The 109,592-nt window shown below is 56.5% G+C and carries 132 protein-coding genes; 48 read left to right on the top strand and 84 right to left on the bottom strand.

All coding sequences use genetic code 11. The features are described 5' to 3' along the window. Positions 1-261 precede the first annotated feature (261 nt). From B0B09_RS15130 to B0B09_RS15120, 3 genes are all read left to right on the top strand, one after another. Positions 262-1,332, top strand: coding sequence for a sensor histidine kinase (locus tag B0B09_RS15130; protein WP_076660785.1), 1,071 nt, complete (start codon positions 262-264; stop codon positions 1,330-1,332). 70 nt (positions 1,333-1,402) lie between these two features. Then, positions 1,403-2,770 (top strand): sensor histidine kinase, encoded by a 1,368-nt coding sequence (locus tag B0B09_RS15125; RefSeq protein WP_076660784.1) that lies wholly within the window; start codon positions 1,403-1,405, stop codon positions 2,768-2,770. Continuing rightward, positions 2,767-3,111 carry a response regulator gene (locus tag B0B09_RS15120; protein ID WP_076660783.1) on the top strand — a complete coding sequence of 115 codons (345 nt, stop codon included), beginning with the start codon at positions 2,767-2,769 and terminating at the stop codon, positions 3,109-3,111. Before B0B09_RS15125 ends, B0B09_RS15120 begins: the two co-directional genes overlap by 4 nt. 192 nt (positions 3,112-3,303) lie before the next feature. Here the strand turns inward: B0B09_RS15120 and B0B09_RS15115 are convergent, their stop codons facing one another. The 5 genes from B0B09_RS15115 to B0B09_RS15095 form a co-directional block, all read right to left on the bottom strand. After that, positions 3,304-4,230: an NADP-dependent oxidoreductase gene (locus tag B0B09_RS15115; RefSeq protein ID WP_076660782.1), complete on the bottom strand. Its 927-nt coding sequence runs from the start codon at positions 4,228-4,230 to the stop codon at positions 3,304-3,306. A 192-nt stretch (positions 4,231-4,422) separates the two neighbouring features. Then, the gene (locus B0B09_RS15110; protein WP_076660781.1) at positions 4,423-5,019 is read right to left on the bottom strand and encodes an SDR family oxidoreductase; all 597 of its coding nucleotides are present in this window, start codon (positions 5,017-5,019) and stop codon (positions 4,423-4,425) included. Between the two features lie 43 nt (positions 5,020-5,062). Beyond that, positions 5,063-5,677, bottom strand: a complete 615-nt coding sequence (locus tag B0B09_RS15105; RefSeq protein ID WP_076660780.1) for a glutathione S-transferase family protein — start codon at positions 5,675-5,677, stop codon at positions 5,063-5,065. A gap of 54 nt (positions 5,678-5,731) precedes the next feature. Next, the gene (locus B0B09_RS15100; RefSeq protein ID WP_076660779.1) at positions 5,732-7,108 is read right to left on the bottom strand and encodes an NAD-dependent succinate-semialdehyde dehydrogenase; all 1,377 of its coding nucleotides are present in this window, start codon (positions 7,106-7,108) and stop codon (positions 5,732-5,734) included. Positions 7,109-7,260: 152 nt separating this feature from the next. After that, positions 7,261-7,878, bottom strand: a complete 618-nt coding sequence (locus tag B0B09_RS15095) for an outer membrane protein (protein ID WP_076660778.1) — start codon at positions 7,876-7,878, stop codon at positions 7,261-7,263. A gap of 559 nt (positions 7,879-8,437) precedes the next feature. Between B0B09_RS15095 and B0B09_RS15090 the strand changes: the two genes are divergently transcribed. From B0B09_RS15090 to B0B09_RS15075, 4 genes are all read left to right on the top strand, one after another. Then, positions 8,438-8,581, top strand: a complete 144-nt coding sequence (locus tag B0B09_RS15090) for an entericidin A/B family lipoprotein (RefSeq protein WP_076660777.1) — start codon at positions 8,438-8,440, stop codon at positions 8,579-8,581. 158 nt (positions 8,582-8,739) lie between these two features. Continuing rightward, positions 8,740-9,138, top strand: coding sequence for a SpoIIAA family protein (locus tag B0B09_RS15085; RefSeq protein ID WP_076660776.1), 399 nt, complete (start codon positions 8,740-8,742; stop codon positions 9,136-9,138). A gap of 320 nt (positions 9,139-9,458) precedes the next feature. Beyond that, the gene (locus tag B0B09_RS15080; RefSeq protein WP_076660775.1) at positions 9,459-10,250 is read left to right on the top strand and encodes a PRC-barrel domain-containing protein; all 792 of its coding nucleotides are present in this window, start codon (positions 9,459-9,461) and stop codon (positions 10,248-10,250) included. Positions 10,251-10,339: 89 nt separating this feature from the next. Continuing rightward, a complete protein-coding gene (locus tag B0B09_RS15075; RefSeq protein ID WP_076660774.1) occupies positions 10,340-10,807 on the top strand; it encodes a CreA family protein in 468 nt (155 codons plus the stop codon). A 156-nt stretch (positions 10,808-10,963) separates the two neighbouring features. Here the strand turns inward: B0B09_RS15075 and B0B09_RS18035 are convergent, their stop codons facing one another. The 7 genes from B0B09_RS18035 to B0B09_RS15045 are packed head-to-tail and all read right to left on the bottom strand — an operon-like array spanning position 10,964 to position 16,232. Further along, positions 10,964-11,113, bottom strand: a complete 150-nt coding sequence (locus tag B0B09_RS18035; RefSeq protein WP_165689343.1) for a hypothetical protein — start codon at positions 11,111-11,113, stop codon at positions 10,964-10,966. A 43-nt stretch (positions 11,114-11,156) separates the two neighbouring features. Further along, positions 11,157-12,071 (bottom strand): mechanosensitive ion channel family protein, encoded by a 915-nt coding sequence (locus tag B0B09_RS15070; protein WP_076660773.1) that lies wholly within the window; start codon positions 12,069-12,071, stop codon positions 11,157-11,159. A gap of 30 nt (positions 12,072-12,101) precedes the next feature. Beyond that, on the bottom strand, positions 12,102-12,311 hold the full coding sequence (locus B0B09_RS15065) for an orotidine 5'-phosphate decarboxylase (RefSeq protein WP_076660772.1): 210 nt from the start codon (positions 12,309-12,311) through the stop codon (positions 12,102-12,104). A 58-nt stretch (positions 12,312-12,369) separates the two neighbouring features. Then, the gene (locus tag B0B09_RS15060; protein ID WP_076660771.1) at positions 12,370-13,728 is read right to left on the bottom strand and encodes an MATE family efflux transporter; all 1,359 of its coding nucleotides are present in this window, start codon (positions 13,726-13,728) and stop codon (positions 12,370-12,372) included. Between the two features lie 51 nt (positions 13,729-13,779). Further along, positions 13,780-14,745, bottom strand: coding sequence for a DNA topoisomerase IB (locus B0B09_RS15055; protein WP_076660770.1), 966 nt, complete (start codon positions 14,743-14,745; stop codon positions 13,780-13,782). Next, positions 14,742-14,954, bottom strand: coding sequence for a hypervirulence associated TUDOR domain-containing protein (locus B0B09_RS15050; RefSeq protein ID WP_076660769.1), 213 nt, complete (start codon positions 14,952-14,954; stop codon positions 14,742-14,744). The genes B0B09_RS15055 and B0B09_RS15050 overlap by 4 nt, the downstream gene beginning before the upstream one ends. 57 nt (positions 14,955-15,011) lie before the next feature. Next, on the bottom strand, positions 15,012-16,232 hold the full coding sequence (locus B0B09_RS15045; protein WP_076660768.1) for a DUF2254 domain-containing protein: 1,221 nt from the start codon (positions 16,230-16,232) through the stop codon (positions 15,012-15,014). A 103-nt stretch (positions 16,233-16,335) separates the two neighbouring features. On the opposite strand from B0B09_RS15045, the gene B0B09_RS15040 reads away from it, so the two are divergent. Together B0B09_RS15040 and B0B09_RS15035 are read left to right on the top strand one after the other, a co-directional pair. Continuing rightward, positions 16,336-17,136, top strand: a complete 801-nt coding sequence (locus B0B09_RS15040; RefSeq protein WP_084190883.1) for a formate/nitrite transporter family protein — start codon at positions 16,336-16,338, stop codon at positions 17,134-17,136. A 65-nt stretch (positions 17,137-17,201) separates the two neighbouring features. Continuing rightward, positions 17,202-17,390, top strand: a complete 189-nt coding sequence (locus B0B09_RS15035; RefSeq protein ID WP_076660766.1) for a PLDc N-terminal domain-containing protein — start codon at positions 17,202-17,204, stop codon at positions 17,388-17,390. An 89-nt stretch (positions 17,391-17,479) separates the two neighbouring features. On the opposite strand, the gene B0B09_RS18030 is transcribed toward B0B09_RS15035, so the two are convergent. Continuing rightward, a complete protein-coding gene (locus B0B09_RS18030) occupies positions 17,480-17,656 on the bottom strand; it encodes a hypothetical protein (protein WP_165689342.1) in 177 nt (58 codons plus the stop codon). A 114-nt stretch (positions 17,657-17,770) separates the two neighbouring features. Between B0B09_RS18030 and B0B09_RS15030 the strand changes: the two genes are divergently transcribed. Then, positions 17,771-18,796, top strand: coding sequence for an AI-2E family transporter (locus B0B09_RS15030; protein ID WP_084190874.1), 1,026 nt, complete (start codon positions 17,771-17,773; stop codon positions 18,794-18,796). On the opposite strand, the gene B0B09_RS15025 is transcribed toward B0B09_RS15030, so the two are convergent. From B0B09_RS15025 to B0B09_RS18025, 4 genes are read right to left on the bottom strand one after another with little or no spacing between them, the layout of a single operon-like run. After that, on the bottom strand, positions 18,760-20,286 hold the full coding sequence (locus B0B09_RS15025; protein ID WP_084190873.1) for a phospholipase D family protein: 1,527 nt from the start codon (positions 20,284-20,286) through the stop codon (positions 18,760-18,762). The two genes, B0B09_RS15030 and B0B09_RS15025, sit on opposite strands and share 37 nt — an antisense overlap. Beyond that, positions 20,283-21,989, bottom strand: coding sequence for a sensor histidine kinase (locus B0B09_RS15020; RefSeq protein WP_076660764.1), 1,707 nt, complete (start codon positions 21,987-21,989; stop codon positions 20,283-20,285). Before B0B09_RS15020 ends, B0B09_RS15025 begins: the two co-directional genes overlap by 4 nt. Beyond that, entirely contained in the window at positions 21,986-22,540 is a 555-nt protein-coding gene (locus B0B09_RS15015; RefSeq protein ID WP_076660763.1) for an RNA polymerase sigma factor, read from the bottom strand. Before B0B09_RS15015 ends, B0B09_RS15020 begins: the two co-directional genes overlap by 4 nt. Beyond that, positions 22,537-22,701: a NepR family anti-sigma factor gene (locus tag B0B09_RS18025; RefSeq protein WP_165689341.1), complete on the bottom strand. Its 165-nt coding sequence runs from the start codon at positions 22,699-22,701 to the stop codon at positions 22,537-22,539. Before B0B09_RS18025 ends, B0B09_RS15015 begins: the two co-directional genes overlap by 4 nt. Positions 22,702-22,799: 98 nt before the next feature. Between B0B09_RS18025 and B0B09_RS15010 the strand changes: the two genes are divergently transcribed. Both B0B09_RS15010 and B0B09_RS15005 read left to right on the top strand, forming a co-directional pair. Continuing rightward, complete coding sequence (locus tag B0B09_RS15010; RefSeq protein ID WP_076660762.1) at positions 22,800-23,609, top strand: response regulator; 810 nt, start codon at positions 22,800-22,802, stop codon at positions 23,607-23,609. 1 nt (position 23,610) lies between these two features. After that, a complete protein-coding gene (locus B0B09_RS15005; protein ID WP_084190872.1) occupies positions 23,611-24,234 on the top strand; it encodes an exopolysaccharide biosynthesis protein in 624 nt (207 codons plus the stop codon). Positions 24,235-24,272: 38 nt separating this feature from the next. Here the strand turns inward: B0B09_RS15005 and B0B09_RS15000 are convergent, their stop codons facing one another. The 3 genes from B0B09_RS15000 to B0B09_RS14990 all read right to left on the bottom strand — a co-directional run bounded on the left by B0B09_RS15000 (position 24,273) and on the right by B0B09_RS14990 (position 25,547). Then, entirely contained in the window at positions 24,273-24,770 is a 498-nt protein-coding gene (locus B0B09_RS15000) for a Dps family protein (protein WP_076660761.1), read from the bottom strand. A gap of 19 nt (positions 24,771-24,789) precedes the next feature. Then, positions 24,790-24,951 carry a DUF1328 domain-containing protein gene (locus B0B09_RS14995; RefSeq protein WP_076660760.1) on the bottom strand — a complete coding sequence of 54 codons (162 nt, stop codon included), beginning with the start codon at positions 24,949-24,951 and terminating at the stop codon, positions 24,790-24,792. A gap of 221 nt (positions 24,952-25,172) precedes the next feature. Next, positions 25,173-25,547, bottom strand: a complete 375-nt coding sequence (locus tag B0B09_RS14990) for a hypothetical protein (RefSeq protein ID WP_076660759.1) — start codon at positions 25,545-25,547, stop codon at positions 25,173-25,175. Positions 25,548-25,625: 78 nt separating this feature from the next. Between B0B09_RS14990 and B0B09_RS14985 the strand changes: the two genes are divergently transcribed. The 3 genes from B0B09_RS14985 to B0B09_RS14975 all read left to right on the top strand — a co-directional run bounded on the left by B0B09_RS14985 (position 25,626) and on the right by B0B09_RS14975 (position 27,035). Continuing rightward, positions 25,626-26,354: a Crp/Fnr family transcriptional regulator gene (locus B0B09_RS14985; protein ID WP_110549973.1), complete on the top strand. Its 729-nt coding sequence runs from the start codon at positions 25,626-25,628 to the stop codon at positions 26,352-26,354. 84 nt (positions 26,355-26,438) lie between these two features. After that, positions 26,439-26,678: a hypothetical protein gene (locus tag B0B09_RS14980; protein ID WP_076660757.1), complete on the top strand. Its 240-nt coding sequence runs from the start codon at positions 26,439-26,441 to the stop codon at positions 26,676-26,678. A 66-nt stretch (positions 26,679-26,744) separates the two neighbouring features. Next, entirely contained in the window at positions 26,745-27,035 is a 291-nt protein-coding gene (locus B0B09_RS14975; protein WP_076660756.1) for a hypothetical protein, read from the top strand. Positions 27,036-27,089: 54 nt separating this feature from the next. Here the strand turns inward: B0B09_RS14975 and B0B09_RS14970 are convergent, their stop codons facing one another. From B0B09_RS14970 to B0B09_RS14955, 4 genes are all read right to left on the bottom strand, one after another. Then, positions 27,090-27,707, bottom strand: a complete 618-nt coding sequence (locus B0B09_RS14970; RefSeq protein WP_076660755.1) for a hypothetical protein — start codon at positions 27,705-27,707, stop codon at positions 27,090-27,092. Between the two features lie 143 nt (positions 27,708-27,850). Next, on the bottom strand, positions 27,851-28,048 hold the full coding sequence (locus tag B0B09_RS14965) for a CsbD family protein (RefSeq protein WP_055295694.1): 198 nt from the start codon (positions 28,046-28,048) through the stop codon (positions 27,851-27,853). Positions 28,049-28,136: 88 nt separating this feature from the next. Further along, positions 28,137-28,493 (bottom strand): DUF4112 domain-containing protein, encoded by a 357-nt coding sequence (locus tag B0B09_RS14960; RefSeq protein WP_076660754.1) that lies wholly within the window; start codon positions 28,491-28,493, stop codon positions 28,137-28,139. A gap of 1 nt (position 28,494) precedes the next feature. After that, the gene (locus B0B09_RS14955) at positions 28,495-28,653 is read right to left on the bottom strand and encodes a YqaE/Pmp3 family membrane protein (RefSeq protein WP_076660753.1); all 159 of its coding nucleotides are present in this window, start codon (positions 28,651-28,653) and stop codon (positions 28,495-28,497) included. A 146-nt stretch (positions 28,654-28,799) separates the two neighbouring features. On the opposite strand from B0B09_RS14955, the gene B0B09_RS14950 reads away from it, so the two are divergent. The 3 genes from B0B09_RS14950 to B0B09_RS14940 are packed head-to-tail and all read left to right on the top strand — an operon-like array spanning position 28,800 to position 30,427. Beyond that, positions 28,800-29,285, top strand: coding sequence for a hypothetical protein (locus B0B09_RS14950; protein ID WP_076660752.1), 486 nt, complete (start codon positions 28,800-28,802; stop codon positions 29,283-29,285). Next, positions 29,278-29,673 (top strand): phage holin family protein, encoded by a 396-nt coding sequence (locus B0B09_RS14945; protein ID WP_076660751.1) that lies wholly within the window; start codon positions 29,278-29,280, stop codon positions 29,671-29,673. Before B0B09_RS14950 ends, B0B09_RS14945 begins: the two co-directional genes overlap by 8 nt. Continuing rightward, positions 29,666-30,427, top strand: coding sequence for a DUF3619 family protein (locus B0B09_RS14940; protein WP_076660750.1), 762 nt, complete (start codon positions 29,666-29,668; stop codon positions 30,425-30,427). The genes B0B09_RS14945 and B0B09_RS14940 overlap by 8 nt, the downstream gene beginning before the upstream one ends. A gap of 52 nt (positions 30,428-30,479) precedes the next feature. On the opposite strand, the gene B0B09_RS14935 is transcribed toward B0B09_RS14940, so the two are convergent. Continuing rightward, entirely contained in the window at positions 30,480-31,469 is a 990-nt protein-coding gene (locus tag B0B09_RS14935; protein WP_076660749.1) for a phosphatase domain-containing protein, read from the bottom strand. Positions 31,470-31,484: 15 nt separating this feature from the next. After that, positions 31,485-31,655, bottom strand: coding sequence for a hypothetical protein (locus B0B09_RS18020; protein WP_165689340.1), 171 nt, complete (start codon positions 31,653-31,655; stop codon positions 31,485-31,487). A gap of 138 nt (positions 31,656-31,793) precedes the next feature. Between B0B09_RS18020 and B0B09_RS14930 the strand changes: the two genes are divergently transcribed. The 4 genes from B0B09_RS14930 to B0B09_RS14920 all read left to right on the top strand — a co-directional run bounded on the left by B0B09_RS14930 (position 31,794) and on the right by B0B09_RS14920 (position 33,676). Further along, on the top strand, positions 31,794-32,288 hold the full coding sequence (locus tag B0B09_RS14930; RefSeq protein ID WP_076660748.1) for a ferritin-like domain-containing protein: 495 nt from the start codon (positions 31,794-31,796) through the stop codon (positions 32,286-32,288). A 24-nt stretch (positions 32,289-32,312) separates the two neighbouring features. After that, the gene (locus tag B0B09_RS14925; RefSeq protein WP_076660747.1) at positions 32,313-33,263 is read left to right on the top strand and encodes a YihY/virulence factor BrkB family protein; all 951 of its coding nucleotides are present in this window, start codon (positions 32,313-32,315) and stop codon (positions 33,261-33,263) included. 14 nt (positions 33,264-33,277) lie between these two features. After that, entirely contained in the window at positions 33,278-33,445 is a 168-nt protein-coding gene (locus tag B0B09_RS18015) for a hypothetical protein (RefSeq protein ID WP_165689339.1), read from the top strand. A gap of 69 nt (positions 33,446-33,514) precedes the next feature. Then, positions 33,515-33,676 (top strand): hypothetical protein, encoded by a 162-nt coding sequence (locus B0B09_RS14920; protein ID WP_242654468.1) that lies wholly within the window; start codon positions 33,515-33,517, stop codon positions 33,674-33,676. Positions 33,677-33,751: 75 nt separating this feature from the next. Here the strand turns inward: B0B09_RS14920 and B0B09_RS17810 are convergent, their stop codons facing one another. The 6 genes from B0B09_RS17810 to B0B09_RS14890 all read right to left on the bottom strand — a co-directional run bounded on the left by B0B09_RS17810 (position 33,752) and on the right by B0B09_RS14890 (position 38,729). Further along, on the bottom strand, positions 33,752-34,096 hold the full coding sequence (locus tag B0B09_RS17810; protein WP_131825035.1) for a hypothetical protein: 345 nt from the start codon (positions 34,094-34,096) through the stop codon (positions 33,752-33,754). Between the two features lie 168 nt (positions 34,097-34,264). Further along, positions 34,265-34,999 carry an MBL fold metallo-hydrolase gene (locus tag B0B09_RS14910; protein ID WP_055295679.1) on the bottom strand — a complete coding sequence of 245 codons (735 nt, stop codon included), beginning with the start codon at positions 34,997-34,999 and terminating at the stop codon, positions 34,265-34,267. A gap of 2 nt (positions 35,000-35,001) precedes the next feature. Continuing rightward, complete coding sequence (locus B0B09_RS14905; RefSeq protein WP_076660745.1) at positions 35,002-36,045, bottom strand: ABC transporter ATP-binding protein; 1,044 nt, start codon at positions 36,043-36,045, stop codon at positions 35,002-35,004. Beyond that, positions 36,042-36,815 (bottom strand): ABC transporter permease, encoded by a 774-nt coding sequence (locus B0B09_RS14900; RefSeq protein ID WP_076660744.1) that lies wholly within the window; start codon positions 36,813-36,815, stop codon positions 36,042-36,044. The genes B0B09_RS14905 and B0B09_RS14900 overlap by 4 nt, the downstream gene beginning before the upstream one ends. After that, positions 36,812-37,669 carry an ABC transporter permease gene (locus B0B09_RS14895; protein WP_076660743.1) on the bottom strand — a complete coding sequence of 286 codons (858 nt, stop codon included), beginning with the start codon at positions 37,667-37,669 and terminating at the stop codon, positions 36,812-36,814. Before B0B09_RS14895 ends, B0B09_RS14900 begins: the two co-directional genes overlap by 4 nt. Before the next feature lie 4 nt (positions 37,670-37,673). Next, complete coding sequence (locus tag B0B09_RS14890; RefSeq protein ID WP_076660956.1) at positions 37,674-38,729, bottom strand: extracellular solute-binding protein; 1,056 nt, start codon at positions 38,727-38,729, stop codon at positions 37,674-37,676. A 129-nt stretch (positions 38,730-38,858) separates the two neighbouring features. On the opposite strand from B0B09_RS14890, the gene B0B09_RS14885 reads away from it, so the two are divergent. Further along, entirely contained in the window at positions 38,859-39,488 is a 630-nt protein-coding gene (locus tag B0B09_RS14885; protein ID WP_076660742.1) for a TetR/AcrR family transcriptional regulator, read from the top strand. Positions 39,489-39,504: 16 nt separating this feature from the next. Here B0B09_RS14885 and B0B09_RS14880 read toward each other — a convergent pair whose 3' ends face one another. After that, the gene (locus B0B09_RS14880; RefSeq protein ID WP_076660741.1) at positions 39,505-42,012 is read right to left on the bottom strand and encodes a cation:proton antiporter; all 2,508 of its coding nucleotides are present in this window, start codon (positions 42,010-42,012) and stop codon (positions 39,505-39,507) included. 419 nt (positions 42,013-42,431) lie between these two features. On the opposite strand from B0B09_RS14880, the gene B0B09_RS14875 reads away from it, so the two are divergent. From B0B09_RS14875 to B0B09_RS14845, 7 genes are all read left to right on the top strand, one after another. Beyond that, positions 42,432-43,013, top strand: a complete 582-nt coding sequence (locus B0B09_RS14875) for a VOC family protein (protein WP_076660955.1) — start codon at positions 42,432-42,434, stop codon at positions 43,011-43,013. A gap of 630 nt (positions 43,014-43,643) precedes the next feature. Beyond that, the gene (locus B0B09_RS14870; protein ID WP_076660740.1) at positions 43,644-44,495 is read left to right on the top strand and encodes a universal stress protein; all 852 of its coding nucleotides are present in this window, start codon (positions 43,644-43,646) and stop codon (positions 44,493-44,495) included. 123 nt (positions 44,496-44,618) lie between these two features. Then, on the top strand, positions 44,619-45,590 hold the full coding sequence (locus B0B09_RS14865) for a Bug family tripartite tricarboxylate transporter substrate binding protein (protein WP_076660739.1): 972 nt from the start codon (positions 44,619-44,621) through the stop codon (positions 45,588-45,590). Between the two features lie 26 nt (positions 45,591-45,616). Beyond that, positions 45,617-46,120, top strand: a complete 504-nt coding sequence (locus tag B0B09_RS14860; RefSeq protein ID WP_076660738.1) for a tripartite tricarboxylate transporter TctB family protein — start codon at positions 45,617-45,619, stop codon at positions 46,118-46,120. Between the two features lie 24 nt (positions 46,121-46,144). Beyond that, positions 46,145-47,656, top strand: a complete 1,512-nt coding sequence (locus B0B09_RS14855; RefSeq protein WP_055295662.1) for a tripartite tricarboxylate transporter permease — start codon at positions 46,145-46,147, stop codon at positions 47,654-47,656. A 66-nt stretch (positions 47,657-47,722) separates the two neighbouring features. Next, positions 47,723-49,234, top strand: a complete 1,512-nt coding sequence (locus B0B09_RS14850; protein ID WP_076660737.1) for an acyl--CoA ligase — start codon at positions 47,723-47,725, stop codon at positions 49,232-49,234. Between the two features lie 10 nt (positions 49,235-49,244). Next, positions 49,245-50,225: a 2-dehydropantoate 2-reductase gene (locus tag B0B09_RS14845; protein ID WP_076660736.1), complete on the top strand. Its 981-nt coding sequence runs from the start codon at positions 49,245-49,247 to the stop codon at positions 50,223-50,225. Positions 50,226-50,319: 94 nt separating this feature from the next. Here the strand turns inward: B0B09_RS14845 and B0B09_RS14840 are convergent, their stop codons facing one another. Beyond that, positions 50,320-51,906, bottom strand: a complete 1,587-nt coding sequence (locus B0B09_RS14840) for a gamma-glutamyltransferase family protein (protein WP_076660735.1) — start codon at positions 51,904-51,906, stop codon at positions 50,320-50,322. 103 nt (positions 51,907-52,009) lie between these two features. Then, the gene (locus B0B09_RS14835) at positions 52,010-54,301 is read right to left on the bottom strand and encodes an arginine/lysine/ornithine decarboxylase (protein WP_076660734.1); all 2,292 of its coding nucleotides are present in this window, start codon (positions 54,299-54,301) and stop codon (positions 52,010-52,012) included. A gap of 253 nt (positions 54,302-54,554) precedes the next feature. On the opposite strand from B0B09_RS14835, the gene B0B09_RS14830 reads away from it, so the two are divergent. After that, positions 54,555-55,931, top strand: coding sequence for a glutamine synthetase family protein (locus tag B0B09_RS14830; RefSeq protein ID WP_076660733.1), 1,377 nt, complete (start codon positions 54,555-54,557; stop codon positions 55,929-55,931). A gap of 34 nt (positions 55,932-55,965) precedes the next feature. On the opposite strand, the gene B0B09_RS14825 is transcribed toward B0B09_RS14830, so the two are convergent. The 5 genes from B0B09_RS14825 to B0B09_RS14805 all read right to left on the bottom strand — a co-directional run bounded on the left by B0B09_RS14825 (position 55,966) and on the right by B0B09_RS14805 (position 61,584). After that, positions 55,966-56,961, bottom strand: a complete 996-nt coding sequence (locus B0B09_RS14825) for an ABC transporter ATP-binding protein (RefSeq protein ID WP_055295650.1) — start codon at positions 56,959-56,961, stop codon at positions 55,966-55,968. After that, complete coding sequence (locus B0B09_RS14820; protein WP_076660732.1) at positions 56,954-57,958, bottom strand: ABC transporter ATP-binding protein; 1,005 nt, start codon at positions 57,956-57,958, stop codon at positions 56,954-56,956. The genes B0B09_RS14825 and B0B09_RS14820 overlap by 8 nt, the downstream gene beginning before the upstream one ends. A 5-nt stretch (positions 57,959-57,963) precedes the next feature. After that, positions 57,964-58,878: an ABC transporter permease gene (locus B0B09_RS14815; RefSeq protein WP_076660731.1), complete on the bottom strand. Its 915-nt coding sequence runs from the start codon at positions 58,876-58,878 to the stop codon at positions 57,964-57,966. Positions 58,879-58,890: 12 nt separating this feature from the next. After that, entirely contained in the window at positions 58,891-59,874 is a 984-nt protein-coding gene (locus B0B09_RS14810; protein ID WP_076660730.1) for an ABC transporter permease, read from the bottom strand. Between the two features lie 105 nt (positions 59,875-59,979). Further along, on the bottom strand, positions 59,980-61,584 hold the full coding sequence (locus tag B0B09_RS14805) for an ABC transporter substrate-binding protein (protein ID WP_375342226.1): 1,605 nt from the start codon (positions 61,582-61,584) through the stop codon (positions 59,980-59,982). A 601-nt stretch (positions 61,585-62,185) separates the two neighbouring features. Between B0B09_RS14805 and B0B09_RS14795 the strand changes: the two genes are divergently transcribed. Beyond that, positions 62,186-62,860 carry a hypothetical protein gene (locus B0B09_RS14795; RefSeq protein ID WP_076660728.1) on the top strand — a complete coding sequence of 225 codons (675 nt, stop codon included), beginning with the start codon at positions 62,186-62,188 and terminating at the stop codon, positions 62,858-62,860. Here the strand turns inward: B0B09_RS14795 and B0B09_RS14790 are convergent. Continuing rightward, a complete protein-coding gene (locus tag B0B09_RS14790) occupies positions 62,857-63,807 on the bottom strand; it encodes an NAD(P)-dependent oxidoreductase (RefSeq protein WP_084190870.1) in 951 nt (316 codons plus the stop codon). The genes B0B09_RS14795 and B0B09_RS14790 overlap by 4 nt on opposite strands. A gap of 223 nt (positions 63,808-64,030) precedes the next feature. Here B0B09_RS14790 and B0B09_RS14785 point away from each other — a divergent pair, with 223 nt between their 5' ends. Next, positions 64,031-66,034: a M10 family metallopeptidase gene (locus tag B0B09_RS14785; protein WP_076660726.1), complete on the top strand. Its 2,004-nt coding sequence runs from the start codon at positions 64,031-64,033 to the stop codon at positions 66,032-66,034. A 32-nt stretch (positions 66,035-66,066) separates the two neighbouring features. On the opposite strand, the gene B0B09_RS14780 is transcribed toward B0B09_RS14785, so the two are convergent. The 4 genes from B0B09_RS14780 to B0B09_RS14765 form a co-directional block, all read right to left on the bottom strand. After that, a complete protein-coding gene (locus B0B09_RS14780) occupies positions 66,067-66,885 on the bottom strand; it encodes an ABC transporter permease (RefSeq protein WP_055295640.1) in 819 nt (272 codons plus the stop codon). Beyond that, the gene (locus tag B0B09_RS14775; RefSeq protein ID WP_076660953.1) at positions 66,882-67,772 is read right to left on the bottom strand and encodes an ABC transporter permease subunit; all 891 of its coding nucleotides are present in this window, start codon (positions 67,770-67,772) and stop codon (positions 66,882-66,884) included. Before B0B09_RS14775 ends, B0B09_RS14780 begins: the two co-directional genes overlap by 4 nt. Before the next feature lie 17 nt (positions 67,773-67,789). After that, entirely contained in the window at positions 67,790-68,911 is a 1,122-nt protein-coding gene (locus B0B09_RS14770) for an ABC transporter ATP-binding protein (RefSeq protein ID WP_076660725.1), read from the bottom strand. Between the two features lie 73 nt (positions 68,912-68,984). Continuing rightward, a complete protein-coding gene (locus B0B09_RS14765; protein ID WP_076660724.1) occupies positions 68,985-70,073 on the bottom strand; it encodes a polyamine ABC transporter substrate-binding protein in 1,089 nt (362 codons plus the stop codon). Between the two features lie 144 nt (positions 70,074-70,217). Here B0B09_RS14765 and B0B09_RS14760 point away from each other — a divergent pair, with 144 nt between their 5' ends. From B0B09_RS14760 to B0B09_RS14715, 11 genes are all read left to right on the top strand, one after another. Then, positions 70,218-70,868 carry a GntR family transcriptional regulator gene (locus tag B0B09_RS14760; protein WP_076660723.1) on the top strand — a complete coding sequence of 217 codons (651 nt, stop codon included), beginning with the start codon at positions 70,218-70,220 and terminating at the stop codon, positions 70,866-70,868. 112 nt (positions 70,869-70,980) lie between these two features. After that, complete coding sequence (locus tag B0B09_RS14755; RefSeq protein ID WP_084190869.1) at positions 70,981-72,357, top strand: glutamine synthetase family protein; 1,377 nt, start codon at positions 70,981-70,983, stop codon at positions 72,355-72,357. Between the two features lie 14 nt (positions 72,358-72,371). Then, the gene (locus B0B09_RS14750) at positions 72,372-73,766 is read left to right on the top strand and encodes an aspartate aminotransferase family protein (RefSeq protein ID WP_076660722.1); all 1,395 of its coding nucleotides are present in this window, start codon (positions 72,372-72,374) and stop codon (positions 73,764-73,766) included. Beyond that, positions 73,766-75,067, top strand: coding sequence for an NAD(P)/FAD-dependent oxidoreductase (locus tag B0B09_RS14745; RefSeq protein ID WP_076660721.1), 1,302 nt, complete (start codon positions 73,766-73,768; stop codon positions 75,065-75,067). Before B0B09_RS14750 ends, B0B09_RS14745 begins: the two co-directional genes overlap by 1 nt. A gap of 257 nt (positions 75,068-75,324) precedes the next feature. Beyond that, complete coding sequence (locus B0B09_RS18010) at positions 75,325-75,495, top strand: hypothetical protein (RefSeq protein ID WP_165689338.1); 171 nt, start codon at positions 75,325-75,327, stop codon at positions 75,493-75,495. Positions 75,496-75,666: 171 nt separating this feature from the next. Continuing rightward, entirely contained in the window at positions 75,667-77,484 is a 1,818-nt protein-coding gene (gene yidC, locus B0B09_RS14740) for a membrane protein insertase YidC (protein ID WP_076660720.1), read from the top strand. After that, a complete protein-coding gene (locus tag B0B09_RS14735) occupies positions 77,485-78,240 on the top strand; it encodes an MOSC domain-containing protein (RefSeq protein WP_076660719.1) in 756 nt (251 codons plus the stop codon). Position 78,241: 1 nt separating this feature from the next. Further along, positions 78,242-78,889, top strand: coding sequence for a ribosome biogenesis GTP-binding protein YihA/YsxC (gene yihA, locus B0B09_RS14730; protein WP_055295625.1), 648 nt, complete (start codon positions 78,242-78,244; stop codon positions 78,887-78,889). Between the two features lie 17 nt (positions 78,890-78,906). After that, positions 78,907-79,764: an acetylglutamate kinase gene (argB, locus tag B0B09_RS14725; RefSeq protein ID WP_172796241.1), complete on the top strand. Its 858-nt coding sequence runs from the start codon at positions 78,907-78,909 to the stop codon at positions 79,762-79,764. Continuing rightward, on the top strand, positions 79,765-80,391 hold the full coding sequence (locus B0B09_RS14720) for a ferredoxin (RefSeq protein WP_076660718.1): 627 nt from the start codon (positions 79,765-79,767) through the stop codon (positions 80,389-80,391). Beyond that, positions 80,388-80,915 carry a SixA phosphatase family protein gene (locus tag B0B09_RS14715; RefSeq protein WP_076660717.1) on the top strand — a complete coding sequence of 176 codons (528 nt, stop codon included), beginning with the start codon at positions 80,388-80,390 and terminating at the stop codon, positions 80,913-80,915. Before B0B09_RS14720 ends, B0B09_RS14715 begins: the two co-directional genes overlap by 4 nt. A 48-nt stretch (positions 80,916-80,963) precedes the next feature. Here the strand turns inward: B0B09_RS14715 and B0B09_RS14710 are convergent, their stop codons facing one another. The 28 genes from B0B09_RS14710 to rpmC all read right to left on the bottom strand — a co-directional run bounded on the left by B0B09_RS14710 (position 80,964) and on the right by rpmC (position 100,217). Then, positions 80,964-81,731, bottom strand: coding sequence for an amino acid ABC transporter ATP-binding protein (locus B0B09_RS14710; RefSeq protein ID WP_055295619.1), 768 nt, complete (start codon positions 81,729-81,731; stop codon positions 80,964-80,966). A 12-nt stretch (positions 81,732-81,743) separates the two neighbouring features. Beyond that, positions 81,744-83,042, bottom strand: coding sequence for an amino acid ABC transporter permease (locus B0B09_RS14705; protein WP_076660716.1), 1,299 nt, complete (start codon positions 83,040-83,042; stop codon positions 81,744-81,746). Between the two features lies 1 nt (position 83,043). Further along, the gene (locus tag B0B09_RS14700; RefSeq protein WP_076660715.1) at positions 83,044-84,261 is read right to left on the bottom strand and encodes an amino acid ABC transporter permease; all 1,218 of its coding nucleotides are present in this window, start codon (positions 84,259-84,261) and stop codon (positions 83,044-83,046) included. 128 nt (positions 84,262-84,389) lie between these two features. Beyond that, positions 84,390-85,409 (bottom strand): amino acid ABC transporter substrate-binding protein, encoded by a 1,020-nt coding sequence (locus tag B0B09_RS14695; RefSeq protein ID WP_055295614.1) that lies wholly within the window; start codon positions 85,407-85,409, stop codon positions 84,390-84,392. Positions 85,410-85,625: 216 nt separating this feature from the next. Then, positions 85,626-86,336: an ATP12 family chaperone protein gene (locus tag B0B09_RS14690; RefSeq protein ID WP_076660714.1), complete on the bottom strand. Its 711-nt coding sequence runs from the start codon at positions 86,334-86,336 to the stop codon at positions 85,626-85,628. Between the two features lie 3 nt (positions 86,337-86,339). Next, on the bottom strand, positions 86,340-87,005 hold the full coding sequence (locus B0B09_RS14685; protein WP_076660713.1) for an HAD-IA family hydrolase: 666 nt from the start codon (positions 87,003-87,005) through the stop codon (positions 86,340-86,342). Next, positions 86,998-88,053 carry an RluA family pseudouridine synthase gene (locus B0B09_RS14680; RefSeq protein WP_055686605.1) on the bottom strand — a complete coding sequence of 352 codons (1,056 nt, stop codon included), beginning with the start codon at positions 88,051-88,053 and terminating at the stop codon, positions 86,998-87,000. The genes B0B09_RS14685 and B0B09_RS14680 overlap by 8 nt, the downstream gene beginning before the upstream one ends. Further along, entirely contained in the window at positions 88,050-88,409 is a 360-nt protein-coding gene (locus B0B09_RS14675; protein WP_076660712.1) for a fluoride efflux transporter FluC, read from the bottom strand. The genes B0B09_RS14680 and B0B09_RS14675 overlap by 4 nt, the downstream gene beginning before the upstream one ends. A gap of 31 nt (positions 88,410-88,440) precedes the next feature. Next, positions 88,441-89,751: a replication-associated recombination protein A gene (locus B0B09_RS14670; protein WP_076660711.1), complete on the bottom strand. Its 1,311-nt coding sequence runs from the start codon at positions 89,749-89,751 to the stop codon at positions 88,441-88,443. 84 nt (positions 89,752-89,835) lie between these two features. Beyond that, on the bottom strand, positions 89,836-90,255 hold the full coding sequence (gene rplQ / locus B0B09_RS14665) for a 50S ribosomal protein L17 (RefSeq protein ID WP_076660710.1): 420 nt from the start codon (positions 90,253-90,255) through the stop codon (positions 89,836-89,838). Positions 90,256-90,388: 133 nt separating this feature from the next. Further along, complete coding sequence (locus B0B09_RS14660) at positions 90,389-91,405, bottom strand: DNA-directed RNA polymerase subunit alpha (RefSeq protein ID WP_055295946.1); 1,017 nt, start codon at positions 91,403-91,405, stop codon at positions 90,389-90,391. A 112-nt stretch (positions 91,406-91,517) separates the two neighbouring features. Further along, positions 91,518-91,907 (bottom strand): 30S ribosomal protein S11, encoded by a 390-nt coding sequence (gene rpsK, locus B0B09_RS14655; protein ID WP_008236527.1) that lies wholly within the window; start codon positions 91,905-91,907, stop codon positions 91,518-91,520. 13 nt (positions 91,908-91,920) lie between these two features. Continuing rightward, the gene (rpsM, locus tag B0B09_RS14650; RefSeq protein ID WP_055295602.1) at positions 91,921-92,289 is read right to left on the bottom strand and encodes a 30S ribosomal protein S13; all 369 of its coding nucleotides are present in this window, start codon (positions 92,287-92,289) and stop codon (positions 91,921-91,923) included. A 244-nt stretch (positions 92,290-92,533) separates the two neighbouring features. Continuing rightward, positions 92,534-93,193: an adenylate kinase gene (locus tag B0B09_RS14645; protein WP_076660709.1), complete on the bottom strand. Its 660-nt coding sequence runs from the start codon at positions 93,191-93,193 to the stop codon at positions 92,534-92,536. Then, a complete protein-coding gene (secY, locus tag B0B09_RS14640) occupies positions 93,190-94,548 on the bottom strand; it encodes a preprotein translocase subunit SecY (protein ID WP_076660708.1) in 1,359 nt (452 codons plus the stop codon). The genes B0B09_RS14645 and secY overlap by 4 nt, the downstream gene beginning before the upstream one ends. A 105-nt stretch (positions 94,549-94,653) precedes the next feature. Next, positions 94,654-95,127 carry a 50S ribosomal protein L15 gene (gene rplO, locus B0B09_RS14635; protein WP_055295597.1) on the bottom strand — a complete coding sequence of 158 codons (474 nt, stop codon included), beginning with the start codon at positions 95,125-95,127 and terminating at the stop codon, positions 94,654-94,656. A gap of 314 nt (positions 95,128-95,441) precedes the next feature. Beyond that, the gene (locus B0B09_RS17730; protein ID WP_110549982.1) at positions 95,442-95,675 is read right to left on the bottom strand and encodes a DUF1127 domain-containing protein; all 234 of its coding nucleotides are present in this window, start codon (positions 95,673-95,675) and stop codon (positions 95,442-95,444) included. A gap of 217 nt (positions 95,676-95,892) precedes the next feature. Further along, the gene (gene rpmD, locus B0B09_RS14625) at positions 95,893-96,081 is read right to left on the bottom strand and encodes a 50S ribosomal protein L30 (protein WP_055295593.1); all 189 of its coding nucleotides are present in this window, start codon (positions 96,079-96,081) and stop codon (positions 95,893-95,895) included. Positions 96,082-96,094: 13 nt separating this feature from the next. Beyond that, complete coding sequence (gene rpsE, locus B0B09_RS14620) at positions 96,095-96,673, bottom strand: 30S ribosomal protein S5 (protein ID WP_055295591.1); 579 nt, start codon at positions 96,671-96,673, stop codon at positions 96,095-96,097. Positions 96,674-96,805: 132 nt separating this feature from the next. Further along, positions 96,806-97,171, bottom strand: coding sequence for a 50S ribosomal protein L18 (rplR, locus tag B0B09_RS14615; RefSeq protein ID WP_055295590.1), 366 nt, complete (start codon positions 97,169-97,171; stop codon positions 96,806-96,808). 11 nt (positions 97,172-97,182) lie between these two features. Further along, positions 97,183-97,716, bottom strand: coding sequence for a 50S ribosomal protein L6 (rplF, locus tag B0B09_RS14610; protein WP_076660707.1), 534 nt, complete (start codon positions 97,714-97,716; stop codon positions 97,183-97,185). Between the two features lie 9 nt (positions 97,717-97,725). Then, positions 97,726-98,118: a 30S ribosomal protein S8 gene (gene rpsH / locus B0B09_RS14605; protein WP_055295586.1), complete on the bottom strand. Its 393-nt coding sequence runs from the start codon at positions 98,116-98,118 to the stop codon at positions 97,726-97,728. A 12-nt stretch (positions 98,119-98,130) separates the two neighbouring features. Next, entirely contained in the window at positions 98,131-98,436 is a 306-nt protein-coding gene (gene rpsN, locus B0B09_RS14600) for a 30S ribosomal protein S14 (protein ID WP_055295584.1), read from the bottom strand. Between the two features lie 19 nt (positions 98,437-98,455). Beyond that, positions 98,456-99,019: a 50S ribosomal protein L5 gene (gene rplE, locus B0B09_RS14595; RefSeq protein WP_055295583.1), complete on the bottom strand. Its 564-nt coding sequence runs from the start codon at positions 99,017-99,019 to the stop codon at positions 98,456-98,458. Then, a complete protein-coding gene (rplX, locus tag B0B09_RS14590) occupies positions 99,019-99,324 on the bottom strand; it encodes a 50S ribosomal protein L24 (RefSeq protein WP_055295580.1) in 306 nt (101 codons plus the stop codon). Before rplX ends, rplE begins: the two co-directional genes overlap by 1 nt. A gap of 2 nt (positions 99,325-99,326) precedes the next feature. Continuing rightward, a complete protein-coding gene (gene rplN / locus B0B09_RS14585; protein ID WP_008236500.1) occupies positions 99,327-99,695 on the bottom strand; it encodes a 50S ribosomal protein L14 in 369 nt (122 codons plus the stop codon). 81 nt (positions 99,696-99,776) lie between these two features. Next, on the bottom strand, positions 99,777-100,007 hold the full coding sequence (gene rpsQ, locus B0B09_RS14580) for a 30S ribosomal protein S17 (protein ID WP_055295579.1): 231 nt from the start codon (positions 100,005-100,007) through the stop codon (positions 99,777-99,779). A gap of 3 nt (positions 100,008-100,010) precedes the next feature. Beyond that, positions 100,011-100,217 carry a 50S ribosomal protein L29 gene (gene rpmC / locus B0B09_RS14575; RefSeq protein WP_055295577.1) on the bottom strand — a complete coding sequence of 69 codons (207 nt, stop codon included), beginning with the start codon at positions 100,215-100,217 and terminating at the stop codon, positions 100,011-100,013. A 187-nt stretch (positions 100,218-100,404) separates the two neighbouring features. Between rpmC and B0B09_RS14570 the strand changes: the two genes are divergently transcribed. Continuing rightward, complete coding sequence (locus B0B09_RS14570; protein WP_076660706.1) at positions 100,405-101,025, top strand: TIGR02466 family protein; 621 nt, start codon at positions 100,405-100,407, stop codon at positions 101,023-101,025. A 4-nt stretch (positions 101,026-101,029) separates the two neighbouring features. Further along, positions 101,030-101,452, top strand: coding sequence for a DUF1569 domain-containing protein (locus tag B0B09_RS14565; protein WP_076660705.1), 423 nt, complete (start codon positions 101,030-101,032; stop codon positions 101,450-101,452). Positions 101,453-101,616: 164 nt separating this feature from the next. Here B0B09_RS14565 and rplP read toward each other — a convergent pair whose 3' ends face one another. The 5 genes from rplP to rplB are packed head-to-tail and all read right to left on the bottom strand — an operon-like array spanning position 101,617 to position 104,251. Beyond that, a complete protein-coding gene (gene rplP, locus B0B09_RS14560; protein WP_055295572.1) occupies positions 101,617-102,030 on the bottom strand; it encodes a 50S ribosomal protein L16 in 414 nt (137 codons plus the stop codon). A 12-nt stretch (positions 102,031-102,042) separates the two neighbouring features. Then, on the bottom strand, positions 102,043-102,744 hold the full coding sequence (gene rpsC / locus B0B09_RS14555; RefSeq protein ID WP_055295570.1) for a 30S ribosomal protein S3: 702 nt from the start codon (positions 102,742-102,744) through the stop codon (positions 102,043-102,045). Beyond that, positions 102,744-103,124 (bottom strand): 50S ribosomal protein L22, encoded by a 381-nt coding sequence (gene rplV / locus B0B09_RS14550; RefSeq protein ID WP_008236481.1) that lies wholly within the window; start codon positions 103,122-103,124, stop codon positions 102,744-102,746. Before rplV ends, rpsC begins: the two co-directional genes overlap by 1 nt. A gap of 3 nt (positions 103,125-103,127) precedes the next feature. Further along, a complete protein-coding gene (gene rpsS / locus B0B09_RS14545; protein WP_055295568.1) occupies positions 103,128-103,406 on the bottom strand; it encodes a 30S ribosomal protein S19 in 279 nt (92 codons plus the stop codon). A gap of 2 nt (positions 103,407-103,408) precedes the next feature. Next, positions 103,409-104,251, bottom strand: coding sequence for a 50S ribosomal protein L2 (gene rplB, locus B0B09_RS14540; RefSeq protein WP_055295565.1), 843 nt, complete (start codon positions 104,249-104,251; stop codon positions 103,409-103,411). Positions 104,252-104,503: 252 nt separating this feature from the next. On the opposite strand from rplB, the gene B0B09_RS14535 reads away from it, so the two are divergent. Next, positions 104,504-105,295, top strand: coding sequence for a GTPase domain-containing protein (locus B0B09_RS14535; RefSeq protein ID WP_076660704.1), 792 nt, complete (start codon positions 104,504-104,506; stop codon positions 105,293-105,295). Continuing rightward, positions 105,276-105,788, top strand: coding sequence for a hypothetical protein (locus tag B0B09_RS14530; protein WP_076660703.1), 513 nt, complete (start codon positions 105,276-105,278; stop codon positions 105,786-105,788). The genes B0B09_RS14535 and B0B09_RS14530 overlap by 20 nt, the downstream gene beginning before the upstream one ends. 293 nt (positions 105,789-106,081) lie before the next feature. Here B0B09_RS14530 and B0B09_RS14525 read toward each other — a convergent pair whose 3' ends face one another. The 6 genes from B0B09_RS14525 to B0B09_RS14500 form a co-directional block, all read right to left on the bottom strand. Then, positions 106,082-106,378 carry a 50S ribosomal protein L23 gene (locus B0B09_RS14525; protein WP_008236551.1) on the bottom strand — a complete coding sequence of 99 codons (297 nt, stop codon included), beginning with the start codon at positions 106,376-106,378 and terminating at the stop codon, positions 106,082-106,084. Further along, positions 106,375-106,995: a 50S ribosomal protein L4 gene (gene rplD, locus B0B09_RS14520; RefSeq protein ID WP_055295560.1), complete on the bottom strand. Its 621-nt coding sequence runs from the start codon at positions 106,993-106,995 to the stop codon at positions 106,375-106,377. The genes B0B09_RS14525 and rplD overlap by 4 nt, the downstream gene beginning before the upstream one ends. Further along, positions 106,995-107,846 carry a 50S ribosomal protein L3 gene (gene rplC / locus B0B09_RS14515; RefSeq protein ID WP_076660702.1) on the bottom strand — a complete coding sequence of 284 codons (852 nt, stop codon included), beginning with the start codon at positions 107,844-107,846 and terminating at the stop codon, positions 106,995-106,997. The genes rplD and rplC overlap by 1 nt, the downstream gene beginning before the upstream one ends. A gap of 12 nt (positions 107,847-107,858) precedes the next feature. After that, on the bottom strand, positions 107,859-108,170 hold the full coding sequence (gene rpsJ / locus B0B09_RS14510) for a 30S ribosomal protein S10 (protein WP_055295556.1): 312 nt from the start codon (positions 108,168-108,170) through the stop codon (positions 107,859-107,861). 165 nt (positions 108,171-108,335) lie between these two features. Beyond that, positions 108,336-109,115, bottom strand: coding sequence for a hypothetical protein (locus tag B0B09_RS17805; RefSeq protein ID WP_131825034.1), 780 nt, complete (start codon positions 109,113-109,115; stop codon positions 108,336-108,338). A 198-nt stretch (positions 109,116-109,313) separates the two neighbouring features. Then, positions 109,314-109,592: EF-Tu C-terminal domain-related protein (locus B0B09_RS14500; protein WP_446001694.1), on the bottom strand; the 279-nt coding region annotated here is incomplete at its 5' end.

Below are 109,592 nucleotides of genomic sequence, written 5' to 3'. Positions count from 1 at the left end.
CCGATCTCATGCAAATTGGCAGCGACACCTCGACAAGGCTTTCACGAAGATCGACGCAGAGATACACTGTCTCCGGTCCGCCGAAATCGCAAGTCAGCGCTGAAATTCAGCAGAAAACCCATGACGCGTTACGGCCAACCGCAGATTGTTGTGACCGATAAACAGCGCCCCTTTCGGCGCAAATCAGCCACCCCGCGATATCCAATGGATTGCGTGCATTATCCGTTTATAAAGCCGTCGGTAGAGAGAGGTGTCGATGATATGAATTCGCCGGTTGAAATCCACAGTTTGACGTGGAACGTGACCCCCGACCTGTTGGGCATATTGGATAACAACGGTGTTTTTATTGAAACAAATCCATCATGGCAGCACACGCTTGGGTGGGAAAGAGAAGAGGTCCAAAGCAGGACCTTTTATGACTTTCTTCATCCCGACGATATCGCCGAAAACGCTGCGGCATTCAGTGAAATAAAGGCCGGCAAACCGATCCTCGATTTCGAGAACCGCTACAGGCATAAGGACGGCACCTATCGCTGGTTGTCTTGGAACGCTGTGCCCGAAGGTAGCAGCTATTTCTGCAGTGCACGCGACATCACTGTCGCCAAGAAGAATGCCGCATCACTGCGTTCCAGGGAACAAGAGGCATTGCTTCGAGAACAGTTTGTTGCGGTTTTGGGGCATGATCTGCGCAACCCGCTCGCTGCGATCCGTTCCGCCGTCAGTATCATGGGGCGTGAAGAACAATCCGAGCGCACATCCGAGATGATCACGGCCATTAACGGTTGCGTAGACCGCATGGCCGCGCTGATTGCCGACATCATGGATTTTGCCAGATCAAAGCTTGGCAGCGGCCTTGAACTAACCACATCCGAACAGCTGGATCCGGTCGAACTATTGAGCGATGCCATTGACGAGATTGCCTTGGCGAACCCAGACAGGACGATCAACCGACATCTGACTTTCACCGGAACAGTCCCGGGTGATCGGATGCGTCTGACACAGCTCGTCTCAAACCTCTTGGGCAATGCGATCGCGCATGGTGACCCCGACACTGCAATCGACGTTCGTCTGAGCGAAGAGAATGGAAGGCTCGACCTGCGCGTGGCGAATGCAGGTGAGCCCATACCGGCAGACAAGCTGGGTGCCATTTTCGAGCCATTCTATTCTGCCGACCCCGGTGAACATAAAAAGGGGCTTGGCCTTGGGCTTTTCATCGTGTCGCAGATCGCAAAAGCGCATGGTGGCGAAATGACGGTGAACTCCGATAGCGTACAAACAGTCTTCAGGTTTTCCATGCCGACACATCCGGCGCGTCCGTTCATGGATGTGTGAGATTGACTCGGTCACGCGCATGGTAAAACAATAATTCTACTGACTTCAGCGCCAGCTACAGGGGAAACCAGTGACCCAGACCGTTGACACAGGCCTAGCGGAGCATGGCGGCGTTTTCGCAAAAAGCGCTTTTCTGGCATTTCATGAGGTCACTCCCGATGGCTTCATGATGTTTTCCCCTGTCAGGGGAGACGCTGGCGATATTGTCGACCTTGAATGGACCTTTGCCAATAGGGCGGCGGGCAAGATCATCGGTCGCGATCCCGCAACGCTGCCCGGTAAGCGTCTGTTGGTCGAGATGCCAGGAAACAGGGACGAAGGCCTGTTTGACGCTTACGTAAATGTCTTGGAAACCGGCAAGACATGGCAGAATGAATTTCGCTACGATCATGGCGGCATCACGGCTTGGTTCCGAACCACTGCCACCAAGTCCGGCGATGGATTGGCGCTGTCATTTGCGGACATCTCGGAGGCGCGCGCAGGTGAGGAAAGGCTCAAAAACCTGATCGACGGTGTGCTCGCCTTTGTCGGTGTTCTCTCTGTTGACGGGATCTTGTTAGAGGCGAATGAACCTGCCATCGCCGCGGCCGGAGGGGACCGTGAGCAAGTGATCGGTCGCCCTTTTTGGGATTGCTTCTGGTGGGATGTCGGTCAGGCGACGAAAGATCAGCTGAAACAGGCAATTGCCACAGCGGCCAATGGCGAACGGATCCGGTATGACGTTCAAATTCAGGTTGTGGGTGACCGGCGGCTCTGGATCGATTTTCAGATCGCGCCGGTATTGAATGCTGCCGGAGAGGTCGTCGAGCTTATTCCGTCCGGTGTCGACATCAGCGAACGCAAGGCCGCAGAATCGCACCGAGAGCTTTTGATCAGGGAGCTGAGCCACAGGGTCAAGAATACCTTGGCAACGATCCAGTCAATCGCGGGGCAATCCGTCCGGGCCGCCGAGACGATAGACGGCTTTCGGTCGTCGTTTAACGCACGCCTGCGCGCCATCGCTGCGTCGCACGATCTGCTGGTCCAGTTCGATCATGACGTGGTTCCGATCAAGGCCCTCCTGCAGGGACAGGTCCTGCAATATGCCGCAGACGATAAACAACTTGTCGTGGAAGGCGCGAATATTCACCTGCCCGGAGATGTCGCGCACGCGCTGGGACTGGTTTTGCACGAGCTGGCGACGAATGCGGCAAAGTATGGTGCGTTGTCGTCTGAAGCCGGAACCGTGACAGTATCTTGGCATGTCGCGGTCGATGAGGGCAAAAAGAGGCTGTTCATGTCATGGTGTGAACGTGGCGGACCTGAAGTAAAGATGCCAACCCGCAAGGGGTTTGGTAGTCGGCTGATCGAACGAAGCCTTGCACCCAAGGGCGACACTGCGGTGATTGATTATGATCCAAAGGGGCTTTCGTGCGAAATATTGATGGATCTTGAATGACGATATTGATTGTTGAAGACGACCCGCTCATTGCGATGGACCTTGAGGATGAGCTGACTGATCGCGGATTTGACGCCGTTTGTGCCACAACTGTAGCGGATGCCCAGAGCATACTGGCGCAGCAACCGCCATCATTTGCATTCCTTGATATGCATCTCAGGACAGATACGAGTTTCGATCTGGCAAGAGAGCTGCGCGCGCAGGGCGTGCCATTTGCTTTTGTCTCGGGCAACGATGCATCCTCGCTGCCCGAAGATTTGCGCAGCAGTCAAATTCTGACCAAGCCAATCAATTTCGATGACTTGGTTCGCATGATCGCCGAAGCAGAAAAGAGCAGCTAACGCGAAGCGGTGACAATGCCGGCTGCTATGTTGCTGAAAAGCAGGATAGGGGAGGTGTCGCTCTGCCGCGACGAAGATGCATAAGCGTAGTCATGTTAAATTCTGAAATAATTTCTCTGCCCTGTATCCTGCTGCGTGGAAAGCCTGTCCCTTGCAGGGACAGGCTTTCCGGTTTTTACGCTGGACAGCGCATTATTGGGGAATCGTAATGACGATTTTTCCGACGGCATGGCCGTCTTTCAAAGACGCATAAGCAGCGGCCACATCTTCCATTTTATAGCTGCTATCAATGACCGTTTTGACATGCCCGTCCGCAATCAGCTTGCCAAGGTCGGCCAGCATCGCACCGTCGGGTTCCATAAAGAACCACTCGAACCGGACACCGTAATCGGGCGCAAGATTATCGGTATCCTGCCCTTTGATCGACACCAGCGTGCCGCCTTTCTTGAGAACCTTGAACGACCGGTTGAGCGTCTCGCCCCCAATCATATCAAACACGATGTCATAGTCTGACAATTCGTCTTCGAAGGCCTGGTTCTTGTAATCAATCACGACGTCCGCCCCAAGATCACGGACAAGATCAGCGTTGCGCGCGCTGCATGTGGTCGCCACATGAGCACCAAAATATTTCGCGATCTGAATGGCCAAGGTCCCGACACCGCCCGAACCGGCATGGATCAGCACCTTGTCGCCTTTTTTCATCTTTGCTTTGGTGATCAGGGCCTGCCAAGCCGTCAGACCGGCCAAGGGGACGGATGCGGCCTCTGCATGGCTGATATTGGCGGGTTGCAGGGCCATTTCACTGGCTTTGAGACGCGCAATCTGTGCGATGGCGCCTGCATCTTGCTGGTTGGCACGGGCATAGACCGCGTCGCCAACGTGAAAGCCGGTCACATCTTTGCCGATCTCGGTGATTTCGCCAGCGACATCGAAGCCCATGACATGGGGAAATTCCAACGGAATGTTATCTTTCATCACGCCTGACTGCAGGATGTAGTCGATGGGGTTGATGCTTGCGGCATGCACCTTGATCAGAACGGAGTCGTCGCTCAGCGCAGGTGCGTCGATTTCGGCGATTTCGATTTCGGTTTCGTAGTCGCGGATAATAGCGGCTTTCATAAGGGTCGTCCTTTTGTTCGGTATTCGGGGTGTCATGCGTCTGCGGAACACGCGCCCGCAGACTGGGTCAGGTCGTCGCGGTGGCTGTGGATTTCAAGTAGGATGCCAAAGTTTTCTGCGACTTGAACGATGCGTCACGACCGGTCGTTCCGGTCGTGACGGGTGTAGTTGCTGTGATCGCTGTGTCCACGATCAGGCAGACTGCATCAGCAGGGTTTTGCCCGCCCATTCCGCGCTCATGGCGGCATCTGCCAGGGCTTTGGCCACGTCACCGCGCGCTGCCTTGGCTTTGGGGTCAACGTCATCACCGAAAACCATGGCACCTTCGCCATCATCGTCCGTCAGAGCGACGGGGCGCAAAATGGCGTATGGCAGGCCGGACGCCTTGAGATGTTCGTCTGCGTCATGTTTGGCTTGCAGGTAATGGCCCATCTCCGTGTCGGGATCAGGGTTTTCCGCGCCCACGCTGCTGAGCATGACAAACCGGGACACGCCTGATTTTGCGGCTTGGTCGATCAAGGCAATCGCCCCGTCGCGGTCAATCTTGTCGGTCATTTCCGCGCTGGTATCGCCACCCGACCCTGCCGCAAAAATAACGGCATCGCAGCCTTCGCAAACACCATCCTGCAACTTGGCAAGATCACCTTTGCGCTGTTCGGCCTGCACTGGCAGTTGACTGGTGTCAGAGCTGTCGCGGACCAAGGCCACAGTATCGTGACCCCGCGCGACAAGTTCGTTCATAAGACGCGTTCCGGTTTTTCCGGTCGCTCCGGCGACGAGGATTTTCATAGTTATTTCCTTTCGGTTGGGGTCGGCAAGTGTCGGTTTCGACCTAGTGCTTCGGTGCCATTGGACCTGCGGCTTGCGTTGCGGCTAGATAACCGGGCTGCTTTTGCAGGTCATCCCAGTAGGTTTTGACCCTTGGCGCGGCATCCAGAAACCCTAGGGCATCAAGGTTCGCCAAAAGATATGAAAACTGGATGTCCGCCATGTAAGCCTGATCGCCAAAGAGCAATCCGGTCGCAGGCAGGTGGCTTGCCAAATAATCAAGGTGCATTTGCAGCGTTTGGCGCGCATCGTCTGGCGGATCGCCCCTTTGCATCGCGGGCAGAAGAACAGCCATGCAAGCACCCGCAAAGCTGCTTTCGACATAGTCGAGCAGTTCTTCATGGCGGATGAATTCCGTCGTATGTGGGTCCGGTCGGTGCGTCTCGTCCGCGAATTTGTCGGTGATGTAGCGCAGGCAGGTGGCGGATTCCGCAAGTTTCAAATCACCGTCTTCGATGACAGGTGATTTGCCCAATGGGTGTACGTCCCGCAAGGCATCCGGCGCGCGAAACCTGTCAGTGCGGTCATAGGAGATCAGGTCATAGGGTTGCCCCAGATCTTCCAATAACCAGATCAGACGGATGGCGCGGGAACAAACAAGACAATGCACTTTAATCATCAGATCAGCTTTCTTTCAGAACATGTTGGCGGTGTGTGGTGGTCAAATGGCGCTTCAGGGCAAATAGATTGCTTTGGTATTGACGAATTCCTTCATCCCGAAACCGCCGTGTTCGCGCCCAAAACCGGAATCCTTGACGCCACCGAACGGCATGTTCGGATCAGCCGTGCCAAAGGAATTGATACGCACCATACCGGTATCAAAGTGGTCCCGTGCAAGGCGCAACGCCTTGTCCTCGTCCTTGCTGAAGATACCGCCGCCCAGTCCGTAACGGCTGTCATTTGCGATCCGCATGGCGTCGTCATCGTCTTTCGCCCTGATGATGGCCGCGACCGGGCCGAAGATTTCATCGTCATAGGCCGCTGTGCCCGGTTGGCAGTTCACAAGCACGGTGGCGGGGTAATAATGGCCGGTGCGGTCCGGTGCGGACCCGCCGCACAATACCTCTGCGCCGCCATCGACGCTTTTTGTGACCTGTTCGCAAATGGTGTCGAACTGTTCGGCGCTCGACAGCGGCCCCAGCTGGGTGTCGTCATCTTTCGGATCACCCAGACGGATGGCTTTCATCTGTGCGACAAAGGCGCTGGTGAAGGCGTCATAGACGGCGTCCGTCACGATGAAACGTTTGGCAGAGACGCATGTTTCGCCGTTGTTGTACAACCGTCCCTGAACGCAGGTTTTCACCGCCAGTTCGATATCGGCGTCCTCAAGCACCAGATAGGCGTCATTTGATCCCAGTTCGAGGACGGATTTCTTCAGGTTCTTGGTGGCGACCTGACCGATATGGCGCCCGCCGCCGTCACTGCCTGTCATGGTGACGCCACGGATATGTTTATGTTCGATAATCGCGTCGGACGTATCGTGATCCACGATCACAACATCGAACAACCCTTCAGGCAGTCCGGCCTTCAGGCAGATATCGCGCAGCATTAGGCCACTACCCGTACAGATCGACGCATGTTTAAGGATGACGCCGTTGCCAGCCATCAGGTTCGCCGCGAGCACGCGCACGGGCTGGTAGACTGGAAAGTTCCACGGCTGGATGCTGTAGATCACGCCGATTGGCGCATAGCTGACCAAGCCGCGCTTTTCGCCGCCGCTGTGTTTGCGCTCTTCATCCGCCAGAAGGTCCGGCCCGTGGTCTGCAGTATATTCGAAGATCTGCGCGCAAAGTGCCACTTCGGTCCGACCGTCACGCAGCAGCTTGCCGGTTTCTTCGGTCATCAGTGTGGCAAAGTCATCCGCATTGTCACGCAACGCCGCCGCAATCTTGCGCAGGTAGGGAGCGCGATCCTTGTGGCTTTTGGTGCGCCAGTCGCGAAAGGCCGCATGGCATTTTTCGACTTTGTCGAACGCTGTCTCGGATGTCATCACATCATAGGTTGCGATCGTCTTTTCGGTTGCGGGGTTCGTCGTGGATATCTGTGTCATGCGCGGCACCTTTCATATGAAGTTATGAAACAAACCCGTTGCGCGCCCGATGGTTCCGTCGGTCCCGCGTATTACCCAACGTCAAACGGAATGTGATCGAAAGGGGCCTGTAAAGAGCAGGCCCCTTTCGTTCATTTCAATCTCATGCGTGCCTAGAAGACGTAGGATACACGCAGGGCGGCGGTTGTCGCATCAATGTCCAAACCGTCATTCCCGTCGAAATCTTCGAACTGGTGGTGCAGCACTTCCCAGCCGAGACGCCAATTGTCGCCTCTTTTGTATTCGATGCCGAGGCCTGCAAAGTTGCCGGTGTCATCCGCGTCCAGACCGCCGGAGGTATTCACTTGGGCGACGCCTGCGGTGATATATGGCAACCAGCTGCCAGCGTCGTAGCCCATGCGCACCTTGGCGCGCGCCACGCTATCGAAATCGACGTCGCCTCCGGCTGATTCACCTGTGATTGACGTACCATCATAGTCGATCTCCCCACCGACGACGAGGCTGCCGAAGTCATACAGATAACCTGCATGGACACCGTAGAGTGCGCCGTTGGTATCGTTGTCGAGGTCATCGCTGTCGACGTCGCCATACCCCAGTTGCGCACCAGCGTAGAAGCCTGTCCAGTCTGTGCTGACAGGTGCCACCGGCACGATCACTGCTGCTGGTGCGGCGACCGGCTCACTCAGACCACCGGCCAATGCGCCAGATGCGGCCATGCCCAAGGGTGCGGCGACCAGAAGGGTTGCAAGAAAGTTTTTTGAATGTGTCATCGGTTTCTCCTTCAGAATTTCGTTCCGAGTGACCAACGCGCAGACAACATCGCGGTTCCCTTTAATCCGGGATTGATTTCTATAGAGGTGTAGAAAGACGGCAGGGACGCGTCACATCACCAACGGCAAAGCGCATCAGGCGAGACGTCAATCGGCATCCGGTCGGTCGCCTGCACCGCGGTATTCCATAAACCTGCTTGCCGCGAACATCGCGCAGATGACTGCGAATATTCCCAGACCAACACCGGATACCAGTCCAAGGGCGCCAGCGACAAGCGCATAGATCAGCTGCGAAAATCAGTCCGCTTCTGTCATAGCAATGTTTATGGCGTCCAGTATCTCGGTCATGGTGAAGCCTGTGGGACACGTACGGAAAGGATTGAGCACCCTTTCTTTGCTGATTTGTCAAAAAGCGGTCATGCGTTGCAAGCAAAACCGGCTTCGCTCATCAGCGACATTTCAGGATTTTCAGAGACATGCGCGGGAACCAATGGGCTTTTGGCACGTTGCCCTTTCATGCGGCGTCTAACGCCAAGAACCCAACATAAGGAACCGAGCCATGCGTATTACAACCCTCATCATCGCGACCCTGTCTGCAATGACACTTGCAGCCTGTGAAACTGTTCAGGGCGCCGGCGAAGACATTTCGAACGCAGGTGCCGCGATCTCTGAAGAGAGCCGCGACGTGCAGGCCGATCTGTAAGCTTCTCCGAAATGACCGCTATCCGATGGGCCGCGTTATGCGGCCCATTGTGTTTTTCTTCCCCGCTTTATGCCGCGATAGCGCAACTTTGCCGGCGGAACCAAGACCGCATCTGCGGGTTTGCCCTACTCACGTAATCCGAAAAACGCGAGGTCGCTATGACACATTTCGACCACGGTTCTATCCAGCAAATTCCCACAGACAACGATACTGTTTTGGCATTTCAAATCCACGGCCACATCGACGATGACGCGTCAGAGGCACTGGCCAAATTCATGAATGATGCCTTTGACAAACACCCCAAGGTGAACATGCTGCTTGATATGGCGAAATTCACCGGCAGCGACTGGGACAGCATCTTTGACAGTGACGTCGTCAAATCACGGTTCAGATCACTGCAACATGTCGGACGCTATGCGGTCGTGGGTGCGCCAGATCGCGCAGCCAAGATGATTGCGCTGATGAACAAAGTGATCCCCGTTGAGGCACGCGCCTTTGACGCCGATGAAATCACCCAAGCCTGGGACTTTGTCGGCGCGCAGCCCATCACCGCCTGATCCACAACACAGCGATACCGCAAGAACCGCGCCAAAGAGAGGAATAGCCGCGCGCAGATGCCGCCAATCGCCACATAGCTGAGGTCGGTCAGCTAATCGGGCCGAAGCTGACTGCGCCATGATTTGTCAAACGCAACATGTTCGCAGACTTATCCTTTTTTTGAAGGGCAATAAGTAATCCAACGTTTTCACGGCGCTGTCGGTTCAACGACGGCAATCTATCGCCGATTTGACGAAACCGGCGGAACGTTCTGACAGGCGCGGTGTTGGTCCAACATCAAGGCCGGCACGTCCGGCACCACGCAAACCAGGAGGAAACTATGAAAAACTTTCTCAGCACAACAGCCGCCGCACTTGCACTGACAACAGCCGCATATGCAGACAACCATACATCCATATTTTCGGATATGCAGTTTGACGAAGCCATGAACATCAATGCCACCGAAATGGTCGGGATGCGGGTCTATGCCTCGGAAGCGAGCATCGCAAATGGCATGGCAATTCCCGCTGATGGCGAAACCGAATGGGATGACATCGGTGAAATCAACGAGATTTTGTTGACCCGTGACGGCGAAGTACAATCAGTGATTGTCGGCGTCGGTGGCTTTCTGGGCATTGGCGAAAAAGATGTCGCCATCAATATGTCTGAACTGCGCTTTGTCGACGAAGAAGGCGATACAAACGACTTTTTCCTCGTGATCGAAGCGACCGAAGTCGGCGTACAGGACGCCCCGGCCTATGAGTACAGCCAGTTGACCAACACGATGGGCGACGGTGAACAAATGGGCGCATGGGCCGGACCGGACATTGCCGTAGACGGATTTGATCGCGTCACACCCCAAGAGCTGACAACAGAAGATCTGACCGGTGCACCCGTGATGGGCGTCAACGATGAAGAGGTCGGCGAGATCGGCAAACTGCTGTTGACCAGCGACGGCACCCTTGACCGTGCAGTCATCGACGTTGGCGGTTTCCTTGGTCTAGGCGAACGCCAAGTTGCGGTATCGCTGAACGAGCTGACAATCATGCGGATGGGCGACAGCGATGAATTTCGTGTCTACATCGACGCCTCGCAAGACGCGCTTGAGCAGCAGCCGGAATACGAAGGCTAACTGACAATCCCCTGAGGGCAAGGCATCACGCCTTGCCCTCTTGCCTCTACTCGGGCCCCTGTGGCCCTTTTTTTCGAAAGACACACCCCATGCCCGCCAAATTCCGTCTGACCGCCTTGATAAGCGCGTTCCTGATTGCGTCACCCGCGATGTCCGAACAGGTCGGCAATGTCGATGTCGACTGGCTGGGCAATGATATCGTGATCGCGGCCTTTGCCGACCCCGAGGTCGCGGGCGTCACCTGTCACGTCGCGTATTTCGAACGCGGGCTGATTGACCGTTTGCAAAAAGGTGACTGGTTCGAGAACCCGTCAAACTCCGCGATTTCGTGCCGCCAGACCGGGCCGATCAGTATCGGCGATATCGACCGCAGCGACGAGGGCGAGAGCATTTTTGCCGAGCGCCGCTCGATCATCTGGAAATCACTGTCCGTCAAACGCATTTTTGACGCGACAAACCAGACCCTGATCTACGTTGCACATGCACGCGACGTGCAGGACGGCAGCGCAAAAATGTCGCTCTCCACCATCCCGCTTTATCAGGCGACCGACAGATAGCTTTGCGGCCACTGCGCGCCTGTGCCATCTCACCCACATCATGCGGATTGACGAAAACCTGCGCGACGTGTTCATCGGCAGGTGTGTCCGTCATGCAGGGCAAGATTGCAGCCAGCACCGATAACGATGCTGACAAATGCTGACTGTGCCATGCGTCTAGTCGCCGTCGGGCTGCTGCGCGTCGTCGTTCAGATCTTTGTCCTTGGTGTGATCGGGATCACCTTTCTTGCCGAGATCGTTTTTCAGATCGTGGTGCTGTTCCGATCCGTCAAGTTCGGGGTATTGCGGGCGTTCTGGCGTTGCCATTGTCATGCTCCTTCGGGGTTGGTCGGGGTGAAAGCAGCCGGTGCTATTCGGCTGCATGGCGCTGGTTGTCGTCGTCCTGGACGACCTCCAGCATGGGGTTTCGATGCACCACGGTCCGTGTGGGGAACGGGATGTTGATATCGGCGGCATCCAGCGCTTCTTTGACCTTGCGCTTCATGTCGGCCTGATACTGGAAATAGACATCGCTATCGCACCAGACACGCACCAGAAAATCGACGCTGCTGCTGTTGAGGTTGTTGACCTGAACAAACGGCTCGGGGTCGCTGTGGGACCGCGCATCGGCCATGATCGTGTCACGGATCACATTTTCTGCATCATTCAAGTTCACGCCATAGCCCACACCAAAGGTCCACTGCGCGCGGCGCTTGGAATAGTCGGAGTAGTTCTTGATCGTATTGCCCCACACCTCGGAGTTGGGCACGATCACCTTGACGTTGGTCAGGTTGGCAAGCTCTGTGTAGTTCAGCGTGATGTCCTTGACGTTGCCGACCGTGTCGTTGATCTCGACAAAATCGCCCAGTTTGAGCGGGCGGAAAAGCACGATCATGATGCCTGCAGCAAGGTTCGAGAGCGTTCCCTGCAGGGCCAGCCCCACGGCCAGACCGGCGGCACCGATCACGGCGATCACGGAAGTGGTTTCAACGCCAAATGTGTTGAGAACGAATAGCCCGGTAAAAGCCAGCACAACATAGCGGGCGATGTTGCCGAGAAATCCGAACAACGTGTCATCAAGGCTGGCATGGTTTTCGCCAATACCGTGAATGCGCCGGCTGACAAAGCCCGCAATCACAAAGCCCACCACGATGATAAACACCGCAGCCAGCGTGTTCCCGAATAGGCTGATCAGAGCATCAAGCGTCAGGTAGTCAGCGAAAGACTTGCCGCCATAAATTTCGGTTGTCATGAGGTTTTCACCCCAGGAAATGATCGTATCCATAGGTAACGTCCTGTCGGTCTTGTGGCTTGCTTAACTGTGGGAAAAAATGGCCGGATCGGTGTCGGACATCCGCTTGGCCTGCGCTGCCATGCGCGCCTGCACCTCGTCGGGTGACATGTCTATCGGGCCTTCTACAGCGCAGGGGTAGCGAAACGCTTTACCTTTGCGGGTAATGTCGATGCGGCCTTCGAATGCGCTGGTTGCCGGATTGTACCAGATATTTTTGATCTCGGTTGCCATTGTCCGTCTCCTGAATGTTACAGGATTAACAAACACCTGACGAAATGGTTCCATCGGTTCAGGCCGTGGCGGGCTCAGGTGCGGGGTGGTTGGACAGCCAGTAAAGCGCAAAGCCGCCCACCGCGATGCCCGCCAATACGTTGGCCGCAGCAATGGCATAGAACACCGCGTCAGAGCTGGCGAACTGTGCGGCAACAAACGACAGCGGCACATAAAGAACGGCGGTGCGCACCAAGTAGAGCCCCAACCCGTAATGCGACCGCCCCAAGGCGTTGAATGCACCCGCGCTGATGATCACAACACCGTAGCCCCAAATGCTGAGCGGCACGATGGTCAGATAGGTGGTGGCCGCACCGATAACCTCTGCATCCTGCGAGAAAACGCCGATGATCGGTTCGGCGGCAAACCAGAAAAACACACCCAGAACGCCGGCCCATACGGCACAGACCATATAGCTAAAGCGCAGCGCTTCTGCCACGCGGCCACATTTACCGGCCCCCCAGTTCTGGCCCGCAAACGGGCCGATGGCCGACGACAGGGCAAGCATGGGGATCACCGCCAGCGATTCAATCCGCGTGGCGACACCAAAACCTGCAACGACAACGTCACCGAACGCCGCAATGAACGACGTCACAACCGCGATCCCGATAGGATTGACCGCGTTTCCCAGCGATGCAGGCAGGCCAACGGCAAGCACACGCTTCCATGAATTTGCCAGAACGGAAAATGCGGGCCACGTCAGGTCCAGCATCTCTTCGCGCAGCGCAACAAGCGCGAACGCACCAAACACCGTGACCAGCCATGCAACGAGGGTGCCAATGGCGGCCCCCTCGATCCCAAATGCAGGGACCGGCCCAAGCCCGAAGATAAAGACAGGTGTGATCGCGATATTCGTCAAAGCAGAGCTGACCATCACAACACTTGGCCAGAACGTATCCCCGACCGCACGGACAATGGAATTGGCGACAATCGGCACCACAAGCAGCGGGATCGCCAGAAACCAGATGCGCATATAGCGCCCGATCAGCGCCAGTGTTTCGCCGGTCGCCCCCAACAGGGTGAACAGCGGATTGATCAGGAAAAAGCCGATGATAGCCACAGCGACGACCAAAATCAGTGCCAACACAAGGCTGTCTGTCGCCAGCCGTTTGGCATCATCGCGCGCGCCTGCCCCGACTGCGCGCGACACCACAGAAGACGCCCCTGCCCCAAGCCCGATTGCAAGGCTTGAAACCGTCAGCGTCACCGGAAAGGTAAATGAGAGCGCGGTCAATTCCTGTGTGCCCAATTGCCCGACATAATATGTGTCAATCAACGAAACAGAGATGACGGCGATAATGCCGAAAACCATTGGCCCCGCCAGTTGCAGGAGCTTTTGCCACGTTGGTCCGGCAGTCAGATCACGTTTGTCAGCCACAATTTATCCTTTCAAAGGGTCACGTGCCAATGCCGCTGACGGCAGGAAGGCTCAGACATCTTGCAAAAACCCGAGCAACTGCTGCTCGGCCACGCGCAAACCGCTGGTTGTGACAGGCTCGAAATCGGGCACCGGCCGCCCTGCCAGATCAATGATGGCGGGGTGAATATAGCTGTTGCGCGCGATCGTCGGTGTGTTGTGCAAGACGTCAGCGGCGGCAGCGGCCATTTGCGTGATCGTCGCAGACCCGTCGCAGGCGACCGCGAAGGCGGCACAACTGCCGATCCATGTGCGAAACGATTTGGCCGTGGCCCCCTCAAGCGCGGCGGCCTCGGCGATATAGCTGTTCAATGCACCCGAGGTCAGTGTTTGCGCCGCCCCCGCATCATCCACCCATGTCAGCACGGTACGGCCGGGCAGGTCTGTCATATCTTCCAGAATACTTGCCAGCTTGGGATCTTTCATCTGCTGGTGCACTTCCTTGCCACCTTTGGCATCGTAGTGCAGTTTGATTTCACTTCCCACGACATCAAGGTGTTTTTCGCGCAGGGTCAGCGCGCCGTAACTGCCGTTCTCTTCCGCGTACTGCGGACTGCCCAAGCGCATGGCCGTGCGATCTATCAGTGTGACTGCTGCGGCAAGCGCATAATCGCGTGTGCCCGGCTCTGCGCCCAGATCGCGCTGCAACCTGCGGCGCAGGCGTGGCAGGCAGGCGCCAAATTCCGCAAGGCCGTCGAACTTTGCACGCGCTTGGGTCGCGGTCCACGCCGGATGGTAGAGGTATTGCTTGCGCGCCCTCGCATCGCGCCCTGTCGCCTGCAAATGGCCGAGCGGATCGGGGCAGTACCACACGTCGGTGTAAGCGGGAGGCACAGCCAAGGATTTGAGCCGCTCGCGAATATCGTCATCGCGTAAAAGAGTGCCGTCCAGATCAAGATAGCTGAATCCCCGACCACAGCGGCGGCGGCCATAGCCGGGCTCGGTATCGGGATAATAGACAAGCGCTGCGGCACTCACGCTTTGCGCACCTCCGAGGACAGCTTGAGTACTTTGGTCCCGTCATCCTGACTGATCTCGAGCGCGGGGTCGTCGCTTGATCCGTTGCGGGTAACTTCGGTTCCTTTGATTGTGCGGGTGATCGAAGATTGATGCGTTTCGTCGACTTTGCCCGTCGCCGTTCCGTCACCCCAATCCCATTCCACCTTATCGCCCGATTGATAGCCCATGTCTGACGCTCCTTTTCAATAATCAAATGTAAACGCAAAACAGCCTTGGTTGGTTCCCTAGGTATCAGACGTCAGCATCGCAATCTCGTCCTTGATGACCTGACGGTCTTCGTCGCGGACCACATCGACCAGATTGTTCAGCAGTGTCAGCGCGTGGTCCAGCACGAGCGCGTCAGGTTTGATGTATTGCCGGCACAGCGGAAAACTTGCAGCGAACAGTCGGGAAAATGTCAGCGCCTTGAATGTAATGCGCGGCAATGACCGGTCTTTGATGCCGCCCTTGTAGGTGCTGGCGACCGTCAATGCGGCGGCAAGCCGGTTCAGACAGTCCTTGGCGGTGTAAGGATCGTTCACGCCCGGCGACAGCGCCCGCGCGATCATCTCGACAAGCTGTTCGGCCAGAAACGTCGGATTTTGGTTCTCTGTCCGGCTTGCCCCGATGGCATAACATTCAAGGACCGCGTCCGCGTCGATGTCGTTGCCGTTTGATCCGGCCCATACTTCAAAAATGGGGGATCTTTCGGTGACAAAGGCACCAATTGATGTTGTGAGGTTCACGCGAAAATCGCAGTTGTCCGCCAGTTTTTCGAGTTGTGAGAAATTCACGGTCTGGATGTAGCCCGATGTGCCGGCGGTAAGGGTCATATCGGGCGCGCGGTCGGGCGGCGACACACAGCGGTCTTTGTCGTCCTGTTTATCAATCAACCTGCGCACATGGCGCTCCAACGCAGCACCAATGCTGGCCGAGATGCGCGAGACGTTGATTGTCTCGGGCACGTGGTGGATGAAATAGATCAGGGTGAACACGCACAGCAGAGTCAGCCCAAGCGCAAGCAGCAGCGAATAATGCGGCACGAATTGTGTGGCACCGCCTTCGATATCATCCTGAACGGTGCGCAAAACAACCAGCGCGTAGACAAAGGTCGCGATTAGTATGCCAAGGCTCCATTGGTTGCCACGGTCGCGCATAAAGTTGCCGATCAATCGCGGCCCGAAGTTACCAGAGGCAAAGGACACAGCGACAAGCGTCATCGAAAACATCACACCGGTGACACCGATGATGGATTGGGCAATCACCGATAGCATCGATCTGGCGCCGTCGGCCTGCGTATCCAGCAACGCGCGCGGCACTTGAATAGGCACAACAGAAGGGTTGCCGTCTACCCAAACCATGACACTTGCAAGGAGCAGCCCGACCATCACCAACAGAGAGGGTAAAAACCAATAGCTAGCCCGGATATCCTGCAGCAGCTTGAACAGATATGCCCGTTTTCCCATTTTTGATGCCTTTGATGCTATTGGTGGTGCATGTGACAAACGCTGATGGAACCAAAAGCGTTCCGCAAGGGTTATGGTTCGGATATCAAAAAGGACGATGAATATGGGACATGACCCCGTTGTAGACGACGCCGAAAAACTGTCTTCCAAGGACATCTTCGAGGTTATTCGCCACGAAGGGATCGAAGAGCTTGAACGGCCCAAGGCATCCTTGTTCTGGTCAGGCATCGCTGCGGGCATGATGATTTCCCTGTCGGTGCTGGGCGAGGCAATCTTTCGGACATATCTGCCCGATTCGCCTTGGCGCTATCTGCTGGAAAACCTCGGGTATAGTCTGGGGTTTATTGTCGTGATCCTTGGCAGCATGCAGTTGTTTACCGAAAACACCATCACCACCGTATTGCCCGTGATGCGTGACCCCTCGCCTGCCATGTTTCAGCAGGTCGGCGTGCTTTGGGCGATAGTCCTGTTCGCCAATGTCGTCGGCGCATTTATTGCAGCCGCCGCTTTTGCCTATGGGTCTTTCATCCCTGCCGAACTGGTGCCTGCAATTACCGAACTGTCCGAACACGCGACCGGTTTTGCCCCCGGCGAGGCATTCCACCGCGCCATTCCTGCGGGCGTTATCATTGCGGCAATCGTCTGGATGCTGCCCAAGTCAGAAGGATTTGAGCTGTTCCTGATCATGATCTTCACATGGCTTATCGCTGCGGGTGATTTCACACACGTCGTTGCCGGTAGCGTCGAAATGGCGTTTTTGATGGTGCAAGGTGCCCTCCCCTTGCAGACCGCCATATGGAACTTTTTCCTGCCCGTACTTGCAGGCAATATCCTTGGTGGCACTGCAATCTTTGCCTTGTTGTCGTTCGGACAGGTCCGGCACGAATTACCCGACAAAGAATAATGGAACCAATCGGGATCGGGTTCGTTGTTTAGGTGAAAACACCACAACAGTCGGAGGAAAGACAAATGGAATATGCTGGTTTAGGCGGACTTATCATTCTGGCCCTCAACATCTGGGCGATCATCTCGATCATCGGATCGGGCGCATCAACCGGAAGCAAAGTGCTCTGGACACTGCTGGTCCTGGTGCTGCCGGTGATTGGTTTCATCATCTGGCTGATCGCAGGACCACGCAGCGCGACAGCAAGCGTATAGCGACCTAGAAAAAGGCGTCCCGGGGTACCGAGACGCCTTTTTTGTGGGTCTTACAATCAAAAAAGCGCGCTTCGAAAAGCGCGCCTTTTTTATTCTGCAACATAGGCTGCCGGACTTTGCGCCGTGGGGTTATCACCCTGATATGCGGTCCAGATCATGAAGCCCGCAAAAAGAACTGCGGCCCAGAACAGGGCGAACGCGATACCGACAAGCGCGCCGCGGTGGCGCTTTTTCTGCTTTTCGATATTGGTGTTGGAAGCTGACATTGTCGTCTCCTTTTTTGTATCTGCTACCGACCTAACACCGCGATCGCCTAAAAGTTCCTTTTGCCGGGAACGAATACCCTGCTCAAAGGTTTGTGTGCGAGGGAGATCAAAAAGATGCGATCCACAATCAACACGATGTGTCTGGCGATATTGACGATCATTGCCGTGTTCATCGTGCTCTATCAGGCAAAAGTGCTGTTCGCGCCGCTGTTGGCGGCCATTCTGCTCGGGATCGTCCTGACCCCGCTGTCAGAGCTTTGGGAAAAGTTGCGTGTTCCTGACGCCGTGGCAGCGTTTTTGTCATTGCTTCTGGCCCTTGCATCGATCTTTGCCATCGTGCTGCTGCTTGAGCCCTATATCACGCAAGCCATCAGTCAGGGACCGGTCATTCAGGCTGAATTGCGCGAAACTGTGGAAGAAGCACGACGCCTGTTGCGGGGTCTTGAAAAGATTTCCGATGATGTCGCCGCGGCCATTGAACCTTCGGCTGCACCGAAAGAAGAAGCAGAAGGCATGACAATGCCCACGCTCACGGATGCCTTGTTTTACGCCCCGCAGTTTGCTGCGCAGTTCCTGATCTTTACCGGTACCCTTTATTTTTTCTTGCTGACGCGAAACGCTGTCTATGAATGGCTCAGCGCGACAACAGCGCCAATCGGGCAACGCGACCTGCGCCGCGCGGCGTCACAGGTATCCCGCTATGTTCTGACGATTTCAGCGATCAATTTCAGCTTTGGCGCTGTCGTCGCCGCGGTCATGTACTGGATCGGGATGCCGTCACCCATTGTATGGGGGCTACTCGCGTGCCTTTTGAACTTCATTCTCTACCTTGGACCGACCGCCCTGATTGCGATGCTGACCGTGACCGGCATTGTTGTCTTTGAAGGCGCGGCCAGCTTTCTTCCCCCTGCAATCTACATCGCCATGAACGCCATAGAGGCACAGTTCGTCACCCCCACGCTGGTCGGCAAAAGCCTGTCGGTCAATCCGCTTTTGGTGTTTGTGTCGCTGGTTTTCTGGCTCTGGCTGTGGGGCCCGATCGGCGGCATCATCGCAATTCCGCTTCTGATCTGGACCATGACGGTCGTTCAGGCGTTCAGCGATCAGGTCATCTCTGACGGAACACCGGGCAAGATCTGAGCATCCTCTCGCGCAGCTTCGACCCTGTAGGGCAAGACAAAGCCTTTACGATCTTCTGGTGCCAGCTGGGCGTTTTGTGCCGCACGCGCGGCCCATGCGTCACAGGCTGTCACGGGTTGGTAAAACGCTTCATCGGCATCCGCACCCAGCCAGTGTTCAAAGCAGCGCAGCTTTAATTGTGCGACCTCTGCCTTTGTCTGTGTCGCGACACCGGCTTCGGTGTCCCAACGCATGCTGCGCCCGTTCAGGTTGGCCGATGATACGATGCCCATTGCGTCATCAAAGATCGACACTTTGGCATGGAGATAAACCAAAGGCGCCCCAAAATGTGCGTCCCTGCCCTTTGATGATGAAGAACACGGCTGTGCGGGCGAGCCGATGAACACCCTGTCGCCAAAGCCGTCGTTGATCAGATCGACGCATTTGACCTGCATATGTTCGCCATAAGCTGCATCAGGCCCCCAATCATCGCTAAAGGCGATATCCTCTGGCGCGGCGGGCAGCATCATGACAAGTGACAGCCCCCGCTGCTGTTTCGCACGCATGGCAAGCGCCTGTGCGATGGCTTCATCACGGAAAAACTGGGTCTCGAAATAGATGAGTTGCTCGGCCTTTCGGATTGCATCCAGATGGGCATCTTCCAGTTCGGACACCATCGGAACCGGCGACATGAAAGGTAGTTCCATTTTGCGTTTCGCAGACATCGTCCGCAAAAGCGCATTGGTGTGGCGCGCGGTCCCGCCGGAAAAAACGTGTTCCATATCAAGCAAATGCTGGCGTGCTTCTGCTGCGACCTCTCCGGTGACGACGACTTGCACGTCGTGCCACGTATCATCCCCCTTGCGGTTATGGCGGGGGGTATCATAGCGGCGGTCGTTCACATCAAGCCCGCCGATGTAAAGCGTTTCTGCATCAAAAACCGCCAGTTTCTGGTGATGGGTCACAGGCACAAGCGGCGGTGGCGGAAATTTACGGGGCTGCAAGGTATCGCCGCGCTGTACGGCAAGCGCGGGCAGATAAGGGGTGCCAGTCAGATCGGCACCCACGTCCGCCTCAACCTTGCGCAGCTGCGCACCAACCTCTTTGAAAGATCGCGGCCACAGCAGTGTGCGCGGCAAAAGACCGACCCGCGCAGGATGCATCGCAACCCGTGCGTTCATGTTCTCGGGATGGCTTGACGCCTCGGCCGCTGCTAAGAAAGCGCGCAAGCATCGCCAGGCGTAGCGGTGTTCCTGCATCCGCACGACAGGGTCGAAATCCGTCAGGACGATGTTTATCTCGACACCGCGGTCGAGTGTGTGGACGATCAAGTCAAACCACGTGTCACCAATAGCGCGCGCCGCGTCAGAGCGGAGTTTGGTCCAAGGATCAAAGATACGAAAGCCTGCGACCACTTCCTTTTCGGCCGCCAGAAAGGCGGATTCCAGCCGTGGGTACGCCTCTTGCGCGGTGACAAGGACCTCAAACATGCGTGCGTCAGTTGCGGTCAATAGTCACGTGCCTCCGGTTGAAAGTCGTCAGCATTGAATTGAATCGTCAAGGAATACTGGTCGTCCGTTTCGTCAATATCAATTGTTCCACCAAGCTGCATGGCAAAGGCTTTCATCAGCTTGCTGCCCAAGCCGGTGCTATCCCGACTTTGGGTCACACCAACAGAATTTGTCATGACCAGCGTGCAAGTCGTGCCATCCTGCTTCAAGCGGACATCAAATGTACCGCCTCGGGCGGACTGAGCGCCGATATGCTTTAACGCATTCGTCGCGGCCTCGGACACGACAAGCGACAAAGGGACCGCCTGGTCGGGGTAGAGCAACACCGGATCAATCTCCATCTGAAGGTTCAGATCACGCCCCTCGCCTGTGACAAGCTCGGCGGATTTTTCAACGATCTCGGTCACAAGATTGCCTGCGTTCACGCGCCCGCCATCTTGCGACTGATAAAGATCGCGGTGGATTGTCGCCAAGCTAAGAACGCGGTCCTGAATGCGCCGCAAGACGGTTTTCGTCTCATCCGCGTCAGCATTGCGAATTTGCATATTGATGATGGATGAAATGAGCTGGAGGTTATTTTTGACCCGGTGATGGATTTCTTTGACCAGAACCCCCTTTTCGCGCACAGCGTTTTCCATGGCTGCTTCGTCGCGCAAGATCTCTTCGCTCATGCGGGCAAAGTTTTCTTCCAGCATTTCAATCTCGATTGGGAACAGCGCATTGGGCGCATAGGGCCGGTGCGTGTTGCGGTCATCAGCAAATGCATTCATCTTGCGCCGGATACGGGTGAGGTGGCGGATCACCAGCGTATTCATTGCCAACATTGCGACCCCCATACTGGCAAACCACATCAACAACGGAAAAATCGCCGGTGAAATTTTGGCCGGCAAGCTCAATGCGTTTTCTATTTCCCAGATTGCCAGAACCGACGCGGGGCTGCCTTGAATGGGTACAACGCTGTATCGCCGCTCGAGGCCGCGCCTGTTGTCCGCGCGAAAGGTCTGCGACTGTGTCGAAAACAGACCGGCGAGCTCCAGTCCGGAAGGCAATTCCGGCGTTGCAGCGTCCAATCCACCCCGCGCCGTCAAAACAGTGCCGGCTCTGTTGAATGTCACCAATTCAACCAAGCCCTGGTATTGTTCGTCGTCTTTGATGTACGTCGGCAAACTGCGATGGGGAATCGAGACAGACACAAAACCCGCAAACGCACCATCCATTTCAAGAGGCTCGGACACCACAAATACGGATTCGCCGCTAGCATGGCCATTCCGGTCCACAACAATAGCGGGTTCCTGACTGGACATCAGTTCGTCGAAGTTATCGACGCCGTTCAAATTGAAGATTTCGTCGGCTGACGAACATTCAACGATACCGGACTGCGGGATCACAGCAATAAAGCTGTACTCTGGGTTTGCGTCTATGAATGGTGCAAGTTGAGAGGCGCAGTTTTGAGGGTCCGCCAGAAAAGTGGGGGCAATCGACCGGAACAATCGTGCGGTGCCAATCGCACGTTCGATCAATATTTGTTCCTGACGCGCAGCAGCCTCGGTCAGGCTCAGCAGGGCAAGACCGGCGTTCGCGTCCGTCTTTGCGGCCACCCGATCTGTTTGAAAAATCGCGACGGCTCCGAGCGGCAGCAATGCGAGCGTCAGCAGCGCAATTAGCTGAACGCTCAGTTTCTTGTACCAGGGCCCCGGCGTCATGACGGGATATTCGGACTGCCGACCACTGCCATCGTAGCGCGATCAGTCAATTCAAGGGCCTCATCATCGTTCAATTGCAACATCTCGGTCAGTTTGGCGCGTGCACGGTTCACACGGCTTTTCATTGTTCCTGTGGCGACACCGCACATCTCGGCTGCGTCATCATAGGAAAAGCCGGAGGCACCAACCAAGATCAGCGCTTCGCGATGCTCGTCTGCCAATTGTGCGAACGCGACCTTGAAGTCCATCATCTGAAGCCGTCCGTCGTGATCAGGTTTGACTGACAGTGTGTCTGAAAAGGCGTTGTCCACATCGGCCACTTCGCGGTTCAGCTTGCGACGGGATGAATAGTAATTATTGCGCAGGATGGTGAACAGCCAGGCGCGCATGTTCGTGCCGGCCTGAAATTTGTCCATATTTGTCCATGCTTTCAGGACCGCATCCTGCATCATATCATCCGCAGTGGCACGGTTGCGGGTCAGACTAAGCGCAAAAGCGCGTAGGGCCGGCAAATGCGTTACCAGCTCATCTTTGGGATCTGGATGACTCATTTTTTGCCCTTCAACTCTTGGTCTTGGGCACGCAGCACGGACAAAAGGTCTATGATCTCGGAGGGCATATCGTCATTTTCCAAATCCGAGAAAACCTTCTTCAGATTCTGGTCGATATACTTGTCGATCTTGTCCTGCTTTGAGTCTTCTTTACTTGCCATCGCTTTTTGCTGCCTCATCTAAAAAAATTGCCACCTGCTGGGAACGAACTGATAACTTCCGCGTTGGTTCCCAGATTAATACAAAAAAGGTCAAAAAAATGAACGACACGGCACCGGAGCAAAATTTTTCCGATCTGATCGCGGCTGAGTTGCCTTATTTGCGGCGTTACGCACGTGCCCTGACGGGGTCGCAATCGCGTGGTGACAAATACACCGTTGCAACACTTGAGGCGATCCTGAAGGACCGCAGTGATTTTGAAAACGACAATGCCATGAAGGTGAATTTGTTCCGTTGCTTTCATGCGATCTGGTCGTCGTCGGGCCAGATGTTTCAGGATGAAGGAAGCGACCCACGCGCACGCGCGCACGGGCTGTTGTCGAAATTGACCGCCAATTCGCGCGAGGCGCTGTTGCTGCGCACGATCGAGGAATTCAACATCAAGGATGTCGCGACCATCATGGATGTCGACGCAGACGAGGTCCGCCGCCTGATCAAGGCCGCCAACAGTGAACTATCCGCAAGCGTGCAGGGCCGCGTGATGATTATCGAAGACGAACCGATCATCGCCGCAGATATTACCGATATCGTGACGTCCCTTGGCCATACGGTGACAGGCGTTGCGCGGACCCACGCCGAAGCGGTCGAGCTGGGCAGGAATGAACCGGCGGATCTGATCCTTGCCGATATTCAGCTGGCAGATAATTCCTCGGGGATTGATGCGGTCAATGAGTTGTTGAAAACGAACGATGTGCCCGTGATCTTTATCACAGCCTTCCCCGAACGGCTTTTGACAGGTGACCGCCCCGAACCTGCGTTCCTGATTTCCAAGCCCTTCCAAGAGGCGCAGGTGCAGTCGGCCGTCAGTCAGGCCATGTTCTTTGCGTCAACAGCGACATTGAAAGCCTGAGATGACGGATAAGCAGTTGCATCGGGCGGATCACGTGCCTGATGCACCTCCGGTTTTGCGGGGTTTAAGCGAAATCATCAATAAGGTCATTGATCTTGCCGCAGCAGATCGGATTTCCCTGCGCGAGGTGCTGCGCGCAATCGGCGACGCAAGCTTTGCGCCCATCCTGTTGCTGCCTGCCCTTGCCGTCGCCACACCGCTCAGCGGTATTCCTTTTTTCTCTACAACCATGGGCATCCTGATCTTTCTGATCGCGGGGCAGATGTTGCTACAACGCCAACACCTGTGGTTTCCCGATTGGGTGTTGCGCCGCGAGGTGCAGGGACACCTGGTGCGCGACGGGTTTCGCAAACTCTACCCGGTCGCCCACTGGATCGATGCCCGGACACAAGCCCGTCTGCGCATATTTGCGCGGCGCCCGCTGGTTTTCGTCCCGCAAATGCTGTGCCTTGTGTCAGGTCTGATCATGCCGTTGCTGGAATTTGTGCCGTTCAGTTCGTCCATCATTGGCGTCGGCGTGGCCTTGCTCGCCTTGGGTATGCTGACGCGCGATGGCCTGCTGACGCTCATCGGCATGTTGCCTTACGCGATTGTCGGATGGTTGATCGTCAGGGCGGCGACCTAAAGGAAAAGCCCCCCCGGAAACGGAGGGGGCTTTTTGTTTTATTCCGCAACGAGCGCTTTGAGCATCCATGCGGCCTGTTCGTGAAACGCGGACCGCGCTGTTGCCAGATCCTCGGTGACGGGATCGTTGTGATCGCCAGAAAGCTTGATCAACGCATGCAAGCGGTGCGCGATGCGTTCGTGATCGGTGGCAAGCGCCTTGCACATGTCGCCGGCTGAAATCTTTTCGGGGCTGTCTTCGACAACAGACCTGTCGCGGATATCGCCCATCGACATCGGCGCCATCTGGCCCACGGCGCGGATACGCTCGGCCAGTTCGTCAGCGGCGGCGAACATGTCCTCGTACTGTCCTTCGGTCAGGTTGTGGATCGCATAGAAAAGCGGCCCTTCAACGTTCCAGTGGTAGGCGTGGGTTTTGTAGGTCAGCATATAGGTATCGGCCAATACATCCGCCAAACCGCCAGCGACCGTATCGGGTTCGCGCACACCGGATGCGACTTTGCGGGGTTCTGTAACAACATTCAATGACTGTGTCATATCGTACTCCTTTCGTTGCTTAACTGCGAACAGCGCGCGCGATCAGCGTCACGATGAACAGAACGAGGAAGATAAAGAACAGAATTTGCGCGATCCCCGCCGAGGCAGAAGCAATACCGCCAAATCCGAATACGGCCGCGACGATGGCAACCAGTAGAAACGCGAGTGCATAGTACAGCATAGTGAACTCCTTTGGTTTGTTATCGCGCAAGTCATGATGCGCGAATTTCACAGACCAAACGTCCAGAATGCGGTTTTGGTTCCATCTTTGCCGATGAAACGATTTGCTGATCTCTGCGTTGACCCCCCAAGATCGCGGCGAAACGGTGGGAGAAGAAATATGCTGATCCAGCGACAACTTGCCCAGACCAGCAGTGACCTGCGCGCGCGGCGCATCAGCCGCTATGACGCGGGCGGCGCACCAGCGTCGGGTTCAGCCTTGTCCTGCGTCATCACGGCAAGCATCATATCAGAGCTGAAAGGCAGCTCGATAAATGTCGCGGCGAAATCAAATTCAAAGGGGCCGCCGATGACAACGATCCGTGCCGTCCGCATGGCAGCTTCGCGTACAACACGCCTGAGGTCATCGTCATCTGCAACGATTGAACCCTTCACAACAAACGTCGTTTCGGGGCCGCAGCTATGAATTGCAGGGCCAATGTCAGCCAAGGACGCACCCGCAGTAATGCGCGCGCGGGGAAATTGAGCGGTCAATAACCCCTCAATGTCCATCACCACGATCGGGTCAGGTTCGATAATGATAAAGTTCTCGGTCACATTTACCCCCGTAGACACGTCTTTTTACATGGCTGCGCAGGATGCTGCATTAATCTATGACATAGGATAGGGAAAAAATTGGCTACGAAATGTAAACAGTGTCCGCTGCGGTTGCAGCACCAATTCCTGCCGATGTCGCAGGACGAAGTGAACGCGATGCAACGGTTCAAAGTTGGTGAACTTGTGGTTGACGCCGGTGCGCCGATCCTGATGCAAGGCTCGAACAGCCCGCAGCTGTTCACCGCGCTACACGGGATGGGACTGCGGTATAAGTATCTTGAAAACGGCAAAAGACAGGTCGTGAATTTCATTCTGCCGGGTGATTTTATCGGATTGCAGGCCGGCGTTATGGGCGAAATGGGCCATTCGGTCGAAGCTACGACCAAGATGACGCTCTGCGTTTTTGACCGCTCGGCGATCTGGAATTTCTTCAAGGACAACCCTGAACGGGCGTTCTCGGTCACGTGGCTGGCCGCGATCGAGGAACATTTTCTCGGCGATGCACTGGCAACCGTCGGCCAGCGCGATGCCCTTCAATCGGTGGCTTGGGCGCTTGCCAAGGTTTATCTGCGCGGACAGCAGTTGAACATGGTCTCAAAAAGCCAGATGCCGCTGCCATTCCGCCAGCAGGATCTTGCAGATGCGTTGGGGCTGTCGCTGGTCCATACCAACAAAACGCTCGCGAAACTGCGCGATCGCCAGTTGGCGCAGTGGTCCGATGGTGTCTTGAGCATCGCGGATATTGATAAGCTGGCCGCAATCGCAATGATCGAAGACACCACCGTTCCGCCGCGGCCACTTTTGTAAGCGCAGGCCTTTTTTAAGGAAAACGTGGAACGGAAGTGCGGGCCGATTGTTGTCTCTGTGTAACCTTAATGAAGGAGAGAGAGTATGAAAATCGCATCAGTTCTCGCAGTTGTCGTAGCCGCCGTTGCCATTGGTTTTGGCATCTACATGGTCGATATCGACCAGACAGAAGAGGCAAGTTTGCCCGATGTGGATGTGACCGTTGAAGAGGGGAACATGCCCGAATTCAGCGCTGAAGTCGGCGACATCGAAACAGGCACCGAAGAGATCACGTTGGAAGTGCCAACAGTCGACATCGAAAGCCCTGAAGAAGACGAAAGCTAACATCCAGATCGAAGCCCCCGACCACGGCGTCGGGGGGATTTGGCCATAGAGAGAAGGAGATTTGCAATGACATCGACAGCAACAATCGAAAAAAACCTTGAAAAAGGGGTGAACAAAAAAGCCTCGGCAATCAAGGAGCGTGCAACCAAGACGGTCGAAAAAGGCGTCGAAGCGGCACAGGACACATTCGAGCAGGCCGCATTCCAAGCAGAGCTTGCGACAGAACAAGCAGGCGAAGAGCTGCGTAAACTCACCGCAAGCGGCACGAAATTTGTCCGTGATAACCCAGGCACCGCCGTTGTTGGCGCGGTCGGTCTCGGCATACTCGTTGGGTTGGCCCTGCGCAGTCGCGACTAATCCCCCACCATTCATGCGAAAAGCCCGTCGTAGCGATACGGCGGGCTTTTTGTATTAAGGGGACGCGTCCTGACTGATCGTGATCACCAGCTGACCGTCGGCCGTCTTTGTGATCGTGACAGCCTGTGGCGGTGTTTCCCCGACCTCACCTGCAAATGTCTTGATCACGACGTTTTGTGTCCGCGTTAGGCCCTCATCCAGCAGGATGTCCGCCACATGACCGATATCTGCCACATGCGCACGCACCGGATGGTCCAGCAGCTCGGTCATCCAGACGCCGTCATGGTCGCCGGGGATGTCCGGCTTGCCGCCATTAACGCGGGCATTGAACAGTGCAGCAATCATACTGAGCGAAAGCGTATTGCCGAATGGTCCGACAAATGTGCTGGGCAGATCTGCAGGGTCCACAGGCACCGCCGTGCGGTTCATCGAGTTATCATGCCGTGCCAGAATATCATCCGAGAGCGCCGTGGTGACGATGCCCTCTTTGTCAAGTTTCAGAACCACCGGGCTGAACAGAACCGGCGCTGTTCCTCTGGGTGTTGTGACATCGGCCATCATGAAAACGGCCTCTTTCAACGATAGATCAAATAATACATCGGTGATTTTGCCGGTGATGTCCTTTGCCGTGGCATGGTGCAGCTTGAGCCCGATAAGGTTTGTGGTTTTCATCTGTAATTCCTTTGTTTTCGCATATGCGAATGGGCCCGCCGGCGACAGCGGGCCCAGTGACGATCAGGCGTTCCCGATATGATGAAACCGCAGCGCGCCAGCATTGGCGGCTGCGGCGGTCTTCATCAGTCCGACAAGCCCGATCAGCGCTTGTTGACCCATTCATCAAGCTCCTTCTGGACCTCGAATTTCGCCTTGCCGTATTTTTCGCTGATCAGGCCCACAAGCTGCTCGCGCTCGCCCTCTGCCTGCGCGATTTCGTCTTCGGTCAATTCGCCGTATTTCTCGCGCAACTCACCCTTCATCTGTGTCCAGTTTCCTTTGATCTGTTCCCAGTTCATGACAATTTCCTTTCTTCTCTGCGGTGTCGGTTGTGTTTCAGATTGCAAGGGGACACCGGATACCCCTGCCCTGTTTGTCGGCTGTGCGTCAGGCGGGCTGCGGAACCATGTCCGCCAACCCCATCCGCACGAATTCGTCACGCAGAACAGCCACGTTCTTTTTGTGGCTTTTGAACGCCACGTCGAACACATCACCAACAAGCGGGACCGACCCCAAGGTCAGATCCAGTCCGGTGTTCCAGACCATCCGGCCAAGGGCGCGTTTACGAATCCCGCGGCGGTAGCCTGCATTGATCATCATCGCGGCGGGCACCACCGTCACGGCGTCACCGACCCCGGGCACCAGGCCGAGGATGGAATCCCACCCGATGGGCAGGCCAAAGAGGCTGAATCTGCTGTCCAGCGCCTCAGACCAGCGTTCGAATTTTTGCAGCTCCGTCGCCATCTTAGCGGCGTGCGATGGTATAGACGGCGTGCACGATCCCAGGGATGTAGCCCAGCAAGGTCAGCAGGATATTCAGCCAGAATTGCTTGGACAGGCCCACTTCCAGAAAGACGCCCAGCGGGGGCAGGATCATGGCAAATATGATACGAATGAGGTCCATAATCAGAACTCCTTGTGAAATGTTGTGTCGTCCAACCAACCCCGAGCCCTGCATTTCGTTCCACGGGGCGTGCGTATTTAACGTGGGAACGATTTGGCAGGTGGCGTGTTGATCCAGCGAAGATAGAGACGGAAAGGAGACACAAGATGTCCGATATATCCGAGCTAGGACGCACAGCGCGTGCACATGCAGAAGATCTGACCGCGCAAGGCAAAGCTGCCGCCACACAGGCGGCCGCGGCGCAGGCCGATAAGGCCAAGGATACAGCCGCAAACAAGGTGCAGCAGGCCGCCGACGCAGCAGAGGCTGCCGCCAGCCAGCTGGACCCGGCATCGCCGCAGGCCGAGGCCTTCGGGCACGTCGCCGACCACATTGAAGGGTTCGCATCGCAACTGCGCAACGCGGATGTGCGCGAACTGGCGTCGCAGGCCACCGATATGGCCCGCCGCAATCCGATGCTGTTCATCGGTGGCGCCGCAATCGCGGGCTTTGCCGCCGCGCGTTTTCTCAAGGCACGCGACCCGCAGCCGGACCCCTCTGCACAGGCAGATCCATGGGCCGCACCCTCCCCCACCTCACGCGGCTTTAGGCCCCAAGAGGCCGGTATCAACGGGGGCCGCACCGATGTCTAAACACACCATTCAAGACGCCCCGTCGCTGCTGGTGGACACGTTGCGCCAGTTCTCATCGCTCGTGCAGGGCGAAGTGCAGCTGGCCAAGGCAGAGATGTCGCGCATCGTGACGCGCGCAGGTACCGGCATCGCGTTCCTCGCGGTCGCATTCCTGTTGGCGCTTGTGGCGCTGAACGTCCTTGCATCCGCTGCCGTCGCTTACATCGCGGCCAACGGGCTGTCAGTCGGCACCGCCGCTTTGATCGTCGGTGGCGTTCTGATCGTCGCCGCAATCGGCTTTGTTCTGGCGGGCAAGTCACGCCTGAGCGCTGATGCACTCACACCGGAGAAAACAGCCGAAAGCATCCGCGACGACATCACAGCAATCAGGGAGGCATCCAATGTCTGATCTCAAAAAAATATCCGACCGCGTCGAAGCGGACCGCGCACAGCTTGCGTCGTCGCTCGACGCGCTAACCGAGACCGTGCAGCCGCAAAAACTGGCGCAGGATTTCACATCTGCGGCCAATGATATCGGCGCTGATCTCGCACAAAAAGCGTGGGGCACCCTGCGCGGCAACCCCGCAGGCGGACTGCTTGTCGCAATCGGGCTTGGCCTTTTGGCCAACGGCCAGCAGCGCACGGCTGCACCGGCGCCGCAGGCAGACCCAACAGCAGTCCCGCCCAAGGCCGCGATGTCAGGGTTTGACGCACGCGTCGCCCAAGCAGATGCGGAACTGCGCGCAGAAATGACCGGCGAAATGGAACGGCGCCCAGAGGCATCGCGCCTGAGGGCCGCATTGAACAGCGGGTTAGACCATCTGCCACCCAAAGCACGCCAACGCGTCGTCAAGGCACGCGAGGCAGCCGTCTCAGCGCAAGAGGCGATTGAACGGAAATCACGCAAAGCGCTGCGCAAAACACAAGGTTTTGCATACGAAAAGCCGCTAACCGCTGGCGCGCTCGCGCTGGGGTTCGGTGTGCTCGCAGGCACGCTTTTGCCGGGGACCCGCCGCGAAGACGAACTTCTGGGCCGCCGCCGCGATGCGCTGATGGCCGAGGCGCGCAATGCGCTTGAGGAAGAAATGCGCAAGGCCAAGGCGCAAGCGGAAGACACGATTGCCCGCAAAACCGGTGCAGATGTACATGAGTTACGCGCCTGATCCGGGCCAATTCACCAACAAAAAAGGGGCGGCATTTCTGCCGCCCCTTTTTTTATCGCGCGACGTCCGGCAATAAAGACCGGCAATCGTGGTCAAGCATCACAGCAACGCCCGCGGCTTCTATTTTTGCCACATCATCCTTGGTCCGGCGCGACAGGGCGGCCGCACTTGGCCGCCGCAAAACCACCTGCGTCACGCGGTCGGGGTGGCGCGCCACGATATCTGCGTAGATGTGCGGATCGTGCTGGCCGGTATCGCCCACAAGTGTGAACTGCAAATGCGGATTGGCGGCAAGGATCGTCTCGATCGCGTCGGTCTTGTGGTCACCATGGGTGCCTGTAATGAACTGGGTCCGCGATATCCCCAGATCGCGCAAAAAGAATGGCCCTAACGGCAGGCCGGTGCGCACAAAAACCGCCTGTAGATAATCAAAAAGGTTCCAGGGCGAAGAACTGACATAGAAACACGCAGCCCCCTGCCCTTTCAGATCCCGCAGCAAGGCAACCGCGTCCGCGAAAACCTCGCGTTCATGCACGTTACCTGTCGCGGATGTCCACAGGTTGCGCAGCAGCGAATAGGCACCGGTGCGCAGGAGCGTGTCATCAATGTCGGATATCACGCCGAAACTGGCGGTGCGGGCGTTGAAAACGGGGGTCGAATGGACCTCATCCGCGCCTGCCGCCTGAATATTCACATAAAGAGGAACGTCATCGCCGACGGGTATTTGCAGGGTAAAAAACCCCTCTTCGTCGGTTTGGGTAGCCAGATCGCTGTCGGCTGCGGTGATCGTCAGATCGCGCAGTTCGTCGGTCATGAAAAGGCTCAGGAAATCTTTGAAATTGCGCCACTTCGATTGTGGCCCTTCCGTGCTGATCGCGCGGGCTTTGGCAAGAACGCGGCCCCGTAACACGATATGATCATGCGATGTATAACCACCGTAGCAATCAATGATAGGATCGTGCCGCGCGGGGCCGCGTCTTATTTTTTCGAACCCACGTTCAAAACGATGTGCAACACGGGCAAGGGCAAGCTTTACAGCCATTGAGTGTCCTTTGAGCTAGACGTCGGCCGGTTTGCCAGTCGATGACTTATCCTTGGCCAAGGTTGATTTTGTGGCCGACGGGTCATCCATACGCGCCTGTGTCTTTTTCTTGCTGACAATGGCCACCACGATGAAGGCCATCAGCGTAAACAGCGCAAGCACGATGACGATAAATCCGCTTTCCATGGGTCTACTCCTATCATTGGTTTGTGTGTGGATGAACGCGCAACCTGCGGGCTGGTTCCATTGCCTTTCATGGAACCATCGGCGGGGGCAGGTGTTGGGTAGGTGACGTAACCATTCGCAACGAAGGGAGATACCAACATGACAATGTCACATCTCAAAGACGTATATCACGACCAACTGCAAGACCTGTGGAGCGCGAACACGCAAGCCGCCGATGCAGTAACCAAGTTGGGCCGCGCCGCCGGGGACAAGGATTTGTCCGAAGCGCTGATCGCTGGCGTGAACGGGATGAACGACGGTCTGCAAAAGATCGCCGAGATTTGTAACCGCCACGATATTGATCCCAATGGCGAGCACTGCAAAGGCATGGAAGGCCTTGTCGCAGAAGCGCACGCACATGTGCTGGACGCCGAATTCGGCAACGCCGATGTGCGCGACGCCATGATCATCACGCAGTATCAGCGCATGGTGCACTACGCGCTGGCCGGCTATGGCTGCCTTGTCGCTTTTGCCAACCGTCTGGGCCACGACGAAGATGGCGCGGTACTGCAGGAATGTCTGGATAACACCTATGGCGGCGACCGCACGATGACGGCTCTTGCCACGGGCGGCATCAACAAAGCCGCCGCCTAGGCCAAAAGACGCAGGAGCCCGAACATGACACGCGGACGCCACGCCGACAGCCCGACCAATATTCCCGCCAAAGGCTGGAAAGACACCGCATTTCGTCTCAAGGATGAAATCGGCCAAGACAGGGTCGGGCTGATCGCGGCGGGCGTTGCGTTCTACGGGCTTCTGGCGCTGTTTCCAGCCATTACCGCCCTTCTTGCGATTGGCGGGCTATTGGTCGAACCGAACCAGATCATCAACCAGCTTTCGACCCTTTCGGGCATCGTGCCAGAGGCGGCGATGAACATCATCACCGAACAGGCAACCGAAGTCGCAGGCTCTCGCGAGGGCGGGCTGGGGCTGGCTGCAGTGTTCGGGATCGGCCTTGCCGTCTATTCGGCCTCCAAAGGCATGGGCAGCCTGATGGACGGCATGAACGTCGCCTATGACGAAAAGGAAGAACGCGGGTTCATCCGTCTCAAGCTTGAAACGCTTGGCCTGACGCTTTTTCTGATTTTCGGACTGCTCGTCGCGCTTGCCGCGATGATCGGCATTCCGGTCTTGCTGAACACACTGAACCTTGATGCCCTCGCCGAGACCACAGCGACGGTTATCGTGGTCGCCTTCATCCTTGCCCTGTCGATGCTGGGGCTGGCGGTGCTTTACCGCTATGGCCCGTCGCGCGACGCGCCCGAATTCAAATGGGTCAGCCCCGGCGCAATTGCCGCCTGTATCATCTGGCTGATCGGATCTGCCGGTTTCGCCTTCTATGTTGCGAATTTCGGCGCATACAACGAAAGCTTTGGCGCTTTGGGCGGTGTTGTCGTCCTGCTGATGTGGCTCTGGATTTCGGCCTTCATCGTGATGCTGGGCGCAGAACTGAACGCCGAGATGGAGGCGCAAACCAAATATGACACAACCGTTGGCCGCGATCAGGCGATGGGCGACCGCGACGCCGCAAAAGCCGACCGGCTGGGCCAGCCGCAACACAGCGCATAAGAAAGGGAGATCACATGAAACATGTCAGACCGGAATTTGACCGCGCTTGCGACGAGATGGTGATGCACGCCACGCGTCCGCAAGACACGCATACCGGTGATCAGCGCGGTGCGCTTGATCTGGAAAAGGATGCATCGCAACACCGCCGCTTTCACGTGCTCTATCAGGACTTGATGAATTAAGCGGAAGGTGCCGAACACACGAATGGAAAGGACAAGACAACGGATCGTTAAAGTCTCATTCTGACGTTGATGACAGGCGCGGTCCTGACAGGTGGTCTGGCCACCGTCGCAGTGTCACTCGGCGTCATAAACTGGTGGGCCATCGGGGCCTCTGTCGTGGTCGGCTGCGCCCTGTCGTGGCCAACTGCCGATATGATTTCGCGCGAAATCAAGAAAAGGGATCCGGGATGATCGCACAAGACAGTATAAAGACGTGGACGGCCTGATGCCAAAGAAAGACGCACCAGAAGTTTGAACGATCACACGTTACACCGCTCTGTCAGAGTATTTCTGTTCGCGGGCGCTGTGTTGGCCACTGCTGCCTGTGCGGGCCCGCGTGTCATTGCGCGCAATGCAAAAAGTGCGGTCGATACCAATAACGTGCTTTTCAAGCCGGACCAATTCCTGCGCAACACGACCGCCGAAATCTCGAAGACGTATGGCAATGATCGTTTGTGAAGACGCGGCCACCCGCACTCCCTTGCTTATAAGCCCACACTTGCCAGTTCCGGTATGAAGCGGCGTTTGCGGCAGTTGGTTCCTCTCACACGCCATGCCGACATTTTTTTTCGTTTTGGGGTGGAACCTTTCTTGGCCTGACGTGTTCAGCATACATAGAGACTTCTGTCCCCGTCTCAAATCTGGGAAATCCAGAAACCTAGAACCTGCCACATGTCCCCGCGTTGTGGCAGGTTCATTTTTGGCGATTTCATGTATCTGCCGCGTCTCCGAATTGGTCTGGCATCACCGCCCAGCGATGGGCTTGCACCGGCGACAAAGTCACTGTCGTGTCTCATGCGCATCAAGCCACGCCCGGATGATAGCCCTGTGCCTTGCACCATCGTAGCTCGGAAAGTGCCCGCCATGCACAACGCGCACTGGCAGATCGTAAAGCCGCACCATGGATCGGAAATAATCCGCAGCGTCCGAATGATAGGTATCTTCGATTAGCGGTCCGTCATAAACGATATCACCCGAGAAAAGCGTTGCTGTCGCCGCCTCCCAGAGCGCTATGCCACCAGGAGAGTGGCCTGGCGTATGGATCACCTCGAACTGCCTATCTCCCAGATCGACAATATCGCCATCGGCCAACAGACGGGTCGCAGGCGCAGATTTCACGCGATAGGTCGCGGATTGGTATGGCGCCGGTGGCAAGCGATCAAAGATATCGTCGGTGACGTAGGGATCGGCCAGCGTGGCTTCACGTGTCGGATCGGCCAATAAGTCAGCCTCTGCGTGATGCACACAGCGATCATCAAATTCGTGATGACAGCCGATGTGGTCAAAATGCGTATGGCTGGCGACGGCCGTCAGGGCGCGTTCTGTCACCAGCGGCACCCACTCACGCAGCGACACGACACCCATACCGCTGTCGACCAGGAGGTCCCGATCACGACCGCGGATATGCCACATGTTGCAGCGGTAAAACGGCTGGATAAACGGCTCATCTATCAAAGTGACACCGTCGGCTTTGGTTTGCAGACGATACCAGTCTTCAGGGCGGGCGCGCTCCATTGCTAAGGCTCCTTGGAAAAGATGCTAATCGTATCAGCACCGGCGGAGATCACCAGCACATCGCCAGTTGCCGGCATATCAACGGGCGGGAGATGCGCGATCAACACCAGATCGGGGGCCGCATTAGGGACCAGATGCGCGCGAATATGGGTGCCGAAAAACGCCGCATCCCGGACGCGCGCCGGTCCAAGCGTGATCTGTGCATCAGTGGTGCCAATCGCCTCGGGCCGCAGGCACAGCGTCCCGGGGCCGCATTTTGGGGCGGCGGGCAGTTGCAGACGGCCAAACGGGGTCTCTACGCCGTGCTCCGTGACTTGCACGGGAATATGGTTCATCTCGCCCATGAAGTCTGCTGCAAAGAGGCTGGCTGGCTGGCGATAGATACGTGCGGGCGCACCGTGATCTTCGATGCGACCAGCATTCATGACGACGATGCGGTCCGCGATCGCCATCGCCTCTTCCTGATCATGGGTGACATGCACGAAGGTCGTGCCGACATGGCGCTGGATTGCTTTGAGTTCATCCTGCATTGCGCGGCGCAGTTTCAGATCAAGCGCACCAAGCGGTTCGTCCAGCAAAAGCACATCCGGTTCCACAGCAAGGGCGCGCGCAAGCGCCACCCGCTGGCGCTGGCCACCCGAAAGTTCGTGCGGGCGTTTTCCCGCGTCGTCACCCAAACCGACCAGCGACAGTTGCGCATCAGCCTTACGGTCGCGCTCTGCGCGGCCCATCCCCGCCATGCGCAAGCCAAAGCCGACATTTTCGCGCAAGCTCATATGCGGAAAAAGGGCATAGTCCTGAAACATGGTGGTTGTCGGACGCTTGGCGGGCGCCACCCGTGTCATGTCGCGTCCGCCGATCATCACACTTCCTTCGCTTGGCGCGATGAATCCACCCAACACAGACAGCAGCGTGGTCTTGCCGCACCCCGACGGGCCAAGCAGCGTCACATACTCGCCCGCCGCGATTTCCAGATTGATGTCATCAAGTGCTTGATAGGTGCCGAACCAGTGGTTCAGGCCGGACAAGGTGACAGGTGCAGTCATGCGCGGCGTTTCCGGAATACAAAAAGTTCAAGGGTCAGGACCACGGCGATCGAGACAAGAAAGACAAGGCTGCCAATCGCATTGAGCCGCGGCGAAAGCCCCGAGCGCAGCATCGACCAGATTTCAACCGGAAGTGTCACGTCAAAACGGGTCAGCAGAAACGCGATGATGAATTCGTCCCAGCTGAAAGTCATCGACAAAAAGAAGGCGGCCCCGATCGCAGGGGCCAGCATCGGAACTGTGACCAGCAAGATCACCTGTATCTCATTTGCCCCGAGATCCCGCGCGGCACGTTCTGCATTTTGCTGCTGTGCGCCCATCGCTGCAAAAATGATCGCAAAGGCCAAGGGTAGGTTAATGACGACGTGTCCTATCCCGGCGGTCATCAGTGACAAGCCCAAACCCGCTTGCGTCAAGACGATCAACAACCCAAGCCCTACGATCAGGTAGCTTACGGTCAATGGCGCGATCAACAGCGCGCGGATGAGTGCCGAGCCAGGCAACACGTGACGCGCCAAACCGTAAGCTGCCAGAAATCCGAGGGTCACCGCGATCAAGGATGCGCCAAAAGCCACCAGAACCGAATTGATCAACGCTGCCGTCAGGCGGCTGTCGCCAAGCACATCCGCATACCAGCGCAACGAGGGCCCGTTAAACGGCGGCACCGGCAATTGTCCGTCCTGAAATGAAAACAAGACAAGTGTCGCGACCGGCAGATAAATGAACACGAAAGCGACCGCTAGGTAAACCCAAGGCAAAACGCGCATCATATCCGGTCCAATCGCAGCCAGCGTGCAGCAGCCAGATAAGCCACTGTCACAATGCCCATCAGCACGATTGCCAAGGCTGCCGCCAAGGGAAAGTCCGCGCGCCGTCCGAGTTGGACCATGATCACCTGCGGCACTGTTAATTCGGTATTACCACCCAGAATCTGCGGCGTGACATAGTCACCGATGCACAAAACAAAGGTCAGAAAAGCCCCCGTCACAATGCCAGGCAGCGTGAGGGGCAAGATCACATGCCGAAAGGTCTGAAACGCGCTCGCCCCAAGGTCCTGTGCGGCACGGCGGTAGTTCGGCGAAAGCTGCACCAGATTGGCGTAGATCGTCAGCGTCAGCAGCATAACAAAAAAGTGGACAAAGCCTGTCACGGTTGCGAACCGCGTATTGGCCAGCGTCAACGGCTCGGCGATCAGGCCCAGATTGAGCATGGTCTGGTTGACCACCCCGTCACGCGCCAACACCAACAGCCATGCGTATGATCTTACAACGTACGATGTCCAGAACGGCAGGATCGCAAGCAGCAGTGCCAATCGCTGCCACCGCTTCGGCACATTAAACGCGATGATCCACGCCAGCGGATAGGCCAGCACAACCGAAACCACCGTTACCGTCAGTGTGATTTCGAGCGAAACGACGATCGCGCGCCACAAGAAACGCTTTTCCGCCAATTCTGCATAGTTCTGAAAAGATAGCCCCCAGATCAGCGTGCGCCCGTCCAACGTTGCAAGGCTCATCGCGCCCATCACAATGAAAGGCACGATGAAGAATGCAAACGTCCACAACAAGGCCGGGGCGACAAACCCCCAGCCCTGCGCGCGCTGTCCCGTGGCGGTCAACGGCACTGCCTTACTGTGACAGCGTGTCGAGCCACATGTCCTGCATATCTGCGTCCAGCGCATCGTCAGGTGCCGGATAAAGCTGGGTCAGAGCCAGATAATCCGGCTGATCGTCCCAACGCAAAACAGTCTTTTGGTCGTCGGTCAGATAGTCACCGGCCAGAGCATTGGCAGGCATCCCCCAGAAACAGGACGACGTCGCCAGTCGTGCCTGCCCTTCGGGGCTGACGATATACTTAACGAACTCAAGTGCGAGATCCGGTTGCTGCGTTCCTTCAACCACGCCAATCGACTGGGTCCAGCGCACGGCCCCCTCGGACGGGATCGTCCATGTCAGATCGGGCTGTTCTTCGGCCAGCACAGCCGTCAGCCACTCACCACCACCGACGACAATATCGACCTCGCCTGTGGCAAGTGCGGTCTGCGCCGCAACAACCCCTGCAACCGAGGCCGCGCGCGACCGCATGGTGCCCATCACCTCGCCGATCGCATCCAGATTGTCGCTACCGATATCCGCCGTTGCAATCCCTTGCGAGATCGCGGCAAGACCCATCACGGGCAGATAGTAGTCATAAATCGAAATCCGGCCGTCGTATTTTTCCGACCATACCGTCGACAGCGATTCCATATCCGCAGGATCGACGTTGGCGGCGTTGTAGGAAATCGTGTTGTAACCGAACTTTTCGGTCACGGCGTAGGTGACACCGTCAACCGTGTTGACCCCTTCCATCACGACCTCCGGGAAAAAATCCGCTGTCGGCAATTGGGTATCATCAAGCGGTGCGAGGATGCCTGCATCTACCGCGCGAAACACATCGATACCGTCGATGACCAGCACATCCCAATCACCGGGGCGCGACTGGTCAAGAAGTGCAAGAGCAGCGCCGGTGCCTTCATATTCGCGCAGGTTCACCGTGACGTTGTGCTCTGCCTCGAACGGGGCGATCAGCGCGGGGTCCATGTGGTCGCACCAGACAAGTGCATTCAGCTGTTCCTGCGCCGTGACAGCACCTGCCGCACAAGTCAGGACAGTCGTCGCAAGCAGTGTAGAAGTCAGTTTTGTCATGTCCATTCTTCCCTATTGTTTTGATGTCTGACCGCTTGTTGCGCGGCTCTTGATAAAAAAGTTGAAGTCATTCATCTTTGTAGTCAACACTAATTTTCGTCAGTGCACCAAGAGCTAGAAGGAAAACAAATGGCCGGATTGCGCGAAAAACAGAAAGCTGACCGCGAAAGGCGCATCTTGGAGGCCGCCGTGACCAAATTTCGGGCAGACGGTTATCGCGCCGTCCGCATCGAGGACTTGGCTGACATGGCAGAAGTCTCGGTCGGGACAGTTTACAATTACTACCAGACCAAAGGGGATATCCTCATGGCCACGGTTGCAATGGAGGTTGAGGAAGTCCTCGATGCAGGCCTGACCATTCTGGCCGATCCACCCCAGGCGGTGGATGACGCGCTTTTGGCCCTCATATTTGCGTACTACGACCACTCCTTGGAGTATCTGACAAAGGAAATGTGGCGCACTGCCATGGCACTGGCAATCGAGGCCCCGGGTACGCCGAACGGTCGCCGCTACTTTGAACTAGACCAGCGACTTGCGGCACAAATGACTGATTTGGTTCAAGTGTTGCAAGAACGGGGCACCGTACGGCGGGATCTGGATCCTCGACCGTTGGGTGTTTTGCTGTTCAACAACCTCAACCAAATGTTTTTGGAGTTCGTCAAAGATGACGACATGACGCTCGAGGTGCTGCGCCGGCGCGTTGATGCCCAAACAAGACCACTTGCTCAGCTTATCGCCGCTGGCCCTGCGGTGCATTGATATGCGCAATTAACAACTAAGCATCTGCATCAGCGAACAAATCATCGGGTGCAATCCCGCGTTTTTCAGCGCTCTCGCGCACCGCTTCCTGTAACGTTGCACTCCGGCCCAGCAGACGCCGGAACCGCGCTTCGTCCAGCTCCAGCAGGGTCGACGGCGTAATGACACGCACTTCGGTCCGACGTGTCTTGCGCATCAGAATGGCCATCTGCCCGAACATTTCACCGCGTCCAAGGCGCCATGTCTGACCAGCTGTTTCGACCTCTGCCGCACCTGAGGCGATGAAGAACACACTTTTGGCAGTGCTGTCCTTGCCGATAATGATGTCCCCCGCATTCACATAGCGTGTCTTGAGAACACGACTGAGCCGCTTCAGGTCGGGCTCATCCAAGGTGGCAAAAAGTGGAAACTGACGCACCAGTTCAGAGCGTTGAAGCGCGATGTCCAGCTGAGGACGATCTTCGGCAGCCGCACGACGCTGATCGAGATCCTGCATCAGCTTGGTGTAAACTTCAGCCCCGATCAGGCCATCCTCGCGCATCGTTGCATATTCACGTTCTTCCAGCCGCAGTGCTGTGCGGCGGATAAAGCGCCGCTCAAGTTCTTCGGCATAGCCGGGATACTGCAACCTGAGACCTTCGAGGGCGGTTTCGACCGCGTCAATCCGGCGCGATAAAGAATCCCGCAAAAGGTCTGCCACCCGCCGTCCGTGGATGCGGCGGATGCGGCCATCAATAAATGCGCCCAGATCCCGCAGGATCAGCCGTTGCGACAAGAGCAATTCGAACCGGTCCGCTGTGAGCCGCGCCAGTGGGAGTGACAGGTGCAACCGGCTGTGCAGCAGCCCCGCCGCACGGAATGCGCGCCCATAGGTGACACTGCGCTTTGCAGCGCGATTGTAGCCGCTGCGCCCGTCGGAACGCGCACCTTCGATCAGACGATCGGCATCCGAAAGCACTTGTTCCGCCATGCGGGCCGAGATCGTGCGCTCGCGCAACCGGACAAGGATGGTGTCACGTTCGTAGCCCGCAAGCGCGATAAGACCCAGCGTGATCCGGTCGCGATCCAGAATGTCCGCGCTGTCCTCTGCCGTCTTCACGGCTTCTTCAAGTCTTTCCCCAAATCCCTTTGCTTCGGACCGGACGATATCATGGCTGAGCTCATAGTTTTCCGTGGTGCGCGCGAGGTCCTCACGCACCGTCTGCAGGGCAACGGCGACGACCTGCCTCGAGAGCGCCTCGTCGATCGGTGACAGCCGGTCGAGCCCCAACCGCCCGATAACCCAGCGCAGCGTGGCACCCTGAACGATCAGTGTGAAAAGCGTGAAACCAGTCGCAAGGATGCCCACCACACGCTGGATCCCGTCTGGCACACGGAAGCTTTCGGTGACTGCAAGCGCGAGAGCCAAAGTGACTGCGCCCCGCAAGCCACCCCAGAGGATTGCGACACGGTAAGGCCGTTCGACCGAAGGTGAGAGCTTTAACGCGGACAGTAACGGCAACAGACCAAAAAGGATCGCAACACGCGCGGCAATGGCAGCAAGTATAACCACACCAACCAACAAGAAATCGGCGACGCGCACCTCTTCCAGAAGTCGCGGGATCAGCAATGCTGCGAGGATAAAGATGAGCGCGCCTGCCCAATGCGCCAGAATATCCCAGAGCTCGCGCAGTTTTGTCCAGGCCTGTGGTTGCAAACGTCCGGGCCCGGTCAGATTAAGCGTCAGCCCGGCAGATACCACAGCAATGACACCAGAGGCCCCAATACTTTGCTCTGCGCCGATATAGGCAAGGTACGGCAATGCGACAGAGATCGAGAGCTGGGCAAGCTCGTGCCGACGGAACAGGGCCATGAACCACAAAGCGATCCGCGCAGCCAACCACCCCGTGAATGCACCGCCAGCAATCAATAGCGGAAAACGTGCAAGCGCGTCTGCGAGGCTCGGATCCGGCACACCCAGCATCACGAACCCCATAAAAAGACCAAAGAGCGCGATGGCTGCTGCATCATTCAGCAGGCTCTCACCCTCGATGATCCGCGCAAGCCGCCGCGGCGCAGAGATTGACCGAAAGATCGACACCACGGCAGAAGGGTCCGTTGTCGACACGATTGCCCCGATCAAGAGACAGGCCGCCAGCGGCAGGGCGCTGGCCCATGACAGAGCATAGCCGACGCTCAGTGTGGCGACGACAACGGCGACGACAGCGAGCACCAGAATAGGCACCCAGTCTTCAAGCATCCGGCGCAGGTTCATCCCGAGTGTCGCCTGAAACAATAGCGTCGGCAGGAAGATATAAAGAAAGACATTGGACCGGATCGGCAGGCCAAGGATCGCCTCGGCAACCGGGTTAAGCGCGTCGGTAAGGTCTGTCCGCAAGAAGAATATCGCGCCAACACCGATCAGAATACCGATGGCCGCCAGAATCACACTGTAAGGCAGGCGCAGTCTTGCCGCCAAAGGCTCTGCCACCCCGATGACGAGGAACAATGAGGCGATAACAGTCGTGATCAGAACAATGTCCATGCTGTTGAAATAACACAATGACCAAGCGCTGTACGGTAAAACGGAGTTAACAGGTCACACGACCAAGAAGTTACGCGATCTATCCGTGTGGTTTTTGCGCAGTCAACTATCGCAGTCGCCGACGCGCCGCAGATAAGACATTCATATCCACGATCCCGATGAAGGCGCGCCCTGCTGAACATCGCGCCCGGTGCGCATCATGAACCGTGTAGAAGCCCGGCCGATCGTCCGGGCCTTGTGAACGGTCGCCACCAAATGCCGTATCTTTTCCACGCGTAACATGCCGGTCCTTATGCCTGCGAAATAAAAGGAAACCCCAACTCGCGCACATCACCTGCGCGCCAGCTGATTGGCGCAAGCCGCAATAAACGGCTAGGAAGGGGCAGGAATAAGGAACGGAGATCGCTATGCCAGATGAACTGCGCAAGATTCAGACGCAAGGCGTCCACCACATCACGATCATCGGCGCAGACCGCCAAACGTCGATTGATTTCTGGGAGGGCGTGCTGGGTATGCCCTTCATTTTTGACCAGCCAAATCTCGACGATCCAGATGAGGGTCATCTCTACTTCGATCCCGGTGATGGTCGCCTGATCACGATCTTCACCAATGAAACCCGCAAGCCCGACGCGACACCGGTGCCCGAGGCAACTGGATCGCTTCACCATCTTGCCCTGAATGTCAGTCAGGCGACTTTCTGGCAGGTCGCATCACGCCTTGATACGCGCGGTGTCAGCCACTCGGGCCCGGTAGACCGGGGCTTCATGGACTCGATCTACTTCCGCGATCCGCTAGGGCTACGCATTGAACTGGCTTCCTACCGGTTCGAGCCCCCGGAGGGATGCCGCCATGCCGATGTGATGATCGAAGCCCACCGCATCCGCGTTGCGAAAGGCGATCGCAACATCGACCGCGAACATCTTGCAGACGCGATTGAGCTTCTGGTCGTACGGCGTCAGGATTCCCTCTCTGACAAGCGAGACGCCAGAAACCCCTACTAGGGGTTTCGCAAATGGGCTTTGATGTCAGCCGCCGACGGCGGGCGCGGTTGTTGTGCGCAGTTTCAAATCGCCTTTTATCTTCTGACTAACGATCTCTTCTGGGTCTAAATGCGCGATACATGCGACAAGATACTTTCCCGCCTGCATACCAATTTGCTACGTCGGAATTTGCGCGGTGGCTAAGGCAGGGTAAACATCTGCGGAACCGGCGAAATCACCGATACCGACAATGGACGGTGACACGGCGGGCGACGTGCACGTCTGAATTGTAGCAAATTTCCCCCGAAACACCCTGAGAGCGAATCAGGCGTAAGCGTTCCGGCGCCTGCCTAGACGATTCGTCTCCGCGACAAGATGCCGCTGACTGCGCGAGATGACCAAGAAAGCAGCATTTCGCACTCTCACTGAGCTGTATACTTCTGCGTACCGAAAAACAAATATTTTACAAAGGCTTATAAAACCTCAACAAAAGGTAACTGAAACTAAGTTTCGCAGGAAAAATACTTGACGAAAGAATATTGCGCGCTTCATACAACTATAACAGCGAAAAGCTGCACCTTGGTGCCTGAACTCGCTCTATGAATGTGATGCGTTGGGATAGCGCAAGAAGACAAAAGGCGGTTCTTAGCGATGATAAAGTCCATCCTGGTACCCGTACGTGGCGATGGCATGGTCGCAACCGTGCTTGCACATGCAGCCGAGCTTGCCAGGCAACACCAAGCACAGGTCAATGTCGTTCATTGCCGTGCACAGGCCAAAGATCTGATGCCAACAGGCATTCCTCTGAATGACTTCGCACGCAAAGTCATGATGGAGCAGGCCGTCGAACTTGCGAACCGGCAAGAGGACCACCTGCGCGGCATCTTGCACCGTCTGGCGCGTGAATTCGGTCTCAGTGAGAATGGTGGCGATGACGGGTCTGTCATCTGTACATTCACCGAAAAAAACGGGCGCATGGCGGATGTCGTCAAACACGCTGGCCGGCTGTCAGACCTGATTGTTCTGCCGAAACCGCAGCGCGAACGGAACCTCGGCCAGAGTTCGCTGAAGGCTGCACTCTATGGCGCGGGACGGCCCGTTCTGATTTGCCCAGGGCAACTGCAGCCCGATGAGACCTTCACCCAGCACGTCGCAATCGGCTGGAACGGTTCGCTGCCTGCTGCCCGTGCCGTCGCCTCTTCTCTCGACATTATTCACGCAGCCCAAAAGGTCAGCATTCTTACGGGTGGCAAGCCTCAGTCGCAGGGCCCGGGCGTGGACGAACTCATCGATTACTATGCGCTGCGCGGCATCACCGCCGAGATCGTGCGCTTTGAGGGGAAAGACCCCGCAACCGAGTTGCTTAAAACGAGCAAGAAAATCGGCGCAAGCCTTCTGGTCATCGGGGCCTATAGCCACAGCCATGAAACCGAGATGCTTTTTGGGGGCAACACCGAACGCATCGTGGACAAGACGGACATGCCGATCCTCATGGCCCACTGAAACACTCTCGGGCCGCGCTACGGCCCAAGACGGCGGGGCAACACCCGCAAACAAAATAAAAAACCGCGCAACAAGCGCAAACTGCATGTCCGGACGTCCGGACCCTACACGGAGGAATATATTATGAAACTCACTAAAAGGCTTTTTCTGGGGCTGGCCGTCGGTGGCACCCTTGCAACGCTTCCCATTTCTGCCCTCGCGCAGGAGTGGCAGCCTACCCGCCCGATTGATTTCACAATCATGGCTGGCCCCGGTGGCGGCGCAGACCAGATCGCGCGCTTCGTGCAGTCTGTTGTCGAAGCAAACGATATGACAAACCGTCCCCTGATCCCGACCAACCGTGGCGGCGGTTCCGGCGCCGAGGCACTGTTGCATCTCAATGATGCCCGTGATCCCGACCATACGCTGATGGTGACGCTGAACTCTTTCTACACAACACCAATCCGCCAAGAAGCACTGGGTATTGATATCGAAACCTTTACGCCGATTACGATGATGGGTGTCGATCCTTTCGTGCTTTGGGTGCACAAGGATTCAGGCATTACGGACTTTGACGGTTTTCTTGCGAAAGTCCGTGAGATGGACGGTGAGTATGTGATGGGCGGCACAGGGGCCGGTCAGGAAGACTCGATCGTGATTGCCTATATGTCCAGTGCTTATGATCTCGATATCAAGTACATCCCCTACGATGGCGGTGGCGCTGTGGCCAAAGATCTTGCCGGTCAGCAGATCATGGCGACAGTGAACAACCCTGCAGAAGCCAAGGGTTTCTATGAGGCCGGCGATTTCGTCCCGCTCCTTGCCTTCTCGGACACACGTATGGACGCCTACCCTGACGTGCCGACGATCAAGGAATTGGGGCACGATTTCTCGTACTATAACCAGCGGGCCATTGTCGGTGCACCCGGCATGTCGGACGAAGCTGCAGCCTATTACCGGGACATCTTCGGTCAGGTCTACGCAAGCGACGCCTGGCAGGACTACCTTGTCTCTGAAAGCCTGTCGCCCCTGCCGATGGATGAAGCAGAAACCCGCGCCTACTGGGCAACGCAGGTTGCAAACCATCGTCAGCTTTTGTCCGAAATTGACAGCTAAGCCACACTAAAGGAAAGGGGGCAGACATGCGCCAAGGTGAGATATCGCTCGCAGGGTTTCTTGCCCTCTTTTCACTCTACCTGATGTGGAAGAGCGCTGAACTTCCCATCGGTTACATTCGCGGCCAAGGGCCGGGTGGCGGGTTTTGGCCATTCTGGTTGTCTGTGGGCATGCTCCTAAGCTGTTGTGCCATCGCGTGGAACTGGTGGCGCGGCAAAAGCCCGGCATCCGTATCGGATGAGCCTCTTATGGACCGTTTTGGATGGCAGACGGTGCTACTTGTCGGCGGCGGCGTTGTTGGATTTGTCGCCATGATTTCTGTGGTGTCGATGTACGGCGCAGTTGGACTTTTCCTTGTCTACTACCTGCGTTTTCTGGGCAGGCATTCGTGGCTGCTGACACTGGCGATGGCAATTGTCCTGCCCATTGCGCTGTTCTTTTTCTTCGAAGGCGCGATGCAGATTTCGATGCCGCAAGGCATGCCGTTCACCCAGCCATTCTTCGATGTGATGTACGACATCATTTACTGACGCAGCCGCGAACCGAGGACCATCATGGAAGTTTTCTCATCTCTTGCCGACGGCATTTTGCTGGCACTTATGCCGATCAATCTCATGTTGATCCTGATTGGTGTGACTGTCGGGCTCTTTATCGGCGCGATGCCCGGCTTGGGGTCGGTGAACGGCGTAGCAATCCTTTTGCCAATCACGTTTCTGGTGCCACCCAGTTCGGCCATCATCTTTCTTGCTGCCATATACTATGGCGCAATGTATGGCGGTGCGATTTCGTCAGTGACATTGGGCATACCCGGGGCATCAACCGCCGTGGCCACAACGTTCGACGGGCGTCCACTGGCGCTTCAGGGGCGGGCCAGTCTGGCCTTGGTGACTGCGGCGCTGGCGTCATTTGTCGGCGGCACCGTCGCGACCGTCCTCTTCACGCTCTTTGCGCCATTGCTCGCGACGATGGCGCTTTCGTTCGGTCCGCCCGAAATTTTCGCCCTGATGCTGCTGGCCTTTGCAACTTTTGTCGGCCTTGGCGGCGATGATATCCCCAAGACGATCTTTTCGATCTGCTTTGGTCTGGTGCTTGCGACTGTCGGGTTTGATACGATCTCGGGCGAACCCCGGCTGGTGCTTTTTGACATACAGGGGTTCCTGCGCGGGATCGGCTTTATCGTCCTGGCCATCGGTGTCTATGGCATCGGGGAAATGATCTGGACGATCGAACAAACACGCGGTGAGGTCACAACGACAAACCCCAAGATGACCGCCAAGGGTTTGATCGCGGACTCCAAGGAAGCCACGAAAAAGGGCTGGAAAGGGACATTGATTGGCTCATTCCTCGGCTTCTTTGTCGGTGTTTTGCCAGCGGCGGGCGCCACACCCGGCTCACTGATGTCTTACGGTGTTGCGAAGATGCTTTCGCGGACCCCGGAAGAATACGGCAAAGGCTCCCCTGACGGGGTTGCGGCCCCCGAGGCCGCCAATAACTCAGCGTCGACGGGGTCTATGCTGCCGATGCTGACACTGGGTATTCCCGGCTCGCCGACGACTGCGATCCTGCTGGGCGGGATGGTGATTTGGGGCCTCACGCCGGGCCCACGCCTTTTTCTTGACCAGAGCGAGTTTGTCTGGGGCCTGATCGGGTCCTTCTATATCTCGAATTTGGCGGCGGTTCTGATCAACCTTGCGTTCATTCCACTGTTCGTGTGGATGCTGCGGATGCCGTTCACTATCCTTGCCCCGCTGATCTTTGTGCTGTCCATTGTCGGTGGTTTTGCAGCGTCACGCAGCATGCATGACTTGTGGTTGATCGTGATCTTCGGACTTGGGGCGTTCTTCATGCGCAAGTTCGATTATCCCCTCGCGCCTGCCGTTCTGGCGATTGTGCTTGGACCGATTGCAGAACCAACATTGCGTCAATCCTTGCTTTTGTCGTCAGGTGACCCGATGATCTTTTTGAACAGACCAATCGCAGGGCCTATCACGGTGATCGCAATCTTCCTGATCCTCCTGCCCGCTTTCAAGCTGTTGCGCCGCAAAAAAGCGGCCGCAGCGAACTGACCGATGTGCAAAGTCTGACGCCAGATCGCGCCCATCCAAACAACAAAACGACATGAAAGACATGCCATGCAAAGACTTGAAGACCTGATCCAGCCGCACCCCGATACGGCCAATGCCATCGGTGCACCGGGCCGCGACTGGATGACCTATGCTGACCTGCGGGCGCTTACGCAAGACGTGCGCGCGGCATTGCGCAAAGCAGGTATCGGCGCGCGTGACCGTGTTGCAATCGTCTTGCCCAATGGCCCTGAAATGGCTGCTGCTTTTGTGACCGTCGCCCAGTCTGCCACCACGGCCCCGCTGAACCCCGCCTACAAAGAGGACGAATTCGCGTTCTATCTTGAGGACCTCAAAGCGCGCGCCATTATCGTAGAGGCGGGTTATGATGGACCTGCGCGCGCGGCAGCGGACCGTTTCAATATGACGGTGATCGAACTGACCGCGACCGAACCGGCGGGCACCTTCACACTTTCGACCGGTGTGACAGGCGATACGTCGGATGCGGTTCCCACAGCCGATGATGTTGCCCTTATCCTGCACACCTCAGGCACCACGTCGCGTCCCAAGATCGTGCCGCTGCTGCAGTCGAATGTCGCGGCCTCTGCCGAAAATATCCGCGCGTCACTCGCTCTGACGCCTCAGGATTGTTGCCTCAACGTGATGCCGCTGTTCCACATTCACGGTCTGATCGCGGCTGTCAGCGCGTCGCTTGCCGCCGGGGCATCTATCAGCTGTGCACCGGGTTTTGATGCGCTCAAGTTCTATGGCTGGCTCGAAGAGGTCGATCCCACGTGGTACACCGCCGTGCCGACGATGCATCAGGCTATTCTGGCACGCGCGCCGCGCAATGCGGAGATCATCAAGAACGCGCGCTTGCGCTTCTTGCGGTCATCTTCCTCGTCCCTGCCCGGTCCTGTGATGACCCAACTGGCCGAGACCTTTGGCGCGCCCGTCGTCGAGGCCTACGGCATGACAGAGGCCGCGCATCAGATGTGCTGCAATCCGATTGAACCGGGCCGTCAGAAACCCGGCGCTGTCGGTCTGCCCGCCGGTCCCGAAGTACGTATTGCCCATGAAGTGGAAAACCGCCTGATTGATGGCGTGGGCGAGATCGCGATCTCCGGGCCCAACGTGACACCGGGCTATGAGGCAAACCCCGAAGCAAACGAGAAGAACTTCTTTAAAGCCGACGGCAAACGCTGGTTCCGGACCGGCGATCAGGGCATGTTTGATGAGGACGGATATCTGTCGCTCACCGGTCGCCTGAAGGAAATCATCAACCGTGGCGGTGAGAAGATCAGCCCGCTGGAGGTTGACGGCGTCCTGTCCGATCACCCCGCCGTCGGGCAATGTGTGACCTTTGCTGTCCCGCACGCCAAACTGGGCGAGGATGTCGCGGCCGCCGTAGTGTTGAAAGAGGGGCAAAGCGCCACCGACCGCGAAATCCGCGATTTCGCAAGCGAACGGCTGGCGGCCTTCAAGGTTCCGCGCAATATCCTGATCCTGGATGAGATCCCGAAGGGTGCGACCGGAAAGCTCCAGCGTATCGGCCTCGCCGAGAAACTGGGTCTGGGATAGGGAGCACGCCATGAAGATCTGTATTTTCGGGGCCGGTGCAATCGGCGGCTATATGGGTGCAAAGCTCGCGCAGGCCGGGGCAGATGTCAGCCTTGTGGCGCGCGGCCCGCATCTTAAGGCGATGCGGGAAGACGGGTTGCGTCTGATTGAGGAAAGTGGCGAAACCACGGTGAAGGTCACAGCTTCGGACGACGCGGCCGATCTTGGGCCACAGGACTATGTGATTGTCACGCTCAAGGCCCACTCTGTTCCGCCAGTGGTGTCAAAAATGCAGCCGTTGATCGGTGAGAACACGACCATTGTATCGGGCGTGAACGGTGTCCCTTGGTGGTATTTCCACAAAATCGGCGGTCCGCTTGAAGGCACGCGGCTGGAAACAGTCGATCCCGGCAACGCACAATGGGACGGCTTTGGTCCGGACCGTGTGCTGGGCTGTGTCGTCTACCCTGCCGCCGAGGTCATCGCACCGGGTGTTGTCAAACACATCGAAGGCAACCGCTTTTCTTTGGGGGAGCCTGACGGATCAAAGTCCGAGCGCGCACTTACCCTTTCCAAGGCGCTTGCAGATGCGGGGCTCAGGGCGCCTGTCCGGCCGAAGATCAGGGACGAAATCTGGGTCAAGCTCTGGGGCAACCTGTCTTTCAATCCGATCTCTGCGCTGACCCATGCGACGCTTGATGTTCTGTGCACAGACCCCGGCACGCGCGAGGTTGCCCGCAACATGATGCTTGAAGCGCACGCGATTGCCGAAAAGCTGGGCGTCAAATTCCCGATTGATGTCGACCGTCGCATCCAGGGCGGTGCCGATGTGGGAGCGCACCGCACATCCATGCTGCAGGATCTGGACCAAGGACGCCCGATGGAAATCGACGCGCTTGTAGGCTCGGTGAAAGAACTTGGGCGCGTCACCGAAACGCCGACACCAACGATTGACACGGTGCTGGCTCTGGTCGCATTGCGTGGCAGGGTAGCTGGCCTTTACGGCGTTTAAGGCAAAGGTTTTGTTGAAAGTGATAACGCCGCAGCGGGAAACCCGTTGCGGCGTTATCTGTTATCTGCCGCACAAATGGTGCAGCCCCGCAGGATCAGACAGCGATCGCCGCACCGTCAGCGCGCGGATCACTTGCGCATTCCATCAGGCCGGAAGGGTGCATCACCACCGCCCCGGCGTGACCTGCCAGATCAGAGAACGGTGCGATCATCTCAACCTCATGGCCTGCTGCGGTCAGGGCCGCGACAAGTTCGGGATCAAAACGGTCCTCGAGCTTCAGGCTGGTCGTGGCATCCCCCCACGTGCGGCCCAACAGCCACCTTGGCGCTGTCACCGCTTCCTGCAAATCCTGTCCGAACAGCACATGGCGCGTAAAGACGGCTGCCTGTGTCTGGGGCTGACCTTCGCCACCCATCGTGCCGTAGGCCATGACACGGCCATCCGCCAATTGCGCCAAAGCGGGGTTCAATGTGTGGAACGGACGGCGGTAGGGACCCAGTTGGTTGGGCCCCTCCTGCAACGAAAAGCCTGCGCCACGGTTCTGGAAATAGACGCCGGTATCAGGACATGTCAGGCCTGATCCGAATTCCCAAAAGACCGACTGGATAAAGCTGACAACGCAGCCCTCACGATCAGCAGCCCCCATCCAGATCGTATCACCTGCTTTGGCTTCATGCGGCCAAGGCAGGGCGGTCTCAGGATTGACCTGTTTCGCCAGCGCATCAAGATCTTCCGCTTGCAGCCAGTCCTGAGCGGGTGTCGCCATATAGTCGGGATCACCCAGTTCCGCATTGCGCTTGATAAAGGCCAGCTTTGTAGCCTCGATCAGACCATGCAGATGCGCGAAACTCTCGGCCGTCTCGACGTTCAAACGGTCAAACAGCGCAAGGATCATCAAGGATGAGACCCCTTGGGTCGGTGCGATCATGTTATATAGCTGACCTGCATTCACCTGCACCGTGAGGGGCGTGACCTGTTCAGCAGCAAAGCGGTCAAAATCGTCCAGCCGGAGCGGGCTGCCTGCTTTTTCCAGAAATGCCGCGTGGGTTGCGGCAATGTCGCCGCGGTAATAATCATCAAGGCCCACATCGGCGAGGCGCTGCAAGGTTTGACCAAGTGCTGTCTGGCGCAAACGATACCCCGGTTCCGGTGGCGCGCCATCCACAAGGAAGGTCTCGTCAAAGCCTTCGACACCTTTCAGGGTCGCCAGCTTGTCGGCGGTTGTGAGAGACTGGTTTGCTGTCACTGCGACACCCTCGCATGCAAGCGCAATCGCGGGTGCGAGAAGTTGTGACAGGGGCAGACGCCGGTCTGCCGGCACAAGGTCCAGCGCTTTTGCCCAACCCTCAATCGTGCCCGGCACGGTCAATGCCGCCTGTGCGCCACGGCTGGGGATCGCGTCTGTTGCGCCACGGGCGGCGTACCATTCCGGCGTGGCAAGCCCCGCTGCACGACCACAACCCGATATACCCACGGGGGCTTGACCAGGCTTGTGGATTACCCAGAACCCGTCGCCGCCAATCCCGTTCATATGCGGATAGGCCACGGCCACCGCAGCGGCGGCGGCGACCATGGCTTCAATCGCCGTGCCCCCCGCTTCCAGCACATCGCGGCCCGCCAGTGCCGCAGCACGGTGTGGCGCGCTGACCGCACCGTTGTATCCCATCGCTGATCTCAGCATCTTACCCCCCTATTGCCTCTTGCTGACAAAGTGCCTGCTGCCACAAGCAGAAGACAAGCACTAATCCGCTGCCTGCAAACCGATAACGCTATCGCTTCCGGCCTTACACGGCGACGCAATCGGCAAAATACTCGACAGTTCCATCAACACCGGTGATTTGAACCAAGCCATGGATGTCTGTTTCAAACCCCGGGCAATCGCGCGCAAATTCGCGATTGAATTTGAGATATTGGACAATCTTGCTGTTGAAGACCTCACCCGGAATAAGCAGCGGAATACCCGGCGGATAAGGCGTGATCAGGCTCGTCGTGATCCGCCCCTCAAGCGCGTCGATCGGCACACGCTGCGTTGTGCGCTGCGCGATATGCGCAAAGGCGTCCGAGGGTGTCATGGCGGGGGTCAGGTCGCTGAGATACATATCGGTTGACAGGATCGCGACGTCATACTTGGCATAGAGCCTGTGCACATGTTCGCAAAGATCGCGCAGGCCCATCTGTTCATAGCGCGGATGTTTGGCACAGAATTCCGGCATCGTGCGCCACATCGGTTGGTTCTTGCCGTAGTCGTCCTTGAACTGCTGCAACGCGGCCAGCAGCGTGTTCCAACGGCCCTTGGTGATGCCGATGGTGAACATGATAAAGAAACTATAAAGGCCGGTTTTTTCCACCACGACCCCGTGTTCGGCCAGATATTTGGTCACGATCGACGCAGGAATACCTGCCTCTTCGAACCGCCCATCAAGGTTCAAGCCCGGCGTGATGATCGTGGCCTTGATCGGGTCCAGCATGTTAAAGCCCGGGGCCATATCCCCAAACCCGTGCCAAGCGTCTTCACCGTCAGAGGCCTGTACCCCTTCTTCATCAGTGCGCTTGAGCACCCAATCCTTGGCGCGGCCAATCCCCTCTTCCTCGAGCGCATCAGGGCCCCAGACCTTGAACCACCAGTCATCAGCGCCAAACTCTTCATCGACCTTGCGCATGGCACGGCGGAAATCGAGCGCTTCCTGTATGCTTTCCTCGACCAGGGCCGTGCCGCCCGGAGGTTCCATCATGGCCGCGGCCACATCACAGCTTGCAATGATGCTGTACTGCGGGCTGGTGCTGGTGTGCATCAGGTAGGCTTCGTTAAAGAGGTGGCGATCCAGTTTCGTATCCTGGGAATCCTGCACGAGCACATGGCTCGCCTGACTGATCCCCGCGAGGAGTTTATGGATCGATTGGGTGGCATAAGTCACCGAATGCCGCGGCCGTTCCCGTTTGCGCCCCATCGAATGGAAGTTGCCGTAGAACGGATGGAAGGCCGCATGGGGCAACCATGCCTCATCGAAATGCAGGTTCTCGATATAGCCGTCCAGCCGGTCCTTGATCGTCTCGGTGTTGTACAGCACACCGTCATAGGTTGACTGCGTCAGCGTCATGATGCGCGGCTTGACGGTATCGGCGTCGATATGCGCCAGCAATGGGTTGGCGCGGATCTTGTCGCGGATCGCTTCGATCTCGAACTCGCTGCGCTGGATCGGACCGATGATCCCGAAATGGTTGCGCGTCGGTTTCAGAAAGATCGGGATCGCACCAGTCATGATGATGCTGTGCAAAATGGATTTGTGACAGTTGCGGTCGACCACAACAACATCGCCGGGGGCAACCGTGTGATGCCAGACCATCTTGTTGCTGGTGCTTGTGCCGTTGGTGACAAAGAAACAGTGATCGGCGTTGAAGATGCGGGCGGCGTTGCGTTCCGACGCGCCGATTGCACCATTGTGGTCCAACAACTGGCCCAGTTCCTCGACCGAATTGCACACATCTGCGCGCAGCATGTTTTCGCCGTAGAACTGGTGATACATCTGGCCAATCGGGCTTTTGAGGAAAGCAACGCCACCTGAATGGCCCGGGCAGTGCCACGAATACGAACCGTCATCGGCATAGTCCAACAGCGCCTTGAAGAAGGGCGGCTGGATGCCTTCGAGATAGGTCTTCGCCTCGCGAATAATGTGTCGCGCGACAAATTCGGGCGTATCCTCGAACATATGGATGAAGCCATGCAATTCGCGCAGAATATCGTTGGGCAGATGGCGTGCGGTTTTGGTTTCACCGTAGATGAAGATCGGCACATCTGCGTTTTTCCACCGCACTTCTTCGATGAAGGCGCGCAGGTTGACGACCACGGGGTCAATGTCGGGGCCCGCGCTGAACTCTTCATCATCAATCGACAAAAGGAAGGCGCTGGCGCGGGATTGCTGCTGTGCGAACTGGGACAGGTCACCGTAGTTTGTAACGCCGACGACCTCGACACCCTCGTTTTCGATGGCCTGTGCCATCGCGCGAATACCCACCCCAGAGTTGTTATCCGACCGGAAATCCTCGTCGATAATGAAAATGGGGAAACGAAACTTCATGATGCTTTCCTAGCTCCAGACTTGGTGGATGACGCCCTCTTGAGAATCGACACAAACGGCGTTTCGAACCACCATCGTTGCCTACTTATGGGGCTACTTATGGGCCGATGTCCATGGCTGCACATATACTTCCCACTGGCAGTCACCTGCGCCGCAGGCTAGACATATCTTGCATCCTTGAGCAGGCATAAATGCGCATTCACAGCATGGCCGCCGCATGGATATGACGTCAGGACATCCAAAGGATCGCACTATGACTGCCCAGAATGAGCCACGAGCAACCACGACCACAAATATCATGACATGGCTGCAGGAGCACCCCGAGATCGAGAGTGTTTTTGTCTGTGTTTGCGATCTGAACGGCACAATGCGCGGCAAGCGGCTGCCGATTGAAAAGGCGCGTGCGTCGCTTGATGGTGGGCTGCGGATGCCGCTGTCAATCCTGAGCATGGATGTCTGGGGCGAAGACATCGAGAACAACGAACTGGTTTTTGAAACGGGCGATTCAGACGGGATCTGCGAACACACCGGCCGCCCGCTTGTCCTGATCAACTGGACCAGCCAACCCTCGGCCTTGGCGATGTTCTGGATGCATACGGATGATGGCAATCCGTTTCTGGGCGACCCGCGCCATGCACTGGCCAACATCGTTGATCGCTACAAGGCACTTGGCCTCACGCCCGTCGTGGCAACCGAGCTTGAATTCTATCTGTGCGATCCCAGTGAAGAACGCCCGCAGCCACCCCGGTCACCTGTCACGGGCAAGCGGCTTGATTCAGACGGTGCCTTGTCCCTGGATGAATTGCAGCATTTCGACAGCTTCCTGAACGATGTCTATCAGGCCTGCCACGAACAAGGCATTCCCGCCGATGCCGCGATTTCGGAAAATGGGGCCGGGCAATTTGAAATCAACATGATGCATGTCAACGATCCGCTTCAGGCCGCCGACGATGCCGTGTTGTTCAAGCGGCTAGTCCGCGGGATCGCGCGCAAGCACGGATTGGCCGCGACCTTTATGGCCAAACCTTACGGTGAACGGTCCGGCAGCGGCTTTCACGTGCATTTCAGCCTTGTCGATGAGAACGGCGTCAACCTGTTCGACAACGGCGGCGCGGAAGGCACGCCGCTGATGCTGAATGCCGTGGCAGGGCTATTGGAGACGATGCAGGAAAACACCCTGACATTTGCGCCGCATGAAAATTCCTACCGCCGTTTGCTACCGGGGGCACATGCCCCGACCAGCGTGGCTTGGGGCTATGAAAACCGCACCGCCGCGATCCGCATTCCCGGCGGCAACCACAAAGCGCGCCGGATCGAACACAGGGTCGCGGGGGCTGATGCGAACCCGTATCTGGTGGTTGGCAGTATTCTTGGCGGGGCACTGATCGGGATCGAAGCAAAAATGGAACCTGCCCAGCCGATCGAGGGCGATGCCTACAGTCTGAAACTCGACCACTTGCCCCTTGATTGGGCGACAGCGATTCAGGCGTTCAACCGCGGCAAGCACGTGCAGAACATTTTCTCCAAGCGCCTTCAAACGATGCTGGTGGAATGCAAGACGCAGGAACTCAAACGCTTTGCCCGCCACGTCACGGACTTCGAATTCCATAGCTATCTGGAAACCGTCTGACGGCGGTCCAAAGCCCGCGCCCCGCCTGATCCGCTCAGCTTGCCTTTGCTTCGGCTTCCAGCGCAAAGCACGCCGCATAACCGGTCTCTGTCGCGACCTGATGGGGCGCATCAACCTTGCAGCGGTCCATGGCCAGCGGGCAGCGCGGGTGGAAGGCGCAGCCGGGTGGCGGATTGATCGGGTTGGGGATTTCACCATCGACAGGTTTGCGCCGCCGTCCGGACAGTGCCAGATCAGGCACCGCATCGAGGAGCATCTGCGTATAGGGATGCTGCGGGGAGGAGAACAGCGTCTTGCCATCGGCCACTTCGACCAGACGGCCCAGATAAAGCACGCCAATCCGGCTCGCCATGTGCCGCACGACCGAAAGGTCATGGCTGATGAAAAGATAGGTCAGGCCCATTTCGTCCTGAAGGTCCTTCATCAGGTTCAAAATCTGCGCCTGCACCGACACATCCAGCGCCGAGGTCGGTTCGTCACAGACGATGAATTCAGGTTTGGATGACAGCGCGCGTGCAATCGCGATCCGCTGGCGCTGGCCGCCGGAAAACTCATGCGGAAACTTTTCGGCGTCTTTGGCGGACAGGCCCACCGTATCCAGCAATTCACCCACACGGTTCGTCACGTCAGCCCCTTTGAGCAGGCCAAACGTATGGATCGGCTCGGCGATGATATCACCAACGCGCCAGCGCGGGTTCAGGCTTGCGAAAGGGTCTTGAAAGATCATCTGGAACCGGCGGCGCAGATCGCGCATCGCGGTTCCTGTCGTGCCTGTCATCTTATGCCCATCAAATTCGATGGTCCCTTCTGATGCGCCAAGCAATCCTACGACCAACTTTGCAATTGTCGATTTCCCCGACCCGCTTTCACCCACCAGCGCAAAGGTTTCTCCACGCTTGATTTCGAAGCTCACGTCGGCCACCGCCGTCAGGAACTGCTTTTCATCGCGTTCCAGCATCCGGTTCAGGAAAGGTTTCGAAATATCGAAATACCGCGTCAGGTGTTCGATCTTCAGCAGCGCATCAGCCATTCGCTTGCTCCTTTGCAGGTGTGTCGATGGCATCATACAGCCAGCACGCAACCTTGCGCCCGTCTGCGTCACGCAGGACAGGTGCGGGACGTTCTTTGAAACAGCGATCAAACGCTTTTTCGCAGCGCGGATTAAAGGCGCAGCCCTGCGGGATAGCATTCAGCCGGGGCATCGCACCCGGGATTTGCACCAGCCGCGCATCGGTTTGCGTCAGCGTCGGGATCGAACCCATCAGACCTGCGGTATAGGGATGTTCAGCTGCGGTAATGACCTGCCGCACGGGTCCGATTTCAGCAATCCGGCCCGCATAGAGCACCGCCACACGGTCGGCGGTTTCGGCAATCACGCCCATATCATGGGTGATCAGCATCACCGCGGCACCCCGTTCCGCGCAGATTTCCTTGATCAGGTCGATGATCTGGCTTTGCACCGACACATCAAGCGCTGTCGTGGGCTCGTCCGCGATCACCAGCTCCGGCTCGGCGCAAAGCGCAAGGGCAATGACAACGCGCTGGCGCATGCCGCCTGAAAAATGGTGCGGGTAATCGTCGATGCGCCGCGCTGCCGCAGGAATACCCACGCGGTCAAGCAAGGCGATAGCCTTTTTGCGTGCCTCACTTTCGGAAATATCCGCGTGCGTGCGGATGGTCTCGATCAACTGCTGGGCCACGGTATAGAGCGGGTTCAGGCTTGTCAGCGGGTCCTGAAACACCATGCCGATCCGCTTGCCACGGATCCGGCGCATGGCTTCGGCGCCCAGATTGTCGATCCGTTCGCCCTTGAGCAGGACTTCACCACCGGCAATGCGCCCCGGCGGTTCCAGCAGGCCGATGATCGCGGCACCGGTTAGCGATTTGCCCGCACCGGATTCACCTACCACGCCCAGCACCTCGCCGGGCATGATATCAAAAGACACATCGTCAATCGCAGTCAGAATACCGCGACGTGTCGGGAATTCGACCCGCAGGTTACGGACGGAAAGCAAAGCATCGGTCATAATTGTCACCTTAGCCGTGGGTTCAGCGCGTCGCGCAGCCAGTCACCCAAAAGGTTGACCGACAAAGCGAGCAGCAAGAGTGCGATGGCCGGGAACAGCAAAATCCACCATTCGCCAGAGAAGAGATACTGCTGGCCAATCCGGATCAGCGTACCAAGGCTCGGTTGTGTCGGCGGCACACCGACGCCCAGAAAGGACAGGGTTGCTTCGGCGATGATCGCGAGCGCCAGACCGATCGTTGCGATCACGAGCACAGGTCCCATCACGTTGGGCAGGATATGGCGCAAAACGATACGCGCGGGATGTACGCCGATGACGCGGGCGGCCTGCACGTATTCCTTAGACTTCTCAACCATTGCGGCACCACGCACCACACGGGCGTATTGCACCCAATCCGACAGGCCGATCGAGACGATCAAAACCCAGATCGCAACCTCTTCACGCATCGAGGGCGGGATAAAGCCGCGCGCCACACCAAAGATCAGCAATGCAATCAGGATGGACGGAAATGACAACTGCACATCCGCAATACGCATGATCAGGCTATCGACCCAGCCACCGCGCCACCCCGCCAACAGCCCGAGCCCGATACCCAGCACCAAGGCAAACACGACGGCAGAGAAGCCCACAAATAGCGAAATCCGCGCGCCATAAAGAATCGTCGAGAAGATGTCGCGGCCCTGATTGTCGGTGCCCATCAAATAGGTATTGCCGGTGAACTGGTTCGGCTCACCTGGCGGGGTGAAACCGTCCATCAGGTTCAGAGATGCCGAATTGAACGGATCATAGGGTGCAATCCACGGTGCAAAAACAGCACCCAGCACGATGATCAACGCGATTATTGCGGCAACAATCGCGACCGGTGTATTCCGAAAGGACCAAGCAATATCACTGTCCCACATGCGAGCAAGGCGGTTCATGTCAGTAAATCCTTAATGCCGTGTCGCCGCGCGATCGACGCGCAGCCGCGGATCAACCGCATAATAAAGCAAATCAACGATCAGGTTGATGATCACGAATACCAGCGCGATCATCATCAGATAGGCCGCCATCACAGGTACATCGACAAAGCGGACCGAGTTGATGAACAGCGCACCCACGCCCGGCCACTGGAAAACGGTTTCCGTGATGATGGCAAAAGCGATAATCGACCCCAATTGCAAACCGGTGATGGTAATCACCGGCACCATGGTGTTCTTGAGGGCATGGCCAAAGTTGACCGCGCGATTGCTCAGGCCACGTGCCCGCGCGAATTTGATATAGTCGGTGCGGAGCACTTCGAGCATCTCGGCACGCACAAGGCGCATGATCAACGTCATCTGATAAAGCCCCAGCGTGATCGCGGGCAGGATCAAAGAAGCGCGGCCCGTGGGTGTCAGAAAACCGGTCGTCCAGCCGCCGATCTCAACCGTTTCACCGCGGCCAAAACTGGGGAGCCATTGCAGTTCGACCGCGAAAACCCAGATCAGCAGAACACCAATCAGGAAGGTGGGCAGCGATACGCCAATCAAAGACACCGTCATGATCGTGTTCGACACCCAACCGTTGCGTCGTAGTGCTGTGTAGACGCCAAAACCGACACCAAAGACAAAGGCCAGCACCCCCGACACCAGCGCCAGTTCCAGCGTTGCCGGCAGGCGCGACAAGATCAGTTCCATCACAGGCTGTTGCAAGCGGTAGGATATCCCGAAATCGCCTTGGGCGGCACGGGTCACAAATGTCGCGAATTGGCTCAGGAACGGGTCGTTCAATCCCAACTGGTCGCGCAACGCTTCGCGGTCGGCAATCGACGTTTCCTGCCCGACCATCGAATTGATCGGGTCACCGACAAAACGAAACAGGGCAAAGGACACCAAAGCCACGACAAGCATCACCAAGACGGATTGCAGGATACGGCGGATGATATAGGCCAGCATGATGAAATAGCCCCTTCATTGCTGTGCGAATAGGTCAGCCCCATTGACACAAATACAAATTGCCCGCGTGGCGCTAAACCACGCGGGCAAAAGGTTCAAGACGTATTAGTTGTTGAAAGTGACAGTCGTCATCTTCGGCTGGTTTTCAGGATGCACATCAAGGTTGATGTCGTCACGCATTGCGTAGGCCAGCATCTGGTTGTGCACGTTCAGGAAAACGCGGTCTTCCATTACTTGATCCCAGATTTCGGCGATCGTCGCATCGCGCGCTTCCAGATCGGTCATGGTCGCCAGAGCCTCGATTTTCGCATCAACCTCGGGGTTCGAGTAACGCGATCCGTTATATGCGCCATAGGCGTCTTCACGGGTGTGCACGAGGAAGTTGAAGATATAGGCGCTGTCAAATGTCGGTACACCCCAGCCCAGCAGATAGAAATCGGTTTCCCAGTTTTCGATCAGCGGGAAGTGCAGGCTGCGTGTCTGCGACACCAGATTGGCGCGGATGTTCGCGCGGCCCAGCATGCCGACCATCGCCTGACAGATCGCTTCGTCGTTCAGATAACGGTCATTCGGGCAGTTCAGATCAACCGAGAACCCGTCAGGATAACCCGCTTCGACCACAAGCTGCGCGGCGCGTTCCACATCTGGTGAACCATAAGCGTTCATCTCTTCGGTCCAGCCGTTCACAAACGGCGGCAATGGGGCCGCTGATGGCTGTGACTGGCCGCGCATCACGACCTGCTGGATCGCGTCGCGGTCCAGAACGAGGGCCATTGCTTCGCGAATTTCAGGCTTTTTGAAAGGGTTGTCGGCGGCATCAGAGGACCGCAGCGTGTCCGACACCATGTCATAGGCGAAAAAGATGTTGCGGTTTTCAGGGCCGGTTGTGATCTTGACGCCTTCGGTCTGCTCAAGACGTGCAATATCCTGCACGGGCACATCCTGTACCACATCGACTTCACCCGAAAGCAGTGCGGCAACGCGGGTCGCGGCCTCTGAAATCGGGGTGTAGATGATCTCGGTCACGGCCGGGGCTTCGTCCCAGTGGCCATCAAACGCAGCCATCACAGTCCGCACTTCGGGATCACGCGATACCAGCGTGTAGGGGCCGGTCCCGTTGGTGTTGCGTACGGCAAAGTTTTCCTCACCGGCAGCAAAGTTCTGCGGCTCAACCACGTCGTTTGCCTCGGCCCAACCCTGATCCATGATGAATGTGTTTGTCAGGTTCTGTACATACAGCGGCGACGGGCCGGTCATTTTCACGTGGACGGTATAGTCATCGACCATCGACACGCTTTCAACAGCACCATGCAACGCTTTGAAGCCCGAGCTTTCGGCACGTACACGGTTCAAAGAGAATACCACGTCCTCGGCGTTGAACTCGGAACCATCATGGAACGTCACACCTTCGCGCAGCGTGAAAATCCAGACAGAAGGGTCTTCTTCGCTGATGCGCCAGTCTGTTGCCAGACGCGGGGTCAGCGAACCGTCCGTCGCACGCCCCACAAGCGTTTCATAGATGTGGTGCAGCAATGTCGACGTCGGACCTTCGTTCTGGGAATGCGGATCAAGCGTCAGCGCATCAGCGACACGTGCCCAGCGCAGTGTCTCGGCGTTGGCAGACACCGAGGTCATTGCGAGGGCGAGGGCGGACACCGAAAGCATTTTTCGCGCATGCGCGAAGCTTTGATCCTTGGTAAATATCGACATAGAAGTCTCCTGCTGGTTAAGACGATGATTTGATTTTTTGCTGTCACGCACTGTGCAGGGTAAAACCCCGAAGTGCCAGAGCATGCTGTTTTGTGCTAGATTTTTTCGGGACAGACAACACCTTGGTTCTGAAAAACACAACTGATTGTGCCGCCACAGAACAGCCGCTGTCGCATTGTCCGGCGCCCACCTCCAATGTTTCGAAAGCGTGGTCTTTGCTCTTTTCCCGCCCCGCGGACAACCTACCGGGCGCACAGGATAATCGGCAGCGCTATTTTGAAATCGCGCATCGCTTTTGGCGAAAACACCCGAAAATGTTGAATTTTTCAGATAAGCCCCACGTATAGCGGCAGTAGCGCTGACCGTGATCGGCGCCCAACGACGCAAGAAAGAGGGGCGGAATGCCGCAGCGAAACCGTTACGCAAAGCCTAGGATCGCATGCAGCGTATACATCTGCGACTGCGCCATGGCCTTCTAATCTTTCGCCCCCCTGCGAAGCATTGCCAGTTGCTGGCACGACGGTTGCGACTGATCGTTACACCCCCCAGCGCTGACGGAACCTCCATCACATTCACAGACGCACACAGAAAGGAATTTCTCATGCTCTTTTCAGTAAATGATCTTTTTGGGTTTTTAGCCCAAGCCGAAGACTTCAAAGCCTCCATCGTAGATGCCTTCATTGATCGGAAGACAATGAAGATCAAACACCTGGCCATTGATACGGGCGGAATGCTGTCCAATCATACCGTCGTCGTTGCAGCCGATAAAATTGGCAAAATCGACCCGGACGACCGCTCGGTAACACTTCAATTAAACAAAGCGGACCTTGAGAACCTGGAAGTCATCGAAAAGGTCGGCCTTGATGACGGATTGCAGCTGAGCGACATCCCGTCATTGCTTCTTGGACCCTCAAGCAAGGATGTCGCAGCCACATTTCTGGAAAAGAACGCACCGGACGGCAGACTGTTTTCAGCGCGCAGTGTCTCGGGATCTGTCGCCTGTCACGGGGCAGACAAGCTTGGCAAGGTGATCGGCCTTCTGGCTGGTTCGGCGGACCTTACCGTCAGTCATCTTGCCGTTGATACCGGCGTGGTATTGCCCGAAACCCAGCGCGTGCTGCCGATCAATCTGGTGGAAACCGTTGGCGACGCCGATACCAAAACCGTGCTCACGATTGATGCCGCAACGCTGGACGCCAGCCCGCAGCTTGAAAATACCACCGCCCTTGACCGGCACTGGGCCGACAAGGTCGCAACCTACTACGGTGTGTTCTAGTCCAAACCGTTCTGCCGCGCGATGTAGTCAACAAGATGCGGCACATAATCCTCTGGCCCGCTGCCCCCTGCGGCGCTGGCCAGAGCGAAACTGTTTTTCACCGCATTACCGACAGGATTGGCAAGCGCGATACTATCCGCCATCGCTTCAAGATAGCGCAAATCCTTGAGTGCGTTGGTCAGTGTGAACTTATGCGCCTCGCGGTTGCCCTCAACAGCATACCCCATGAAGGTTTGATAAAAACCGCAGTCCATCCGGCTTCCTCGAATGACGGAGTCGAACTGATCGACCGAAATACCAACCTTACGTGAGAGCGCAAGCGCCTCGGAATATAGGGCGGCATAGCCAAGCGAGACAAAGTTGTTGAGCAGCTTCATCTTGTGCCCTGCCCCACACGGCCCGATGTGCACAATCGCGCCGGCCCAGCTTGCGATGACAGGTTCAAGACGCGCGAAAACCTCGGCATCCGCCCCGACCATTGTGGCCAATTCCCCCTGCTCGGCCTGCACGGGCGTACCACCAAGCGGCGCATCGGCCATGTGGCACCCGGCCTTGGCCAGTTTTTGCGCCAATGCGATTGTCGATGTGGGATCAGAGGTCGAGCAGTCGACAACTATGCTGCCGCGCTTGAGCGCCGGTAACAGCGCATCAACGATTTCTTCGACCTGCGGCGATCCGGGGGCGCAGATGTGGATCACCGAACATGTCGCAGCCATTTGGGTCAGGTCGCCAACCTCAACCGCGCCAAGTGCTGTCAGGCTCTCGATCGGGGTCCGGTTGCGGTGGGCAATCACAGTAACCGGATAATCAGCCGCCAGCAGGTTCTTGGCGATTCCGTGCCCCATCAAGCCGACACCGACAACACCAATCGTTTCCTTTGCCATCTGGTCAGCACTCCTTTGATTTAGATGCCGTAATTTGGCGCGACAGTCGCCATACCCTACCATTCAAGCCTAAGCCTTTGGCTGCGCGAAAGCCAGATGCGGGCGATTAACGGCTTGTTGGCCCGCGACACTGCCACCATGGAGCAGACATAGTGCTGCAGAGCCCAAAAAATTGCGCCCCCGCGCACATTGAACTAATTTTTGCCACAGTTTTTGTGTCCTCTGACGACAACCCGTTCTATTCTATAATTTCCCAGCGCTACCGTGCTTCCAGAAGAGATTTTTCATGGCCGATATTCCAAGCAATCCATCAACCTCCGCAACCCTGACTGTTGGGGGGACTTTTCAAAGCAATCTTGGGTTCCAAGGAGACCGTGACTGGGTGCGGATTGATCTTGGACCGGGGCAGTTTGCCGAGATTTCAATGGAAGGTCTCAGCCTCAGCGACCCTTTTTTGCGGGTCTATGACGCTGATGGCGATCTGGTTGCACTCAACGATGATTTTAACGGACGGGATTCTCAGGTTACGATTGGCAGCCCGACTGGCGGGACGTTCTACATCGAGGCCGGGGCATTCAATGACAGCGGCACCGGCACCTATGAATTGGCGGCAGTGTCTGTTCCGCCCCCGTCACCCGTAGACACACTCGATTCCGGGCGGGCCCGTGGTGACAGTGATAATATCGTGACCGTATATTTTGTCGATGCCGGCGATCAGGCAGAATTCGAACGGCTGACAACAGACGCGGGCGCAGATGTTGTTTCAGAAGGCTGGAGCCTCGAGGAACGCGATGCTGTCATGACGGCTTTGGGTGTCATTTCAAACTATGCCAATGTGACGTTCGTTATATCGGACGATCCTCGGGCAGATTTCCAAATGGTGTTGGATGACTTCGGCGACCCGGGACTGCTTGGTTACTTTTACCAGCCCGGCGGCTCGAGCTATACTGGTGAGTCAATGGGCGCGTTCAATAGCGGTGGTTTTGGCTGGTCAAATGGGCTTACCGCTGGCGGGCTCGGGTTTTCAACAGTTATTCACGAAGCCCTGCATGGCTTAGGTCTGGACCACCCGCATGATGGCCCTTCGGTTCTTTTGGGCCTGAACCCCGGCGCACCCAACTTCCCATTCGGGGACTACGGGGATTTTGAATTGAACCAAACCGTCTATACGATCATGTCGTATAATGGTGGTTGGAATGGCGCGCCAACAACGACCAATAGCTATGGCGATGCCGCAAGCCCGATGGCGCTTGATATCGCGATGTTGCAAGAGCTTTATGGCGCAAACACAACCTACAACAACGGCAACAACACCTATGAACTGGCCAGCGCAAACGCGACCGGCACAGGGTGGGTTGCGATCTGGGACACCGGCGGTGTTGATACAATCACATATAGCGGAACCCGCGACACCGTGATTGATCTGCGGCCTGCCACGCTGGAATATGAAGTTGGCGGCGGCGGTTTCATCTCGAACGCCTCGGGTATCCGGGGTGGATTTACTATCGCAAATGGTGTTGTGATCGAAAACGCAACAAGCGGCAGCGGCGACGATACACTTGTCGGAAACGATGCGAACAATGTTCTGACCGGAAACGGCGGCAACGACCTTTTGATTGGTGGTGTTGGTCAAGACACGCTGAATGGCGGTTCAGGCAACGACGAGATATTCGGCGGTTCCGGCAGTGACCAGATTGATGCGGGTGCCAACAACGACGCAGTCGATGGCAACTCTGGCAACGACACGATCACGACAGCCAGCGGGACGAACACGATCTATGGCAGTTCCGGGAATGACCAGATTACAGGCGGTACGGGTGCCGACACGATCTATGGCGGCAGCGGCAACGATGAGGTCACAGGTGGTGGTGGCAATGACGCGCTCTTTGGGGGCCGTGGCAATGATGAGATTGACGGTGGCAGCGGCGCGGACGACATCTCAGGGGGTCTTGGTCAGGACACGATGACAGGGGGATCCGGCGCGGATACCTTCATTTTCAACGCCATCAGCGACAGCTGGAACAACAACCGAGACACCATTACAGATTTCGAGACCGGGACGGACGACATTGATCTCAGCATGATTGACGCCAATCTGTCGCTTGGCGGTGATCAGGCATTTACCTTCAACGCTGGTGGCGCGCCGACAAATACGGTTGGCGAGATTTGGGCGACAGCGTCCGGTAGCGACACCATCATCTTTGTTGATCAGGACGGCGACGGAATTGCGGATTTGGGTATCACGCTTGAAGACACCACAGGCGTGACAGCGGGTGATTTCATCCTTTAGATTGCGCGCTTAGGTGCCACAGAGCAACGGGTTCAGCCCGCCTGCTCTGCCATCCGCTCTTCGCGCTGCCGCCGCATGACGGCGCGCTTGGTGGTCAAGGACGCGGCAATCGTCCCGATGGTGACGATCCCGATCAGAATGGTGGAGAGCGCGTTGATTTCGGGGCTCACCCCCAAGCGGATCGAACTGAACACTTTGATCGGCAGCGTTGTCGCCGATGGGCCCGCGACAAATGATGCAATCACCAGATCATCAAGCGACAGTGTCAGCGCCAGCAACCAGCCCGAAATCACGGCGGGCGCGATTATGGGCAGTGTGACAAGGCGAAACGCCTCGAACGGGGTGCATCCAAGATCAAGGGCCGCTTCTTCGACCGAGCGGTCAAAGCTGACCAAACGCGAACTGACCACCACCGAGACATAGCACATCGCAAATGTCCCGTGGGCGAGGATAATCGTGAACATGCCACGGTCCAAGCCGATCGAGATAAAGAGCAGGAGTAGCGAAAGCCCTGTGATCACTTCGGGCATCACGAGCGGCGCATACATCATGCCGGAAAACAGGGTGCGCCCGTAGAAACGGCCGCCGCGCACAAGCACATAGGCCCCCATTGTGCCAAGCACCGTCGCAATAATGGACGAGAAAAAGCCGACCTGAAACGTCACCCAGGCTGCGTCAAGAAAGGATTCATTGCGTAACAACTCGCCATACCACTTGGTCGAAAAGCCGCCCCAGACGGTGACCAGACGGCTTTCGTTGAAGCTATAGATGATCACCACGATCATCGGGATGTAGAGGAACGCAAAACCCAGTGTCAGCGATGTCGCGTTGAACCATGTCAGCCGTCTCATGTTTCGGCCTCCATCATCTTCTGCTCGTTGCGCTGGTAGAGCACAATCGGGATGATCAGGATCAGCAGCAAGATGACAGCCACAGCACCGGCCACCGGCCAATCACGGTTGGAGAAGAATTCCTCATAGAGCACCTTACCGATCATCAGCGTGTCAGAGCCGCCCAGAAGCGAGGGGATCACGAATTCGCCCAGCGCGGGGATGAAAACCAGAAAACAGCCTGCGATAATCCCCGCCTTGGACAGGGGGACGGTGATGCGCCAGAACGCCTCGGTGCGCGAACAGCCCAGGTCTTCGGCGGCCTCGAGCAGCGATCCGTCAAGTTTAATCAACGTCGCATAGATCGGCAGGATCATGAACGGCACATAGGTGTAAACGATCCCGATATAGACCGCGATATTCGTGTTCAGGATCGTTAGCGGTTCGTTAATGATACCGATCCACATCAGAAACTGGTTCAGCATGCCTTCCTGACTCAGGATGCCGATCAGCGAATAGACGCGGATCAGAAAGCTGGTCCAGAACGGCAGGATCACCAATAGCATCAGGGTCGGCTGCCATTCCTTGGGCGCATTTGCCATGCCGTAGGCGATGGGAAAGCCGATCAGCAAACAGATCGTCGTCGAGATGAACGCGATCTGCACGCTGGAAAGGTAGCTTTTCCAGTAAAGGTCATCCGTCGCGAGAAACTCGTAATTCTCGAAATCCAGTTGTGACAGAAAATCCCGAAAGCCACCCCAGCCTTCGGAGAGTTCCAGCGTTGGTGTGTAGGGCGGGATAGAAAGGGCGACATCCGAGAGCGATATCTTGAAAACGATCAGGAAGGGGACAAGAAAAAGCAGGACCAGCCACCCGTAGGGAACCGCAATCAAAGAGAAACGACGCATGTTCATCGCGCGCTCCCTCAGCTTTTCAACACGATGCCGGCGGTATCGGTCCAGGATAGCCAGACCTCATCGTCCCAGGTAAACGGGCGGCTTGAACGGCGGCGCGAGTTGGCCGTCTGCGCTTTGATGATCGTCCCGTCCGGCAGGGCCACATGATAGGTCGACAGGTTACCCAGATAGGCGATGTCGAGCACTTTGCCTTGGACAATGTTGTTCCGGTCGGTTGGCCGTTCTGCGGAAATCGCAATCTTTTCAGGCCGGATTGCGAAACTCACCTTACCATCTGCAATCGGTTTCGACGGCGTGCCAATGATCGGGGAATTGCCTTCGGACCACGCAATCGAAACCGTGTCGCCCTGCTTCGTCGCATAGCCTTCGATAATGTTCACATCGCCGATGAAATCCGCAACATAGGTGCTGTTCGGGGCCTCATAAATGCGGTCGGGGGTATCAACCTGCTTGAGCTTGCCATGGTCCATCACCGCCACACGCGACGCAACGGTCATGGCCTCTTCCTGATCGTGGGTGACCACCACAAAGGTCGTACCGGTTTTTTCCTGAATATCCATCAGCTCGAACTGCGTGTCCTGTCGCAACTTCTTGTCGAGGGCGGACAACGGCTCATCCAGCAGCAAGAGCTTGGGCCCCTTGGCCAAAGCGCGCGCAAGGGCGACACGCTGGCGCTGACCACCGGAGATTTGCTCGGGTTTGCGGGCGCCGAATTTCTCGATCTGCACCAGCTTCAGCATCTGCTTGACGCGCGCGTCGATCTCGTCTTTTGGCATCTTCGAGCGGCGCAAGCCGAAGGCGATGTTTTCGTAAACCGTCAAATGGGGGAACAGCGCATAGGACTGGAACATCATGTTCACGCTGCGCTTGTTTGGCGGGATGGGCGAGATGTCCTGCCCGTCCAACATGATCGTGCCGGATGTCGGCGTCTCGAACCCTGCCAGCATCCGCATCATTGTGGTCTTGCCGCAGCCCGAGGGACCAAGCAGGGCAAAGAACTCACGCTCGAAAATATCGATGCTCAGATCATCAATCGCGGTGAAGTCGCCAAAGCGTTTCGACACATTGCGAAACTGGATCAACGGCTTTGCGTCAGGGTCATTCCAAGGCTCAAATGCGGTTTGCGGCATAGGGATCGGGGCCTCAGATACTTGTATGTTGCAAAAACCCCGGCCCGTGTTTCGGGCCGGGGATTAATCTATCTTATGTACCGGATTTTACCCGTGTCCACATCCGTGTGAGTGAACGCTGCGAGCGTGCATCAAACGGTGTGGTTGTATAAAGCGTCTCAAGTGTCGCGGCGTCCGGGTAGATGGCCGGATCACCGATCACGTCTTCCACCAAAAGCTCTTGTGACGCGAGGTTGCCATTGGCGTAATAGACGTAGTTCGACGCATCCGCCATGTTCTGGGCATCCAGGATGAAGTTCAGGAATGCGTGCGCACCTTCAGGGTTCGGGGCATCCACAGGGATCGCCATCTGGTCAAACCACATCAAGGCACCCTCAACCGGGGCGTTATAAGCAATCTCGATGCCATTGTCGGCCTCTGCGGCGCGGTCGCGTGATTGCAGGATGTCACCGGACCAACCGAAAGCCACACAGATGTCACCATTGGCCAGCGCCGAGATATATTCCGAGCTGTGGTACTTCTGGACATAGGGGCGCACAGCGGCAAGAACCGCCTCTGCTTTGGCCAGAGACTCATCGTCTTTCGCGTCAGGGTCTTCGCCAAGGTACTGCAACGCAGCGGGAACCATCTCGGTTGGTGCATCAAGGAAATGCACACCACAGTCAGCCAGCTTTTCCATGTTCGCAGGATCGAACACCAAAGACAGCGAATTGATTGGCGCGTCTTCGCCCAAACGTGCGGTCACTTCGCCAACGTTCACGCCAAGGCCCGTTGTGCCCCACATGTAGTTGATCGAATACTCACCGCCCGGATCATAGGTATTGGTGCGTGCGCTGACCACATCCCAGAGATTTCCGATGTTGCTCAGCTGCGATTTATCCAATGGCTGGAACGCGCCCGCTGCGATCTGACGCTGCAGAAATGTCGCGGAGGGAACGACAACGTCATAGCCTGACCCACCAGCCAGAAGTTTCGTTTCCAGAACCTCGTTGCTGTCAAAGACATCATAGATCAGCTCGAAACCGGTCTCTTCCTCGAACTTGGTCAAAAGCTCTTCGTCGATGTAATCCGACCAGTTGTAGACGCGCACTTCTTGGGCCCAGCCCGCCTGCGCAGCAAGCACGGCGGCCGCAAGCAAAGCGTATGAATTCGTTTTAGGCATGTAATCCTCCGTTAGGAATCCTAGTCTCTGCCAAGCAGCTTTGATGAAATCATACGCCTTTGCAATCCCGTCATATAAATTTGATAGGTTTTGACAACTTAAAGGGTTTATGAAAACAAGGATGCTTGGAACGCAGGCACAATAATGACCGTACTGATCAGCAAAAAGCCGGAACACGAAACGATCTACCTGCGCGTCAAAGAGATGATTCTCTTTGGCGAGGTCGTCCCCGGACAGCCTGTCACGATACACGGTCTGGCGGATTTGATCGGCACCGGCGTCACCCCCGCGCGCGAAGCGATCCGGCGATTGACAGCAGAAGGCGCCCTTGTCACCCTTGAGAACAGGCGCATCGCTGTACCCGCTATGACAACCCACAAGTTGCAGCAGATCGAGCTGGTGAGACTGACCGTGGAGCCGGAACTTGCAGAAGCAGCAGTCGCGCATATTTCACAAAATGATATCAACGAATTAGAGAGAATTGATAGTCTCGTTGACGACGCCATAAAGGGCGGTGATATCCGCGGATATCTGGAAGCGAACTATCGCTTCCATTTCCATTTGTATCACCTTGCCAACGCCCGCATCCTGCACCGGATCGCGGAAAGTCTCTGGCTACGGGTGGGGCCCTCGCTGCGGGTCGTCTGCGGGCGATACGGCACCGCAAATCTGGTGGATCACCACCGCGCGGCGATCCAGGCACTGCGTCAGGGCGATGCACAGAAAACACGCGAAGCCATGACACACGATATCCGGCAAGGCATGGGGTTTATCCAACAAACAGCGACCGACTGAGCATAGGAAATTCATGGAACGCCACGACGGTGGCAATTGACTATTCCCCTACTTTTGATCAAATTATCGACCAGCGGCCAAAGCAACCGCTCTCGCGCCTGAGGAGGCACCAATGTCATCAGCGAACATCGCCAACTGGCAAGATTCTCTTTCCGAAGAATTCTTCAGCTATAGCAAAGGCGCCAAAATCGACGGGGTGGAATGTATTATCCCCGATCTGGTCGGCACCTCACGCGGCAAAACCATGCCCGCAACAAAATTCCGCCCCGATATCGAAATGGCACTGCCGATTTCGCTCTTTTACCAGACGGTCTCAGGCGATTACGTCGATATGGACATCGAAAACCAGTGGCTGGAAAAGGACACGATCCTCAGACCGGATATGTCAACTGCCTGCGCCGTGCCTTGGGCGGATGACGTGTCTGTGCAGGTGATCTGCGATATGTTCAACCGCGACGGCACACCGCTCTCTGTGGCACCGCGCTCGATCCTAAAAAAGGTGATGGCCGCTTATGCCGAAAAAGGCTGGAAGCCCGTCATCGCGCCCGAGTTGGAATTTTACCTGACCACGCCGAACCTCGACCCGAATGATCCTATTGAAACACCCGTAGGCCGGACAGGGCGCAAGGTGCCCAGCCGTCAGGTCTATTCCATGGTCGCGGTCGATGAATATGGCCCCGTGATTGACACGATTTACGCCTATGCCGAGCAGCAGGGCCTGCCGATTGACACGCTGATCCAGGAAGGCGGCGCTGGCCAGATCGAGATCAACCTGATGCATGGTGACCCCCTGCATGTGGCGGATCAGGTGTTCTATTTTAAACGCACGATCCGCGAAGCGGCGCTGAAAAACAACGTTTTCGCCACCTTCATGGCCAAACCCAAACGGGATGAGCCGGGAAGTGCCATGCATGTGCATCAAAGCGTTGTCGACATTCAAACAGGCAAAAACATCTTCTCTGCCGAAGATGGCAGTGCCACAGATTTGTTCCGTTGGTTCACCGGTGGGTCACAAACCTATCTGATGCAAGTCATGCCTTTGATGGCACCTTACGTGAACTCCTTCCGCCGTCTGACGGTGGACGGGCAAAGCGCACCCGCAAACCTTGAATGGGCCACTGATAACCGTACAACGGGGCTGCGCGTGCCACATTCACGGCCTGAATCGCGGCGCCTTGAAAACCGCGTCATCGGGATGGACTGCAACCCCTATATCGCAATCGCGGCATCATTGGCCTGCGGCTATCTTGGCATGATCAACAAGATCGAACCACGCGAAGAAGCGACTAAAGAGGTCTGGGAAAGCGACCTTCCCCTGCCTTCAAGCCTGCGCGAGGCACTTGATTATTTCGAAGATGCGACAGAGATCCGCAGTTTCTTGGGCGAGGATTTTTGCCGCCTTTATGAACAAATCAAAGTCGCCGAAAACGAGGAATACCAGCGCGAGATTTCGCCTTGGGAACGCCGCCACCTTCTTTTGAACGTCTAGCACAGAGGTCCCCCATGAATGTGATTACAAACTACCCCCCGACCGCTGAACTTCAGGCGCTCGATTCCGCGCACCACCTGCACCCGTTTAGCCATGCAAACGCGCTTGCCGAAAGCAAACCACGCGTCATTACATCGGCCAAAGGCGTCTGGCTGAAAGACAGCGATGGTCATGAAATCATTGACGGGATGGCGGGCCTGTGGTGCGTCAACATCGGCTATGGCCGTGACGAACTGGCCGAGGTCGCGGCGCGCCAGATGAAGGAGCTGCCCTTCTACAACACCTTCTTCAAAACCACACATATCCCTGCGATCATGCTGGCCAAGAAGCTCGCTGAACTTGCCCCGGGCGATCTGAACCAGGTCTTCTTTGCCAATGGCGGGTCTGACGCGAACGACACCAACATCCGCCTCGTGCGGACCTATTGGGCCGAAAAAGGCGAGCCGCAACGTGATGTGATTATCTCGCGCTGGAACGCCTACCACGGCTCAACCATCGGCGGCGCCTCGTTGGGCGGTATGAAGGGAATGCACGGCCAAGGTGGTCTGCCGATCCCCGGCATTGAGTTCATCGACCAGCCCCATTGGTGGGCCGAAGGCGGCGATATGACGCCCGAGGAATTCGGGTTGGAGCGCGCGCGCCAGTTGGAAGCAAAGATTAAGGAGATCGGGCCGGAACGCGTTGCGGCATTTATCGCGGAACCAATCCAGGGTGCCGGCGGCGTCATCGTACCGCCAGAAACCTATTGGCCGGAAATTCAGCGGATCGTCAAAAAATACGACATCCTGCTGATCGCGGATGAGGTGATCTGCGGCTTCGGGCGCACCGGCAACTGGTTCGGCTCGCAGACAGTCGGGATTTCACCCGATATCATGACAATCGCCAAGGGCCTCAGCTCTGGCTACATCCCGATTGGTGGTTCCATCGTGTCCGATCGTGTGGCCGAAGTGTTGCGAGATACGGAATTCAACCATGGCTACACCTACTCGGGCCACCCCGTTGCCTGTGCCGTGGCGCTGGAAAACCTGCGCATCATCGAAGAGGAAGGCATGATCGAAAACGTCCGCGATGTGACAGCACCTTACCTGCGTGAAAAATGGGAAGCGCTGGCCGATCATCCGCTGGTCGGTGAAGCCAAGATCGTGGGCATGATGGCGTCGCTTGCGCTGACACCTGATAAATCTACCCGCGCCGTCTTTGCCGCCGAGACAGGCACCGCCGGTTTCATCTGCCGCGACCGCTGTTTTGCAAACAACATCATCATGCGCAGTGTCGGCGACCGAATGATTATTTCGCCGCCCTTGTCGATCACATGCGACGAGATCGACATCCTGATTGCGCGCGCGCGCAAGTCGCTGGACGAGGCCTATGAGAAACTGAAAGCTGACGATCTGCTGAAAGCGGGCTAATGGACCTGCTGAGCGTCAACGACCGGCCGGGGGAATACCCCCGGTCCTACTATGCCGACAGTGCGGCGCATCTGGACAGATTTCCCGCCGCAGCGGGTGATCTGGACTGTGATGTCTGCGTTGTCGGCGGCGGTTTCACAGGATTGTCCACCGCCTATCATCTGGCCCAGCGCGGCTATGATGTGGTGCTGCTGGAAGCACAACGCGTGGGCTTTGGCGCGTCCGGTCGCAATGGCGGTCAGGTCGCGCGCGGTCAGCGGCGCGATCAGGAAGACCTTGAGGCGATGGTGGGCGATACCCACGCCCGCGCTTTATGGGATATCGGCTGTCAGGCGACGGATCTGGTACGCGATCTTTGCAGCAAAGACGAGGTCCACACCGAATTTCACCCCGGGATCGTGCACACGGTCCACCGCGCACGCGACCACGCCCACAACCACGCCTATGTCGCGCATATGCAGGACAAATATGGTGATGATCAGATCAGCCTGCTGTCACCCGAGGAATGCCGTGAGATTGTGAACTCGCCCGCCTATCATGGCGGTACGCTTGATATGGGCGCGGGGCATGTGAACCCGCTTGAGCTGGTTTTGGGCCTCGCGCGGCTGGCCACCAAAGCAGGCGCGCGGATATTCGAGGGTGCCAAAGTCACTGCGATTGAGGAAGGGGATCCTGCTTGCGTCAAAACGGATCACGCCAAGATCAAGGCGCGTTTTGTTGTGATGGGCTGCAACGGCTATCTGGGCACGCTGCAAAAACACGTGGCGGCCCGCGTTATGCCGATCAACAATTTCATCGTCTCGACCAAACCGATGACGCCCGAGGCGCAGAACCGGATTATCCGCAATAACTATGCCGTTGCCGATAGCAAATTCGTGGTGAACTACTTTCGTTTTTCCGAGGATCACCGGCTCTTGTTCGGTGGCACCGAAAGCTATGGCTATAAGTTTCCCAAAGACATCGCGGGGGCCGTGCGCAAACCGCTGGCCGAGATTTTCCCCCAACTCAAAGACGTCGAGATTGACCATGCATGGGGTGGCACACTGGGCATCACCATGAACCGGATGCCGCATTTTGAACGGATTGGCGGGAATATCCTGACGATGTCAGGATTTTCGGGATCGGGTGTCGCACTTGCGACGCTCTCGGGGCAGATCGCTGCGGAAACCATCGCAGGTCAGGCGGAACGGTTCGACGTCATGGCACGTGTGCCGACATATCCGTTCCCCGGCGGGCCTAAGTTGCGTTCGCCTTTGCTGGTTTTGGCAATGTTGTGGTACAGTCTACGCGATAAATTGTAGGTCTGATCACATTACCAACAGGTCAGGACAACCGGACTTGCAGCAAGACTGGCCCGATGGTTCTATGCTGTTATTTCCCGAGGGCTTTGACCAAATAGTCATTTCTGGCATACATAATACGTGGTGTAGGTACCCAGACCTTAATCAGTGATTTTTAGAGTCTTATTGAATATCTAGGATTAGGCCCGATTATGGCCCCAATTTCACCTGATTGCCCAATTAGCGGGCGTGATGTAACGGTGAGAAGGTAGCATGGTATGAAAAGTATTTCGAAATCGATGGATCCTGACGAGGCAGCGCAGGCTTTCTTTGGGCAGGACGACAAAGCATTTTCGGAGATGCTGAAAAAGCTTACGGCGAACGATCCGCGGCTGACGGCTGTCTTTAATCGGACCCGTGAACGGTTTCTGAACTCGCAAGATTCCTGAGGGTTCCCACCTGCACACGTTGGATTTGACGCCTCGTGACCGCTGTGACGCCGCATTGGTCGCTCACAACTTCTTCAATCCGTCCAAAAACCCTGAAAACCGCTTGACCTTTCCCCCCCCGACAGGTTGAACCACCCACAGACTTTTCTAGGAAAAATGGGTGGTTTTCAGATGGACGACCAGAACAAGAACCTCATCTTGGCAACGGTGCTAAGCTTTGCCGTGATCGTGGCGTGGACGACACTGTTCCCGCCCGAGGATCTGCCTGTTGATCCTGCGACCGAAACCGTCCAACTGCTCGAAGATCCAACCCTGCCTGCCTCTGATGCAGCGGCCCCGACCGCGATGACGCCGACCGATGCGGCAGAAGCACCCGCCGAGGCGCCACGTGTGCCGATTGAAACCGATGAACTGAGCGGCTCGATATCCCTTTTGGGCGGGCGGATCGACGATCTGGCGCTGACGCAGTACCGCGAAACAATCGACGAAAACGCACCCATCGTGCGCCTGCTAAAGCCCGTCGGCGAAGCAGGTGCTTATTTTGCGTCCTTCGGCTGGACCGCAACCGACGGTATTGATGCCAGCGCTGTTCCGGGACCCGACACAGTCTGGACACTGGAAAACGGGGAAACGCTGACGCCAACCACCCCTGTGACCATCACATGGGACAACGGTGCGGGCCAGATTTTCCGCACCGAAATTTCGGTCGATGACGCCTATATGTTCAGCTTTGCCCAAAGTGTTGAGAACACAACAAGTACTCCGGTTTCAGCACGCCCTTACGGCATTCTGCGCCGTCACGGAGAGCCTGCCGACCTGAAGAACTTCTTCATCCTCCACGAAGGCATGGTGCGGATGACCGATGGTGAGCTGGAGGAAACCGGCTATGACGATATTACCGAGTATGCCGTCGATCCGCGTGAACGCACACAGGCCGAGCGTCTGGATGTCGCCTCATCCGGCTGGATCGGATATACCGACCACTACTGGATGACCACGCTGATCCCTGAACAGGGTGTGCCGTTCCGCTCCACCTCCAAGTACTTCGATGTCCGCGACCTCTATCAGGTCGAGGCCGTGATGCCGATTGAAACGGTCGCCGCCGGTGAAACCGCCACCGTCACGACCCGCCTTTTTGCAGGCGCCAAGGAATGGGAAGAGATCCGCCATTATCAGGACGAAGAAGGCGTTGACGGCTTTCTGGATAGCATTGACTGGGGCTGGTTCTTTTTCCTGACCAAGCCAATCTTTGCGCTCCTGCACTACCTGAACATCGTGATCGGAAACATGGGCTGGTCGATCCTCGCCCTGACCGTAATCCTGAAAATCCTGGTGCTGCCACTCGCCTATAAATCCTATGTCTCTATGGCAAAAATGAAAGAGCTTCAGCCAGAGATGGAGAAGCTGAAAGAGCGCGCAGGCGACGACAAGCAGGCCATGCAGCAAGGCATGATGAAGCTTTACAAAGACAATAAAGTGAACCCTGCCGCCGGTTGTTTGCCGATCCTGTTGCAAATCCCGATCTTCTTCTCGCTCTACAAGGTGATCTTTGTCACAATCGAACTGCGCCACGCGCCATGGATCGGATGGATTCGTGACCTTTCCGCACCTGATCCATCATCCTTCCTGAACCTCTTCGGCTTGCTGCCCTTCGCGGCCCCCGAACCCGGTTCAATCCTTGCGCTGATCTTTATCGGTATCCTGCCAATCCTGCTGGGTGTGTCGATGTGGCTGCAGCAAAAGCTCAACCCCGCCCCGACCGACCCCACACAGCAGATGATCTTTGCGTGGATGCCGTGGGTCTTTATGTTTATGCTCGGCCACTTTGCGTCCGGTCTGGTCCTGTACTGGATTGCCAACAACGTCATCACCTTTATCCAGCAGTATGCAATTATGCGAAGCCATGGTGCCAAGCCTGACGTCTTCGGCAACATCAAGGCCAGCATCAAAAAGAAGGCTGCGGAAGACGCGAAGAAAGAGGGCAAGTAGATGACGCGTGTCGCCGCGTTGTGGCGGCACCCCATCAAAAGCCACGGGCGTGAACCGCTCGGGCAAGTCACGCTGATCCCTGATCAGACGCTGCCTTGGGATCGCGTCTGGGCGGTCATGCATGAGGCGTCAAAGTTTGACGCCGATGCGCCCGAATGGGTGCCCTGTGCCAACTTCATGATCGGTACGGGCACGCCTGGCCTTGCCGGCATCTGGGCGACACTTGATGAGGTAGCGGGCAAGATCACCTTGCGCCACGATGTTTTGGGTGAGGTGAGCTTCGATCCCGATGACTCATCAGATGCGGCGAAATTCATTGACTGGGTGCGCCCTCTCTGCCCGCCCGACAAACGCCAGCCGACGGGGCTTGCCAAAGTGCCCACGCGCGGGATCACGGACACGGATTATCCCTCGGTCTCGATCATGACGACGGCCAGCCATGAGGCTGTGGCGGACAGGTTGGGTTACCCGCTTGAGGTGGAACGCTGGCGCGGCAATATCTGGCTGGATGGCACCGCTGCATGGGAAGAAATGACGTGGGTCGGCAAGGATGTGCAAATCGGCGACGCCGTCTTGCAGGTCGTCGAACCCATTCAGCGCTGCAAACATACGATGGCCAATCCGCATACGGGCGAACGCGACGTTGATACGCTCTCGGTTTTGCGCGATGGCTGGAACCATCAGGATTTTGGCGTCTATGCCAAGGTCATTAAGGGCGGTAAGATCGCCCTCAACGATACGGCAAAGGTAATCTGAAATGGAAATGCGCTTTCCCGAGGTGGAAGAGCCTGACGCACAAACGCTTGAAAAGGGTCGCCTGCTTTTTGCTGGCGAAACCGAATTCGTCAAAGGCGTCGTCGCGATGGACGGCCTGCCCCCGGCGGACCGGATCGAGGTCTGCTTTGCGGGCCGCTCGAACGTGGGCAAATCGTCCCTGATCAACGCGCTGACAGGGCGCAAGGGGTTGGCACGTGCATCGAATACGCCGGGGCGCACGCAGGAGATCAACTATTTCACGGCAGGCGATATCTATGTCGTCGACCTGCCCGGTTATGGCTTTGCCAACGCGCCTGTCGCGGTTGTTGAAAAGTGGCAGCGTCTGCTCAAGCAATATCTTTCAGGTCGCCAGACCCTGCGCCGCGTCTTTGTGCTGATTGACGCACGGCATGGGGCCAAAGCCGTAGACGAAGAGATCATGTCCCTGCTCGATAGCTCGGCTGTGACCTTTCAGGTTGTCATGACCAAAGTCGACAAACTGCGCGGTGATGCACTGCAAACCTCGCTCGATAAGACCCGTGCAGCCTTGGCCAAACACCCGGCGGCATTTCCTGAACTGATCCTGACGTCGTCTGAAAAGGGTGATGGTATCGCAACGCTGCGCGCCGTCATTGCGGGAATAGAATGAATACAAGGAAACAAGATATGAACCGTGACTGGATCGCAACCGCGCGAACTCTGTCAGAGGCACTCCCCTATCTGCAGCGCTATTCCGGCGCAGTTGTCGTGATCAAATTCGGCGGCAACGCCATGGGCGACGCAAATGCGATGGCCGAATTTGCCCGCGATATCGTCTTGATGCGGCAGGTTGGTATGAACCCCGTTGTCGTGCATGGCGGCGGCCCGATGATCAACGAAATGCTGGATAAACTGGGGATCAAATCCGAATTCGTGCGCGGGAAACGTGTCACGGATAAGGACACGGTCGAAGTGGTCGAAATGGTCCTGACCGGCCTTGTGAACAAGCGGATTGTGCAGGCCATCATGGATGAAGGCGGGCGGGCAGTTGGCCTGTCTGGCAAGGATGACGACCTCATGGTGGCCGAGGCCGACGATCCTGAACTTGGCTTTGTCGGCAAACCCATCGAAATGAACGTGCAAGTGTTGCGTGATCTGTTTTCTGCCGGGATTATTCCGGTGGTTGCACCTGTTGCCACAGGCATGGATTTCAACGAGACCTTCAACGTCAACGGCGACACAGCGGCCGGCGCCATTGCCGGGGCGCTGAAAGCGGACCGTCTGCTTCTTTTGACGGACGTGGCAGGGGTCAAGGACGCTGAGGGCAACGTGATTACCCAGATCACCCCTGAACAGGTCCGTGCGATGATTGCGGACGGCACAATTGCCGGTGGCATGATCCCGAAAACGGAAACCGCCCTTGATGCGATTGAAAAGGGCGTGCGTGCGGTGGTCATCCTTGATGGGCGGCTGCCCAATGCAAGCCTGTTGGAACTGTTCACCGAACATGGCGCCGGTTCCATCATTCGCGCACCCCGCGATTGAATGACCAGGCACGTGGGCATTGCGGCTGACTTGGGCGCATTGCTCGCACCCCATGGGCTGCGGCCATTGGGCGACTGCCCCGACGGGGACAGCACAATCACCCTGATCGGCCCCGATGAGCCTGCCTTTTGGCCCATCTTTGCGGCTAGTCCCGAATATGAAGACGGGCAGCCAGACCCGATGGACCGCTGGTCGACCCGCATCATCGGTAAATTGGCCGTAACGCTTGGCGCAGAACCGCTCTTCCCGTTCGGCGGCCCGCCCTATGCGCCGTTCTTTACGTGGGCCAAACAAACGGGGCGGTTCTGGACATCACCGATCGGATTTCTGGTGCATGACACGGCGGGGCTCTTTACGTCTTTCCGTGGTGCGTTACGCTGGAAAAAGTCTGCCGAAATAGGCGGCGATCCAAAGCCGTGCCTCACCTGCGCAAAGCCCTGCGCCACAGCCTGCCCTGTGGGCGCGTTTAACGACGGCTATGATGTTGCCGCCTGCAAAGCCCACGTCGCCTCAGAGGCTGGCACAACCTGCCGCAACGCCGGCTGCCTCGCGCGCCGCGCCTGCCCCGTGGGCCAAGGCACCCGCCTACCCGCCCAATCCGCATTCCATATGGAGGCCTTCCTGTGACCCTGCGCCTGATCCTGATCCGCCATGCCAAATCAAGCTGGAGCGATCCTTTCGCCGATGATCATGCGCGCGTCCTGAACGACCGCGGCCGTGCATCCGCCGAGGCGATTGGCACATGGATGGCGGCAGAGCGCTATCTGCCCGATGTCGTACTTTGCTCTGATGCGATACGCACCCAAGAGACCGCTGCACTTATCCTGCCCTCACTTGACCCTCATCCTAAGCTGGAGCTGAACAGCACGATCTATCATGCGTCTCCTGATACCATTCTTGCTCTGCTTCACCGGCAAACCGCGCAGACCGTCGCAGTGATCGGGCACAACCCTGGCATCGGCATGCTGGCCAATATGCTGGTCAGGGTTCCACCGAAACATCACCGGTTCAGCGATTATCCGACATGCGCCACCACGGTGATTGATTTCGACGGAGAGAACTGGATGCAGGCCAAAGCCCGAACCGGATATTGCAAAGACTTCGTCGTGCCACGCGATCTGATCGGCACCTCGGCGCAGGATATAGAATGAAAAAAGCCCCGGCGCTGACCGGGGCTTTCTTACGTCGATGTAATAGTCTTAGTGACCCAAAATCTGGCTCAGGAACAACTGGGTCCGGTCGGACTTGGGGTTGTTAAAGAACTCTTCGGGTTCGTTCTGTTCCACGATCTGGCCCTGATCCATAAAGATCACGCGGTTCGCAACCTGACGGGCAAAGCCCATCTCGTGGGTCACGCAAAGCATGGTCATGCCCTCTTCGGCCAGCTCGATCATGGTGTCGAGCACCTCTTTGATCATCTCGGGGTCAAGCGCCGATGTCGGTTCGTCGAACAGCATGATGCGCGGGCGCATGCACAGCGAACGGGCAATCGCTACACGCTGCTGCTGACCACCGGACAACTGGCCTGGGTACTTGTCGGCCTGCTCGGGGATCTTGACCTTCTCAAGGAAGTGCATCGCGGTTTCTTCGGCTTCCTTCTTGGGCGTTTTACGCACCCAGATCGGGGCCAGCGTGCAGTTCTCAAGAATTGTCAGGTGCGGGAAGAGGTTGAAGTGCTGGAAACACATCCCGACCTCTGACCGGATCTTGTCGATGTTCTTGAGGTCCGAGGACAGCACGGTGCCGTCCACGGTAATCTTGCCCTGCTGGTGCTCTTCCAAGGCGTTGATGCAGCGGATCAGCGTGGATTTACCCGACCCCGAGGGGCCACAGATGACGATCCGCTCGCCCCGATACACCGACAGGTCGATGTCGCGCAGTACGTGGAACGAACCATACCACTTGTTCATGTTCTCAATGGTAATCGCCAGCTCGTCCGAGACTTGGAGTTTTTTTGCTTCGGCCATAGTATCAGCCTCCTATCGGTGGTCGGTTGCGAGCCTACGCTCCAACCATTGTGAGTATTGTGAAATGCCGTAGCACACGACGAAGAACAGAACCGAGGCCGCCATAAACAGCTCCCAGTACACACCGTTCCAGTCGGTGGACGACAGAATCGGACCGCGGATCATACCGACCAGATCGAACATCGAAATGACCGAAACCAGCGTGGTGTCCTTGAACAGACCAACCGCCACGTTCACGATGCCCGGGATCGATATCTTGAGCGCCTGAGGTAGGATGATCAGACGCATCGCCTGCGCATAATCCAGCCCAAGGCTGTCAGCGGCTTCGTACTGGCCCTTTGGCAAAGCGGCCAAACCACCGCGGATCACCTCGGCGATATAGGCGGCCGAGAACATGGTGATCATGATGATCACCCGCAGGATAAGGTCAAACGTTGTCCCCGGTGGCAGGAAGTACGCCAGAACCACGTTTGCCACGAAGAGCAAGGTAATCAGCGGCACGCCACGGATGAACTCGATGAAGACCACACAGATCCACTTGATGATCGGCATGTCCGACTGACGGCCAAGCGCCAGCACGATGCCCAACGGCAGCGAAAGTGACACACAGACCACGCCCAGCGTCATGTTGAGCATAAAGCCCCCCATGTCGCGCGACTGCACGGCCTCAAGGAACGGCTCGGCTGGCGCGATGGCACCGACAATGTAGCCACCGATAAACCAGGCGATGAACGCGGCAATCACGCCACCGAAAAAGCCCATCGCAAAGCTGTCTTTGACGAACCGCGCATACACGAGGTACCCGATGATAATGCCCAGAAGTGCAAAGAGTGGGGTATAGATCGTGCCCCCCCAGATCAGCCAATAGGCCAGGAACGGGTAGATCGCTGTGAACAGCAGCAGTTTGCGCGGCAGGTCAAAAAACATGACCGGTGCAGCCGCCACAAACAGCAACAAGAAGGCCAGTCCCGGACGCCAGTAGAACTCGGACGGGTAGCTGAACCCGAACAAAAGCTGGTTCCAGCGTTCCGTGATAACCGAGAAACACGCACCCGTAGCGCCATCAAGGATTTCACGACACTCTGCCAGAGAGTTTGTGTTCCAGATGCCGTTTGCGATCCAAGGGAATGCGCCGGTCACCAGCTGAAAGATCACATAAAGCGATACCAGCGTCAGGATACTGTTGGGAATGCTTGAAAACAGGTTTTCGCGCATCCATTTGACCACACCTGCCTCGCTGGCGGGCGGAGGCAGCTGCGGCAGGGTTTCGGTGCGAACAAAAGCGACTGAGTGTGAATGTGTATCAGACATATCAGCGCTCCTTCAGCTTAACAGAATTGTTGTAGACGTTCATCACGGCCGAGATCAGCAGTGAGATCGTCAGATAGAACAGCATCAGCAGCAAAATGCATTCGATTGCACGTCCTGTCTGGTTCAGGGTGATCCCGCCCAGCGTGGACGTGACATCCATATACCCCACAGCAATGGCCAAAGAGCTGTTCTTTGTGATGTTGAGATACTGCGAAATCAGCGGCGGGATGATGACCCGCAACGCCTGCGGCAGGATCACAAGGTTCATGATCCGCCCGGGGCGCAGACCAAGCGAAGCTGCCGCCTCTGTCTGGCCCTTGGAAATCGCCTGAATACCGGCACGCACGTTTTCCGCGATAAAGGCACCGGTGTAGATCGCCAGAGCAAACCAAAGCGCGATCAAAGACCCACGCAGGTGAAGCCCGCCTTGGAAGTTGAAGCCTTGTAGCGACGGGTAGTCCAGAGTGATCGGACGACCGAGGATGAAGTAGACGAGGATCGTTGGCACAAAAAACAAAGCGACAGACGGCCAAAGCATCGGCAGGAGTTGCCCGGTGTCGTAGAGTTTCTTGGTCGCGTATCTGCGATATGCAAAAATACCGATGATCGAGGCAATGAAGACCGCGATAACAATCCAGCCACTTGCACCGTCAATCACCGGCGCGGGTGAATAGACGCCACGGTTGGTAAAGGCGAACGCGTCAAAGAGCATTCCCGCAGTTGCATCGTCACCCCGGAAATCACGGGGCGCCGGCATGCTGACGGTCATGATCGAGAAGATGATAATGATCCAGATCAGAACGGGAATGTTCCGGAAGATCTCGACGTAGAACGCCATCAGTTTGCGCACGACCCAGTTGTTCGACAAGCGCAAAACACCGGCTATCACACCAAAGATGGTCGCGGTCACACAGGCAAGGAAAGCAACAATCAGGGTGTTGATAATCCCGACAACTGCGGCCCGCAGGTGCGACGATTGGCTGTCATACTCGACCACGGTTTGGTTGATGTCATATCCCGCCGCATCACCCAGAAAACCAAACGAAATGTTCAGACCCTGCGCCGCAAGGTTGCTGACCAGATTGATCCCCAGATAGGCCATGAAGCCGATCAGAAGCACGAGAGCGATGAATTGGAAAGTGTAGGATCGATAACGCGTGTCGTTGATAAGCATCGACAGGCGGAACGAACCCTGCGGTGGGTCTGTGACCGACGTCATTATGTATTCCCCGTTGTTTCGGCGCTTTTTGATTTGGCTGCTTATGCAACTCGTTTGCGCCGATTTTTATGATCGTCTTGGTGAAAGGGCGCGGTTTGAACCGCGCCCTTTGATCTTATCCGAATTCCTTAGCGGAACGGAGGCGTGTACAGCAGACCACCATCTGTCCACTGCGCGTTCAGGCCGCGAGCCAGACCGATTGGTGTGTTCTCACCGATGTTCTTTTCGAACAGCTCGCCGTAGTTACCACCAGCAGCGATTGCGTTCTTCGCCCAGTCTGCTTCCAGACCCAGCATCGCGCCCAGTTCACCTTCGGTGCCCAGCAGACGGTTGACTTCTGGGTTACCAGTTGGTGCAGCTGCCAGCTCTTCGATGTTGGCAGATGTGACGCCCAGCTCTTCAGCGGCGATCAGCGCGTTCAGTGTCCAACGCACAACGTCACCCCAGTCGTTGTCGCCGTGGCGAACAAGCGGACCGAGTGGCTCTTTCGAGATGATCTCTGGCAGGATGATGTGATCCTGTGGGTTCTCGAATGCAGCACGTGTCGCAGCCAGACCGGATGCGTCAGTTGTATAAACGTCGCATGCACCAGCGAGGTACTGCTGCTGACCTTCAGCGTTTGTTTCGATTGGCACTGGCTCATAGCTGATGTTGTTGGCGCGGAAGTAGTCGGCCAGGTTCAGCTCGGTTGTTGTACCGGTTTGGATGCAAACGGTCGCACCGTCGAGTTCTTTCGCGGAGGACACACCCAGATCGCGTGGCGCAATGAAGCCCTGACCATCATAGTAGTTGATGCCAACGAATTCAAACTTCAGGTCCACGTCGCGGCTGAATGTCCATGTTGTGTTGCGTGCCAGCATGTCGATCTCGCCGGAAGCCAGCGCTGTAAAGCGTGTCTTACCAGTTGTTGGAACGAATTCGACTGCATTCGGATCACCCAAAACAGCAGCAGCAACAGCGCGGCAAACGCCCACGTCAAAGCCGTCCCACACGCCGTTCGCGTCTGGTGAAGCGAAGCCGATAAGGCCAGTTGTTACGCCACAGTTCAGTGTGCCGCGCTCTTTCACGTCATCAAGCGTCGCCGCCGAAGCCATGCTTGCAGCAAAGCCTGCAACAGTGAGTGCGCCGTAAAATGCGGTTTTTTTCATTTTTACCTCTTCCTGAGTTTCCGCTCCATAATCAGAGCAGCCAATTTTTATCCCGTCCCGAAGACAGTCGTGATCAGTGAGCCGGTCGAACCAACTCAATGAACAGAGAGTTTGGGTATTCTGGTCTAGAGTCAAGGGCAGCAGCCGAAAAACACGTGGCAGATGCCACTAAATGAGGCACTTTTCGGTGTGTTCGGTGCAAACACTGGCTTTCCCTTAGGTCAGTGAAAACCTGTAAAACCGTGCGGCATCCTCAAAGGCCCGCCGTTTGATCGCTTCGGCGGCGGTGGCCTCTTCGTCTTCGCCCCATTGCGCGATTTGCCAATGCTCATCTACGCGTGAAAGCAACCATGCCCTTTCAACCGCGATCACCTCGCGCGTCACCCCGAGTGCGAGGATCAAAGAGCCCGAAAGGCTGATCAGATCGTGGACTGCGGCCAAGGCGAATTCATCGAACACCGCAAGCTCATCGCGCAGCTTGCCAAGCGCCTCTGGGTTTTGCGCGACATGCATCACACCCTCGCCGACGGCAAGCCGCACACCCAGTGCGTCCGCCGCCCAGTCCAGCATCGGATCCCACGCGTCGGCCTGCTTCTGGATCAGGCCCTCGGGCCCCGCTGCGCGATAGCAGAGCAGATCGCTGTCGCCATATTCTGCCAGCATCGCAATGACTTCTTCACGTTGCGTGCGGACTTTGTCGATTGCGGCGTTCGCACCGCGGGTCACAGGCATAGTGCGCGGATCAATCACCTTTTCCTGCGCGTCCCACTCTTTTGCAATCGCGTCGGCCATCGCGTGGGTCGGCACAGCAAGCGGCGCTTTCGCGGGTGTCCGCACCGGACGCCCGTCAAGCAATACCGTAAAACCGCCCTCACAGACCTCGGCCTGCGCCTGTTTCCAAAACCGCTTTGGTTGCCAGTCACTCATCGTTCAATAGCCTATCAATTGGTCCACAACACCCGAGAGCGCTGCAAAGTCATCAATCATTGCATCGGGTTGCAGTGTTTCTGCGGGATGATAGCCCCAAGTAACCCCGATCTTTTTGATACCTGCCGCGCGCGCCATATCCATGTCGAACGTCGTATCACCCAACATCACAGCCTTATGCGGCATGACGCCGGTTTCATTCAGGGCCGTCAGAATCATCGAGGGGTTGGGTTTTGACGGATGGTGGTCCGCCACCTGTTCGGAATGGAACACCCCCGTCAGCCCGTGCCGTTCCAACACCTTATCAAGCCCTCTCCGCGACTTGCCCGTCGCCACGGCCAAGAGCGTGTGATCCTGCGCGCGCAATTCATCTAGCGCCTCACGCGCGCCATCAAAAAGCGGACCCATCTCCTTGTCTTGAGAGCGCAAGGTCATGAAACCGTCTTTGTAGGCCGCAACCATACGGGCACGACGCGTCTCATCCGAATCAGGACACAACACCTGAAAAGCCTCGGCCAGTGATAATCCAACAATCGACAGGACCGTCTCGCGCTCTGGCAGCGCCATACCCTCGGCTTGAAACGCGAGCGCCATCGCGGCCAGAATCTCGGCCTGACTGTCGACGAGCGTTCCGTCGACGTCAAAGATCACCAGCCGCAGATCACTCATCCGGCATATTGAACGGGTCAACGGGCGCGTGGCCGACAACCCAGCCCACGAAATCCCACGTGTTTTGCATATGCTCTGGCAAAGGCGCTGTGATGTGCAGGATCGCCCCCGTGGCAGGGTGTTCGATCGTCAGGCTGCGCGCATGCAAATGCAACTTGCGGCCAATCTCGCTTCCCATCCCTGCGCCCCAACCATCGCCAAGGTTTTCCTGACTGGATCCGCCATATTTGCCATCACCGATAATCGGATGGCCAATCTCGGCCATATGCGCGCGCAACTGGTGTGTGCGCCCCGTAATCGGCACCAAAGCACACCATGATGCGCGGCTGGCAAGCGTATCCATCACGGCATAATCACTGGTCGCACGCTTGGCGCCCTCAACACTGTCCAAATCACGCGGATGCACACAGCGCATCTTTTCATTCTCGCCGCCACGGCCATGACCGGACGCTTTCACCAGCCCGTATTTGATCGTCCCTGCACGCGGGTGCGGCACGCCTGCGACGGCGGCCCAGTAAATCTTGCGCGTCTCGCGGTGCTTGAGGTTCTCGGTCAATTGCTTAGCCATCATGCGGGTGCGCGCCAGCAGCAGAACACCGGACGTATCCTTATCCAGACGATGCACCAAACGCGGCTTTTCGTCGTAATCAAACATCAAAGCCTCGGCCAATCCGTCCACATGGCGGGTGGTGTTTGTGCCACCTTGGGTGGCCAAACCATGCGGCTTGTTGATGGCAATGATATGGTCATCTTTGTAGATGACGCAGGACTGGATCAGCTTGGCATCCGCTTTGGTGACACCACGCTTGGCAAGGTTGGCCGCCGCAGCGGCCTCTTCCTCGGTTGGCAAAGGCGGAATCCGTACCTTTTGCCCAATATCCAGACGCGTGTTCGATTTCACCCGCCCGCCATCAACACGCAGCTCGCCTTTGCGGCACATCTTTTCGATCCGCCCTTGGGTCAGATGCGGGAACAGACGGCGCAGATAGCGGTCTAGCCGCTGGTCGCCGTCATCAGGGCCGATCACCCGCGTTTGTACGCCACTCATGTCGTCATTCCTTTGGCAAGCCACAGACCCAGCCCGCAGGCCATCAAAGACAAAATCACCGAGCCCGCGATATAGACACCTGCAGTGGTGAAACGCCCCTCTTCGAACAGACGCAATGCGTCCAACGTAAAAGCAGAAAAGGTGGTGAAACCACCCAAAAGCCCCGTCATCACAAAGGGCAGCCAATGCTGCAGACCGCGATCCGCCAGATGCACCCAGATCATGCCAATGGCAAAGGACCCGACTACATTGACCGTCAGCGTGCCCAATGGAAACGCCACGGTCAAACCGACCACATAGCGCAGCACAGAGCCGATCGCCCCACCGAGGGCCACAGAGATTACAGGTGTCATCATGCCGCCCCCATGGGCCTTTGTGCCAGCCTTGTCAATTCTTGCCCCGTTTGGCACGCAGTCCGGCAAAGAAATCAACGCGCTTTTTCAGCTCACGCTCGAACCCGCGATCCACGGGGATGTAATAGACGCCGCGCTTCATCGTTTCGGGGAAATAGTTCTGGCCACTAAACCCGTCCTCGGCATCGTGGTCATAGGCATACCCCGCGCCAAAGCCCTGCTCTTTCATCAAAGTGGTCGGCGCGTTCAAGATATGCGCAGGGGGTGGTTCCGACCCTGTCTGTTTGGCCGCATTCACTGCCGCCTTATAGGCCACATAGGTGGCGTTCGATTTCGGCGCGAGGGCCAGATAGGTCACCGCCTGCGCCAGCGCCAACTCGCCCTCTGGCGATCCGAGGCGCTCGTAGGTTTCCCATGATTGCAGACACACCGCTTGCGCCTGTGGATCAGCAAGGCCGATATCCTCAACCGCCATGCGCGTGATGCGCCGCGCAAGAAACCGTGGGTCCTCGCCCCCTGCCAGCATACGCGCAAACCAGTAAAGCGCTGCATCAGGGTCCGAGCCGCGCACGGATTTATGCAGCGCACTGATCAGATTGTAATGTTCATCACCGGATTTGTCGTATTTCGTCGCACGCTTCATCAGGCGTTTGGTCAGGTCATCGCGGCCCAGTTTGGTGTCGGTTTTCCACGCCGCCACCTGCTCAATCAGGTTCAAAAGGGCGCGACCATCGCCATCGGCCATGTTCAACAGCGCCTCGCGCGCGGGGCCGTCAAGCGGCAAGGTACGATCCAGTTCCTTTTCGGCCCGTTGGGCAAGCAGTTCGAGGTCTTTGAGGTCAAGACGGGTGAGGATGAAAACCTGGCTTCGGCTCAAAACAGCGGCGTTCAACTCAAAACTGGGGTTTTCGGTCGTGGCACCCACCAGCAGAATGGTCCCGTCTTCCATATACGGCAGAAACCCGTCTTGCTGGGCTTTGTTGAAACGATGGATTTCATCGACAAACAGCAGGGTGCCCTTGCCGTTCTGGCGGCGCATCTTGGCGGCCTCGAACACCTTGCGCAGTTCCGGTACACCGGTGAAAATCGCACTGATCTGGACGAAATGCAGGTCGGTTTCGGCCGCCAGCAAGCGGGCGATCGTTGTTTTGCCCACGCCAGGCGGACCCCAGAAAATCAGCGATGATAAGGAACCAGAAGCCAGCATCGTGCCCAATGGCGCATCAGGGCCGAGCACCTGCTGCTGGCCGATGACCTCGGACAGGTTTTTGGGCCGCAAACGATCCGCCAGCGGGCGGGGGCCCGCGGGGGTATCGGTGGGGGTGCTGTCAAACAGATCGGCCATGGCAGAAACATAAGCTTTGTTCAAAAAAGCGAAAGCCCCGCCAGAATGGCAGGGCTTTGCGAAACTCAGGTGATGCAGGGGAAATTAATCCTCAGCGGCCTCGTATTCGGCCAGACGGGCCTTGTCAGCCGCGCCTTTTGCATCGACATCACGGTCGACGAATTCGATGATCGCCATTGGCGCCATGTCACCGTAACGGAAACCCGCTTTGATGATGCGGACATAACCGCCCTGACGTTCGGCGTAGCGTGGCCCAAGCACTTCGAACAGTTTTGCAGTGTGCATTTCCTGCTTCAGCTGTGCGTTGGCCTGACGGCGTGCGTGCAGATCGCCGCGCTTTCCAAGTGTGACCAGCTTTTCAACGATACGGCGCAGTTCTTTCGCCTTGGGCAATGTTGTCTTGATTTGCTCATGCTCAATGAGCGAGCCAGCCATGTTCGCGAACAGCGCCTTGCGGTGCTCGTGTGTGCGGTTCAGGCGGCGGTAACCTCGTGCGTGACGCATGTGATAGTCTCCATTTTGTTTTAGGATGGGCCGATGCGATGCGTGTCGCTGGCTCCGTTAGTGGGGCACCATGCCCAGGATGTTCCCCGCCAGTGCGGGCATTTTGGGTGGGCCCGTAAGCCCACCCGAATTCTTAGAACTGGTCTTCGAACTTTTTGGCCAGATCTTCGATGTTGTCTGGTGGCCAGTCCTCAACGTCCATGCCAAGGTGCAGCCCCATACCCGACAGCACTTCTTTGATTTCGTTCAAAGATTTGCGGCCAAAGTTCGGCGTGCGCAGCATTTCTGCTTCGGTTTTCTGGATCAGATCGCCGATATACACGATGTTGTCGTTCTTGAGGCAGTTTGCCGAACGGACAGACAGTTCCAGCTCGTCCACTTTCTTCAACAGAAGCGGGTTGAACTCGAGACCGTCGTCGTCAGCACCAGCGGTTGCCGATTCAGGCTCATCAAAGTTGACGAAGATCGACAGCTGGTCCTGCAGGATGCGCGCGGCGTAAGCAACTGCATCATCAGGGGTCAGCGACCCGTCTGTTTCAACCTTCATGGTCAGCTTGTCATAGTCCAGAACCTGACCTTCGCGGGTCGGCTGCACGTCATAGCTGACTTTTTTCACAGGCGAGTAGATCGCATCAACGGCCATCATGCCAATCGGTGCGTCTTCTGGCTTGTTCTTGTCGGCCGCAACATAGCCCTTACCGGTATTCACGGTCAGTTCCATGTACAGATCGGCACCTTCATCAAGGTGGCAGATCACGTGATCTTTGTTGAGGATCTCGATGCCGGCAGTCTCGGAAATGTCCGCAGCGGTCACTACGCCCGGGCCTTTGGCCTGAACGGACAAACGCTTTGGTCCTTCGACTTCCATGCGGATCGCAACACCTTTGAGGTTCAACACGATGTCGGTGACGTCTTCACGCACACCGGAAACGCTTGAGAACTCGTGCAGAACGTTGTCAATCTGAACGGCAGTAATGGCAGCACCCTGAAGGGAGCTCATCAAAATACGGCGCAGGGCGTTGCCCAATGTCAAACCAAAGCCACGCTCGAGTGGTTCTGCAATGACCGTGGCCTGACGCGCAGGATCGTTGCCCGGCTTAACTTCTAATTGAGTCGGCTTAATCAACTCAGCCCAGTTTTTGTGGATCATATGTCCCTCCATACTAGTCTGCCTTCATGTCCAAAAAGGCAAACGCCCGAGGTTAAAATGACGGATTGGGGCCGTGCGAAATCATGCACGACCCCAAGGCGTTTGGGTGTAATTAGACGCGGCGACGCTTTGGTGGGCGGCAACCGTTGTGGGCCATTGGGGTCACGTCACGGATCGATGTGATGTTGAAACCAACTGCGGCCAATGCGCGAAGCGCAGATTCACGACCGGAACCAGGACCCTGCACTTCGACTTCCAGCGTTTTCACGCCGTGATCTTGTGCTTTCTTGCCTGCATCCTCAGCAGCCATTTGAGCCGCGTAGGGTGTGGATTTCCGCGAACCTTTGAAACCCATCGTGCCAGCAGACGACCATGAAATGGCGTTGCCCTGCACGTCGGAGATCAGGATCTTTGTGTTGTTGAAAGAAGAGTTCACATGCGCAACACCGGCTGCGATGTTCTTGGAAACCTTCTTCTTGGTGCGTTTTGTATCACGTGCCATTGATCAAGCTTCCTTATTTCTTCTTACCAGCAATGGCCTTTGCAGGACCCTTGCGTGTACGTGCGTTTGTCGAAGTACGCTGACCACGAACCGGCAGGTTACGACGGTGGCGCAGGCCACGGTAGCAACCAAGGTCCATCAGACGCTTGATGTTCATCTGTGTCTCGCGACGCAGGTCACCTTCCACTGTCAGGTTCGCGTCGATGTATTCACGGATCGACAGCACTTCTGCGTCAGAAAGCTGGTTTACACGACGCGCGAGATCAATGTTGGTCGCTGCGCAGATTTCTTCGGCTTTGGCAGAACCAATACCGGTGATATAAGTAAGGGCGATTGGAACCCGCTTTGCAGTCGGGATGTTTACGCCGGCAATACGTGCCACGTTGCTATTCCTTTTCGTTGCGGGTCCGTCGTTCCAGACCCTTTTTTCACAACGGAAGCCCGGACCTTTAGGGCGCCGGGCTGCGTCATATCGAGGTGCCTTGTGATCTTCGGGGGCGACCCGTTAACCACAAAATGATTCCCATGTGGGATGGCGCTGTTTAGGGGGCATTTGCCGAGGCGTCAAGGCGCTGAGGCGGCGCAAAAGGCAATTTGCCAATTCCGCCCTGCCCCGCTGCGAAATATCAGTTTTTTTCGCTTTGCCGCAGCGCGGAAGCGATGCTGGTGGCGACGTCATCCATGCTGGCCAGACCATCCACAGATTTCAGATCACCCTTGGCATAGTAGTAACCGACCAACGGGCTCGTTTGCTTGTAATAGGCCATCAAACGGGTCCGCAGGCTGTCCGCGTTGTCATCGGCACGGCGCTGGAAATTTGTGCCGCCACACTTGCCGCATTTACCATTCGCCGGGATCGGCTTGGTATTGTCATTATAGACTTCACCACAATCAGCACAGGTCGAGCGTGCGGTGATGCGATCAACAAGCGCCTCATCGTCGACTTGCATCTCGATCACGCAGTCAAGGTTCTCACCCATCTCGACCAGGAGATTTCCCAACGCATCAGCCTGCGCCAATGTGCGCGGAAAGCCGTCAAAGATATATCCGCCCTTGCCGTCGTCACTTTCAAGCTGTTCGCGGATAAGCCCGATCACGATCTCATCAGTCACAAGATCACCACGGTCCATAACGGCCGCAACAGTCTTGCCCATTTCGGTTCCGCTGGTGCGGGCGGCGCGCAGCATATCGCCAGTGCTGAGCTGCACCATGTTGCGTTCTTCAACAAGCTTGCGTGCCTGTGTTCCCTTACCCGCCCCCGGCGGTCCCAGCAGAATGATATTCATCGGCGTGATGGCCCTTTACGTTTTGCGCTACGCTTGCCACGCAATTGAGACTTCTCAATCAGGCCTTCGTATTGATGTGCCACCAAGTGTGACTGGATTTGCTGGATCGTGTCCATACCCACAGACACAATAATCAGGATTGATGTGCCGCCAAAGTAGAACGGGATCGACAGTTCGGCGCGGATAATCTCGGGCAATAGCGCCACAAGCGCCAGATACCCCGAGCCCAGCACAAGAATTCGCGTGACGACGTAGTCGAGATATTCCTCGGTCTTCTTGCCGGGGCGAATGCCGGGCACAAAGCCGTTCTGGTTTTTCAGGTTCTCGGCGACGTCTTCGGTCTTGAAGGCAACTTCACGGGTGTAGAAATACGTGAAGAAAATGATCATGCCGCCAAAGAAGATCAGATAGAGCGGCTGGCCAGGACCAAAGAGCGCCAGAATGGTCGACATCAAGGGGCCGGATGATCCGCCGCTGAATGTACTGATCGTCGTTGGCAGCAAGAGCAAGGCAGAGGCAAAAATCGCAGGGATGACACCTGCGGGGTTCACCTTGATCGGCAGGTGGCTGGTGGAGCCGTCATAAACCTTCATGCCGCGCTGCTGGCGCGGGTACTGGATGTGGATCTTGCGCAGTGACCGTTCCATGAAAACAACAAAGGTCAGAACCACGATCAGCATCAGGATAATCCCGATGATGACCAGCGGGCTGATCGCGCCGGACCGGCCCTGCGACAGGAACTGCGCAAGTGCTGCAGGGATTTCGGCAATAATGCCAACGAAGATGATCAAAGAGATACCGTTGCCGATACCGCGTGCCGTGATCTGCTCACCCAGCCACATCAGGAACATACAGCCACCAACGATGGTGATGACAGTCGAAGCCTGGAAAAACAGGCCCGGATCAGCCGCAAGACCGCCCGCTTCAAGGCTGACAGCAAGGCCGTACGCCTGTGCCGTGGCCAGAATGACGGTGAAGTAACGGGTATATTGGTTCAGCTTGCGGCGCCCCTGCTCCCCCTCTTTCTTGAGGTTCTTGAGCGGCTCCCACATGGATCCCAAAAGCTGCATCACGATCGAGGCAGAGATGTAGGGCATAATGCCGAGCGTAAAGATCGCCATGCGCGACAGGGCACCACCGGTGAACATCGACAGGATGCCACCAATGCCCGACTGCGCGTCTTCCATGAACTGCTGCAAGGCAATACCGTCAATGCCGGGAACCGGAATGAAGGTGCCAAGACGGTAGATAATCAGCAAACCAATCGTAAACAGGATGCGCTGACGCAGTTCAGTTGCTTTGCCGAAGGCGCTCCAACTGACGTTGGCTGCCATTTGCTCTGCTGCAGAAGCCATATGGGTCTCTTTTCAATAGAAACGCCGCGATACCGTTTCCCGGATCGCGGCGTTTGGGAAAACTTGAAGAGCTATGTAAGCGACGGTGACGCCGCTCACAAGGTCTTACTCAGCCGCGGCCGGTGCTGTGACGGTCAATGTGCCGCCAGCCTTTTCAACCGCCTCAACAGCGCCCTTGGAGGCACCGGTGACAGCAATCGTTGCTTTGGCTTTGAAATCGCCTTTGGCAAGAACGCGGATACCGTCCTTCTTGCGACGCACCAGACCGGACGCGATCAGGGCATCTTCGGTGATGTCTGCTTTGACGTCGATCTTGCCTTCGTCTATGAATTTCTGGATCAAACCAAGGTTGATCACAGCGAAAGACTTGCGGTTCGGCTTGTTGAAGCCACGCTTTGGCAGACGCTGGTAGAGTGGCATCTGGCCGCCCTCATAGCCTTTGATGGCTACGCCGGAACGCGATTTTTGACCTTTAATACCACGGCCACCGGTCTTACCTTTGCCGGAACCTGGACCACGGCCAATACGCTTTTTGCCTTTGGTGGCGCCTGGGTTGTCTGAGAGTTCGTTCAGTTTCATGTCGCTTCTCCTTTTGCCGGAATTGGCCCCCAGCGACGGGAGCGGCCAAACACGGCGTTACATCTGAGTCGGAGGCGGACGCCTGCCGACTGCTGGCGTATAGACGGGGGGATGGTTGGCGTCAAGAATGGGATGTCGGTTGAAAGCGATGCGCGCAGGGATACAGAAAATCGCGGCAAAAATAGAAGTTATGCAACCCATAGATGCGCATCATTTCTGCCGCTGGCTGCGCCGGAAAACAAACGCCCCGCAGTTCCCTGCGAGGCGCCATCATTCCAAAGCGTAAGGTGGATCTTGATCCACCTTACCTCAATTCACCGTTCCGCTGTGCCAAAAGCCGCTTCGCGTGCCAGATCGTCGATCAGGAGACGGTTCGTGCCGATATCGGCCAACTCGCGGTCTGACATGCGGTTCAATTGGGTTCTGACTTTGTAGTAAACCGCCTTTTGCGCGCGCGCCTCTTTCAAAGCGGCCAGTTGGGCAGAGATGCGTGCGGATATACGCGCACCGATTTGGGCGGGGGCGAATGTATTGGTCGTAATAGACATGACTTTCGTCCTTTCAATTGCGTGTTGTGACACCGCGACGGCGATGTTTCTCACCCAATAGCTAGGACGCAGGCCGTTATTGTGCAACTGCAGCATCAGAAATGCCGCCATGCAGCATTTGCATGTCAAAGTTTTCATTCTGCCCAAAGAAAAAGCCCTCGGTTTCCCGAGGGCTTCAATTTGTTCTCAGGGCAGTCGGGGGTTACCCCGGCACCACTTATCCGCGCTCTTCGATGATCTCGACGAGGTGAGGGATAGAGTTCACCATACCACGCACGGAAGGTGTATCTTCCAGCTCTTTGGTGCGGTTCATTTTGTTCAGGCCCAGGCCGATCAGCGTTGCGCGCTGCTTTTCGGGGCGGCGGATCGGGGAGCCGATCTGCTTGACGACGATTGTTTTAGCCATCTGTCAGTTCTCCTTACGCGTCAGCTTCAGCAGGTGCTTCGGCCGCTGGGGCTTCGTCACGCTTGGGCAGAATATCAGCAACCTTCTTACCACGACGCTGGGCGACGTTGCGTGGGGATTGCTCTTTGCTCAGACCGTTCATGGTGGCACGGATCATGTTGTAAGGGTTCTGCGAACCGATCGACTTGGATACAACATCCTGCACACCCAACATTTCGAACACGGCACGCATTGGACCACCGGCGATGATACCGGTACCCACTGGGGCTGTGCGCATCACGACTTTACCAGCGCCGTGACGGCCCTCGATATCGTGGTGCAGCGTACGGCCATCGCGCAGTGCAACGCGGATCATCTGGCGCTTGGCTTGCTCGGTGGCTTTACGGATCGCCTCAGGAACTTCCTTGGCTTTCCCTTTGCCAAAGCCGACACGACCTTTTTGGTCGCCAACAACAACAAGTGCTGCGAAGCCAAAGCGCTTACCGCCTTTAACTGTTTTCGAGACCCGGTTGATTGCGACCAGACGGTCCGCAAACTCTGGGGCTTGCTCTTCACGGTTGCGGCCGCGGCCGCGGTTTTCACGTTCTGCCATTGATGGCGTCCTTTGTTTTACTGCCCGAAGGCGTTGTCCAATCGCGGGTCGCCATAGGCGCCGGATCATCGAGCGTGGGTTACACCCACACTACAGGGGGTTGGTAGGGTGGGCAAAAACCCACCCACACCGTTAGATCTTCAGACCACCTTCACGGGCTGCCTCGGCCAAAGCCTTGATCTTGCCGTGAAAGAGGAAACCGCCACGGTCGAAGTAAGCAACCTCGACACCGGCCTTCTTCGCGCGCTCTGCAATTGCAGCGCCCACTTTCGCAGCGGCTTCGATGTTGTTCTTGCCAACGACACCAAGGTCCTTTTCGAGCGAAGACGCTGAGGCGAGTGTTACGCCGTTGACGTCGTCGATCAGCTGGGCGCTGATGTTTTTGTTCGAGCGGTGTACCGACAGACGTGCACGGCCTTGGTTGGCTGTGACGCTGCGAAGTTTGTTCCGAACGCGCATGCGGCGCTTCAGAAACAGTTGTCTCTTGCTGTTTGCCATAATCGCGTTCCTTACTTTTTCTTACCTTCTTTGCGGAAGATATATTCGCCTTTGTACTTAATCCCTTTGCCCTTGTAGGGCTCGGGCTTACGCCAAGCGCGAATATTCGCCGCAACCTGACCAACCTGCTGCTCGTCGATACCTTCGACAAGAATCTCAGTTGGCTTTGCAGATGTCACCGTGACGCCCTCAGGCACCTCAAACTTAACATCGTGGCTGTAGCCCAATGACAGGTTCAGGACATTGCCCTGCATCTGTGCACGGTAACCAACACCCGACAGCTCAAGCTCTTTCTTGAAGCCTTCGGAAACGCCGGTGGCCAAGTTTGCAACCATAGTGCGGCTCATGCCCCACTGCTGGCGTGCACGCTTGGATTTGCCGCGTGGTTCTACAGTCACGACATTGCCATCAACAGTGATGGTGACATCGTCGGTCGCTTTGAAGGTACGGGTCCCCTTGGGGCCTTTCACTTCAACGGTCTGGCCTGACACGGAGGCGGTAACGCCTGCGGGCAGCTCAACCGGTTTTTTACCAATACGAGACATGATATCCCCTTAGAATACAGTGCAGAGCACTTCGCCGCCAATATTGGCCGCCCGTGCTTTGGCATCCGACATCACACCTTGTGAGGTGGAGACAATCGACACACCCAGGCCCTGACGGACGGATGGGATGTCATTGGCGCCCAGGTAAACGCGACGGCCAGGCTTGGAAACCCGCTTCACTTCGCGAATGACAGGGTCACCCTCGTAATACTTCAATTCGATGCTGAAAGCAGGGTGGCCGTCTTTGCCATCCTTCTTTTCGTAGCCGCGGATGTAGCCTTCGTCGGAAAGCACATCCAACACCCAACCGCGCAGTTTGGACGCAGGTGTTTCCACCGACGCTTTACCGCGCATCTGGCCGTTGCGGATACGTGTGAGCATATCACCGATAGGATCATTCATAATATGTGCTCCTTACCAGCTAGACTTGACCATGCCGGGGATTTCGCCATTGGAACCAAGGTCCCGCAGCGCGATCCGGCTGATCTTGAGTTTGCGGTAATAGGCGTGTGGACGCCCGGTCAGCTGGCAACGGTTGTGCAAACGCGTTGCAGAAGAGTTCCGTGGCAGTTTCGCAAGTTCAAGAGTTGCCTTGAACCGCTCTTCTACAGCGATCTCTTTGTTGTTGATGATTGCCTTCAAGGCGGCACGCTTTTCGGCATACTGCTTGACCAGCTTTTCACGCTTCACTTCGCGTGCGATCATGGATTTCTTAGCCATCTCTAAATCTCCCTGGCGCTTAGCTGTTGAACGGCATGTTGAAGTGCTTCAACAGTGCCTTTGCTTCAGCGTCAGTGTTCGCTGTTGTGCAGATCACGATGTCCATGCCCCAGTTCTCATCGATCTTGTCGAAGTTGATTTCTGGGAAGATCAGGTGCTCTTTGATACCGGTGGCATAGTTGCCGCGGCCGTCGAAGGATTTGCCGGATACGCCGCGGAAGTCGCGGATACGTGGCATTGCAACAGTGATCAGACGATCAAGGAATTCGTACATACGGTCGCCACGCAAAGTTACCTTTGCACCCAGCGGCATGTCTTCACGGACGCGGAAACCAGCGATGGATTTCTTGGCGTGTGTTGTCATGGCCTTCTGACCGGCGATTGTTGTCAGATCTTCCTGCGCGGTTTTTGCTTTCTTGCTGTCACGGACAGCTTCTGCACCGCAGCCGATGTTCAGGACAATTTTGTCCAGCTTCGGGATCTGCATCTCGTTTTTGTAACCGAACTCTTCTTTCAGGGCACCACGGATGGTGGCCTTGTAGAGGTCCTTGAGACGGGGGGTATAGTTTGCAGTATCAAGCATCAGATCACATCCCCTGTTGTCTTGGCGAAACGCACCTTGTTGTCGCCATCCATACGGAAGCCAACACGGGTCGCTTTGCCATTCTTGTCAACGATCGCGAGGTTGGACAGCTGGATCGGCATCGCCTTTGGCGTGCGGCCACCCTGTGTCGCTTGTGTTTGCTTCTGGTGACGCACAGCAACATTGATGCCATCGACAACAGCTTTGCCGGACTTGGGGTCAACAGAGCTGATTGTGCCCTTCTTACCCTTATCCTTACCGGCAAGGACGATCACTTCGTCACCTTTACGGAGTTTCGCAGCCATGGTTACAGCACCTCCGGAGCGAGTGAGATGATTTTCATGAAGTTCTTTGCGCGCAACTCACGAACAACTGGGCCAAAGATACGTGTACCGATCGGCTCGTTGTTGTTGTTGAGGATGACAGCAGCGTTGCTGTCAAAACGGATGGCTGTGCCATCGTCGCGGCGTACTTCTTTGGCGGTGCGTACGACGACGGCCTTACGGACGTCACCCTTCTTTACGCGACCGCGTGGAATGGCCTCTTTCACCGAAACAACAATGATGTCTCCAACACTGGCGTAACGACGGTGAGAACCACCCAGAACCTTGATGCACTGAACACGGCGAGCGCCGCTGTTGTCAGCAACATCCAGATTGGTCTGCATCTGGATCATTTGGTTTCCTTTTCCGACCTATGAGCAAGTCCCGATTTCCGTCCGGGGGCCCAGGGTTTCGTTTGAACCGGGTGCTATTGCTTAAGAAGCAATAACCTCCCAGCGTTTGGTTTTCGATTTCGGCGCACATTCCTGAATACGGACGGTATCGCCAACGTTGAAAGCATTTTGCTCGTCATGTGCCCGGTACTTCTTGGACTTACGAACAGTTTTCTGAAGCAGCGGGTGCTTGAAACGGCGCTCGACCGATACAGTGACGGTCTGGGCGTTCTGGTTGCTTGTCACAACCCCTTGCAGGATACGCTTAGGCATGGATTAAGCCTCCGATGCCGCAGCAGCGGCCTTTTCGTTCAGAATTGTTTTTACCTTGGCAGCGTTGCGGCGTGCCGCACGGATGCCTGCTGTGTTTTCCAACTGGCCAGTGGCCTGCTGAAAGCGCAGATTGAAGGATTCTTTTTTCAGGTTCACCAGCTCTTCACGGAGCTGGTCGGGCGTCTTGGCCCGCAGTTCATTGGCGTTCATGCCATATTCCTTTTTCAACATCATCGGCGGGCCGTACGAAACGTCACCCGATTCCCGATGGAGTGGGGGTAGAAGTGCGCCGTTTAGACCCCATCGCTACACAAAGCAACCCCTTGCAGACAAAGAGTTGCAGCGCCTGACGCATCTTGTTCTCGCACTACCACAATGCCTGCGCTAAGACACCTGTATGACAGAAATTAAATCCCTCTTCGCGACCCGCCTGTATCACGCCAAACTCTCCGAGCATGGCGCGCCCGTTGACCCTGCCGAGCTTGAGAACTCCTGCCTTGTCATCGCGGATGATGACGAAGCCGGCCAAGACTGGTGCGAAGAGCACGGGTATCCGGGCTATACCTCTTATGCCTCGCTCAGCGACCTGCCGTGGCGGTTCCCGATCTTCAAAGATCTGGTCGCGGTCCTCGACGCCCATGTCGCGGCCTTCGCCAAGGACCTCGCCTTCGATCTGGGTGACAAGAAACTGCAGCTTGAGGATATCTGGATCAACATCCTTCCCGAGGGCGGCATCCACACCGGCCATATCCACCCCCATTCGGTGATCAGCGGCACAACCTACGTCGCGATGCCGGACGGCGCGAGTGCGATCAAATTCGAAGACCCCCGCCTTGCCATGATGATGGCCGCACCCACACGCATGAAAGACGCGCGCGACGAGCTGCGGACTTTCTTTTATGCGAAACCAGAGGTCGGTGATGTGCTGCTCTGGGAAAGCTGGCTACGGCACGAGGTGCCGATGAATATGTCTGAAGAAGAACGGATATCGGTGAGTTTTAATTATAAGTGGGAGTAACGATATGTCGGACATCGACCTTGCATTCAAACGGCTGGAGGGGCTGGACCTCTCGGCCATCGAGAGTCGCGGTGACTGGGGATTGGGGCGGATGTTTAGCCACCTCGCCCAAGGGGTGGAGTTTTCGATGCACGGTTACCCTGTGCAGAAACCCAAGCTGTTTCAGGCGACGGTGGGAACGCTTGCTTTCAAGGTGTTTTCAGCCAAGGGAAAGATGTCACATGGGCTAAACGAGCCGATCCCCGGCGAAGTCGTGGCCGAAATCAGCGCTTCAGAGGGGTTGGGGCGACTCTGGTCGTCGCTCGAAACCTTCCGGGATTTTGAAGGGCCGATGCAACCGCATTTTGCCTACGGCGGGTTGAGCAAAACGCAATTTGGCAAAGCGCATTTGCTGCATATCGAGAACCATCTGGAAGAAGTGGGCTAACCTAAGTCAACTGTTTCAACTCCGGCTCAAGTCTCCCACCTGACCATAAAAAGCCCCCGCCGATCTCTCGGCAGGGGCTTCTTTATCTCTGCAGTGTGCGGCCCGCGCGTTTGCCTTGCAAATTTGCTACACCGTACCCCGTCAAATCCTACGGATTTGACAGTTTACCAATCTTCGCGAACCACGGTCCGTGTCTTGATCGGCAGCTTCATCGCAGCAAGGCGCAGAGCCTCACGTGCGACCACTTCGGTCACGCCGTCGATTTCGAACATCACGCGGCCTGGTTTGACCTTGCATGCCCAAAAATCGATGGAACCTTTACCTTTACCCATACGTACTTCGATGGGCTTCGAGGTAACAGGCAGATCCGGGAAAATACGGATCCAGACACGGCCCTGACGCTTCATGTGACGTGTCATGGCACGACGTGCAGCTTCGATCTGGCGCGCAGTGATACGCTCAGGCTCGATCGCCTTCAGGCCGTAGGTGCCAAAGTTCAGGTCAGACCCGCCCTTTGCTTCACCACGAATACGGCCTTTGTGCAGCTTGCGGTGTTTTGTACGCTTTGGTTGCAGCATATCATCAGCTCCTTAGCGACGTGGGCCGCGAGGGACAGCGCCCTCTTGCAGCTCAGCATGTTTACGGTCGTGCGCTGATGGATCGTGCTCCATGATCTCACCTTTGTAGATGAAGACCTTGATGCCGATGATCCCATAAGGCGTCATCGCCTCATACAGTGCATAGTCGATGTCGGCGCGCAGCGTGTGCAGCGGCACACGACCTTCGCGGTACCATTCTGTCCGTGCAATTTCAGCACCGCCCAGACGACCGGCAAGGTTGACCCGGATACCCAGGGCGCCCATGCGCATGGCGTTCTGAACCGCACGCTTCATTGCGCGACGGAAGGACACACGACGCTCAAGCTGCTGACCAATGCTTTCGGCAACCAAGGCTGCGTCAAGCTCTGGCTTGCGGACTTCAACGATGTTCAGGTGCAGCTCGGATGCGGTCAGCGCAGCAAGCTTTTTGCGCAGACCTTCGATGTCTGCACCTTTCTTGCCGATGATCACACCGGGACGTGCTGCGTGGATCGTGACGCGGCACTTTTTGTGCGGACGCTCGATGATCACGCGGCTGACGCCGGACTGTGCGCATTCTTTCTTGATGAAAGCCTTGATCTTGAGGTCTTCCAGCAGGAGGTCGCCATAGTCTTTGGTATCAGCGTACCAGCGGCTATCCCAGGTGCGGTTGACCTGAAGACGCATACCGATCGGGTTTACTTTGTTACCCATTATGATTGCTCCTCAACTTGACGCACCTTGATGGTGATCTCTGCAAACGGCTTGATGATCTTACCAAAACGGCCACGTGCCCGTGGGCGACCGCGCTTCATGGTCAGGTTCTTACCGACATAAGCCTCTGCGACGACCAGTTCATCGACGTCAAGGTTGTGGTTGTTCTCGGCGTTGGCGATGGCCGACTGAAGACACTTCTTCACGTCGTCCGAAATCCGCTTTTTCGAGAAAGTCAGGTCAGTCAGCGCCTGCTCGACTTTCTTGCCACGGATCAGGCCAGCAACGAGGTTCAGCTTTTGCGGGGACGTGCGAAGCATGCGCAGTTTTGCCATTGCTTCGTTATCGGCCACGCGGCGGGGATTCTTATCCTTGCTCATGGCTTATTTCCGCTTCGCTTTTTTGTCAGCAGCGTGACCGTAATAGGTGCGGGTTGGTGAGTATTCACCGAACTTCTGACCGATCATGTCTTCTGTGACGTTAACAGGGATGTGCTTCTTGCCGTTGTAAACACCAAAGGTGAGACCAACGAACTGAGGCAGGATTGTCGAACGACGCGACCAGATTTTGATCACTTCGTTGCGGCCGCTTTCGCGCGATGCTTCTGCCTTTTTCAAGACGTAGGCATCCACAAAGGGACCTTTCCATACGGAACGAGCCATAATTAACGACCCTTCTTCTTGGCGTGACGCGAGCGGATGATAAGGCTCTGCGACGCTTTGTTCTTGTTACGGGTACGCTTGCCCTTGGTGTCTTTACCCCAAGGTGTCACAGGCGTACGACCACCAGATGTCCGGCCTTCACCACCACCGTGCGGGTGGTCGATCGGGTTCATGGCAACACCACGCACAGATGGGCGGATGCCCTTGTGACGCATACGGCCTGCTTTACCGAAGTTCTGGTTCGAGTGGTCTGCGTTAGACACAGCACCGACAGTGGCCATGCATTCCTGACGGATCAGGCGCAATTCACCGGATGACAAGCGGACCTGCGCGTAGCCACCGTCACGACCAACGAACTGGGCGTAAGTACCGGCTGCACGGGCGATCTGGCCGCCTTTGCCCGCTTTCATTTCGATGTTGTGAACGATCGTGCCGATAGGCATGCCGCTGAAGGGCATTGCGTTGCCAGGCTTAATGTCGGCCTTGGCGGATGCGATCACCTTGTCACCTACAGCCAAACGCTGTGGGGCAAGGATGTAATTCTGTGTACCGTCTTCGTACTGGATCAGCGCGATAAATGCGGTGCGGTTCGGGTCATATTCGATCCGTGCGACAACAGCAGGCATATCCAGCTTGTTACGCTTGAAATCGACGATGCGGTAAAGACGCTTTGCGCCCCCACCAATACGACGCATAGTGATCCGTCCGGTGTTGTTCCGGCCGCCCGATTTTGTCAGACCCTCAGTGAGAGACTTGACAGGACGTCCTTTCCAAAGCTCCGAACGGTCGATCAGCACCAGCCCACGCTGGCCCGGCGTCGTCGGTTTGTACGACTTGAGTGCCATGTTAGCTTCTTCCGTTTGCTTGGCGGGCCCCTTGCGGAACCCTGATGTGAGAGGCCCCCGTAGGTGCCCATAGATATACCACAAAGACCCCGGAACGAATCCCGAGGTCAAGTGATTGGGGGCGTATAGCGGGGAGGGGTGTGGGTGGCAAGGGGGCTTCTAGTGAACAGACCACCGATTTAGATTACGATAGCAAGATGAATCTAAGCAACTAAAGATTGCAGCGGTAAATTAGAGAGACTACCGTTATTGATGATATTGGAGGCGGGTGAATTGGAAGAAAAAGCAAGTGATTTGGGGAATAATGATTTGACAATCGATGGCGGTTCAGCGGTCTTAGGCGTAACAAGTAGAATGTTGGTCCGCGAGGGTCCGAAGGCCTTAAGTTGGGCTGTAACAAAATTTGCCGGACAGAAAGTTCTAGTGTTAGGCCCACCGGGCTCCGCCAAGACAAGCTTTATCGAATTCTTGCGGTGGGGCAGCCATGTCAAGAAGGACATTAGTATCCCGCAAACAACTAGAACAGAAACAGCCCATAGGGTTTTTAGGGTCAAGGTGGGTGCGCAATCACAGCTTGAATTCAGTGTGAGTTCGATAATTGACACTGCCGGCCACGATGGCCCGTCTGCCGCTGCAGCGGAGCTTGTTCGCCTAAAGCCCAGCATGGTCATACTGATGTTTTCTGTTTCCGATCCATTGAAAGCACAGGAATCCGGCGGGTATTCCATTGAGAGTTGGTTGGACTTTTTCTGTCAGAAGCTTGCTGATCAAGACCAACGAACTGTGGCTTCATTGTTGGAAAAGTGCTTTGTTGTTATTAGTAAGACAGATTTGCGTGCACGTTCGACAGTCAAGAAACACAAGGCAGGCATTAAGCCTAAGTTCCGCGAATGGCTCACAAATGAGAGGGTGAGCAAGGCGATAGTTAAGATGCCGATACTGGACTGCTCCTTTTTAGAAGGTGATGTGAACGAGAAAACTGCAAACTCAGTTGTAGAAGAAATGGCAAAGGCATTGGCGAGAAATGGAAGAAAAGCAGCTTAGTCATGACGAGCGCAAACTGGTAGAGGGGTTCGCAGCGGCTAGTTCTGAAGAGCGTAGCGACCTTTCTCACTTTGCCAATCAGATAAATCTCAAACTGACGGTCTCCCTTGTCAGCTTTCACGTGACTTCTCTTGTAATCAGGTTGGTTTTTCTTGGGACGATTTATGCGAGTACTGTTGGGTACTCTGAAATTTCTTTTCTCATCCCCCTCCTCTTGCTGTGGCTGCTATGGTCGATCCTTGCGGTTTCACGCATAAGAGAAGTCCAATTTAGCCAAGATATTCTCATCGCTCTTTCAAGCTACTCTGGAAGGCAAAGCTTCTTAGATTCTTACATATTCTCATCACGCACCTATGATCGGACACTGGGACTAGTCACTCGGCAGTTCCTGCTGATTGAGCCATCAGTCTGGCTTCTGTTAGCCGTGACTTTCCTAACTGGAATAGCTCAGACCACTATTAGTGGATTTGGCGGTGGTTCGTCCGGTTTCTAATTATCGCTCGATCGCCCATGACTTCACCCCTACCTGCTCTGGATGGATCTGTGCAACTCTGCATCTAGTTTACTGTTCACATCGTCTGGCGGGTTGGCGCTTTGACAGCGTCACGCGCATCGCGATTTTTCGGCATGACTGGCTGGCATAAATTGCGCGACAACGACGTTGCCGATGCCAACCCACGGGCCGCCGCTGGCCCTCGCGCTTGGGTTCGCTGCCCTGACTCCCCGCCCCCGAACAAAAAGGCCCCCGCACTGCGAGGGCCTTTCTAACTTCATCGCGAACCGATCTTACAGACCGGTGCTCACGTCGATTGTGTTGCCTTCTTCGAGCGTCACATAGGCTTTTTTCACGTCTTTACGTGTGCCCAGCGAGCCGCGGAAGCGCTTCACTTTACCTTTGGTGATCGATGTGTTGACCGCTTTGACCTTGACACCAAAGAGGCTTTCAACAGCTTCTTTGATCATCGGTTTGTTCGCGTCGATTGCCACTTCGAAAACAACTGCATTGGCTTCAGAGGCCATCGTTGCTTTCTCGGTGATGATCGGCTTGCGGATCACGTCGTAGTGTTCTGCCTTGGCGTTCATGACAAACGGGCCTCCAGAGCTTCGACACCAGCTTTGGTCAGGACGAGTGTGTCCGACTTGAGGATGTCGTAAACGTTCGCGCCCATGGATGGCAGAACGTTAATGGTTGTGATGTTGGCGGCTGCCTTCTTGAAGTTCTCGTTCACTTCGGCACCGTCGATGATCAGCGCACGCTTCCAGCCCAATGAACCGACCATTTTGGCCAGCGCACCGGTCTTGGCGTCTTTGACTTCGATGGTGTCAACGATCACCAGCTCGCCTGCGGCCACTTTCGCGGACAGGGCGTGCTTGAGACCAAGCTTGCGGAACTTCTTGGGCAGATCATGCGCGTGGCTACGGGGTGTTGGCCCCTTGTAGATACCACCCGAACGGAAGATCGGCGCGCCGCGCGACCCGTGACGTGCGCCACCGGTGCCCTTTTGGCGATAGATCTTCTTGGTGGAATAGCTCACCTCGGAACGACCCAGCACATCGTGTGTACCTGCCATTGCCTTGTTGCGCTGCCAGCGAACGACGCGGTGCAAGATGTCCTTGCGCGGCTCAAGACCGAAGATCTCGTCGTTCAGTTCGACGGAACCAGCTGCCTTGCCGTCCAGTTTGATTGCATCAGCCTTCATTATTTCTCACCTTCTTCTGGTGCGGCATCTTCTGCCGGGGCTTCATTTGCAGCTTCTGCTTCAGCAGCTTCCAGCGCGGCCTGTTCTGCCTCGGCGGCGGCCTTTGCGGCAGCAGCTTCTTCAGCAGCAGCGGCGGCAGCAGCTTCTTCAGACAGACGCTTGGCTTCTTCGTCCATGGACTGCAGGCCAGCAGGGTAGATCACGTTCTCGGGTGTCGGTTTCTTAACCGCATCCTTGATTGTGACCCAGCCACCTTTGGAACCAGGAACAGCGCCTTTGACCATGATGACACCACGGTCAGCATCTGTTTTTACAACTTGCAGGTTCTGTGTGGTCACGCGGGCGGAACCCATGTGGCCGGCCATTTTCTTGCCTTTGAAAACCTTGCCCGGATCCTGACACTGGCCAGTTGAACCGTGTGAACGGTGCGACACGGACACACCGTGTGTCGCGCGCAAACCGCCAAAGTTGTGACGCTTCATCGCACCGGCAAAACCTTTACCGATAGATGTGCCGGAGACGTCAACATACTGACCTTCGAAGTAGTGGTTCGCTGTCAGTGTTTCACCGACATTGATCATGTTCTCTGGGGCAACGCGGAACTCGGCGACCTTGCGCTTGGGTTCTACCTTGGCCGCAGCAAAGTGGCCGCGCATCGCTTTGGATGTGCGTTTGGCTTTGGCATTGCCTGCACCCAACTGAACAGCTGTGTAGCCGTTTGTCTCAGGCGTACGCTGCGCAACAACCTGCAGGTTCTCAAGAGCAAGCACAGTCACAGGGATCTGACGACCGTCTTCCATGAACAGTCGGGTCATGCCGACTTTCTTTGCGATAAGTCCTGTACGGAGCATATGATCTACTCCTTATACAGAAATCTGGACGTCAACACCGGCAGCCAGGTCGAGCTTCATCAGCGCGTCTACTGTCTGTGGTGTTGGGTCGATGATGTCGAGAAGGCGCTTGTGCGTGCGGATCTCGAACTGATCGCGGGATTTCTTGTCAACGTGTGGGCCACGCAGAACAGTGAACTTTTCGATCTTGTTTGGAAGTGGGATCGGTCCACGCACAGATGCGCCAGTGCGCTTTGCTGTGCTAACGATTTCTGCGGTGCTTGCATCAAGGACGCGGAAATCAAAAGCCTTCAGGCGAATACGGATGTTTTGGCTGGCTGCCATGTCATCACCCTTTGATTAGGGCCTAGATCGGAGAGGAGGACCACGGCTCATCCAAAGCCCTCATCGCGTCTTTATTTGTCCAATATATAAAGGGCACGCAAAGCGCACCCTTGTTGGATAGCGGGCGTATAGGGGGAGTCGGGGAGTGTGTAAAGGGGGTTTGGCTCACTGCCTAAGGAAAAAGGTTGGTATTGTTCGCATACGATCTCTTTCGATTGCTCGCTTAAAAAAACCTTCAAAATCGGTGTATTGAGGCGGGTGAATACCTGCAAACCGTGCTGCAGAGAACATTCTTACATTTGGGAAGGCTTCTGTGAGATCTAGTTCGCCACCTCTCGCAAAATCAAACAGGCTCTCCGCCAGAGAATAGAGTAGAGCCCAGCGGTAACAAAGTGATATCCTTGTATAACTGTCGGGGTTCTGTTCGTTGGGCGCGACACTCAATGGCTGTGTCAAATCCTCCCAATCAACACTTGCCAGAGCGACCTGATAGCCTCGCAATATTGCCTGTAGTCTAGCCGAGACTTCCGCATTGCTCACGCGTATAGTGGCTTTAATGCTTTCAATATGGGTCGTTTCAAGAACCATATCTACGCGTGCAAGCGGATCAGCAACTTTTGCATGCCCAACAATGTCTTGCATTCCCCTGATCGAAATTTCACATACTCGACTAAGAGCAAGCGGCAAGACTGCCCTTTCAGCTTCCAGTTCTCCAATTCGAATGGTCTCTGCAATCAAAGCTTGATGTTTGATTTGATGTAAAATTCCACCGTATGCTACACCGGCTGCAAGAAGTGTCGCTCCGATAGTACAAAATTGAACCAGATTTTCTTGTACGACCGAGCCAACAGAAGCATCAAGCACCCAAAAGAACGAAATTGTCAAAATTGTTCCAGCAGCTAAACCTGCCGGAAAATGATTAAATTCGTAACCTGTTTTTTTCAATTTTAAAGACCTGATTCAAAGTGCACGTATTTGTCTTACTTACGTTCCTGCCCCACAACTCCAGAGATAGTTGCCATACTTCGTTCATTTTCTCAAACCAAAAGGCCGCCTCGTTTCCGAAGCGGCCTTTCGTTTGTTTTACCGTTGTGGGTTCTCGGCGATTGCTACGCAATCACCTGCCACCCACTTCAAAGATTGTTATTCAACAATCTTTGATACAACACCGGCGCCGACTGTGCGGCCGCCTTCGCGGATCGCGAAGCGCAGGCCGTCTTCCATCGCGATCGGTGCGATCAGCTCGACGTTGAACTTCAGGTTGTCGCCCGGCATCACCATTTCGGTGCCTTCTGGCAGAACAACTGTGCCTGTGACGTCAGTTGTGCGGAAGTAGAACTGTGGACGGTAGTTCGCGAAGAATGGTGTGTGACGACCACCCTCTTCCTTGGTCAGAATATAGGCTTCTGCCTCGAACTTTGT

The sequence above is a fragment of the Yoonia rosea genome (assembly GCF_900156505.1).
Taxonomy (GTDB): domain Bacteria; phylum Pseudomonadota; class Alphaproteobacteria; order Rhodobacterales; family Rhodobacteraceae; genus Yoonia; species Yoonia rosea.
The sequence above is the reverse complement of the archived record's forward strand: the minus strand, read 5'-3'. Positions and strand labels throughout refer to the sequence as shown.

Excerpts from the sequence above, each read along its gene's own strand:
- B0B09_RS15080 (WP_076660775.1), top strand. The coding sequence starts at position 9,459 with ATGAAAAACTTTCTCAGCACAACAGCCGCCGCACTTGCACTGACAACA.
- B0B09_RS14830 (WP_076660733.1), top strand. The coding sequence starts at position 54,555 with ATGACTGCCCAGAATGAGCCACGAGCAACCACGACCACAAATATCATG.
- B0B09_RS14870 (WP_076660740.1), top strand. The coding sequence starts at position 43,644 with ATGATAAAGTCCATCCTGGTACCCGTACGTGGCGATGGCATGGTCGCA.
- rplC (WP_076660702.1), bottom strand. The coding sequence starts at position 107,846 with ATGCTCCGTACAGGACTTATCGCAAAGAAAGTCGGCATGACCCGACTG.
- B0B09_RS14860 (WP_076660738.1), top strand. The coding sequence starts at position 45,617 with ATGCGCCAAGGTGAGATATCGCTCGCAGGGTTTCTTGCCCTCTTTTCA.
- B0B09_RS14835 (WP_076660734.1), bottom strand. The coding sequence starts at position 54,301 with ATGAAGTTTCGTTTCCCCATTTTCATTATCGACGAGGATTTCCGGTCG.
- B0B09_RS14880 (WP_076660741.1), bottom strand. The coding sequence starts at position 42,012 with ATGGACATTGTTCTGATCACGACTGTTATCGCCTCATTGTTCCTCGTC.
- B0B09_RS15065 (WP_076660772.1), bottom strand. The coding sequence starts at position 12,311 with ATGGCAACCGAGATCAAAAATATCTGGTACAATCCGGCAACCAGCGCA.
- rpsJ (WP_055295556.1), bottom strand. The coding sequence starts at position 108,170 with ATGGCAGCCAGCCAAAACATCCGTATTCGCCTGAAGGCTTTTGATTTC.
- rplB (WP_055295565.1), bottom strand. The coding sequence starts at position 104,251 with ATGGCACTCAAGTCGTACAAACCGACGACGCCGGGCCAGCGTGGGCTG.
- rpsH (WP_055295586.1), bottom strand. The coding sequence starts at position 98,118 with ATGAATGATCCTATCGGTGATATGCTCACACGTATCCGCAACGGCCAG.
- B0B09_RS15095 (WP_076660778.1), bottom strand. The coding sequence starts at position 7,878 with ATGACACATTCAAAAAACTTTCTTGCAACCCTTCTGGTCGCCGCACCC.
- B0B09_RS14535 (WP_076660704.1), top strand. The coding sequence starts at position 104,504 with ATGATATTGGAGGCGGGTGAATTGGAAGAAAAAGCAAGTGATTTGGGG.
- B0B09_RS14750 (WP_076660722.1), top strand. The coding sequence starts at position 72,372 with ATGAATGTGATTACAAACTACCCCCCGACCGCTGAACTTCAGGCGCTC.
- B0B09_RS14980 (WP_076660757.1), top strand. The coding sequence starts at position 26,439 with ATGAAAATCGCATCAGTTCTCGCAGTTGTCGTAGCCGCCGTTGCCATT.
- B0B09_RS14565 (WP_076660705.1), top strand. The coding sequence starts at position 101,030 with ATGTCGGACATCGACCTTGCATTCAAACGGCTGGAGGGGCTGGACCTC.
- B0B09_RS14945 (WP_076660751.1), top strand. The coding sequence starts at position 29,278 with ATGTCTAAACACACCATTCAAGACGCCCCGTCGCTGCTGGTGGACACG.
- B0B09_RS14755 (WP_084190869.1), top strand. The coding sequence starts at position 70,981 with ATGTCATCAGCGAACATCGCCAACTGGCAAGATTCTCTTTCCGAAGAA.
- B0B09_RS15115 (WP_076660782.1), bottom strand. The coding sequence starts at position 4,230 with ATGAAAGCCGCTATTATCCGCGACTACGAAACCGAAATCGAAATCGCC.
- B0B09_RS15035 (WP_076660766.1), top strand. The coding sequence starts at position 17,202 with ATGGAATATGCTGGTTTAGGCGGACTTATCATTCTGGCCCTCAACATC.
- B0B09_RS14865 (WP_076660739.1), top strand. The coding sequence starts at position 44,619 with ATGAAACTCACTAAAAGGCTTTTTCTGGGGCTGGCCGTCGGTGGCACC.
- B0B09_RS14940 (WP_076660750.1), top strand. The coding sequence starts at position 29,666 with ATGTCTGATCTCAAAAAAATATCCGACCGCGTCGAAGCGGACCGCGCA.
- B0B09_RS14775 (WP_076660953.1), bottom strand. The coding sequence starts at position 67,772 with ATGCGTCGTTTCTCTTTGATTGCGGTTCCCTACGGGTGGCTGGTCCTG.
- B0B09_RS14770 (WP_076660725.1), bottom strand. The coding sequence starts at position 68,911 with ATGCCGCAAACCGCATTTGAGCCTTGGAATGACCCTGACGCAAAGCCG.
- B0B09_RS15105 (WP_076660780.1), bottom strand. The coding sequence starts at position 5,677 with ATGATTAAAGTGCATTGTCTTGTTTGTTCCCGCGCCATCCGTCTGATC.
- B0B09_RS14975 (WP_076660756.1), top strand. The coding sequence starts at position 26,745 with ATGACATCGACAGCAACAATCGAAAAAAACCTTGAAAAAGGGGTGAAC.
- B0B09_RS14790 (WP_084190870.1), bottom strand. The coding sequence starts at position 63,807 with ATGGTAGGGTATGGCGACTGTCGCGCCAAATTACGGCATCTAAATCAA.
- B0B09_RS14795 (WP_076660728.1), top strand. The coding sequence starts at position 62,186 with ATGCTCTTTTCAGTAAATGATCTTTTTGGGTTTTTAGCCCAAGCCGAA.
- yihA (WP_055295625.1), top strand. The coding sequence starts at position 78,242 with ATGGAAATGCGCTTTCCCGAGGTGGAAGAGCCTGACGCACAAACGCTT.
- B0B09_RS14695 (WP_055295614.1), bottom strand. The coding sequence starts at position 85,409 with ATGAAAAAAACCGCATTTTACGGCGCACTCACTGTTGCAGGCTTTGCT.
- B0B09_RS15020 (WP_076660764.1), bottom strand. The coding sequence starts at position 21,989 with ATGACGCCGGGGCCCTGGTACAAGAAACTGAGCGTTCAGCTAATTGCG.
- B0B09_RS14785 (WP_076660726.1), top strand. The coding sequence starts at position 64,031 with ATGGCCGATATTCCAAGCAATCCATCAACCTCCGCAACCCTGACTGTT.
- rpsK (WP_008236527.1), bottom strand. The coding sequence starts at position 91,907 with ATGGCACGTGATACAAAACGCACCAAGAAGAAGGTTTCCAAGAACATC.
- B0B09_RS14850 (WP_076660737.1), top strand. The coding sequence starts at position 47,723 with ATGCAAAGACTTGAAGACCTGATCCAGCCGCACCCCGATACGGCCAAT.
- B0B09_RS15045 (WP_076660768.1), bottom strand. The coding sequence starts at position 16,232 with ATGGGAAAACGGGCATATCTGTTCAAGCTGCTGCAGGATATCCGGGCT.
- B0B09_RS14570 (WP_076660706.1), top strand. The coding sequence starts at position 100,405 with ATGACAGAAATTAAATCCCTCTTCGCGACCCGCCTGTATCACGCCAAA.
- B0B09_RS14645 (WP_076660709.1), bottom strand. The coding sequence starts at position 93,193 with ATGAATATCATTCTGCTGGGACCGCCGGGGGCGGGTAAGGGAACACAG.
- rplX (WP_055295580.1), bottom strand. The coding sequence starts at position 99,324 with ATGGCTGCGAAACTCCGTAAAGGTGACGAAGTGATCGTCCTTGCCGGT.
- rpsS (WP_055295568.1), bottom strand. The coding sequence starts at position 103,406 with ATGGCTCGTTCCGTATGGAAAGGTCCCTTTGTGGATGCCTACGTCTTG.
- B0B09_RS14925 (WP_076660747.1), top strand. The coding sequence starts at position 32,313 with ATGACACGCGGACGCCACGCCGACAGCCCGACCAATATTCCCGCCAAA.
- B0B09_RS15120 (WP_076660783.1), top strand. The coding sequence starts at position 2,767 with ATGACGATATTGATTGTTGAAGACGACCCGCTCATTGCGATGGACCTT.
- B0B09_RS15090 (WP_076660777.1), top strand. The coding sequence starts at position 8,438 with ATGCGTATTACAACCCTCATCATCGCGACCCTGTCTGCAATGACACTT.
- secY (WP_076660708.1), bottom strand. The coding sequence starts at position 94,548 with ATGGCTTCTGCAGCAGAGCAAATGGCAGCCAACGTCAGTTGGAGCGCC.
- rpsQ (WP_055295579.1), bottom strand. The coding sequence starts at position 100,007 with ATGCCTAAGCGTATCCTGCAAGGGGTTGTGACAAGCAACCAGAACGCC.
- argB (WP_172796241.1), top strand. The coding sequence starts at position 78,907 with ATGAACCGTGACTGGATCGCAACCGCGCGAACTCTGTCAGAGGCACTC.
- B0B09_RS14530 (WP_076660703.1), top strand. The coding sequence starts at position 105,276 with ATGGAAGAAAAGCAGCTTAGTCATGACGAGCGCAAACTGGTAGAGGGG.
- B0B09_RS15075 (WP_076660774.1), top strand. The coding sequence starts at position 10,340 with ATGCCCGCCAAATTCCGTCTGACCGCCTTGATAAGCGCGTTCCTGATT.
- B0B09_RS14825 (WP_055295650.1), bottom strand. The coding sequence starts at position 56,961 with ATGGCTGATGCGCTGCTGAAGATCGAACACCTGACGCGGTATTTCGAT.
- B0B09_RS14840 (WP_076660735.1), bottom strand. The coding sequence starts at position 51,906 with ATGCTGAGATCAGCGATGGGATACAACGGTGCGGTCAGCGCGCCACAC.
- rplV (WP_008236481.1), bottom strand. The coding sequence starts at position 103,124 with ATGAGCAAGGATAAGAATCCCCGCCGCGTGGCCGATAACGAAGCAATG.
- B0B09_RS18010 (WP_165689338.1), top strand. The coding sequence starts at position 75,325 with ATGAAAAGTATTTCGAAATCGATGGATCCTGACGAGGCAGCGCAGGCT.
- B0B09_RS15050 (WP_076660769.1), bottom strand. The coding sequence starts at position 14,954 with ATGGGCTATCAATCGGGCGATAAGGTGGAATGGGATTGGGGTGACGGA.
- B0B09_RS15040 (WP_084190883.1), top strand. The coding sequence starts at position 16,336 with ATGGGACATGACCCCGTTGTAGACGACGCCGAAAAACTGTCTTCCAAG.
- B0B09_RS14885 (WP_076660742.1), top strand. The coding sequence starts at position 38,859 with ATGGCCGGATTGCGCGAAAAACAGAAAGCTGACCGCGAAAGGCGCATC.
- B0B09_RS14765 (WP_076660724.1), bottom strand. The coding sequence starts at position 70,073 with ATGCCTAAAACGAATTCATACGCTTTGCTTGCGGCCGCCGTGCTTGCT.
- B0B09_RS14845 (WP_076660736.1), top strand. The coding sequence starts at position 49,245 with ATGAAGATCTGTATTTTCGGGGCCGGTGCAATCGGCGGCTATATGGGT.
- B0B09_RS17810 (WP_131825035.1), bottom strand. The coding sequence starts at position 34,096 with ATGCTGAACACGTCAGGCCAAGAAAGGTTCCACCCCAAAACGAAAAAA.
- rpsC (WP_055295570.1), bottom strand. The coding sequence starts at position 102,744 with ATGGGTAACAAAGTAAACCCGATCGGTATGCGTCTTCAGGTCAACCGC.
- rpsE (WP_055295591.1), bottom strand. The coding sequence starts at position 96,673 with ATGGCAGAACGTGAAAACCGCGGCCGCGGCCGCAACCGTGAAGAGCAA.
- B0B09_RS14890 (WP_076660956.1), bottom strand. The coding sequence starts at position 38,729 with ATGACAAAACTGACTTCTACACTGCTTGCGACGACTGTCCTGACTTGT.
- B0B09_RS15005 (WP_084190872.1), top strand. The coding sequence starts at position 23,611 with ATGACGGATAAGCAGTTGCATCGGGCGGATCACGTGCCTGATGCACCT.
- B0B09_RS14815 (WP_076660731.1), bottom strand. The coding sequence starts at position 58,878 with ATGAACCGCCTTGCTCGCATGTGGGACAGTGATATTGCTTGGTCCTTT.
- rplN (WP_008236500.1), bottom strand. The coding sequence starts at position 99,695 with ATGATCCAGATGCAGACCAATCTGGATGTTGCTGACAACAGCGGCGCT.
- B0B09_RS18025 (WP_165689341.1), bottom strand. The coding sequence starts at position 22,701 with ATGGCAAGTAAAGAAGACTCAAAGCAGGACAAGATCGACAAGTATATC.
- B0B09_RS14685 (WP_076660713.1), bottom strand. The coding sequence starts at position 87,005 with ATGAGTGATCTGCGGCTGGTGATCTTTGACGTCGACGGAACGCTCGTC.
- B0B09_RS15000 (WP_076660761.1), bottom strand. The coding sequence starts at position 24,770 with ATGACACAGTCATTGAATGTTGTTACAGAACCCCGCAAAGTCGCATCC.
- B0B09_RS14950 (WP_076660752.1), top strand. The coding sequence starts at position 28,800 with ATGTCCGATATATCCGAGCTAGGACGCACAGCGCGTGCACATGCAGAA.
- B0B09_RS14930 (WP_076660748.1), top strand. The coding sequence starts at position 31,794 with ATGACAATGTCACATCTCAAAGACGTATATCACGACCAACTGCAAGAC.
- B0B09_RS18035 (WP_165689343.1), bottom strand. The coding sequence starts at position 11,113 with ATGGCAACGCCAGAACGCCCGCAATACCCCGAACTTGACGGATCGGAA.
- B0B09_RS15130 (WP_076660785.1), top strand. The coding sequence starts at position 262 with ATGAATTCGCCGGTTGAAATCCACAGTTTGACGTGGAACGTGACCCCC.
- yidC (WP_076660720.1), top strand. The coding sequence starts at position 75,667 with ATGGACGACCAGAACAAGAACCTCATCTTGGCAACGGTGCTAAGCTTT.
- B0B09_RS14760 (WP_076660723.1), top strand. The coding sequence starts at position 70,218 with ATGACCGTACTGATCAGCAAAAAGCCGGAACACGAAACGATCTACCTG.
- rplE (WP_055295583.1), bottom strand. The coding sequence starts at position 99,019 with ATGCTTGATACTGCAAACTATACCCCCCGTCTCAAGGACCTCTACAAG.
- rplD (WP_055295560.1), bottom strand. The coding sequence starts at position 106,995 with ATGAAGGCTGATGCAATCAAACTGGACGGCAAGGCAGCTGGTTCCGTC.
- B0B09_RS14900 (WP_076660744.1), bottom strand. The coding sequence starts at position 36,815 with ATGATGCGCGTTTTGCCTTGGGTTTACCTAGCGGTCGCTTTCGTGTTC.
- rpmD (WP_055295593.1), bottom strand. The coding sequence starts at position 96,081 with ATGGCTAAAACAATCGTCGTCAAGCAGATCGGCTCCCCGATCCGCCGC.
- B0B09_RS18015 (WP_165689339.1), top strand. The coding sequence starts at position 33,278 with ATGAAACATGTCAGACCGGAATTTGACCGCGCTTGCGACGAGATGGTG.
- B0B09_RS14720 (WP_076660718.1), top strand. The coding sequence starts at position 79,765 with ATGACCAGGCACGTGGGCATTGCGGCTGACTTGGGCGCATTGCTCGCA.
- B0B09_RS14910 (WP_055295679.1), bottom strand. The coding sequence starts at position 34,999 with ATGGAGCGCGCCCGCCCTGAAGACTGGTATCGTCTGCAAACCAAAGCC.
- B0B09_RS14935 (WP_076660749.1), bottom strand. The coding sequence starts at position 31,469 with ATGGCTGTAAAGCTTGCCCTTGCCCGTGTTGCACATCGTTTTGAACGT.
- B0B09_RS14810 (WP_076660730.1), bottom strand. The coding sequence starts at position 59,874 with ATGCTGGCCTATATCATCCGCCGTATCCTGCAATCCGTCTTGGTGATG.
- B0B09_RS15030 (WP_084190874.1), top strand. The coding sequence starts at position 17,771 with ATGCGATCCACAATCAACACGATGTGTCTGGCGATATTGACGATCATT.
- B0B09_RS15100 (WP_076660779.1), bottom strand. The coding sequence starts at position 7,108 with ATGACACAGATATCCACGACGAACCCCGCAACCGAAAAGACGATCGCA.
- B0B09_RS15010 (WP_076660762.1), top strand. The coding sequence starts at position 22,800 with ATGAACGACACGGCACCGGAGCAAAATTTTTCCGATCTGATCGCGGCT.
- rpmC (WP_055295577.1), bottom strand. The coding sequence starts at position 100,217 with ATGAACGCCAATGAACTGCGGGCCAAGACGCCCGACCAGCTCCGTGAA.
- rplF (WP_076660707.1), bottom strand. The coding sequence starts at position 97,716 with ATGTCTCGTATTGGTAAAAAACCGGTTGAGCTGCCCGCAGGCGTTACC.
- B0B09_RS15110 (WP_076660781.1), bottom strand. The coding sequence starts at position 5,019 with ATGAAAATCCTCGTCGCCGGAGCGACCGGAAAAACCGGAACGCGTCTT.
- B0B09_RS14960 (WP_076660754.1), bottom strand. The coding sequence starts at position 28,493 with ATGGCGACGGAGCTGCAAAAATTCGAACGCTGGTCTGAGGCGCTGGAC.
- B0B09_RS14805 (WP_375342226.1), bottom strand. The coding sequence starts at position 61,584 with ATGTCGATATTTACCAAGGATCAAAGCTTCGCGCATGCGCGAAAAATG.
- B0B09_RS14970 (WP_076660755.1), bottom strand. The coding sequence starts at position 27,707 with ATGAAAACCACAAACCTTATCGGGCTCAAGCTGCACCATGCCACGGCA.
- rplP (WP_055295572.1), bottom strand. The coding sequence starts at position 102,030 with ATGCTGCAACCAAAGCGTACAAAACACCGCAAGCTGCACAAAGGCCGT.
- rplO (WP_055295597.1), bottom strand. The coding sequence starts at position 95,127 with ATGAAACTGAACGAACTCTCAGACAACCCAGGCGCCACCAAAGGCAAA.
- B0B09_RS14660 (WP_055295946.1), bottom strand. The coding sequence starts at position 91,405 with ATGATCCACAAAAACTGGGCTGAGTTGATTAAGCCGACTCAATTAGAA.
- B0B09_RS18020 (WP_165689340.1), bottom strand. The coding sequence starts at position 31,655 with ATGGAAAGCGGATTTATCGTCATCGTGCTTGCGCTGTTTACGCTGATG.
- B0B09_RS15015 (WP_076660763.1), bottom strand. The coding sequence starts at position 22,540 with ATGAGTCATCCAGATCCCAAAGATGAGCTGGTAACGCATTTGCCGGCC.
- B0B09_RS14780 (WP_055295640.1), bottom strand. The coding sequence starts at position 66,885 with ATGAGACGGCTGACATGGTTCAACGCGACATCGCTGACACTGGGTTTT.
- rplQ (WP_076660710.1), bottom strand. The coding sequence starts at position 90,255 with ATGCGTCACGCACGAGGTTACCGCCGCCTGAACCGCACACACGAGCAC.
- B0B09_RS14675 (WP_076660712.1), bottom strand. The coding sequence starts at position 88,409 with ATGATGACACCTGTAATCTCTGTGGCCCTCGGTGGGGCGATCGGCTCT.
- rplR (WP_055295590.1), bottom strand. The coding sequence starts at position 97,171 with ATGGCAAACAGCAAGAGACAACTGTTTCTGAAGCGCCGCATGCGCGTT.
- B0B09_RS18030 (WP_165689342.1), bottom strand. The coding sequence starts at position 17,656 with ATGTCAGCTTCCAACACCAATATCGAAAAGCAGAAAAAGCGCCACCGC.
- B0B09_RS14965 (WP_055295694.1), bottom strand. The coding sequence starts at position 28,048 with ATGAACTGGGAACAGATCAAAGGAAACTGGACACAGATGAAGGGTGAG.
- B0B09_RS14705 (WP_076660716.1), bottom strand. The coding sequence starts at position 83,042 with ATGTCTGATACACATTCACACTCAGTCGCTTTTGTTCGCACCGAAACC.
- rpsN (WP_055295584.1), bottom strand. The coding sequence starts at position 98,436 with ATGGCTAAGAAATCCATGATCGCACGCGAAGTGAAGCGTGAAAAGCTG.
- B0B09_RS14995 (WP_076660760.1), bottom strand. The coding sequence starts at position 24,951 with ATGCTGTACTATGCACTCGCGTTTCTACTGGTTGCCATCGTCGCGGCC.
- B0B09_RS14710 (WP_055295619.1), bottom strand. The coding sequence starts at position 81,731 with ATGGCCGAAGCAAAAAAACTCCAAGTCTCGGACGAGCTGGCGATTACC.
- B0B09_RS14680 (WP_055686605.1), bottom strand. The coding sequence starts at position 88,053 with ATGAGTGGCGTACAAACGCGGGTGATCGGCCCTGATGACGGCGACCAG.
- B0B09_RS14920 (WP_242654468.1), top strand. The coding sequence starts at position 33,515 with ATGACAGGCGCGGTCCTGACAGGTGGTCTGGCCACCGTCGCAGTGTCA.
- B0B09_RS15070 (WP_076660773.1), bottom strand. The coding sequence starts at position 12,071 with ATGGATACGATCATTTCCTGGGGTGAAAACCTCATGACAACCGAAATT.
- B0B09_RS14820 (WP_076660732.1), bottom strand. The coding sequence starts at position 57,958 with ATGACCGATGCTTTGCTTTCCGTCCGTAACCTGCGGGTCGAATTCCCG.
- B0B09_RS14745 (WP_076660721.1), top strand. The coding sequence starts at position 73,766 with ATGGACCTGCTGAGCGTCAACGACCGGCCGGGGGAATACCCCCGGTCC.
- B0B09_RS14905 (WP_076660745.1), bottom strand. The coding sequence starts at position 36,045 with ATGACTGCACCTGTCACCTTGTCCGGCCTGAACCACTGGTTCGGCACC.
- B0B09_RS14955 (WP_076660753.1), bottom strand. The coding sequence starts at position 28,653 with ATGGACCTCATTCGTATCATATTTGCCATGATCCTGCCCCCGCTGGGC.
- B0B09_RS14855 (WP_055295662.1), top strand. The coding sequence starts at position 46,145 with ATGGAAGTTTTCTCATCTCTTGCCGACGGCATTTTGCTGGCACTTATG.
- B0B09_RS14690 (WP_076660714.1), bottom strand. The coding sequence starts at position 86,336 with ATGAGTGACTGGCAACCAAAGCGGTTTTGGAAACAGGCGCAGGCCGAG.
- B0B09_RS14525 (WP_008236551.1), bottom strand. The coding sequence starts at position 106,378 with ATGAACGCCAAGGCAGAACACTACGACGTGATCCGCAAGCCGATCATC.
- B0B09_RS14700 (WP_076660715.1), bottom strand. The coding sequence starts at position 84,261 with ATGACGTCGGTCACAGACCCACCGCAGGGTTCGTTCCGCCTGTCGATG.
- B0B09_RS14735 (WP_076660719.1), top strand. The coding sequence starts at position 77,485 with ATGACGCGTGTCGCCGCGTTGTGGCGGCACCCCATCAAAAGCCACGGG.
- B0B09_RS14670 (WP_076660711.1), bottom strand. The coding sequence starts at position 89,751 with ATGGCCGATCTGTTTGACAGCACCCCCACCGATACCCCCGCGGGCCCC.
- B0B09_RS17730 (WP_110549982.1), bottom strand. The coding sequence starts at position 95,675 with ATGTCTATTACGACCAATACATTCGCCCCCGCCCAAATCGGTGCGCGT.
- B0B09_RS15085 (WP_076660776.1), top strand. The coding sequence starts at position 8,740 with ATGACACATTTCGACCACGGTTCTATCCAGCAAATTCCCACAGACAAC.